Genomic DNA, 115,343 nt, shown 5'->3' with positions numbered 1-115,343 from the left:
TAAGCCATCTTCACCAAGCGGTAATTCCGTTAAGGTTTGTGGATCAACTATTTTAATGATTGTTCCTGGTAATGGCATTCCCACCGAACCGACTTTATTAAACACCATTTCTTTTAAACTATCTGGATCTAAAATATTTGGCATATTCACTGAGGCAACTGGGGCGGTTTCCGTTGTACCATAGCCCTCATAAACCTCAAGCCCAAATTTCAGTTTAAAGCCCTCTTTCACATCGGCTTTTAATTTTTCAGCTCCTGCGACAACCATACGTATGGATTGGAACATCAATGGGTGCAATTTACGATTGCGAATATAAAGGCGGAAAAAGGTTGAAGTGCCAAATAAAATGGTTGCACTATGACGTGCTGCCATTTTTCCAACGGCGACACTGTCTGTCGGATCAGGAACACTTACCATTTTTATGCCCATACACAAAGGCAATAAGGTGGTTACCGTTAAACCAAATGAATGGAATACAGGTAATGAATTTAAAATCACATCACTTTGTTTAAAGTTTAATAATTCACTGATTTGTTTAATATTGGTCAATAAATTTTTATGACTAAGTTCAATGCCTTTAGGTTCGCCCTCACTACCGCTGCTAAATAAAATTACGGCGGTATCTTGCAATGGTGTATGTGCAAAAGTCAGCTTTAACCAACTCGCTGGCAATAAAAGTGCGGTCAATAATGACAATATTTTCTGTGATTTTTTCACTTGTTTTGATAGATCTTCTACTAACAGGGCTTTATCTGCTAATAAGGCTTGGTAATCAAAACCTTTATTTTGTAATTTAGCTAAAAATTTTTCAGAGGTAATAACATAGCGAATATTGGCTTTTTTCAATGCCGCAGTCATACTTTGTTCACTCAAGGTATAATTGAGATTTACAGGTACTTTGCCACTAATAAATAACGCCATATTCACAATCGCCGCAATAGAGGAACTCGGCAACAACACCCCAATATGTTTATCATCTTGCTGAAGCTGTTGAGTTAATAATTTTTTAAACACCAATACCGCCGTAATAAACTTCAAATTGGTTAAGTTCATTCCCATACTATCAACGCTACAGGTTTTAAATAAGCGTTTTTTGGCACTATCAATCCACTCATACATAAAAGGTTGTTGACGATCGATAAAGTTTTCCCAGCAAGAGAAAGACAACTCCACCACTTTTTGTTTCATTGCAGCACGATCAATAAATTGGCGAATAGGTTTACCAAAAGCCACCAAAATATCACGTTTCCCCCTTACTTTAGAAATCGCACGATAATGTTGCTCCGCTCGTGAAAAACTTGAACCCCACAATCCTCGTAGATAAAAGGGGACAATGCACACGTCTTCAAGATCTTTAATGGCTAATTCATAACCACGCTGAAATTCATTAATCTGTCCGTTATAACTAATATGCCCTTCTGGGAATAATGCCACCACTTCACCATTGGCAAGTAATTGGCGAATTTTTGTAATGGATTCTTTGCTTGAACCTGCACCAATCGGAATGACTTTAAAAATCTTAAATAACCAAGTGAGATACCATTTATTATAAATGCCACGATACATCACAAATTTAATTGCTCGTGGGCTTGCTGCTTGCAAAACAAGCCAGTCAATCCAGCTAATATGGTTACCTAGCAATAATACGCCACCACTTTGCGGAAGATTATTCAATCCCTCTACATTAAAGCGATAACCTGTTTTTAACACAGGTAATAACAATAAACGGGTAAACAAATGTGGTAATTGCAATACGGCATAAAATGAGCCGACTAAACATACCGCAGAAGCAAATAACAACAATCCTCGTGTTGAAACATTGGCAGAAACAAAGGCTATGCTCAATAATAAAAAGGCAACCATCGCAATATTTTGCATAAAATTGTTACCCGCCATAATCTTACCGCTACTCTTTTCAGGGGCAAAAAATTGAATGGTCGCATTTAATGGCACAATAAATAGCCCGCCAAAGAAACCAAACAAAAACGAACATAACGTCATTACCGCCAGACTTGATGAAGAAGCAATAAAGAAAATGGCAAAGAAAATCCCCAATGCCCCCACAGGTACAATCCCATGCTCAATATGTTTTTTTGACATCGCCCCTGCAAAGGCTGAACCGGCAATCAGCCCCAAACCACTTACCGCTAAAATTGCTTGAATCACAATGGCATTATCATCAGCAAAAATCGCTTTATAATGGGCTGGAAATGCCGCCACAATCACTTGCGACACGCCCCAAAATACACTTAACCCAATGATACTTAACCAAATATTATGATTATGGCGAACAATTTGCATATTTTGCTTTAAATATGACAACGTGAAATAACGCTTAATATCAAATTTCTCACTCGGCTCATCACTATGTTGAACTGCAAAAAACGGAATTTTAAAGGCAAAAAAGGCTTCTAACGCACTTAACAATACCAAACAGAAGCCAATCACATACATACTCGCCAAAATGGCATCTGGACGATCACCAACCACATAAAACCGTTCAAATACAAAAGAAAAAGCAAACGAACTGAATAAAATGGCAACAATAGTCAATGCCTGAATAACCCCATTGGCTCGCCCAAGGTTCTCGGTGCCCACAATGGACTTAATAATGCTATATTTAGCTGGCGAATAAATAGCACTCTGCGTCGCCAACACAAGTGTCAGAATAAAAGCTAGCTCAAATGCCCCAGCAACATAACAAAGAAATAAAGCACCACTTATCACCACTGCCGCCACACTGGCAAGGCGAATAACTTTAGTGTGAGAATATTTATCATTGATAAAACCTGATGGCGAAAACAGTAGAATAAAGGGCAATAAAATCATCGCATTAATCAATGCTGTCAACACCACTAAGGTGGTGCCATCAAAACTTTTCAATAATACATTTTGAATAGTAATTTTATGGGCTAAATCCACACTCGCATTCAAAAACGCAATCGCAAGATAGGGTAAAAATCCCTTTGTTTTCAATAAACTCACACTTCACCTCAAATTGTTATTATGGTTAATTGAATAGATAGGATAAGTAAATTGGTTAAAAAAGCAATCAATTAATTTTTCTATATGGAAAAATTAAATTTAAAATACACTTTTAAGATAACCTTGAGATAGATCAATAGTTATAACGAATTACACCTAAAGAGGTAGATAACTCAAAGGTTTATCTGTGGCTATTATGCTAGAATGTCGGCTCATCACAAACCTGTTAAACTTGTTGATATTCAAAGGATATTCAAATTATGTGGAAATGGCTACATCCTTATGCCAAAGCAGAAACTCAATATCATTTATGTGGTAAATTTATCCCTTTATTTGCCTTATTAACCATGCTCTTACTTGGTATTGGTTTAATTTGGGGATTAGCCTTTGCACCTGCGGATTATCAGCAAGGCAATAGTTTCCGCATTATGTATGTCCATGTGCCTACCGCCATTTGGTCAATGGGGGTTTATGGTTCAATGGCGGTAGCTGCACTGATTGCGTTAGTTTGGCAAATTAAGCAAGCCCATATTGTGATGATTGCGATGGCACCTATCGGGGCGGTTTTTACTTTTTTAGCTTTGGTAACGGGAGCTATTTGGGGCAAGCCTATGTGGGGAACTTGGTGGGTATGGGACGCACGCTTAACCTCTGAATTAATTTTATTTTTTCTTTATTTAGGTGTATTGGCACTTTATTCTGCGTTTCAAGATCGCAATGTGGGGGCAAAAGCAGCGAGTGTGCTAGCTTTAGTGGGGGTAATTAACTTGCCTATTATTCATTTTTCAGTGGAATGGTGGAATACGTTACACCAAGGGGCAAGCATTACTAAATTTGAAAAACCCTCCATTGCAACCCCAATGTTAATTCCGCTTATTTTGGCAATATTTGGCTTTTTAACTTTATTTATTTGGCTTATGTTAATACGTTATCGCAACGCATTATTACAAGAAGATGCTAAACGTTCGTGGGTAAAAAATTTAGCACAACAAGCTAACATCTAAGGCTGATTAAGGAGAAAGTATGTTTTTTTCTAGTTGGAGTGATTTTCTTAATATGGGGGGCTATGGCTTTTATGTTTGGCTTTCCTATGGCATTTGTTTTGTTTCAATTTTAATCTTATTTATCCAAAGTCTGGCGGGAAAACGCAAAGTCTTTGCCGAAATTCAGCGTCAACAGCAACGTGAACAACGTTTACAACAAGCCCAAGCTAGGGAGAATCAGCTATGACTCCAAGACGCAAATCAAGACTGGCTATTGTGATCTTCGTATTAGTGGGCATTGCGATCACCTTAGGTTTAATGCTTTATGCTTTACGACAAAATATTGATTTATTTTATACCCCAACAGAAGTGGTTTACGGCAAAAATAATGATGCTAGCACCAAACCCCAAGTAGGACAACGAATCCGTATTGGTGGTATGGTGGTAACGGGTTCGGTGCAACGTGATCCTAATAGTTTAAAAGTGCAATTTGATCTAAATGATATTGGCCCAGCCGTTACCATACAATATGAAGGAATTTTGCCTGATTTATTTCGTGAAGGGCAAGGGATAGTTGCCCAAGGATTACTTATTGAGCCAACAACCTTACAAGCAACGGAAGTGCTTGCTAAACATGATGAAAATTATGTGCCGCCCGAATTAGAAGAACAAATGCAAAAAGTACATCAACCTATGGGTATTTCTGATCTTACCCAAGAATCAGAACGTGATCGTATGATAAAACAACAAGAGGCAATACAATGATTGCCGAATTAGGAAATTATACCCTTGCTTTAAGTTTAGCCATTGCCATGATGTTGGCAATTTTCCCATTATGGGGAGCAGAGAAACAACATTCACAACTGATGTCATTGGCTCGCCCAATGACTTTTGGGCTTTTTATTAGCTTAACAGTATCTTTCTTATGCTTGTTTTATCTGTTTACGGTAAATGATTTTACCGTACAATATGTGGTCAACAATTCAAACAGTAAATTACCCCTGTATTATCGCCTTTCCGCCACTTGGGGATCACATGAAGGCTCATTATTATTATGGATCTGGTTATTAACCCTCTGGGGAGCAGCGGTAGCGATTTTTAGCCGTAAATTACCCCAAGAAGCCATTGCTCGTGTACTGGGTGTTATGGGGATTATTAGTGTAGGCTTTTTAGTCTTTGTTCTTTTTACTTCCAATCCTTTTACTCGTACTTTCCCTGACTTCCCTGTTGACGGTCGAGAACTCAATCCACTATTACAAGATATTGGCTTGATCTTCCACCCCCCTTTGCTTTATATGGGCTATGTGGGCTTTTCAGTGGCTTTTGCTTTTTCCATTGCCTCACTAATGAGTGGCAAATTAGATACCGCTTGGGCGAGATGGTCTAGACCTTGGACGATGGCAGCTTGGCTGTTTCTTACACTGGGTATTGTACTGGGATCTTGGTGGGCTTATTATGAACTCGGCTGGGGCGGTTGGTGGTTCTGGGATCCTGTGGAAAACGCCTCATTAATGCCTTGGTTAGCAGGAACAGCATTAATTCACTCCCTCGCTGTTACCGAAAAACGCGGTAGCTTTAAGGCTTGGACAGTGCTATTAGCCATTCTTGCATTTTCCCTTTGTTTATTAGGCACATTTTTAGTCCGTTCGGGCATTTTAGTTTCAGTACATGCCTTTGCTTCCGATCCCACAAGAGGCTTATATATTCTTGCTTACTTAATTGTCGTCATTGGCGGATCATTAGCCTTATACGCCTATAAAGGTAGCCAAATTCGCTCTATGGATAATGCTGAGCCTTATTCAAGAGAAAAAATGTTACTACTCAATAATATTTTATTAATGACCGCACTTTGTGTTGTGTTACTCGGCACATTATTACCGTTAGTCCATAAACAAATAGGTCTAGGCACAATTTCTATCGGCGCACCTTTTTTCGATCAGATGTTCCTGATATTAATGATCCCATTTGCTTTTTTATTAGGCATTGGGCCTTTAGTGAAATGGCGACGTGATCAGGTTTCAGCCATTGTTAAACCTGTGATAATTAGCCTAGTGATAATGTTAATTGCAGGCTTTGTACTCCCTTATTGGCTACAAGATCAAGTTAAAACCAGTGCGGTACTTGGCGTTATGATGGCGGTTTTCATTGTATTACTAAGCCTGTATGAATTGCACCAACGTGCCAGACACCGCACCACTTTTTTTTACGGCTTAACCAAATTATCTCGTTCCCATTGGGGAATGATCATCGCCCATCTTGGCGTAGCCATGACCGTTTGGGGAATTGCTTTTAGCCAAAATTACAGTGTAGAACGTGATGTGCGTATGCGAATTGGCGATACCGCTAACATTGCCGATTACCAATTCCAATTTAAAGGCATTCACGAAGCCAATGGCCCAAACTATGAAGGCGGAAAAGCAGAAGTAGCGATTTCACGCCAAGGTAAATATATCACCACCCTTTATGCGGAAAAACGCTTTTATACCGTCAGTAAAATGACTATGACTGAAGCCGCCATTGACTGGGGATTACGCCGAGATTTATATGTGGCATTAGGCGAAAGCCTTGGCGATGGTTCTTGGGCATTACGTTTATATTATAAACCCTTTGTGCGTTGGATTTGGTTTGGTGGCGTGAGTATGGCATTAGGTGGACTACTTTGCCTCTTTGATCGCCGTTATCGCTTAACCGCCTCGTCCAATAAAAAATAATAAGTGAAGCCAATTATGCAGAAAAAACTTTATATTCCATTAATCCTCTTTCTGGCATTAGCCCTAACCTTCTTCGTCCAACTTCAACGCAATGCGGGCGGAGAAGATATAAAAGCCCTTGAATCCGCCTTAATTGGTAAACCTGTACCAACACGCCCCTTACAGGATCTCTTTGCCCAACAACAATATGATCAACAATTATTTGCACAAGGTAAGCCCATTTTGCTCAATGTTTGGGCCACTTGGTGCCCAACCTGTTACGCTGAACATCAATACCTCAACCAACTAGCCAATGAGGGGATAACCATTATCGGTCTCAACTATAAAGACAATCCTAAGAAAGCCATTGATTGGCTAAAACAACTCAAAAATCCTTACCAAGCGGTATTGGTTGATGAAACAGGCTCTTTTGGCTTAGATTTAGGCGTTTATGGCGCCCCCGAAACCTTTATTATTGATGGTCAAGGCATTATTCGTTATCGTCATACAGGTGACATTAATGCACAAGTATGGCAACAAAAGCTCCAACCCATTTACCAACAATATGTTAGGGAACAAAAATAATGAAAAAACTGACCGCACTTTTTTGCTTACTGTTTAGCCTCTCCCTTTGGGCAAGCATTGATGTGCTTGAGTTTGACTCCGCCCAACAGCAACAAGACTATCATAGCCTAACTCAACAACTACGTTGCCCACAGTGTCAAAATAATAATATTGCCGACTCCAATGCCACCATCGCCGTAGATATGCGACATAAGGTACTCGAATTACTTAAACAAGGACAATCCAAACAAGAGGTCGTTGATTATATGGTGCAACGTTATGGTAATTTTGTCAGTTATGATCCGCCCATAACCTTTTCAACCATTATCCTATGGATCGCTCCTATCTTGTTGATTGCATTAGGGATACTACTGGTATTCAAAAAATCTCGTCATACCGCCAATCCCTCCTCAACAACTGAGCTGAATTTAGAACAGCAACAACGTTTAGCCAATATCCTAAAAAATGAGGAAAAACAATGAGCTTTTGGATTATCGCCTTAGTATTTACCCTTATCATTGCTGTTATCTGCTTTTACCCATTATTAAAAAGCAACACAACAAAAGAAAAAACACAAAAAGCACATCAACGTGATGCTCTCAATAAAGCCTTTTACTTAGATCGACTACAAGAGTTAGAACGAGAAGAAGCATTAGGTCTACACAATAGCAGCCAACAACTCAAACTCGAATTACAACAAGCGTTACTTGATGATATTCCAGCACAAAACACCAATTCAACATCATCAAAACATACAAAAATCAACAAGATTTGGTTTAGCTCCGCCTTGTTAGTTATCACTATCATCGCAAGCCTTGCTTATTTTCATGTAGGAGCTTGGCAAACTCAAAACCATTTCGCCCAAACAGAGCAAAAGTTGCCTTATTTTTATCAGCGTTTAAGCGAAGAACAGACAAATCCAATGAGCGACAGCGAATTGCAAGAATTTGCCACCGCACTACGCTTATATTTACACAATCATCCGCAAGACAGCAGCAAATGGTGGTTACTTGGACAACTTGCCATGAACCTCAATCAAGGGCAACTCGCTCACGACAGCTACGCAAAAGCCTATCAGCTAGCTCCTGATAATGAAGAATACAAACTCAGCTACGCACGTATTCTAATGTTTTCCGAAGATCCTTCGGATAAATTTAAAGGGGAAGAATTATTAAAAGCCTTAGTACGCGCTAACCACACCAATGTACAAGCCCTAAGCCTACTGGCATTCCACTATTTTGAACAAGAAGACTATAAAATGGCGATCGTCTCTTGGGCAACCATGTTAAAACTGCTCCCCGAAAACGATCCTCGTATCCCTTTATTAGAAAAAAGCATCCGCTCAGCCCGCGATGCTTTGGAGGAACAGGAAAAATAATCCCTAAATAACCATAATGATGATTAAATCATCACTTAAAAACAAATCAAAAGAAAAATATTGACCATCTCCGTTAGAAAGATTATTATGCACTCTCATTTCAGCGAGATAGTCAATATTGACTATAACCTCTTTATGCGGAGTGGTAGTTCAGCTGGTTAGAATACCTGCCTGTCACGCAGGGGGTCGCGGGTTCGAGTCCCGTCCATTCCGCCAATTTCATTATTAATCCACAATAAATCATTAATTAATCTTTATAGAAATTCGCACAAAGCACTTTTGCTACCGTATCAAGTCGCGTATCGGGTTGAATTGTTATCGTTCTCGATAGTTGGCGATGTTGACTTAATGCAATACCTTTTCCCCAAAAATCAGAGTAAACAATTTCGCCAGCTCTTGAATAAGTATTGGTTTGACAATTGATTTTTTTGTGGCTACGCACGGACTTAGCTATTTCCGTAGGATAATGTTTAAAGCCTTGTTGTCCTTGGCTTAAATTGGTTACCATATCAAAATTAATTACCGCAGGGGATTTGCTATCAATCCAAATAGAGGCACTATCAATGTAGTAACCTGGCTGATTAAGTACCTGCACAAAACCTGTTTCTACTTGTTGAGGTCTCGCTAAATCAACATTTTCACTGTGGCTACAAGCAACTAAGCTCAACATCATGACTGTAACAACATATTTTCTCATTTGTTCCCCCCTTTCTTTTGATTAAGGCTTAAATATGCGGTGCAATTTTTCTCCTTGTTATAGCAAAATTTTCCTCAATTTCACCGCACTTTGCTTAGGCATCATTAGCGGCCAAACATACCACCAAAACCACCGCCCATCATACCTTTCATACTACGCATCATTTTCGCCATACCCCCTTTACGCATTTTTTTCATCATACGTTGCATTTCATCAAATTGTTTAAGCATACGATTTAAATCCTGTACTTGCGTGCCTGATCCCATAGCAATACGGCGTTTACGTGATCCCTTAATAATTTCTGGACGACGACGTTCTTTTGGGGTCATAGAATTAATCATTGCTTCCATACGATTAAACATTTTATCATCAACCTGCCCCTTAATATGATCTGGCAAATTTTTGGCGCCCGGTAATTTTTCCAACATAGACATCATACCGCCCATTTTTTTCATTTCGATCAACTGGTCACGAAAATCCTCAAGCGTAAACTCATCGCCTTTCTTGAATTTTTGTGCCATTTTTTCCGCTTTTTCTTTATCTACGGAACGTTCTAAATCTTCAATCAAGGATAAAACATCGCCCATTCCCAAAATTCTTGAAGCAATACGATCAGGGTGGAATGGCTCAAGGGCATCAGTTTTCTCCCCTACCCCCAAAAATTTGATAGGCTTCCCAGTAATTTGACGAATAGACAAGGCGGCACCACCGCGAGCATCACCATCAACTTTGGTTAAAATAACCCCCGTTAATGGCAAGGCTTCATTAAAGGCTTTCGCCGTATTTGCCGCATCTTGCCCTGTCATGGCATCTACAGTAAACAAGGTTTCAATAGGATTTAATACCTGATGAACCTGTTTAATTTCCTCCATCATTTCGCTATCAACGTGCAAACGCCCTGCGGTATCCACAATTAACACATCATAAAATTTTAGCTTCGCGTGCTGTAATGCCGACTGTACAATTTGCACAGGCTGTTGTTGCACATCAGAAGGGAAAAAGTCCACATTTACCCCTTGAGCAAGGGTTTCTAATTGTTTAATCGCCGCTGGACGATAAACGTCAGCAGAAACCACCAAGACCTTTTTCTTATGGCGTTCACGCAAAAATTTCGCCAATTTGCCTACCGAAGTGGTTTTCCCCGCCCCTTGCAAACCCGCCATTAAAATTACCGCAGGCGGCTGGGTGGCTAAATTCAAACTCTCATTAGCTTCCCCCATTGCAGATTCAAGCTCAGCACGCACAATTTTTAGAAACTCTTGCCCCGGTGTTAAACTTTTATTTACTTCCTCCCCAATGGCACGTTCTTTCACCCGATTAATAAACTCACGTACCACTGGCAAAGCAACATCCGCCTCAAGCAATGCCATACGCACTTCACGCAAGGTATCCTTAATATTGTCTTCGGTTAATCGTCCTTTACCTGTAATATTACGCAGAGTCTTAGTAAGACGATCCGATAAATTCTCAAACATAAATAATCCTTATAAAAACGTTACAAAAATTGACCGCACTTTTTATTATTGTTCACTTTGAAATAAGGCAAGACGAGATAACACAATATTATTACAAAGTAAAACAACGACAGTCTAATGATTAAACAAATTATACTTTAAATCCAAAGGTTTGTTAATTTTATCAATGCAATCCCTTGCTTAATTGAAAAAGGATTAGGCTATCATAAAATTTAATTAAACAGTCTTTATGCAACTACTACATAATACCCTATAGTATAAGTATTAACCTATTTTTCATTACACCTTTTTAAATTAAAGCGACCATAAACACTAAGGTTTTTCTTTGTTCTGTTGATAAAGCCCTAACTTCTCTAAATCAAGATCATTATGTAATACATCAAGATTTGGCATGGTTTTATTGGCTTTGGCGGAGAGGGCTTTAAAGCGTTCTACTTTGCCGATTAAGCCTTGTTGTCCGACTAATGCTGTTACCGTATTATTATAATGCCCGCTTACAGCAGATAAACTATTGCCTAATTTTAGTAAGCGTTCTGCGACTAAGCATATTTGATTATAAATTTCGCCTGCTTTCTCGCTGATTTCTTTAGCTTCATTATTGCCCCGTTCAATTCGCCATAAATTGGCAACGGTACGCAAAATCGGCATTAGGGTGGTATGGGATACAAGGATAACATTGCGTTCATAACCGTAGTTAAACAGGGTTTTATCCTGTTTCAAGGCTTCAATATAAGCAGGTTCAATGCCAATAAACATCAACACAAAATTTGGGCTGCTCATACCAATTAAATTGCTATAATCCTTGCGTGAGAGATCTTCAATATGCTGTTTAATGGCTTTAATATGTTCTTGTAAGCACGCCTCTCGTTCTCCTTCCAGCTCGGCACTTACCGCACGTTCATAGGCATTTAACGACATTTTGCTGTCAATAATTAAATGTTTATTATCAGGCAAGTTCAATACAAAATCAGGGTAATTATGTTTCCCTTGCGTGTCTTTGAAATGGGCTTGAGCAAGATAATGTTCGCCCTCAATTAAGCCCGCTTGTTGTAAGGCGGTGGCTAATTGTATTTCGCCCCAGTTGCCCAAGGTTTTTTTCTGCCCTTTTAATGCTAAGGTAAGATTATTTGCCTCTTGCGACATATTTAATCCGATTTGTAAGACTTTTTTAATTTCGGCTTCTAATCCAGCATTACCTTTTAAGGCTTCGGAATGAATTTCATTAACTCGCTTTTGAAACCCCTCAATTTGTTCACGAAACGGCTTTAATAAATTGTCCAATGCCGTTTGATTGGTTTGACTAAAACGCTGGCTTTTTTCTTCCAAAATACGATTAGCCAAATTTTGAAATTCTTGGCTTAATTGTTGTTTACTTTGTTCAAATTGCTGTTGTTGGCTGACAAAATGCTGTTCTTTTTGGGCTAATGTGGTTTTTAATTCAGTAAATTGTTGAGAAAGTGCGGTCAGTTTTTCATTTAATTTTGATAATTCTTGATCTTTGAGACTAACTTGGCTTTGACTATAATCCAGTTGTTGCTTGAGTTGTTGTAACTGAGCTGAAGCAATGCCCATATTTTCTTTTAAACTGGCTAATTGGGCATTAGCTTGTTGATGGCGTTGTTGCTCTTCATCAAGCTCTTGGGTAAGGTATCGCATTTTATCATCACGTTCTTGTAAACGTAATTGCAAATTTTCCCCATGGGTTTCTACTTTAACGAGGGCTTGATCCACTTGATGTTTTGCTTGGACCAATCCCTCGTATTTTTGCAATAGTTGATTAAATTCCGTAACCGTTTTGTTTAAATCCTGCGTCAACGCTTGGCTATTGGCTTTACGTTTTGCATTAACAAATAACAGAATAAGGCATAATAATAGCAAGCTCATTGTGCTAATAAGCCAAGGGTTAGCAAAAAATGAAAGCATAATATTCTCCTTATTCTTCTGTGTTATAGTGGCTCCACTTTAAAATAATACAGTGTTGGCATACCTCGCCGTACTATTTGTACTGTCTTCGGTATGCCACCTTGTCTTATTTTAAATTGAAGCGACTATAGTAAGTTCCAGATGAAAACTTAACAAGTCCCCCATAAATCATAATCATCAGCTTGCGTAATGGTAACTTGAATAATATCGCCGACCTTTATTGTTTGACCAGAAAGATTATCCACATACACCACGCCATCAATTTCAGGGGCGTCCGCCATTGAACGACCAATCATTCCCTCTTGGTCAATATCATCAATAATAACCGCCAGTTGTTTACCTACTTTTGCCTGTAAACGCTGTGCCGAAATGCGTTGTTGCACCTGCATAAAACGATGATAACGTTGCTCTTTGATCTCTTCTGGCACTTGATCAGGTAAATCTGTCGCGACCGCTCCCTCTACTGGGCTAAATTTAAAGCAACCGACGCGATCTAATTGTGCTTGCTCAAGAAAATCTAATAATAATTGAAAGTCCTCTTCCGTTTCGCCGGGGAAACCCACAATAAAGGTTGAACGCAAAGTGAGTTCTGGGCAAATTTCACGCCATTGCTTGATCCGTTCTAAAGTGCGGTCAATTTTTCCCGGTCTTTTCATGGCTTTTAAGATTTTAGGGCTAGCGTGCTGCAATGGAATATCTAAATAAGGCAAGATTTTTCCTTCAGCCATTAAAGGAATCAGATCATCAACGTGTGGATAAGGGTAAACATAGTGCAAACGAATCCAAATACCTAATGAACCTAACTGTTTACACAGCGTCATTAAATCATTTTTAATCGGCATACCATTCCAAAAGACGGTACGATTTTGTTGTTCTTTGCTTTGATCGAGAGAATAAGCTGAGGTATCTTGTGACACAATTAATAATTCTTTTACCCCCGAATCCACTAAACGTTTTGCCTCGTCAAGCACTTGTGTAATAGGACGGCTATCTAAATCCCCACGCATAGAAGGAATAATACAAAAGGTACAACGATGATCGCAGCCCTCTGAAATTTTTAAGTAGGCATAATGTTTTGGTGTGAGTTTTACCCCCTGTTTAGGCACTAAACTCACATAAGGGTTATGAGCAGGTTTAGGTACATATTTATGTACATGGGTCATTACCGCCTCATAACTATGAGGTCCTGTAATCTCTAAAACTTTGGGGTGAACTTCACGAATTTGATCTTCTTTAGCCCCTAAACAGCCCGTCACGATCACTTTGCCATTTTCTCGTAATGCCTCACCAATCGCCTCTAAAGATTCCTGTACCGCACTATCAATAAACCCACAGGTATTGACGATCACTAAATCCGCATCTTCATAACGAGGAATAATATTATAACCATCAGAACGCAACTCCGTTAAAATACGTTCTGAATCCACTAAATTTTTAGGGCAACCTAAACTAATAAAACCAATATTGGGTGTTGTTCTCATTGTTGTTTCTCAATAATCACTCTAATAAAAAATTGGGGCAAATTGTACAGAAAAGGAGAGGGAAAAGCGACAATAATTAAAGGGCTAATAAATTAGCCCAATAAATAATATTTAATAGTATCGGGTTTAGCATTATTTTACTTCATAAAAGGCTTCTTGTTTATTGTTAAAACGTGCTAATTCTGAAGGATCAACCTCACCTTTTTCAACTTTATCTTTAAGATTATCACAAGGCTCTTCGCAATCGCACATTTTCTCAATCCCCATAGCACTCATTCCGCCACAACTGCCTTTTAATTCTTTACGATTAAAAATATAACCTAATGCCATCGCTAAAATAATAAGTAAAAAAATCACTAATGTAATTAAAAATGTTTTCATATTTATTTCCTCTATTATTCATTTATTCCCGTTAAACGCTTAAATTCACTGGACATTTTACTTTCAAAATGATCTCCCTGTTTCATAATTAAATAAATCGCCAAGCCTTGTTGTTCAGCAATTTCTAGGGCTTTATCTGCCCCCAGAACAAACAACCCTGTGGATAAACCATCTGCAGTCATTGCTGATGGATTTAATACAGTAATTGACGCAAGATTATGTTGGATTGGATAACCCGTTGTCGGATCAATCTCATGGGAAAAACGCTGACCATTTTCTTCAAAATAAATACGATAATCTCCCGATGTTGCCATTGCCATATTTTCTAAACCAATCACTAATTGTGGCGATCTTTCTCCTATATTAGTTGGTTTTTCAATAGCAATTTGCCAAGATTTTTCCTCAATATTTTTTCCTTTAGCACGAATTTCCCCACCAATCTCAACCATATAATTTACAATCGCATTTTGTTCTAAGGTATCTGCCACCAAATCTACCCCATAGCCTTTCGCAATAGAAGATAAATCAATATAAAGTTGCGGTACTGTTTTGGTTAAATAAGCCTGCTCAGCTTGTTGAGTTAATTGTAATTTATCTAACCCAATCCAAGCACGCCGCTGTTCAATTTGCTCTGGTGTCGGCTGTTTATCAGGACGATGCTCTGGCCCAAATCCCCATAAATTGACAAGCGGCCCAACGGTAATATCTAGTCCCCCTTGCGTAAGCTGATTTAACTGGATCGCCTCGGCAACAACCGTGGCAAAAGCCGCAGAAATTGGCATAGGCTGATTCACATTTTGTGATTGATTAAATTGACTAATTTCAGAATCAGCTATATAAGTGGACATTTGTTGGTTCACTAAATGTAATTGTTGTTCCACTTGCGCCTGTAATTGTTCCGCAGATAATTTCACTTCGCCCCTATCAATATACTTTATATGATAAGTCGTCCCCATGGTTTTACCTGTTAAATTGATAATTTTAGGCTGTTTTTCACAAGCCACTAATACAAAAACAAAGGCTATCGCCGTCAAGCCACATACAAATTTCTTAAACACATTACACCTTAACAATAAAAAGAAAACATGGGGCTATTATATCGGGAAATCGAAGGGATTTATAGCCAAGCACAAAAAATCACCTAATTATCATCAAAAGAAAATTTGTTTAGCTTTTGTCGGTCTAAGTGGTTTTACAATATTAACTTTGCTATACTGAGCTTCCTTTAAAATCATCAATAAGCCCGAGCTTATTTGAATTCTCACGCAAATTTAACCGCTCTTTTAAGATTTAGAGCTTAGGAGGACTTGAAAATTGAAAGCATTACTCACCAGAATTGTTAAAACCTTATCTATTCTTATGTTAACATTATTGAGCTTTACTAGCTTTGCCAATCAAAAACTCTACGTCTATAACTGGACAGAATATATTCCCACCACTTTATTAAATCAATTTACCCGTGAAACAGGCATTGAAGTTATTTATTCCACCTTTGAAAGTAATGAAGAAATGTATTCAAAACTTAAACTTACAGGTGGAAGCTATGATCTTGTCTTTCCTTCAAGCTATTATGTCGGGAAAATGGCAAAAGAAGGTATGTTACAAAAAATAGATCACAATAAATTACATCATATCAAATACATTACCCCAAGTTTGCTCAACAAAGATTTTGATCCCAATAATCAGTATTCCTTGCCCTATATTTATGGTTTAACTGGATTAGGCGTAAACAGTGCTGTTGTCGATCCAACCCGTATTACCAGCTGGGCTGATTTATGGAAACCTGAATATAAAGGACGATTGTTATTAACTAACGATTCTCGCGAAGTTTTTCATTTCGCTTTATTACTCGAAGGCTATTCGCCAAATACCACCAATGAACAAGAAATAAAATCCGCTTATGAACGATTAAAAAACCTTATTCCTAATGTATTAGCCTTTAACTCAGATTCCCCAGAAGTACCTTATTTACAAGGCGAAGTCGATTTTGGTATGGTCTGGAATGGATCGGCATTTCGAGCCACAAAAGAAAACCCAAATTTCCAATTTATTTATCCTAAAGAGGGAGCGATTTTCTGGATGGATAATTATGCAATTCCAGCAAATGCCAAAAATGTTGAGCAAGCATATCAATTTATTGACTTTATGTTACGCCCAGAGAATGCCAAAGTTGTTATTGATACAATGGGATTTTCTATGCCAAATGAAGGCGTTAAAGCCCTGCTTAGTGAAGAAGATGCCAATAATCCTATTTTATTCCCACCAGAACAAGAAATAAAAAAAGGTATTTTACAGTCTGATGTGGGTGAAGCCATTGATATTTATGAAAAATATTGGAATAGGTTGAGAACGAAATAATATTTAAACTTATTAAGTGAGTTAATAAATGAGAGCTTTTACACTTTATAACAATTAGCTAAAAATATGTAATTTTATAGTTATTTCAATTTAAAGCTGGACGACAATATTAATTATTACGCCATAAAATAAGCATTACCTTATGGTAATGCTTATTTATCTTGCTTTAATCAACAATGGTTTAGCATAATGTTTTCGCCAGTTGTTGTGCTTGAGCAAATTGGTTATTTTGGCTTGCTTGCTCAATCTGGTCTAAAGATTTAATCACCCGACTTAAACGATATTGTTTATAAAACACATCATCTTCTAAACGGCGATTATCGCTACTATCGCCCATATCCACTAATAAATCGTTGCTGTACAATTTTGCTTGTTGCGCAAGATCACGACTTTGTTGTAATAACTGGTCAAATTGTGCTTTATCCGATGTTTGGGATAACTGATCTAATTTTTGATCAAGTAATTTTCTCACTGCGGTATAACGTTCAGTCGGTTGAGTCGCTGGGCTAGCAGGTAATTGACTAATTGCACGTTCAATTTCAATACTGGTTTTATCATCTGCCATAGCATTTAATGCGGAAAAACCTAAGGTTAATACTAACATTGTTTTGATTAAATTACGTTTCATTTTGCTTTCCTTTTTTCTAAATAAAAATTTAACATGACTAATAAATCTCAAAATAAAATACCTTTAAATGAGATTTTAATAATTCCCTTAACGGGTAACTGGTGCTTATGATAATGATTTTATCCTTATCAAAAAATAGTCCTTTTGATAAAACAGTTATAACTATAAGTTAATAATCTAAGGATAAAACTTTTGAAAAATACACCGCACTTTTATCCTCTAAGCAACACCTTCCCCTTCTTCCCTTGCGCTAAACTCGCTTGGCAGGCTTGTTTAATTTCGCTTAGGGGATAAATTCCCTCTACAGGCATTGGGATTTTGCCGCCGATGGCGTAGCCAATTAACTCTTGCATTAACTGTTTACGTTGCTCAGCAGGCATTTGTTGGCTCACTAAAGCGCCCCAAAAGCCTTTGACGTGAATTTGTTTGAAAATCAAATCGCCTGTTGGAATTTGCATTGGCTCGCCGCCCATGGTGCCAAAAGAAATCAAACTGCCGCCTTGCGCCAATAATTGACTTAATTCCAAGCTGGCTTTGCCGCCAATAGAATCCACCGCCGCCATAATGCCTTGTTCGCCCACTATCGCGCGCACTTGTTGCTGCCAATCGGCGCTATCTGTGCTCACCACATGGTCAATGCCTAAGGCATTCAGTTCTGCAATAGCGCTTTGACGGCGAACCAAATTAATGACGTTGATACCACGCGCTTTAGCTAACAAAGCGGTCATTTTGCCTACCGCACCGCTTGCCGCGTTTAAGGCAAGCCAATCGCCCGCTTTTGCACCAATAAATTCCAATAACGTCAAACAACTAAACGGCATAGCGATTAATTGCGCCGCCATTTCATCACTTAATTCATCAGGCACAGGCACCGCTTGATTGGCTGGTATGGTAAAATATTCCGCCCACGCCCCTTTGGCGCTGGCAACACTGATACGTTGCCCCACTTGCAAATGGCTTACCCCTTCGCCTAAGGCTTCAATCACGCCCACCGCCTCGCTGCCTGCCACGGCAGGAAGTTCAGGCTTATAGCCGTAAGTGCCACGAATGGTCCATAAATCGTGATTATGAATGGGCGACAACCGCATTTTAACCAACACCTCGCCCGCTTTTGCTTTGGGCATATCTTGCTGTTCACTAAATTGCATAACCTGTTCAGGTTCGCCAAATTGTTGAAAAATTGCTGCTTTCATTATTTTTTCCTTTTAAATGTTTAAACTGTCTAAAGCGAGTTTTCCCAAGCGTTGCTCAGCTTTAATAAAACTTGGGTGTTGATAAATCTGTTGAACATATCGTGCGATATTCGGATAAATCCTTGCCAATTCAGGACGACACATCGCCACTTGCAAAGGAAAACTCATCGCCATATCCGCCATAGAAAGCCGATCGTTGACCAACCATTGCCGTTGCTCAAGCGCCCGCTCCACATACCCCAAATGCAACGGCACCTGCGCATCCACATAAACCGCTTTAAGCGCCTGTTTACTGGCGCAATCTTCAATGCGATTGACCATTATAGACAACATTAACGCAGGCATTATTGACCCCTCCGCATAATGCAACCATTGCAAATACGCATAATAATCCGCACTTTGTGGTGAAGGTTGTAAACGCCCCTTACCATATTGTTCAACCAAATACTGTAAAATCGCGCCACTTTCCGCCAAAGTGAAATTGCCGTCCGTTAAAATCGGCGATTTCCCCAACGGATGCACCGTTTTCAGGCAGCTTGGCGCAAGATGGGTTACCGCATCACGTTCAAAAATTTCAATGTGATAATCCAATTGCAACTCTTCCAACGCCCAACCAATCCGTTGCGCGCGAGATTGCTTTAACAAATACAAAGTAATCATTTCCCTTTCCCTCGCAAAAATATCGTAAAAACAGACCGCACTTACGCCGCTATCGTAACCAATTCCACCTCAATATTGCCACGCACCGCATTAGAATACGGGCAAACTTGATGAGCTTTTTCCACCAAACTTTCCGCTTGCGCTTGGCTTAACCCTTGCGTTTTCACGCTGATTTTGGCGCTCAAACGATATGCTCCGCCTAACACTTGCCCAATCCCAATTTGTACAGAAGTATGACTTTCGCTTAACGGCAATTTCATCTGTTGCGCCACTAAATTTAACGCGCTATCAAAACAAGCGGCATACCCCATCGCAAATAACTGTTCAGGATTTGTGCCTTGTTGCTCGCCATTAGGCAACGCCAAATCAAAAGCCAAAGAACCATCGTCTAACGCCGTTTTACCTGTACGTCCACCCGTCGCAGTGGCTTGAGTTTGATAAAAAATTTTCATATTTTGCTCCTATTATTGAAAAATGTGATGGTCAATACCCTCACTTTACCCTATAATTAACTAAATCGCTAATGATTATATCGCATGCGATTTAAATTAATGCAAATTATAGATAAGGCTTATCGCCTTGTCAATCGGTTTTTCAAAAAAAAATCGCATACGATTTTTTATTTCAAACAAAGAGGACAAAAATGACAGAAAAACAACCACTTAACCAGCACACATCACTCCCCCCATTACAGAACTTTCTCTGTTTTGCCGTCTATACCGCCAACCTCGCCTTTGGCAAAGCCTATAAACCCTACCTCAATGAACTGGGATTAACCTATACCCAATGGATTGTGCTACTCGCCTTAAGCGAAAGCGAAAATCAAACCGTCAACCAATTAGGGCAAAAAGTCTTTCTTGCCTCCAACACATTAACCCCCCTGTTAAAAGGCTTGGAACAACAAGGCTTAATCCAGCGACAACGCGCCAAAACAGACGAACGCCAAGTGGTGCTAAATTTAACCGAGCAAGGGCAACAAAAATGCGAGCAAAGTTTGATTTGTATGAACATTATTCAAAAATTTGACCTAAGCCTTGAAGAAATCCGCGTACTGCAAAAAGCGATATGTAAATTGCGCGATAATTTATTGGCGTAAAAGGGCGGTGGGTTTTGGGAATATTTTTATAGGATATTGAGTAGCCTGTATTCCCAATCTGAAAAATATGATAATAATCATATAGTAACAGTTTTGTTAATATACGAAAAAGCAATAAGTAATAAGTAAAACAAAAAGGCAAGATATACTAAAAGCCTTATGTATATGGAAACAGGGGTTTCAGGCTTATTTTATCAATTTATTGCTATTTAAATTGAGGCCACTCTAATTAACAGTAAATAACATATTAATACAATATACATAAGAGTGTTGTTAACACTATATCATTGTTATTTTAATCAACTAGAGCTAAAATCTAATTTGTAAATAAATCTATGTTTACTATTTTATGTATTTGGAGTAAACCAATGACGGAAATTTCCACAATCAAATATTTAAACCCTGAAAAACGTAGTGGTTTTATTCATAAAATTCACGCAACTGATGAAAAGGATTTTTTGTTTGTTGAAAAAGAATTAATTAATCTGAAATTTGACGATTTGACTGAAGGAATGGAAGTGCAATTTGAGATACATGGTCATTTTGCCAATAAGGTAACATTACCTGAAGTTAATCAGACAAAAAAACTTGTTCAATCTCAAATTAAATATTTAAATCCAGAAAAGCGCAATGGTTTTATTTGTAAGCTTAGTGAAGCTGATGAAAAAGATTTATTCTTTGTTGAAAAAGAATTATGTAATATTCAATATGATGACTTAAAAATTGGTATGGTCGTTCAATTTGAACAACATGGTTCGTTTGCTAATAAAATTCAACTGATTGAATCAAATGAAGAAAAGAGTGTTTCTCAAACAAATGAAATGGCGGAAGATAACTTTTCCAGCATTATTTATTCTATTATTCAAGTGATGAAACATAATGCGCAAAACATTAATGATCCTTTTGTCTTTGAGGATTATGCACACACTGTTTTGAAAATGCTTGTTCCCGAGGTCTATACTAGCCCACGTGATAAGCAAGCAGGGTTGTTTGATGGCTTATTTAAGTATAAAAATTTAGAAGTGATTTACGATTGCACTTTATCTAAAAATTTTAAAGAATACAAAGAAAATCAAATTTCAAATTATATTAATCAAATACAGCAGCAATCTATTACCATTAACAAAGAAAGAATTGGTTTAAATAGTAATTCCAATAAACAAATTTGGGTCATTACCAAAGATAAAACAGAGTTATTTCAAACGCATCGAGGCATAACTGATATTCGTATTAAAGAAGTCAGTATTTTTAGTTTAATTGATTTATTGAATAAAAAATTAGCAAATATTGATTATGACCCATTAGATGCGATTGACGATTTAAAAGATATTAAATAACTTCAGTAATAGTATCCCAAAAAACCGATCTTAATTATCGTTGCAGAAACAATCACTATTGGGCTTTGCGTGAGAAAAGCTATAAAATTATTTTAGTCAATTCCACCCCTGCCACAATAATGCCCCCTGATATGCTGTTACCAACTTGGGGGCAGAATATAGTCATAAAATCAAACAAAGCGGCACACCAAGACAATATAAAAAGTAAGGTGTGCCGACACTTATTTAAAACAAGATTAATGGAGAGAATTTTTATTCAACACTCACCCCATAAAATGCGGTATAACCAAATGGGCTATGCTTATAATTGCGTACGCGTTGGCTCATTGGAATATAGGTTATCGAATGAGCAATGGTGACCCAAGGGGCTTGTTGTTTAATAATTTGTTGAGCTTGGCGATATAATTCTGCACGTTCATTTTGATCTGTTAAACGGATTGCTTGATTTAATAGTGCATCATAATCTTTATTACACCAACGTGCGTAATTGCTGTTGCCTACGTTGGAACAAGCTAATAATGGCGAGAGGAAATTATCAGGATCGCCGTTATCCCCTGACCAGCCATAAGTGCCTGCCTCAAGTTCTCCTGCTTTAGAGCGTTTAATATAATCGCCCCATTCATAGCTGACAAGTTTGGCTTTAACCCCAATTTTTTCCCAGTCTGCTTGTAACATTTCGCTCATTCGGCGTGGATTTGGGTTAGAGTTACGCACTACAGGTTGTACCCATAATTCCACTTCAAAGCCATCTGGATACCCTGCTTCGGCAAGAAGTTGTTTGGCTTTCGCAGGATCATAAGGGTAATCTTCGATCTGTTCATCATATCCCCAAATGGTTGGTGGTAATGGGGTTTTCGCTGCAATGCCTGCGCCTTGATAAACTGCGTCAATAATGGCTTTTTTATCGGTGGCATAATTTAACGCTTGGCGTACTTTTACCTCATTAAGCGGTTTTTTCTCGGTATTTAACGCAACATAGGCGACATTTAAGCCTTCTTGAGCTAATAGCTGAATTTTCGGATCTTGTTTCATTCTTGCAATATCAGAGGTATTTGGGAAATCCATCATATCGCAAGCCCCACTTTGCACTTTGGCATAACGAGCGGTGGCATCGGGAGTAATGCTAAAGATTAAGCGATCAATATCCGCTTTGCCTTTCCAATAATCTTTATTCGCCAAGAAACGAATGGCTTGATCCACTTGATAGCCCGCAAAAACAAAAGGGCCTGTTCCAATGGGTTGGGAGTCAATATTAGTTGGTGTGCCTGCTTTTAACATTTTATCGGCATATTCGGCGGAATAAATGGAAATAAAATCCATACCAAGGCTTGATAAGAATGTGGCATCAGGCGTGTTTAAGGTAATGCGTACCGTTTGATCATCAACTTTTTCTACCGATTTTAATAAGGTAGGAAATTTCATTGCGTTAAAATATGGGTAAGTCCCATTTGATACCTTGTGGTAAGGGTGATTTGGATCTAATTGACGCTGAAATGAAAAGATTACATCATCGGCATTAAAATCACGGCTTGGTTTAAAGACTTTATTACTGTGAAATTTTACCCCTTGACGTAAGTGAAAGGTATAAGTTAATCCGTCATCACTGACTTCCCAACTTTCTGCCAGCCCAGGTTCTATGGAAGTGGTGCCGGGTTTGAATTCAACGAGGCGGTTATAAACTTGTTGAGAACTGGCGTTATAAGAAATACCGTCCATCACTAATGCTGGGCTAAATCCTGTTGGTGAACGGCTTGTACAATTTACAAAGGTGGTTTCAGCCTGTGCCAAAGTGGTAACTGATAAAGCCAATGCGGTTAATGAAAACTTGGTAATTAATTTCATGGGTTTCTCCTATGCTGACGGATGAATTCAGAGTTAAAGATATCCTAAAATTGTGCGAGCTTGAAAGATTAAAATTATATGAATTATAACGATTTATTCTTTATCATCGTAAACCATTGCCAAATAAATTCGGTTATTAGCAAAATATTATTCAAATCTAACCGCACTTTTTCGCTTTTTACGGGGTAATCTGTGGCTAATGCAATAACATAAGGATCAAGGTCGGGTAAAGGCTTAGCCATATTGTGGCGATGCAATAGAATTTTGGCAATGGGTTCTTGCTTAAAACCTTCCACTAAAATTAAATCGGTTAAATGGGGATCAAATTGATGAGCAAGATAAGTTAAATCAAGGGATTGTTGCTTGGTTTCGGTCATTAATGCCCAACGTTGTTCGCAAGCCATAATCACTTGGCTTGCTCCCGCTTGTGTCATACGTCCGCTATCTTTACGTGGATTATCTAATTCAACATTGTGATGAGTATGCTTAATTACCGCAACCTTAATGCCTTTTGCTTGTAATTGAGGTAATAATTTTTCCAGTAATGTGGTTTTGCCGCTGCCACTATACCCTGTAATGCCAAGCATTGGGATTGTCATATTAGCTTCCTTATCATCAAAATAAATAAAAAGCTAAACAGGATTTCTCCTGTTTAGCTTGAGAGCCATTATTTACGATAAATATAGCTACCATCTGCTTGGCGAATAAAACGTGAGCCATCTTGTAAACGTAATTCGCCAACGCGTCCATTAGATTGCACAGAAACCTGAACTTTATCGCCGGGTTTAAAACTGCTTAACACATTGCCAGCTCCATTCGCTCGGGTCATAGCATTCACATCCGCAATATTCAAGTTATTATCACGAAATACCTGCATTAAGGAAACGCCTTTGCTAATGGTAAGGGTTTTATTTGTGCCTGTTGAGCGACTACTTGCTTTGGCTCGACTCGCTTCTACCACTGGCGCAGGTTTATTAGCACTTTGTTTGCTTTCCGCAGGACGATTTGTCGCTGGACGAGGTGTGCTTTTCGCTGTATTTTGTACCACTTTTGTGGCAGGTTTTTGTTCTTGACTTGGGGCAGTTTTCACGCTTTCAGTTTGACGGACTGGCGATGTCACCGTTTTGGCTTGTGGTGCCACTTCCTCCGCCACGACGTGATTCACTTCGGCTTTAGGTAACACAACCCCACTGGCAATATTGGCTGCGGTTGTCATTAATGAAGGGGCAGTAAATTGTACTTGCTCTGTTACCACCATCTCTATTTCTGGCTCATTTTCTTCCACGATTAAACTTTGATCCAAAGGTTGAAACTCAATCGGCAACTGATTTTGGCTTTGCTGATGAAATGAATCTACTGTGGTTGAACTTGGTTTTAACCATAAAAATAATAAAAGCAAAATAATCAAGGCAAATAATACCGCCACAATACGGCGATGTTTTTGCGGTAATTTTTGTAAAATTGCCCAATTTTCTGGGTGTTTCCAATCAAACCCTTTTGGCTTAGGTTCGGTCAATGGCGTATTTTCCTCTTGATGTTGCAAGGTTTCTGATGATTCATCAAGGGAAGTTTCATTCTCTACCAAGTCTGCTTGTCCCTCATTAGTAGCTTGGGTAAGAGTCGGCTCTTGGCGTGTTTTTTCTTGCTTCTTACGTCCTAAACCTGCCACAACGCCCTTTATTTTATCTAAAAAGGACGGCGTTGGTTCAACGACTTTTTTCGGCGTAATAGGCTCCATTTGATTAAATTCTAAATCTAATTGGTTTTGTTCTGGCTGTTGCTGTGCTTTGTTTTTGTCGGAATCCACAATGTACCTCAATAAAATAAATGCTGTATGACAAATGCAAACATTCTAACGGATTTTTATTGATTTTTCTAATCAGAATACAGGGTTTTATTTGGCTTATGGGCAATTTCTCTGGCTAATTTTGGCACCAAGTATCCCGAGCTAATACGTTGTAATTCTTGATAAATTTGTAATGCCTTATGATCCTCAAGGTAAAAATGGCTTGCGCCGGCTACCTTGTCCAATAAATGTAAATAATAGGGCAAAATGGTACAATCAAAGAGTTTTTCATTAAGCTGCTTTAAAATTTGAGCGTCATCATTTACCGCCCTTAATAATACCGATTGATTGAGCAAGGTTACCCCCGCTTGGCGGAGCTGTAACATCGCTTGTTTAAAGCGTTGATCAATTTCATTGGCGTGATTAATATGGGTAACCAGAACACAAGCAAAACGACTTTGTGCCAATAATTGACAAAATTCGTGAGTAATACGTTGTGGGATCATCACAGGTAAACGGGTATGAATACGCAAACGTTGTAAGTGCGGTATGTTTTCCAATTTTTTTATTAACCAAGCTAATTCGTGATCTTTCGCCATAAGAGGATCACCGCCTGAAAAAATAACCTCTTCGATTTCCTGATGTTGAGCAATATAATCTATTGCCTTTGTCCAATTTGCTTTATTTCCTTGATTTTCTGCATAGGGAAAATGGCGGCGAAAACAATAACGACAATTTACCGCACACCCCCCTTTGACCATTAATAACAAACGATTATGGTATTTATGCAAAATATTGGGGACTGGCGATTGCTGTTCTTCTAAGGGATCTTCACTAAATCCCTCAGCGGAAAGAAATTCTTGTGGTAATGTCATAACCTGCAAAAATAACGGATCTTGCGGATCAGCTTTTTTCATTTTTGCCACAAACGGCAAAGGCACACGCATAGGAAAAAGTTTACGTGCTTCAATCCCCGCTAAAAAAGGGGCTAAGGGTAATTGCAACGTATTTAATAATTGCTTAGGGTCGGAAATTGCACTAGCAAGATAATCTGTCCAATTTTGATCTTCTCTATTTAAGGGATTTTGAGTTAAAATACACACTTTTATATACAACTAAGTTAATCAATTTGAGGAAAATATGGCTACATATACTACCACTGATTTCAAACCAGGTCTAAAATTCATGCAAGACGGTGAGCCTTGCGTCATCATTGAAAACGAATTTGTCAAACCTGGTAAAGGACAAGCCTTTACACGCACCCGTATTCGTAAACTGATTTCTGGTAAAGTGTTAGATGTTAACTTTAAATCAGGCACATCAGTAGAAGCTGCTGATGTAATGGATTTAAACCTTATCTATTCATATAAAGACGATGCTTTCTGGTATTTTATGCACCCAGAAACCTTTGAACAATATTCAGCGGATGAAAAAGCGGTTGGCGATTCAGCGAAATGGTTATTAGACCAAGCAGAATGTATTATCACATTATGGAACGGTGCACCAATCAACGTTACACCACCAAATTTCGTTGAGTTAGAAGTAACAGATACCGATCCAGGCTTAAAAGGCGATACCGCTGGCACAGGGGGTAAACCAGCAACATTAAGCACAGGTGCAGTAGTAAGAGTGCCATTATTCGTACAAATTGGCGAAGTCATTCGAGTGGATACACGTTCAGGTGAATATGTTTCACGTGTGAAATAATTTTTTCTTATAAATGAAAAAGTGGCAATCAAGTTTGCATTGATTGCCACTTTTTATTTATTGCACCTTATTACAACCACCCTTTACGTTTAAAATACCAATAAGGCATAAAGGCAGCTAATCCCATTAAGCCTAATGCCATAGGGTAACCATAATGAAAGCCTAATTCTGGCATATCCGCAAAGTTCATTCCATAATTAGAGGCGACTAATGTTGGCGGTAGGAAAATCACAGAAACTACCGAGAAGATTTTGATAATACGGTTTTGCTCAATATTGATAAAACCCATTGCCGCTTGCATAAGGAAGTTTACTTTTTGGAAGATAGATTCATTATGGGGTTGTAATGATTCAATATCCCGTAAAACCTCTCGAGCTTGTTCTAACTGGCTTGCGGGTAAGCGTGTTTTGCGTACCAAAAAACTTAAAGCTCGTTGCGTATCCATTAAACAAAGTCTGACTTTTGAACTGGCATCTTCTTGTTCTGTTAAGGTGGCAAGGGCTTCATCAAAGGCTTCACCTTGTTTCCCTTCTAAAATCACACGACTTAATTTCTCTAAATCCGCGTAAATGGTTTCAATGACGTCCGCTAATTGCTCAATTTTGGTTTCAAATAAATCCAATAATAATTCATAAGCATTACATTCGATTAAACGCTGATTGCGAGAACGCATACGATATAAGCGGAATGCAGGTAACTCACGATCTCTTAGGGTAAATAAACGCCCATCTCGTAAGGTAAAAGCGACGGTGGCAATGTCGGCATAATCATCTTCGTCTTCACAATAAAAAAAGGAGTGTAAGTGTAAACCGTCATCATCTTCAAAGAAACGGGCAGATGCCTCAATATCTTCTAATTCAAGATAGGAAGCGAGATTTTGTCCCAATCCTTCTTGTATAAGGTCACGCTCTTCTGAGGTAGGCTCAAGCAAATCAATCCAAATGGCGGTATTAAGTTCATTACTATTTTCATCAATACGGCTAAGGCGCGCATCTTCTAGTGCGAATACATTTATCATTTTTCATCGTTCCCATAGTTTTGAACAACGCAATGAACAAAGAAACAAAATAACCAACAAGTGCGGTCTATTTTTGAATTATTTTTTAAATGTATAAACAGTTAGTAAAACTAGTTGTCGTAAAACATTTAAAAGAGATGCCGATAAGTGGCTAGATAATGAATTATCAGCGATAACTATCACCGATAATAGGAGAAATGAGGTAATAGTTAGGCAAAAAACTTAAATCGGTATCGACTGTGACTGTCCAAAGTGTATGTCCTCATATTGCTAAATCGTGGCGAATGTTACGCCTGAAAGTGCGATTAGTCAAGGGGATCGAGGAAATCTTGTTTATCATTTTTATTAAAATATACTATTGTAATAGTACAATAAATAGCGTAGTGTATATTCGCTATTTAGCATAACATAATAATAACATTACTAAGGAAAAACCATGAATCAACAAAAAGTGAAAAAATTTAATTTATCCGCCTTAGGTCCTGGAATACTAATGGCTTCTGCCGCAGTCGGCGGTTCTCATTTAATCTCCTCAACTCAAGCAGGGGCATTATATGGCTGGCAACTTGTGTTACTTGTCATTGTAGTCAACTTATTAAAATATCCCTTTATCCGCTTTGGAATGCACTACACCCTTGATAGCAATAAAACCCTATTGGAAGGCTATTTAGAAAAAGGGCGGTTCTATTTATGGGTATTTTTCATTTTAAACGTCTTTTCCACCGTAATTTGTGTCGCCGCAGTGGTGATTTTATCTGCCGCAATAGTTTCGTTTGTCCTCCCCATTCCTATGCCCATTTTAACTTGGAGCGTGCTATTGCTGAGTTTTGCGATTTTACTCTTAGGCAAATACCGTTTATTGGATTCATTATCCAAACTTATGATGATTACCATCAGTCTTACCACAATAGTGGCTGTCATCATTGCCTTATTTAAAGGCGCACCCACTACGGTAGATTATCATGCTCCAAGCCCTTGGCAATTATCTGAATTAGCTTTTTTAGTGGCTTTAATGGGCTGGATGCCTGCCCCTATTGAAATCTCAGCAATGAGCTCTATGTGGGTAATTGCCAAAAAACGTAATACTCCTGTCTCTTATCAAGATGGCATTTTTGATTTTAATGTTGGCTATATTAGCACAGCGGTTTTGGCGGTTATTTTTTTAGCCTTAGGGGTATTAGTCCAATATGGTCAAAATGTTCCTATTCAAATGGGAGGAGGACAGTACGTTTCCCAACTAATTAATATGTATGCTTCCACCATTGGTGAATGGTCAAAAGGATTAATTGCCGTCATTGCTTTTATGTGTATTTTTGGCACAACCCTTACCATTGCTGACGGTTACGCACGCACCAATATTGAAAGTTTACGTTTATTATTAAATAAACAACAACGCAAACCCATTTATATTAATTTAGCCTTACTATTATCATTTATTGGGGCAGGAATAATGATTTTTGTCCTTAATAATTCATTAGGCGCAATGCTAACCTTTGCAATGATTGGCTCATTTGTTTTAGCCCCATTTTTTGCATTACTTAATTTATTATTGGTACTCCAAGGCAAACACAAAGTACGAGGCTGGTTATTATGGCTTTCTATTATTGGTATGATTTATTTGGTGTTATTTAGTTTATTCTTTATTGTGTATCAGTTGGGATGGTTACAATAAAAAATACTCTCAAACCAAAGGATAGTCGTTCCAATTTAAAATAAGCTGGGGGCACGGCCCCAGTATTATTTTAAAGCTGGACGATGATATTTTAAATCTCTCCCCCACACACCACATTCCGCAATAAACTCGCTTGTTGGTTTTTCATCTTGCTCATTTGTTGATAACGATGAATAGTCTATAATAGCTAAGGAATACATCGTTAATTCTTTTCTATAAAGAACTCAAAAATTTGAGTTTTAATTATCTACATTTAATTAATATTTAATAAATCAGAATTATACCTTTATTTTTGAATAATATCTAATGATTTGTATAACATTAATAACCACAATCAGTCCATCTAATATTGCAACAGGCCAAGCTTCATTAACTACGGCATATATAGTAATAAGCATTGCTCCACAGATATTTAGTAATCTTAATAATATTATTGATTGACATAGGAAAGAAATAATCACTAATGTTGTCCCAATATAACCTAATATATCGATCATAGATCACTTCCTAATTTTTTAATAAAGTGAGCAATATTATCAAAATTAACATAGTAATTAGCGTTAAGGTAGTCTCTTTTATTACCAACAAATACAGATATTTCTGCATTATCTAACATTAAAAAGTCATTTTGATCATTACCAAAAGCTACATAGGGGGTATTATTGATCAATTTATTTATTGTATAAAACTTATTATTATTAATCGGTGTAATATCAAAAAAATTCTCAGACTTATGTTTATGTATACTTACGTTTTCACCAAACAACGTAGAAATTTCTTGCAAAATGCTATCATTTAGCACAAGTATTTTACTTACTCCTCCATTAATTAACTTTTCTTCATCTACTTTTTCACAACTTAAAGACTGTATATAATTATGAAAATCGTGAGGTTGTTTTGATAAAGAAAAACTCCAAGTTCCATCTAAAACATAAGGGATATTTCTCAACTTTAATAAAGAGATAATTTTCTCAACATATATATTGTTTAATAAATTGTGAAATAAGAAATTATTGTTCTGATAAGCCATACCACCATTACAACCAATAAATAGGCAATGATGACTTAAACTATCATTAATCATAGGTAACATATCTCTAATTGGTCTTGCTGAGGCAAAAATAATATTACTATTTTTCTCAATAAGAGTTTCTATTTCAGTTAAAATAGTCTTATCAACTCTTTTCCCTGACATTGAAATTGTTCCATCAATATCAAAAATAAATGTTTTTATTTTTTTAGGCATATTATTCTACTTTTATATATAATTTATTTATGGCTCTAAATCCAACATTATTGATCCAATTTTCATCAATTAATTTGATACCTAGTGTTTCCAATTCTTTCATAGATGAAATAAGCATAGTAACAACTTTTTGGGCTATATTAGCCCCCAAACACCTATGTTTACCTGCTCCAAAAGATATATGTTTATCTTTTTTCATTCTAATTTTTATTTGTTTATGATCCATAAAAACACTAGGGTCTCTATTAGCTGAAGATATAAACATTGTAACCCTTTCTCCTTTTTTAATCAAATAATTATTAATGTAAACATCTTGTTTTGCTACTCTTGCACAGTATTGGAAAGATGGTTCTAAACGGACTAACTCATCAAACAATCCAACATTACTAATATCTTTTGGTACATGAATTTTTTTAGCTAATATGTAAAAATAATAATTTATAACTGATATCAAAGGATCATAACCATCTATTAGTATATTAATTAATAGCGGACGAATTTTTTCAATAGAAATTTTATTATCTAACAAATATCCAATAAAACTGTTTTCTGATTTACATGATTTTATACAATCATCTAAAATATTCTGAGTAAGTTCTAACGAAGTTAATACTTTTTTTCTTTCATTTAAACTACCTATTTCACCGTTGGTTATAAATGATACGATAGGTTTAGATGACAGTATAATCTTATTATATATATCTCTATCGATACCGAATATGGTTGATAAAATATCGATTGTAAAAGGATGTAAAACATTAGACACAAATTCAATATTATTTTGTTTAGTTGTAATATAAGGACGGATATATTTATTGAAGCTATTAATAACTATATTGTCTAAATTTTTTGATGAAAAGGATAATGCTTTTACAGCTAATTGCCTATATTCTTTATGGATATCTCCGTCCATATACATTAACCAATTACTATAGAAATCTAATACTTTACTTGAATAAGGACAAGTGGATAAATTAGAAAATTGTTGTTTCTTTCTATTAGAAGACATCTCAGGCATCTTTAAGAATTCAACTGCTGTTTTGAAATTTAAGATAATGTGAGAGTTAAGATCGTTATCAAAAAATATTTCTTTAGAACGGTGTTTAGAAAAATACTGAAATCTATCTTTTAATAGTTCATATTGTGTAGTCATTTGGCATCCCTGTGAAACAAACTTTAATTCATTATACACAAAAATATATAACGATCAATACTAGTAACTTATTTCGTAGAAGTAACATTTTATCTACTGCTTATTTAATTAATAAAAAACACACCACATTCCGCAATAAACTCGCTTGTTGTTTAGCGTAGTTTAGGGCGGTTTGGTTGCCTTGTTGTTTTTCATCTTGCTCAATTTGTTGACGGAGATGAGGGTCATTAAGGTTAAATTCTGAGCGGTAGTTGAGCAGGGTTGGATCTTGCTTTTGGTTAAGCGTGGCACTGATTAAACTGGTTACAAATTGCTTTGAGGTGGCGTAGTAATTACTGCTTGCCTCAAGTCTTACCCCTTGTTTTTTCCGTTGAAAACTGTGGCAAATACCCTGTTCAGCGCTAAAGCGGCTATGGCTAATACGTCCTTGAGAAAATTGGTAAACCTCAAATTGCTTTGCCTTGCCTAGCTGGGCTAACGCGGTTTTATCATAAGGATTAATAGATTGTTGCCCCTGTTGTAGGATAATGCGTATATATTGGTTACTGCCCACTTCAAGCAGATAAATATCCCCTAAGCTCACATATTCAGTAGGATTGCCAAAAACCTTTTGTTGTAACGCTTCGCCCTGCGGTTGTTGTAAATCTGTCTTGGCCTGTTGGGTAAAAGTAAGGGCTTGGCGATTGCCGTTTATGTCTTTATAAGTTATCCATTTCAGCTCGGATTGGGTGGTTGTACAAGCCATTAAGCCCATAGCAAGACTAAGTGCGGTCAGTTTTTTCAACATTTTTTGCTCTTTTTGTGATGTTTTGCCATAGAAAAATCGCCATTGTATTGTTGTCCGATATTACTCTATGGCAAAAAGATTAAGACTGTGCAATCCGCAAAAACTCATCAAAGAAGGTTGGAAAGGTTTTTGCGGTGCATTTTGGATCTAAAATGGTCACTGGAGTATTTGATAAGGCAATCAAGGCAAAGCACATCGCCATACGGTGGTCATTGTAGGTTTCAATGTGTGCATGTTGAAAATCCGTTAATGGCAAAGGCTGAATACGAATAAAATCTTCGCCTTCTTCCACTGTTGCCCCCACTTTGCGTAACTCAGTCGCCATAGCACTCAAGCGATCCGTTTCTTTTACTCGCCAATTATAGATATTGCGAATAACGGTTTCACCTTGAGCAAATAAAGCAGTAGTCGCAATGGTCATAGCGGCATCAGGAATATGGTTCATATCCATATCCACGCCGATTAATTCCCCACGTTCCGCTTGGATAAAATCCTCGCCCCAAGTGATTTTTGCTCCCATCTTTGCCAATACATCAGCAAATAAACGGTCGCCTTGAATGGAATTTTTGCCAATACCTGTGACTTTTACCTTGCCTTTAATTGCTCCAGCGGCAAGAAAATAAGAGGCAGAAGAGGCATCGCCCTCAACCATATAATGCTGTGGTGATTGGTATTGTTGCTGACCTTTTACCTTAAAACGGCGATAGTCTTGATTGATAACCTCAACACCAAAAATTGCCATCATATTGAGGGTAATATCAATGTAAGGTTTTGATACCAAATCGCCAATAATTTCAATTTCCGTATCTTGCTCTGCCATCGGAGCTGCCATTAAAAGTGCGGTCAAAAATTGAGAAGAAATTGAGCCATCAATGCTGACCTTGCCCCCTTTCAATCCCACATTGCGAATGGCTAAGGGAGGGTAGCCCTCTTGTTCTAAATAATCAATTTCAGCCCCCGCTTGGCGTAATGCGTCCACCAAATGCTTAATTGGGCGTTCTTTCATACGAGGTTCGCCCGTTAAGATAATTTCATTCTGCTTACCGTAAGGATTGGCGAGGCATAATGCCGCCGTTAAGGGACGCATTGCCGTTCCAGCATTGCCTAAAAATAGGCTTAAGCCATCTTGCCAATCAAAGGCCTGCCCTAAGCCAGTGATTTCACATTCTGATTTATCGGCGGATAATTGATAGGTTACCCCTAATTGTGCCAACGCCGCTAACATATAACGTACATCATCACTATCCAATAAATTGGTTACTTTGGTAGTGCCTTTGGCTAAGGCGGCTAATAATAACGCACGATTAGACAGACTTTTTGAGCCAGGTAAATTAATCACGCCCTCCACCTTGGCAATGGGATTGAGGGTAATTGATTGAACATCTTGCATATTATAATCCTAGTACCTTGCTTAGCGCGGTTAAGAAACGTTGGTTTTCTTCAGGTAAGCCAATGCTTACACGCAAATGATGAGGCAAGCCATAACCCGCCACAGGGCGTACAATCACCCCTTGTTCCAATAAGGCTTGGTAAATCGGTAGGGCAGGTTGTCCTACATCAAGTAACACAAAATTGCCCTTTGACGGCACATAATTTAGCCCTTTCTCGGCAAAAAATTGCTGTAATAAGGCTAACCCTTGTTGATTATTTTCTGCCACTTGAGCAATAAATTGCTCATCATCTAATACTGCCATACCTGCGGCTAAAGCAAGGCTATTGCAATTAAACGGTTGACGCACACGATTAAATAAGCCTGCAATTTCAGGGCAAGACACCGCATAACCTAAGCGTAAACCTGCTAAGCCATAGGCTTTTGATAGGGTGCGGCACACCACTAAATTAGGATATTGTTGCAATAAGGCAAAGGCATTTACGCGTTCTTGTGGCTGAGTAAATTCCGTATAAGCCTCATCTAAGACCACCAAAATATGTTCAGGCACTTGTGCCAAGAAATCGGCGATCTGTTGGTGTGATAAAAATGTCCCTGTTGGGTTATTGGGATTGGCAATATAAATTAATTTGGTGGCAGGGCTAATCGCCGTTAAGAAACCGCTTAAATCGTGCCCATAATTAACCGCAGGCACTACCACCGCTTTGGCATTGCGTGCTTGCGTGGCTAAAGGAGCAACGATAAAGGTATATTGTGAGAAAATCACTTCATCTCGTTCGCTCACAAAGGTTTGGAAAATCAACTCTAATAAATCATTTGAGCCATTACCTAAAGTAATTTGTTCCGCCGATAAACCAAATTTATCCGCCACTTTTTGTTTAAAATAAAAACCATTGGAATCAGGATAACGTGTTAAATCCGCTAGCTGAGCTTGGATCGCTTGTTTCGCGGACTCAGGAAAACCAAAAGGGTTTTCATTTGAAGCAAGTTTAATAATATTAGCAATGCCTAACTCACGTTCTAATTCTTCAATGGGTTTCCCAGCTTGATAAGGCGATAAATGTTTTACCCCTTCGTTAGCAATATTAATAAATTTCATCTTGGATTAACCATTAACTATGTTGTTGTTCAAATTGTTGCATAAAGCGGATTAACGCCTCAACACCCTCTATTGGCATAGCGTTATAAATAGAAGCTCGCATTCCGCCTAGAACTTTATGCCCTTTTAAGGCGTGTAAACCTGCGGCGGTGGCTTCGGCAACAAATTGTGCGTCTAATTCTGGATTACCTGTAACAAAAGTCACATTCATGGTTGAACGGTTAGCCTTTGCTACCACATTGCGATATAACTTGCTGTTATCAATATAATCATAAAGGCGTTTGGCTTTTTCTGCATTACGTTGCTCATAAACGGACAAACCACCTTGTTGCAACATATATTTGAACACTAAAGAACAAAGATACCAAGCAAAGGTAGGCGGTGTATTAATCATTGAATCCGCATTCGCTTGAACCTCATAATTCCAAATAGTTGGTGTGGTTGCCGCGGCTTTGCCAATTAAATCTTCACGAATAATCACTAAGGTAATGCCTGCTGGACCAAGGTTTTTCTGTGCCCCTGCATAAATAATACCAAAACGGCTAATATCAATTTGACGAGAAAGAATATTAGAGGACATATCCGCCACTAATACCGCGTCCCCAACCTCAGGAATCGCAAAAATTTCCACGCCACTAATAGTTTCATTCGGGCAATAATGCACATAATCATATTGATCTGCCACTTGGCGAAAATCTAACTGAGTAATGGCTAATTGCTCGTCCACAATACTCACTTCGTCAATCTCAGCAAAAAGGCGAGCTTCTTTGGCGGCGGTAGCTGACCAATGCCCACTATTAAGGTAAAGGGCTTTATTTTTACCACGGCAACCGATTAAATTCATCGGAATGGCGGCAAATTGTCCTCTTGCACCACCTTGTAAAAACAAAATTTTATAATTATCAGGGATTTGATAGAGCTGGCGTAAATCTTGCTCTGATTGGCGAGCTAATGCCATAAAATATTGACCACGATGGCTTACTTCCATCACTGAGGTGCCTTGTCCCTGCCAATTTAACAATTCTTGTTGTGCTTGTTGTAATACAGCTTTGGGCATCATTGCTGGCCCAGCACTAAAATTAAAAACATCTGACATAATGACCACTTCCTATAATAAAAAAGATTTGTTAGTTTTATCATTACCCTTGCTTGCGTGCAATGGTTTTTCTATTTTTCTAGTCATCCCACTTTAAATTGGGGCAACTATATTTCATAAGGCAAAGGTAATCGGGTTAATGGGCTATGATCTTGCGGTAAACGAAAACCTGTTTCAAGTACTAATTGATTACTCAACACCGCTTGCAAATATAATTTTCCAGCAAAATTGACCGCACTTATCACAACCCCAGTGGCTCGCCAACTTTCCCCTAAATCCATTTCCAGTTCGGAACCAATAGCAGGACAAGCCTCAGTTTGAGCAGAAAAACTCAACATCGCCCGTTTATTCACGCCACGATATTTTGCTCTTGCCACCATTTCTTGCCCAATATAACACCCTTTTTGAAATGAAATGGCTTGCTCAATGGCTTGTAAATTTAAGGCTTGCGGTAAAAATTCCAGTTGCGTTTGTGCAGTTAAACTTGGCAACCCAGCTTGAATATCTGCCACTTGCCAATCAGCAAGTTGCCCATCAAAGGTAAGCCTTTGAGGCGATAAATTAATAGCGATTTGACGCTGATCAGCAAGGTTAATCACATAATCCGCTTGCAAAGTTTGCCCAATTACCCCAATAATTTGTGCCTCAAGCTGTTGGAAACTCACCTTAGAAAACACCGCATATTTTTTCAATGCCTCTAACGCACTCGGCAATAAACTGCGATCAATAATGGCATAAAAATGCTGTTCCTCAACGGCGACTAATCGAAACAAAGATTGTACTTTGCCCTTGGGATCACAATGGGCAGTCAGGGTAGAATGTCCTATCGCCAATTTTTCTATATCGCAAGTGAGCTGTCCTTGCAAATATTTGCGACTGTCCTCGCCTTGAATATCAATAATCACATAATGGCTTAACTCAATTAACATTTGCGTTTCCTTATTCTAAGTTTTGCACTTGCTCTCGCATTTGCTCAATCAATACCTTTAATTCCACTGCGGAATTGGTTACCTCCGCATTAATGGATTTAGACGCTAAAGTATTGGACTCACGATTAAGCTCTTGCATCATAAAATCCAATTTTCGTCCAACTGCCCCACCTTTGCGTAAAATATTCTGGGTTTCTTTTAAGTGCATTTGTAAACGATCTAATTCTTCTGCCACGTCAATACGTTGTGCCAACAACACTAATTCTTGTTCTAATCGGCTCGGATCTGCTTGTAATTGGGCATCAGCAAAGCGTTGTAATAAGCGTTCACGTTGCCATTGTAAAATTTCTGGCATTTTTGACCGCACTTTTGCCACTTCAACATCAATCAAATCTAAACGTTGTTGGATCACTTGAGCTAATTTTTCGCCCTCACGCCCTCGCATAGCAATAAACTCCTCTAACAGTTGATCAAATGCCATAAGCAAATCTTGGCTTATCTGATCTAAATCCTGCTCAGGGGTTGCCACCACGCCGGGATAACGTAATAATTCCGTAAGACTAATCTCGCCCTCGCCAGCTTGTTGTTTTAGCCATTGTAAGGATTTAATCACACTTTGCGCAAACTCAGTATTAAGTTGTAATTCCGTCTGCGTTTTTTGTTCCGCTTCAAAACGCAAACTACATTCCACTTTACCACGCGTTAATCGCTGACGTAATTTTTCACGCAAGGTATTTTCTAAACCACGAAATTGCTCAGGCAAGCGAAAAAAGGTTTCTAAATAACGTTGATTAACCGAACGAATTTCCCAAATCGCCGTTCCCCAATCCTGTTTTAACTCATAACGAGCGAAAGCGGTCATACTATAAATCATCTTGATATCCTTGCGTTGTTTAAGCCAATATTCTCTTTTATTGGCAAGGTATAGTCGTTTCAATTTAAAATGAGACAAGGCGGTACGCCGAAGACAGTACAAGTAGTACGGCGAGACGTGCCAACACTGCATCATTTTAAAGTGGGACGACTATAATGAAAAGTGAAATTGATTGTCCATTCTACCCATAAATTGCACCGCGTGCTAGAATATGGCAAATCTTTTTATGCACTAATCAGTATTGATTAAAGCAATAATATAACAAACAAGGAAATATTATGCGTCCACAAAATCGTTTAGCCCATCAATCTCGTCCGATTAAATTAACACGCCATTACACCAAACACGCCGAAGGCTCAGTGTTAGTGGAATTTGGCGAAACCAAAGTGTTATGTACCGCCTCCGTTGATGACACTGTACCTCGCTTTTTAAAAGGACAAGGGCAAGGTTGGGTTACCGCTGAATATGGTATGTTACCTCGCTCCACTCACAGCAGAATGCAACGTGAAGCCGCCAAAGGAAAACAAAGTGGGCGTACTATGGAAATTCAACGCTTGATCGCACGCTCATTACGAGCAATGGTGGATTTAAATGCTCTTGGCGAGCGTTCCATTACCTTAGATTGCGATGTGATCCAAGCAGACGGCGGTACACGCACCGCAGCCATTACAGGGGCTTGTGTTGCCTTAACCGATGCCATCAATAAACTCATCGCCGATGGCGTATTAACCACCAATCCTATCAAAGGTTTAGTGGCGGCTATTTCCGTAGGCATTGTCAATGGTGAGGAAGTCTGCGATTTAGAATATGTGGAAGATTCCGCTGCGGAAACTGATATGAATGTCGTAATGCTGGAAGACGGAAGAATGATTGAGGTACAAGGTACTGCCGAAGGCGAGCCTTTTAGCCACCAACAATTATTAACCCTATTAGATTTAGCCAAACAAGGTTGTGAAACCCTATTCCAAGCACAACGCCAAGCCCTCGCACAAAAGGAAGAAAAATAATGCAAGATTACAAACAACAATTTATTGAATTTGCCCTCTCTCGCCAAGTGTTACGCTTTGGCGAATTTACCCTAAAATCAGGGCGTAAAAGCCCCTATTTTTTTAATGCAGGTTTGTTTAACACCGGGGCAGATTTAGCCAAACTCGGCGAATTTTATGCCCAAGCTATTCAACAAAGTGCGGTGGATTTTGACATTATTTTTGGTCCAGCTTATAAAGGCATTCCCATTGCCACAACCGTCGCCATTGCCTTAGCCAAACAATATCAACTTGATATTCCAGTTTGCTTTAATCGTAAAGAAATCAAAGATCATGGCGAGGGCGGGCAATTAATTGGCAGCCCACTACAAGGCAAAGTGCTATTGGTTGATGATGTGATTACCGCAGGCACCGCAATTCGTGAAGTAATGACCTTAATCCAACAGCATCAAGCTCAATTATCCGCCGTCTTTATCGCCTTAAACCGCAAAGAAAAAGGGCAAGGGGAATTATCCGCCATTCAAGAAGTAGAACGAGATTATCAATGCCAAGTCTTTTCAATCATTGATGTGGACGACTTAATTGATTTTATCGCTAAACACCCCGCTTATCAGCAACACTTAACCGCAATGCAACAATACCGCCAGCAATATGGGGTAAATTAAGAGATTTGCTGTTTAACAAAGTGCGGTGAGTTTTAAAATTATTTTTCCAATGTTGGTAACAACGAAACCGCTTAGCTAAACCAAAAGAGTAAACCATAAAAAGCCTAAAAACAAACCGCCCTTTTGGGGCGGTTTATTAATATTCCCATTGGTCAGGATCAATCCCCATTTCACGCATAATTTGTTTTGCTGTTTCGGGGATTTCATCGTGCCGTTCTTTCAATAAATCTTCATCGGTAGGTAATGGTTGCCCTGTAAAAGCGTGCAAAAATGCCTCGCATAATAATTCACTATTGGTGGCGTGGCGAAGATTACGAATTTGACGGCGTGTGCGTTCATTGGTCAAAATTTCTAACACCTTAATAGGAATAGACACTGTAATTTTCTTTACTTGTTCACTTTTTTTGCCATGCTCTGCATAGGGGCTAATGTATTTTCCGTCCCAATCCGCCATATTATTCGATCCTGATCCTCTACATAATTTGTGGGTATTTTAAAGAAAAACCCGATAAATCACAATCTAGCCGTCTAGATTTCTTTTTCTTATTTTTTCATCATTGGGAAAATAAGTGGTACAATAAACCTCCATTTGGTGCATAGGTAAGGAGACAGGGATTGAACAAGCAGTTACATAAATTTGGTGGAAACGCATTAGCTGATGCCCATGGAATTAAGCAAGTAAGCCAATTAATTCAACAATATAGCCAACCTAATGATCTGATTGTCGTTTCTGCTATGGGAAAAACCACCAATCTCTTGATTGATTGGGTCACATTTTCACAAAAAAATCCTGTTGAAGCGAACCGCACTTTACAACTTATTCGCCACCATTATTTAACTCAGGCTAACCATTTATTAAAAAATCCTGAAAGCGTTACAGAGCCTTTTCTTGCAGAAATTTTGCATTTATCTCATCTTTTGGATCAAAATATTACAGAAGCAGTCTATGCTGAAATCGTGGGGCATGGGGAAATTTGGTCGGCTCGTTTATTAACGGCTTACTTAAATCAGCAAAATATTGAGGCTGAATTTATTGATGCCCGTACTTTTTTGGTGGCAGAACAACGCATTTTGCCCATCATTAATTCTTATCTTAGTAAACAAAATTTACAACCTATTTTACAAGCATATCCATCAAAACGCTTGGTTATTACTGGCTATATTTGTCGCAATCAACAAGGCGATAGTCTATTATTAGGACGCCATGGTTCGGATTATTCTGCCACTCAAATTGCGGCACTTGCCGATATTGAACAAGTAACCATTTGGGGAGAAATCGCGGGGATTTATAGTGCTGATCCAAATTTAGTAAAAAATGCCAATTTATTGCCTTTACTGCGTGTTGATGAGGCGAGTGAACTGGCTCGCCTTTCCGCCCCCATTTTGCATCCAAACAGCTTGCAACCTGTTAATGAACAGAAATTAAAGTTACGTTTGCGTAGCTATGCCCAAGCCGAACAGGGCTATACCCAAGTGGAACATATGTTAGCTTCTTCGGCACAAGGTAAAATTGTGACTCATCATAACCAAATTGGTCTTATTGAACTGACCATTGCCCCAAACCAGAATATCACGCAATGGCAACAACAGCTTGAAAAATGGTTACAACAACAGCAACTTATTCCTTTAGCTTTGTCAGTTAATGAATCGGAATATCGTATCAAGTTGGTTTATCCAAATGAGATTATTGATCCTATTTTTATCCAATTCAAAGCCTTACCTTTGCCCTTGGAATCCATATCAATACGCTATGATCTCAGTATGATTGGGATTATTGGAGCGAATATTTGCCAAAATTCCCTGCAAATGATGCGTTTCTTCCAACAAATTAAAAACCAGCCTATAGAATTAATTTGGCAATCTCCGCAAAATATCAGTGTCATTGCTATTTTACGCCAGCCGGTAAGCAGAGAATTATTAAATAAAGTGCATGATGATTTATTCCGAGCCCATAAAACTATTGGATTGGTGGTACTTGGTAAAGGCGAAATTGCAAAAACTTGGATTCAACTTTATCAACAAGAAAAAGAAAAAATGGCAGCACGAAGCCATTTTGACTTTGCTTTAATCGGTTTAGTCTCTAGCCAAAAGGCTTGGCTTGATTATCAAGGATTACCCTCATTAAGTTTTAATCAACTTGATGAACAATTTGCCCAACAGGCTAAAGAATTAGTTCCCGATCAACTGCTACAATGGCTTAGTTACCATCCTTTTGATGAATTAGTGATTTTAGATATTACCGCCAGTGATTTCGTTGCTCATCATTATATTGATTATGCCAAATATGGATTTCATGTTGTCAGTGCTAACAAACGGGCGGCCGGTTTTCCTTTAACTCAGTTCCAACACATTCAAGCCGCTTTTGTACAGTCAGGCAGTTATTGGCTCTATAATGCCACTGTAGGTGGTGGGCTACCCATTAATAATACCGTCCATGATCTGGTAGAAAGTGGCGATAAAATTATCAGCATTGAAGGAAATTTTTCCAATTCTCTCGCTTGGTTATTCTACCAATATGATGGTACAACGCCTTTCTCACAATTAGTGGAACAGGCTTGGTTACAAGGGCTTACTGAACGAGATCCAAGAGAAGATTTATTTGGTTATGATGCCCTACGCAAATTAGTCATTACCGCACGTTCTGCAGGCTATAATATTGATAATCATCAAGTAAAAGTGCAATCTCTGATCCCAGCACATTTAGCAGAATGTTCTCTCAATGATTTCTTTGAACAACTTAGCGTTATTGATCAACAAATTGAACAACAATATCAGAATGCTAAAGAAGATGGACAAATTTTACGCTATATCGCTCAATTTCACGCCCCTGATCAAGCTTATATCGGCTTAGCACAACTTGATCCTGAAGAACCCCTCGCCAAAACGCTTCCCGGAGAAAATATTTTTATGCTAAAAAGCCAATGGTATCGCGATAACCCTCTTATTATCCAAGGTCCAAGCTCAGGTAAAGCAATGAGTGCGGGGGCAATTCTTAATGATTTGAATCGTCTTACAAAATTACTTTAAAAATTACCCAACGAATAAGTTGGGTAATTTATCGTCAATACTATTAATCTAATAACTTAGTAGACAAAGATTTTAAATACTGTTTAAACTCACTACCTAATTTATCATGTTGTAAACTGTATTCAACAAAGGCTTGCATATAACCTAACTTATCACCGCAATCAAAGGTTTCACCTGTCATATGAAAGGCTTCAACAGGTTCTTTTTCAAGCAACATATCAATGGCATCGGTTAATTGAATTTCATCACCAACACCCACAGGTGTTTTCTCCAATAAATCCCAAATACTTGCTGAGAATACATAGCGTCCTACAACAGCAAGGTTTGAGGGAGCTTGTTCAATAGCGGGTTTTTCAACAATAGATTTAATTTTGACGCTTTCTCCCGCACTCAATGGCACATTATTACAATCTGCAATGCCATAACTACTGACTTCTTGCATTTCTACCGGTCTAACCATGATTTGGCTTGCTTGTGTTTGTTGAAAACGAGTAATCATTGCGCTGAGATTTTCTTTGCGTTGATCAGCACTAAAATCTGCCAACAATACATCAGGTAATACAACAGCAAAAGGTTCATTACCCACTAATGGGCGCCCACATAATACGGCATGTCCTAGTCCTTTAGCATTGCCTTGACGCACGTGCATAATGGTAACATCTTTAGGGCAAATAGACCGCACTTCATCAAGTAATTGACGCTTAACCCGTTTTTCTAGCATTGTTTCTAATTCAAAAGAAGTATCAAAATGATTTTCTATAGCATTTTTTGATGAATGGGTTACCAAGACAATTTCTTTAATACCTGCTGCAACACATTCATTCACAATATATTGAATAAGCGGTTTATCCGCAATGGTCAGCATTTCTTTAGGAATTGCCTTAGTCGCTGGCAACATTCTGGTTCCTAATCCTGCAACAGGAATAATTGCTTTCATTTTTTATCCTCAAATTTTATAAAGACATAATATTTTTATATTACTTAAATCGCCAAAATTCTAGCATGATTAGGAAAAATAAAATATAAAAGTAATTAAAAATATCATCATTTCATAGTTATCCCTCTTTAAAAATGATACAACGGAAACACTTTTGATATATTTATTTCAATTTAAAATAGAACAAAGCGATACAGCAAGACATAGCGACGCTATCTCATTTTAAAGTAGGACGATGATAAAAATAAAAGCGGGCAAACGCCCGCTTAATCTTCATTTATATGATTTATTGTTTAACAACCACATTACCTTGTTCATAATCTACCGTTACAGTTTTTGTTGGTAGAACCTGACCTGATAAAATTTGTTGTGCTAATGGATTTTCAACTTCTTGTTGGATTGCTCGTTTTAATGGTCTTGCCCCATAAACAGGATCGTAACCCACTTCGCTGATAAAATCTAATAATGCCTCACTAAACACAATATGGTAGCCATGGCTTTCCATTCGTTTACTTAACCGTTGTAATTGAATAGTTGCAATGGCTTTGATATTCTCTTTCGCTAATGGATGGAATACCACACATTCATCAATACGGTTAATAAACTCTGGACGGAAATGTTGTCCTACCACTGACATCACTAGCATTTTCATTTCATCATAGCTTTCCTGCTGATGATTTTGAATTAAGTCAGAGCCTAAGTTAGAAGTCATAATCACCACTGTATTACGGAAATCTACAGTACGCCCCTGCCCATCAGTTAAACGTCCATCATCTAACACTTGCAATAGGATATTAAACACATCAGCGTGAGCTTTTTCTACTTCATCAAGCAAGACAACAGAATAAGGGCGGCGGCGTACAGCCTCAGTTAAATATCCCCCTTCTTCATAGCCCACATATCCCGGTGGAGCACCCACAAGACGAGAAACGCTGTGTTTTTCCATAAATTCAGACATATCAATCCGCACCATTGCGTTTTCATCATCAAACAAGAAATTGGCTAAAGTTTTGCAAAGCTCTGTTTTACCTACCCCTGTTGGCCCGAGGAATAGGAAAGAACCAATAGGGCGATTTGGATCCGCTAAGCCTGCTCGGCTACGGCGAATTGCATTTGCAACCGCTTCAACCGCTTCATTTTGCCCAATAACGCGTTTATGTAATTCTTGCTCCATCCTCAATAATTTTTCTTTTTCGCCCTCCATCATTTTTGCCACTGGAATCCCTGTTGCTCTTGATAGCACTTCTGCGATTTCTTCATCAGTAACACGATAGCGGAGTAATTTCATCTCTTTGCCTTCACTTGATTCCGCTTGAGCAAGCTGTTTCTCTAAGGACGGTATCACGCCATATTGCAATTCTGACATTTTATTGAGATCACCCACGCGGCGAGCTTGCTCCATTTGAGTTTTCGCATTATCTAGTTCAGCTTTAATATGTTGTGTACCAGAAAGCGCGGCTTTTTCGCTTTTCCACACTTCTTCCAATTCCGCATACTCACGTTCTTTTTCTGCTAATTCTTGTTCTAGCATGGCTAAACGTTTACGGCTTGCCTCATCTTCCTCTTTTTTCAAGGCTTGTTGTTCCAATTTTAATTGGATTATACGGCGATCAAGGCGATCCAATGGCTGTGGTTTAGAATCAATTTCCATACGAATGGAACTCGCCGCCTCATCAATTAAATCAATGGCTTTATCAGGTAATTGACGATCGGTAATATAACGGTTAGACAAGGTTGCCGCCGCTACAATCGCTGGATCGGTAATTTGTACATGATGATGAATTTCATACCGCTCTTTTAAACCACGCAAAATCGCAATGGTATCCTCAACACTCGGTTCGCCTACAAATACTTTTTGGAAACGGCGTTCAAGTGCAGCGTCTTTTTCAATATATTGGCGGTATTCATCTAGTGTTGTAGCACCAACACAATGTAACTCCCCACGTGCTAAAGACGGTTTTAATAAATTACCTGCATCCATCGCACCATCAGATTTACCCGCACCCACCATCGTATGGATTTCATCAATAAATAAGATGATACGCCCTTCCTCTTTGGCTAACTCTTTTAATACCGCTTTTAAACGTTCTTCAAATTCGCCACGGAATTTTGCCCCTGCAATCAAGGCACCCATATCAAGGGATAACACGCGTTTGTTTTTTAATCCCTCTGGCACTTCACCATTAACGATACGTTGAGCTAAGCCTTCCACAATCGCCGTTTTCCCTACCCCAGGTTCACCAATTAATACAGGATTATTTTTGGTACGGCGTTGTAATACCTGAATGGTTCGGCGAATTTCTTCATCACGCCCAATCACAGGATCTAACTTACCCGCTTCTGCACGAGCGGTTAAATCAATAGTATATTTTTCTAAAGCCTGACGGTTTTCTTCCGCATTTTGATCATTCACGTTTTGTCCTCCCCGAATTTGTTCAATAGCTTGTTGTAAACGTGCTTTTTGCACGCCGACTCTGTGTAAAATTGAACTTAATTCTCCTTTTTCTTCTAAGGCTGCCAATAAGAATAGCTCAGAAGAAATAAATTTATCTTGTTGTTGCTGTGCGATTTTATCGCATAAGTTTAATAATCTAACTAAATTATTTGATACCTGAACATTACCCCCCGAACCCGATACCTGCGGCAATTTTGTTAATGCTTGTGTAAGCTCATTTCGCAACTTAGCAACATTTACCCCACTTGCAGTCAGAATCGGAGCAACTGAGCCGCCTTGTTGATCTAACAACGCCAGCATTAAATGTACAGGTTCAATAAATTGGTTATCTTTGCCTAATGCCAAAGATTGCGCCTCAGCCAAGGCTTGTTGAAATTTGGTGGTAAATTTTTCTATATTCATCTGTTTTTCCTCTCTGTCTTACTATTCCGTTAAATAATGATATTCATTAAATCAATCCTATCATTGACTTTGTTTATGTAAGTGGGTACTAATAAGCATAATTCAAGGGAAAAAGAAAAATTTTTTAAAAAATGACCGCTCTTTTGATCTTTATAACTGTTTCAATGTATCAATTTAAAAATAAGATAAAATGACTGAAAATTCTATGGCAAAGCGTGCTCACACCGTACTATACCCCCTCACTTTAAAATGATACAGCGTTGGTACGCCTCACTGTACTACCTGTACTATCTTCCAACATACCACCTTATCTCATTTTTAATTGAGAATACTATATTCTAAAATGGAGAGACTATAATGTGAATAAGGGACAGGTTTATAGTTATATGGTATTAATTAGAAAGAGCGTTGACTAATAAGAAATAGGATTTTTATTATTATATAATTGGAGAAATTGAATCTAAAAATTTAATGAAATTCTTTTTTTGTTCATTAGATAAATTTTCCCAATGTTGATGTAAACGTATTTTTAAATCATCATTGTTGAGACTGAGCTGGGGGTTAATAATATTATTATTTTCTATTTTACAATCCAGAAAAAACCAACTAATGGGAGTATCTAAGTAAACAGCAATATTAACTAAGTGAGCAACATTAATTTTATTGGCACCACGCTCATAACGTGATAATTGTTGTTGAGATATACCTATTAACTCAGAGAGTTTGTCAGCGGAGTAACCTAACTCTCTACGTCTTAATTGAATTCTTTTTCCTATTGCTTTATCAATATCCACTGCAACTAGTTTTGCCATCTGCCTTCATACCTTCCACTACGCTTTTTTAGATATGATCTTTTATTTTTACTCTTGTATGAATTGCAATTAATGTGTAGAATTTTTACAAATACTCTTTAATTAACTTTATCTAACCTTAACTTAAAGAATTATGTCTAGTAACACTACGATTGATTTTAACCTTCTTATTCCAAATTTTTCTGAATTATTTACTAATGGGTGGACAACCACTGATGGCTTTAGTGCATTGATTGTTGCTATCACTCTAGGCGTTATGCTTTTCTTTGGACTATGTGTGATACATAAAAGTTATAGCATTTTGGGAAAAATAAGATTTTATAAGAAAAGAATAGATGAAATCTCTCAAGTAAATATTAATGAGAAAGCGAATAAAGTGCGTGAAATCACCAGAGAGATAGAAAGTAATAAAAAGTGGCAAAAATATCTTTATCTTTGGCGTGAATACGATAATTCATTAATTAAAACTGAATCAGGTAATATTTACTCATCATTAGATGCAAGTCATTTCTTCAACAGTCATACCCTAGCTCAAGGATTAATTGAAAGTCGATTATTTGCTGCTGTGCCAGGAATGTTGACTGCAATAGGGGTATTGGGGACATTTAGTGGTTTACAAATAGGGCTTGCTGGGATCGAATTATCTGACGCGGATAAAATTCAACAAGGTATTGCAACGGTGATTAATGGCGCTACTGTGGCTTTTATGACCTCTGTTTGGGGCGTTGCTACTAGCTTTATATTTAATCTCTTTGAAAAAGTATGTGAGAAAGTCATTCGTAAAGAAATTACCAAATTACAGAATAAAGCTTCAGCATTATTTAGAAATAAAATGGCAGAAGAAAGCCTGCTCAATTTAGAACTAGAAACAAAAGCAAGCAAGGATATCTTAGCGGGGTTAAGTGAAAAAATTGGAAATGAAATGCAAAAAGTCATGGATACAGCTTCACAAACCATTAGTGAGAGTATCGTATCTAGTTTGCATACCACTTTAGATAAAATAGCCAATAATGCAAGTCAAGGTTCTCAAGAAGCATTAAGTACTTTAATTGAAAATTTCTTAGATAAATTTGGCTCTGCTGGAGAAACACAAAAAGAGGCGATTCATCAAGCAAGTTCCACATTAGCAAAAAGTTCAGAAATGATGATGGAACATTTAAGCAATTTTGCTCAAGACCTCAAAGGGCAATTTAGCGAAATAACCTCACAAAATAGCCATATGGTTGAACAAATGCAATTAAGTTTAAGTAAGCATATAGAACAGCAGTCACAAAGTAGTTCAACCAGCCTATCGGAAATAACTCAAACGATTGAGAAATTTACGACTAATTTGCAGATGATGTTAGATAATTTTAACCAACAAAATGCAAATATGACAGAGACGCTAAGTCAAAACTTACGAGAACAATTAACTCAACAACAATTAAGAGCGGCGAAGCATCAAGAACAGTTAACACAAACTAATCAAGCATTCTCTGATAAATTAGTGAATTTATTGGAGAACTTTAGTCAACAAAACGCAAGTATGACAGAAATGTTAAGCCAAAACCTACGAGAGCAACAGGAACAGCAACATTCAAGAGAAGCGAAGCATCAAGAACAATTAACGCAAGCCAATGAAGCGTTTTCTAATAATTTAATGAATTTACTGGATAATTTTAGTCAACAAAATGCAAGTATGACAGAAATGTTAAGCCAAAACCTACGAGAGCAACAGGAACAGCAACATTCAAGAGAAGCGAAGCATCAAGAGCAATTAACGCAAGCTAATGAAGCCTTTTCTAATAAATTAGTAAATTTATTGGAGAATTTAAATACTCAACAGGGAGAAATGTTGAAATCTGTTGAAACAGCATTAACTGCAAGCATTGAGTCTCAACAACATAAAAATGAACAACGTCAGCGCCAGTTGACAGAATTAGTATCTCAATCACAACAATCACAATCTAGCTTATTAAAAGATGTGAATGTTTTATTACAAATACAGGATCAACAAAATCAACAGTTATCAATGAGCCTTACTCAATTAACAGAAAGTTTTGCAGGCTTGGTTGAGAGCAATGGTAAAATGTTGGTAGAGTTTAAAACCCTATCCGAGAACATTCACTCATCTTCTGGTGAATTTTCTTCATTATCTCGCTATTTAACTTCAAGTATTCAACAATTTGGACAAGAACTTTCTCAAATATTCGCGATGGTTAGTCAAGTTACTCAGCAGAATCATCAAACTTCAACAACGTTTAATCAAGTGATAGATAAATTATCTATAACTAATACGGAAATGGAAAACTCCGTAGAAAAAATGAGACAAGCTGCTGAAAGCTCTAAAGAAGGTTTTAACTTAGTGAGCCAACATTTTAGTCGTTTACCGATAGAGTTAAAACAACATCTTGCGGAATTAAATGATCAAATAAGCGATTTATTAACAAAATATTCTCACCAAGTTGAAGCTCAAATTAATGATCGACTTAATCAATGGAATAGTCAAACCAATGAATATACTTCTACGATGACAACTGCTGTTCAGACTTTAAGTGCAGTTGTTGATGAAATTGACACTAAAAATAGAATGAAAAAATAATGGGGCTATATGGGATTGTTAAGAAGAAGTCAATCAGCAGTATCGGTTGATGAAGAGAATCCATATTGGATGTCTTTTTCGGATATTATGGCAAGTTTGTTAGTGATTTTTATCCTTGCTACTGCCACCTTAATTTTGCAATTAACACATTTACAGGAAGAATTAAAAAACAAAAGAGATGAAATTAGCCAAGATATTATTGATTTAACAAAGGCTGAAAGTATTCGCCAAGATCTCTTAAGAGAAATAGAACAAGAACTTATTCAAAACAATATTCCTGTAGAAATTGCAGATAATGATACGGTATTAAGAATTCCTGAACAAGCCTTAGCCTTTGCTTCAAGTAGCGCTGAGATTCCTGTTGAGGCAGAGCAAGTTGTGGAGCAAATAGGTACGGTTATTTATCAACATATTCAGAAACAACAACGTTGGCAATATTTAGACACAATTTTTATTGAAGGGCATACAGATAGTAATCCTTTCCGTTTTAATCCGAGAGGAAATTGGGATTTATCTACTTCAAGAGCAGTATCTGTTTGGTATTACTGGACAACAAAACTTGAGATGGGAGAACAATTAAAACAAATGAAAAATCATACTGGCCATAATTTATTCTCAGTCAGTGGTTATGCAGATACTAGATTAGCTAGAATGGATTGTGCCATCGATGACGAAGAATGCCATAAAAAAAATCGGCGTATTGATATCCGCATTACGGTGAAAAAGCCCTCTATTATTGATTTTCAAGCGATTCAAGAAAAATTTTAGCCTATGAAATTGCCTAAATTATCAATTAGTATTAGACCTTGGTCAGAAAATGATTTTACTCAAATTAAGCAATCAATCGTGAAATTAAAAGAACTTAATCAAAAAGTATTAAATTTTAATCATGATGAAATAGAATATAGCCAGAAAATAATTGAAAAATTAAATAGATATGAGGATATTACTCATATCTTACAAAACTCTGCTGATATTAGAGTTATTACAAAACTATTATGCTTAAATTTAAAATTTGTTCAGAGAATTCACATCAATCATATTTTATTAGAACATTTATTAACTATTAGTAATCCTATTAGCAAGTTATCACTAATTAACTTAATTAATTCATTTTTCAAATTTTATAATCATTATTACTTTAAAAATAAAGGTAATTTTAATTTAGTATGTGATTTTATTGTTAATCAACTTAACTTGCATATTGAATCATCTAAAAATAAATTGGTAACATTATCCTGTTATTATGATAATGCACATTTATTATTTTGTAGAGATGCCGATCTTAAATTAGTGAATTATGCTGAACAGCATAATATTGATTTTGAACAAATTATTCAAAAATTTGGGCTTGAAAATGTGAGAGATGGTGATTTTATTGAACGTTGTTACCATAAATATTATCTTGAGAAGTTAAAATCTATACCAATAGGAAAAAATCATTCAGTATTAGCAGAAATTGTGAAAGAGCAAGTCGTTATAGCAAAATACGATGAAAACTCTCTATTGGGGCATAAAATATTAGAGATATTAATAGATCGCTCTGCTTATGAAGATAAAGGTATAAGTGCATATTGGAAAAATATTGTACTTGAAATTGCTGGTGATCCGCGTATTCAGGGCGAAAAATATCGGCGTTGGTGGAGTTTTTTAGGCGAAAAACGTATCCAGCTTATGAAAAGTTGGTTAAGTGGCGATGATTTAAAAGTATTCCTCAGTATTTTAGAACAAAGTGCAAAAGATAAACATAATTCTGATATGGAAAGAATGTTTAAACCAAGAAAGTGTTTTATGGAAGGGCTGTTAAGGTCGGGAGTAATTTTAGAATCAAGATTATTTTTAACTCAAGATGCTTCTCATTATGTAAAGCAATACTATCCTCAGCAAGCACGTTTAATGTCTTTTGCCAATGTTAGTGGTCATGCATCAATTATTTATTTAAAATTAAAAACCTCAAGAGATAATCAATACTTCCATTTAATTGAAGGGACTCATAGCTTTAAATTAAAATTAATGTCTTATCTACCTTCCGAGATGAGAATTACAGATTACAGCAAAAAATATTATGACTTAAATAATTTTTATGGAATAGCTCCTATAGAACTGACACATGATATTCATCTAAATTGGCAGAAAAAAGCTATCGATGAGTTTAAAAATGTAGGCATAAAAATTGATCCTAGCGATGTTCTATCTGATGATGATTATTATATTTATAAACATAAGTTTGGAATACGGTATTAAATGAAAGTATTAGAGTGGATTAAAGAACTATTTGATAAACATAGTCATTTAAATAATATTAAATGGAAAATTGATAAGATTAATATTGCTGAGGGAATAAATTTTGTTTTACCACCTGAAGTCAATGATTCTCTAGAAAACTATATTCTTAATAATTCATTATTTGCAGCACAATATGCTTATTTAAAAGATCTCTATGATCGAGAACTTGCTACTAAAATACCTAATGGTTTTACAGTAAATTCTGAAACAATCGCATCATTAAGTGATGATTTTGCTCAGTTATTCGATTTCCCACCTCTATTTAAAGGGCAATATGAAGCAAATATTCACAATAAAATTTCACAGGCTTCCTTCAGAGTAAACTATATTTTGATTATGGAAGATGGACAAAAAATTTTTCAGTATGAATTAACAGGTCCTTTCTTAAAAATCAGTGACAATGAAATTTATCGCTTAAATTTGGCTGATTGGCAAGCACTATATGCTTTACATTGCCATCAAAATTTACCCTTATCTCAATATAATGAATATGAAAATGCTCAATTAGTGTATCAATTACAATTAGCAAGAAAGAACGGAATGCCGGTAGATCTTCGACATTTTGATAATAATGATATTGAAGTACTTAAACCCAATTCTATTGGTGTTGCGATGCAAACTTTACCTGATGGTAGTTTAGAATTAATTCCTAATATAAGAAATATTGATATTGAAGAAATAAGACAGCGTACAGGACAATTATCACAAAATAATACTTGCCTATTAAGGGTAAATAAAAAGATAGTCTTATTTGAACCAAAACAGTTAGAAGCAATGCAGGAGATTCTAAGTAAAAAGCAAATAACAAAAGAGCAAGTAACACATTTTATTGCTTCACCTTCTGCTTATTTAGATGCCTCCTTGATTGATTTAGATCTAGGTTTTTCTTTACGAGCCTATGGTGCTGAAAAGTTTTCTCATTTTTATGCTGGCGAAGTAGAGAAATCAAATATTGACTGGTTTTATCAACAAGGAAAAATAGAATCAGTCAAAGTATTAAATAATATTATCAAAGATATTGCACAATTAAATGACATTGAAAATGATATTACAAAAACCTATGAAGCAAATGCTCAGATTTTAAAGGTAGAAAATCGTGAGATTGATATATCAGATCGTGAAGAAGTAGAAGAAACACTTAATAAATTAAAAAATAAATTTTCATTTGATTCCCAATTAGATAATCAAGAGAACCAAGAAAACAACCACAAAAAAGAAACGATAGTTATAGATATAGAAAAGAATGATGATGAAATGGGATTTTCTGATTATGAACATAGGCATAACTTAGATATTCAACAACAACGTTTTGAGAGAGATAATTTAAAAAGAACACCTTATCTTCATCAAGAAGAAGGTATTCATTGGTTATTAGCACACATAACAAATACCAAAGGCGCATTATTGGCAGACGATATGGGGCTAGGAAAAACTTATATGACCTTAGTTGCCATACACGAACAATATTGCCGATGTGAAAAACAGGATAAAACTAAAAAGCCAATTCTTATTGTCGCCCCTTTAAGTTTATTAGAGAATTGGCGAGATGAAATTGATAAAACTTTTATTAAATCGCCTTTTAAAGATGTTATTATTTTACAAGCTGAAGCTGATTTAAAACGATTTAAAGTACATAATCAAAAAGAAACAAAGGCTATTTTAGAAGAAGATAATAATGTTGATTTAGAAAAATTAACTTATTCTTTAAAAATAGGTAATGGTTATTCTATCAATAGATTAGATATGCCATCTCGTTTAGTACTTACAACCTATCAAACTTTAAGAGATTATCAATTTTCCCTTGCATTGGTTGACTGGGGAATGGTGATCTTTGATGAAGCTCAAAATTTAAAAAATCCAAATACCTTGGCAACAAGAGCCGCAAAAGGGTTAAAAGCGGATTTTAAATTACTTGCCACAGGTACACCTGTTGAAAATAGCTTAAAAGATTTTTGGTGTTTAATGGATACGGCTACACCAGGGCTCTTAGGTGCCTGGCAAGATTTTAGAGAACAATATATTCAACCTATTATTTCCGCTAAAAATGAAGAAGTTTTTGCTAAGAAAATTGAAATAGGTAAGCGGCTTAGACATAAAGTTGGAAATTTTATGCTAAGACGAACAAAAGAGGAAAATCTTAAAGGCTTGCCAAATAAAATAATTTATACTGGTGATGAGCAAGATCAGGATAAACATTTTCTTCCAATTCTTGCTACAGAAATGAAAAGCCAACAACTTTATGCTTATAATGAAATCATTGAGAAAGTTAACCAATGTGATATTGAGGATAAAAGAAAGTTAATTTTATCAAGTTTAAGAGAGTTAAAAGTAACAAGTATTCATCATCACCTAAATATTAATGATAAAAATATTGTTAATAATGCATTCACTTCCGTAAAAATAAAAACTTTGTTATCAATTTTAGATTTAATAAGAGAGAAAAAAGAAAAAGCGATTATTTTTGTCGAAACTAAAATTATTCAGTCATATTTAACCGCACTTATTGCTCAAAAATATAAGATAATTGTTGATATAATTAATGGTGAAATTCAAGCAGTATCTAAAAAAGCAAATAAAAAAACAAGAAAATCTATTATTGATAACTTTCAAGCAAAAGAAGGGTTTAATATTTTAATTATATCTCCTATTGCTGCAGGTGTTGGTTTAACGGTTGTAGGAGCAAATAATGTTATTCACCTAGAAAGGCATTGGAATCCAGCGAAAGAGGCACAAGCCACCGATAGGGTTTATCGAATTGGTCAAACAAAAACGGTTAATGTTTATTTACCAATGGCATTACATCCTAATGCTATTTCCTTTGATTTACAGTTAAATCGCCTGCTTAATAAGAAAGTTGATTTAAGCAACGCAATAGTTGAAAACTCAAATGATACAAACCTATACGAAGAGTTTTCCTCTTTATTTGCTAAATAATAGGGGGTTTTATATTTTTCAAAAACTGACCGCACTTTTGTCTATAAAAAGTGCGGTCAGTTTTTCAATTATTTTCTTGCTCAAATAATGGCTTAATCAGGATTTTTGAACGCCGTTGGTGGTTGTAATGTTGGCGTTTTTGTTCCGGAAGATCGTTGAGGTTGGCGAGGCGGAAACCTCGTTCTTGGAACCAGTGGACGGTGCGAGTGGTGAGGACAAAGAGGTGTTCTATGCCCTGTTGTTTGGCCCGTTTTTGGATTGCTTCAAGGAGAATATCGCCACGAGCGGAATTGCGGTAATCGGGGTGGACGGCAACACAAGCCATTTCTGCCATTTTTTCTTGCGGATAAAGATTTAAGGCGGCACAGGCGATAATTGTGCCATCACGTTCAATAATGCTGTAATGGCCGATTTCCATTTCTAATTGCTCACGAGAACGTTTGACTAAGATACCTTGTTGTTCTAGTGGGTGGATCAGTTCAAGCATACCTGCAATATCTTGAGCGGTGGCAATGCGGACGGTTTCTGAGCTTTCCATAGAAAGCTGAGTCCCAATCCCATCTCGTGAAAATAGCTCTTGCAATAAGGAGCCGTCTTCGGCGTGGCTGAGTAAATGGCAACGTTTGACCCCTGCTCTACAAGCCTCAATGGCGGATTGAAGAAAACGTGCTTGTGAGCTGTGATATTGCCCTTGTTGAATAAGCTGTTGTAAGTGTAATTCCGCTTGTTGCGGTAAGAGATCGGCAATAACTTGTTGATTTTGATCCAAAATGCCTTGTTGTTCACAAAAACCAATCAATTTTTCGGCTTTGATTTTTATGGCGATTTGGGTGGCAATTTCTTCAAAGGGAAGATTAAAGGTTTCGCCTGTTACTGAGGGAGCGATTGGGCTAACCAACACAATGGCGTTTTGTGCCAGTTGCTGTTGGATACTTTCGCTGTTAATGCGGCGTAATTTGCCTGTGAGCATATAATCTACGCCGTCATCAACGCCAATAGGTTGAGCAAGGATAAAATTACTGCTTACCACATTGATGAGAGGAGCATTATGGGGGCGTAGGGATAAACGAGCGGTAATGTCGTATTGTAAACTGCCCACCACTTGTTTGACGAATGTGAGGGTTTGATGATCGGTAATGCGGATATTTTTATGATAAAGGCAATCTATTCCCTGTTGAGCTAATTGTTGGTTAATTTGATGTCTTGCCCCAAAGACAATCACCAATTTGATCCCTAAGCTATGCAATAAGCTAATATCATTGATGATATTAATAAAATTGGGGCTTGCAATGCTGTCGCCATCCAGCATAATCACAAAGGTTTTGCCACGATGAATATTGACATAAGGGGTGGATTGACGAAACCATTGTACTAATTCTGTACTACGCATAAGATCCTCTATCTTTATATTTATTCATTAAAATTGAATTTATATTCATTTTAATGGTTTTGCAAGCAGAATTTTATTCATTAAACAGCCGTTGCCAAAGTTGTTGGATAAAATCACGTTGCCAGACAAATTGTTCCGCACTCACCATAGAGGGTAAACCTAATAAATTCAAATGATGAATTTGGTTGCGTAAGCTGGTATAACATTCTTTCAATTTTTCCGCACAATCAAGGCTAATCACTTGGTATTGTGCCATAATGTCAAAAATACGCACATTATCCGACCATTGAGCTAAACTTGGGTTTTGTGGGCTATGGGCTAGCACTAAATATTGTGCGATAAATTCAATATCGGTTATCCCACCAGGATCTTTTTTCAGGTTAAACTGGCTTTGATCTTTGTTGGCTAAATGCTGATACATTTTTTCTCGCATTTCTCGTACATCTTGTTTGAGTTTGTTTTGATCTCTAGGCATCGCCAAGACGGCGGTACGAATTTGTTCAAAGCGTTGGCGTAATTCAGGCTCGCCATAAACGGCTCGGCTCCGCACAAGGGCTTGGCTTTCCCATGTCCAAGCCTCGTGGCGTTGATAATGTTCAAAGGCATTGAGGCTGCTAACTAATAATCCTGATTCGCCTGAGGGACGCAATCGCATATCTACATCGTAAAGCACACCAGCACTGGTGTTGATATTAAAAATACTGATGATTTTTTTAGCCAGTCTTAGATAAAATTGGGTGCTATCAATGGATTTTTTGCCGCCAATGGTTTGCCCGTCAGTAGGGGCATCATAGAGAAAGACTAAATCCAGATCGGATTTGTAGCCCAATTCAATCCCGCCCAATTTGCCATAGCCGATAACCAAAAATTGGCGTTGGTTATCCGTTAAATGATCAGGAACACCATAGCGTTGGCTCAGTTGTTGCCAAGCGAGATTGACTACCGCTTCAATAATGGCTTCCGCTAAGAAGGTGAGATGATCGCTCACTTTCATCACAGGCAAAATGGCAAGAATATCTGCACAAGCAACGTGAAATAATGCGGCATTTTTAAATTGACGTAGGGCATCAATAAATTGTTCTTCATCATCTTGCGGTAAGCGGAGTAAATATTGTTGTAACTCAGCAGGATATTGTTCAAATGCGGGCAAATTGAGTAAGGCTTTTTGATCCAATAATTCATCAAGCAAAATAGGGTGGCGTGCCACTTGTTCTGCAATCAGTTGGGATTTTGCACAAAGTTGTAATAAACGGTGAAGTGCGGCGGGATTTTCCAATAATAATTCTAAATAAGTGGTGCGAGTAAGGGTTTTCTCAATAATGTTGAGAATACGTGGCAATAAAGTGCGGTAGTTTTTATGGCTAAATATTTGTTGTAACAATTTAGGCATAAGCTGATTTAGCACTTCTCTACCTCGATTACCCATTGGGCGGCGTTCGCTTTCTTGTTTAAATTGATGAAGTCGGTTAAGTAATGGTTGAATATCCTCAAGGGACTGGCTTTCATCAGTGGGTAATAACTGGAGAAATTGTTGCGGATCAAGCTCTTCTTCAAACGCATCTTGCCAAGGGGCAAGGTTATCAGGCTCAGGTTTTTGCGGTTCGTTACCAATTAATTGATCAAAAACCGACCGCACTTTTTGTTGATGCTGTTGTAATACTTGGTAAAAACTCTGCCAATCCGAAATAGGATATTGTTGCTCAATAATGCCTTGTGATTCATTGCCCTGTTTGAATTTGGCACAGGCTCGCACTAAACGCTGTTGATCCTGTGGATTGCTTGGTAAGGTTTGAGTTTGTTGGTCATTAATGGCTTGTAGCACATTTTCCACGTGGCGTAAAAATAAATAGGCTTGTTGTAATTGTTGGCTTTCATCAGGGGTTAATAAACCGAGTTTACTCAGTTGCGGTAAAATTGCCAGAATACTTTGTTGTTGCAGGCTTACCTCTCGCCCACCACGAATTAATTGGAATACTTGAGCAATAAATTCAATTTCTCGGATACCGCCTGCCCCTAATTTGATATTGTCGGTTAAACCACGCCGTCTAATTTCTCGTTCAATTTTGCCTTTCATTTCTCGTAGCGATTGAATGGCACTAAAATCAATGTAACGGCGATAAATAAAAGGGCGTAATAATTGGCGTAGTTGCCCTTGATAAGGGCAATTTTTATCTGCTCCCAGTATTCTGGCTTTGATCATAGCATAGCGTTCCCAATCTCGCCCTTGTTCTTGGTAATAGGTTTCCATCGCATTAAAACTAAGCACCAAAGCACCGCTATCGCCGAAAGGGCGTAACCGCATATCTGTGCGGTAAACAAAACCATCGGGTGTACGTTGGTCAAGGGCGTTAATTAAGCGTTGCCCTAATTTGGTAAAAAATTTCTGATTATCTATACTCCGTCTTGCCCCTTGTGTTTCTCCTGTTTCTGGATAAGTAAAAATCAGGTCAATATCGGAGGAAAAATTTAGCTCTTTGCCACCCAGTTTTCCCATACCAAGAATAAGTAGCGGTTGAGCTATGCCTTGTGCATTAGTAGGTGTGCCAAATTGTTGGCAAAGTTGCTGATATAACCAATCACGACAAGCGATAATACAAGCTTCTGCCAATTCAGATAAGCGAATAAAAATTTGTTCAACGCTGGCAAGGTTAAGGCTTTGACAATAGCTGAGTTTTGCTAATTCTTGATAACGAAATTGGCGTAATAACCGAGCGAGTTGCTCTTCCTCTGTAAGCGGTTGTAGCTGTTTTTGCAAGCGTTCAAAATAATGTTGGCAATCTTCAAATTGAATGGGCTGTTGTAAAATTTGGCGGAAAAAATCCCCTTGTTTATGTAAACAATCAAACACAAAGTCGGATTGTTGTATGGCATAAATAAATGAAGTTTCTGCCTGCGGTGTGAGCAAGGCGAGGCAATCAGGTTCAATAAAATGATGTTGTAACAGTTGATGAAATTTTTGTTGTGCGATGTTGTTTAACATAATACTTCCTGTGAAAGCTAACGAACAGCTTGATGACATTTTTCATATAAGGGCAATAATTGGCGAATGGTCTGGCAAATAAATTGTTGGCTATCAATATGATCTAATTGGGCTTTTTCACAATTTTTGCCAATACAATAAAAATCTTGGGGTTGGGGCAGAATGAACTGTTCTGGCGAAAGGTTTTTTACCAGAGGAAAATCATTATATTCACTGTCATCGCCTCGCCAAATTTCAAAATCGCCATATTGTTGATAATCCAGTTGTTCAAGCCATTGATTATATTGCTCAAGGGTAAATTGTGAGCGGTTAGCTCGATAGCTATGCCAATCTAGGCAAACTTGCAAACGGCGACGATTCAGGATAACCGATAAAATGGCGGCAGAATGTTGATAATATTCATATTTAAAAAACGCAAAAAAATGCGACCGCACTTGCCAGCCATTTGTCCAGCTTTCAATATGTGGCTTAGTAAAAGGTGTGCCTAATTGTGCGGAAACTTGTTGAATAAGAGCTTTCCATTGTTGCCAAGCCTGTTGATACTCTTGCTTGAGGGATTGTAGCCGTTCGGGTTGGAATTTTTTGATTTGAGCAAATTGGAAGAAAGGTTGATTAAAGAGTTCACAAGATTGTGCGGATAACATCGCTTTCCTCCTTATTTAATTTAATGGCTATAATCTTTTAATGCAGGTTGCACAAAATATTGTTTATCTTCCCAGCGTAGCATCGTCATTTTATTATTCCAGACACAGCCTGTATCTAAGGCATAAATATGGCTAGGGGTTGCCACTTCCGCTAAACTTGCCCAATGCCCAAAAATAAGGTTGGTTTGTTGATATAAAGGATTGGCGAGCTTAAACCAAGGTTGCAAAGGCGCAGGGGCTTGTTGGGGCGGCAATTTGCAAGCAAAATCAAGGCGACCATCAGGATAACAAAAACGCATACGGGTAAAGGCATTAATAATATAACGTAAGCGTTCAATGCCCGTTAATTGTGGTGACCAATAATCAGGCTGATTATCGTACATTTGGGCAATAAGCTGTTGATAATCGCCTTGTTGTAGCACTTGCTCCACTTCCTTGGCACAGGCTTTGGCTGTGGCTAAATCCCATTGTGGACTAATACCAGCGTGGCTAAGCACAAAATCTTGTTGTGGACTATGGATTAACAGAGGTTGCTGACGTAACCAATCTATTAATTCCGCAAAATCAGGGGCAGCGAAAATCGCCTCAACCCGATCTTTGGCTTTGATGTTTTTAATACCTAATGCGGTGGCAATAAGATGTAAATCGTGATTGCCTAATACAGTTTGAGCCGATTTGCCAAGGGATTTTACTAGGCGTAAACATTGCAAGGATTTATCGCCTCGAGCCACCAAATCGCCCACTAAATAGAGTTTATCTTGGTTGGGATCAAACTTGACCTGCTCTAATAAGCATTGTAATTCATCATAACAACCTTGTAGATCGCCAACAAAATAAGTTGCCATTAGTCCTCCAAAGCCCCTTGAACTTGTTCAGTAGGGGGATTATCCGCCAACCAATTAGCTAATTTTGCATAATCCGCAATGCTTAAATTTTCCGCTCGTGCATTTAAATCAATACCAAGTGCGGTCAGATTTTCCGCAGAAAATAAATGGGATAAAGCATTGCGTAAGGTTTTACGCCGTTGATTAAAGGCTTGGCTACATACGCGGTTTAACCAAGCAATATCTTTTACAGGGTAAGGTAATTGTTGATGTGGTACCAAACGCACCACCGCAGAATCCACTTTCGGAGCAGGTTTAAAGGCAGAAGGTGGCACTTCCAAGACTGGCATTACTTGGCAATAATATTGTGCCATAATGGTTAAACGTCCGTATGCTTTGCTATTAGGACTTGCACATAAACGTTTTACTACCTCTTTTTGCAACATAAAATGCATATCTTGGATAAGATGATGATACTGAAAAAGATGAAACATTAAGGGCGTAGAAATGTTATAAGGCAAATTACCAAATACCCGAATTTTTTGTTGCTTACTGGCAAGTTGCTGTTGTTCAAACAGTTGGGCAAAATCAAATTGCATCGCATCAGCTTCAATAACCTGCAATTTTTGCTGTAAAAACGGATGATGACGTAAACGCTTGGCTAAATCTCGGTCTAATTCAATGACCGTAAGTTGATTCACCTGCTCTGCCACAGGTTCAGTTAATGCCCCTAAACCTGGGCCTATCTCAAGTAAAAACTGATCAGGTTGCGGATAAATCGCCGCCACAATACTTTGGATAATCTGTTGATCATGTAAAAAATTCTGCCCAAAACGTTTACGGGCGGTATGACCTAAATGGGTTTTTGTATTCATAATATGATAAGTTTTTCTTCATTGATTTGGGCTGAATTATAAAACAAAAGTCTGGCGGCTGACAAACGTTGGGGAGGGGAAATAGAGTCGTTTCAATTAAAAATGAGACAAGGCGGCACGCCGAAGACAGTACAAGTAGTATGGCGAAGCGTACCAACGCTGTATCATGTCAAAGTGGGGCGACTATAAAAATCCCAGCTAAGCTGGGATCTCTTGATTAATCATTGATATATTTTATATCCGCACCACGGCGTAAGCCTTTAACCCAATTTTGTGCTTCTTCTTGTAATTGGGCATTGACTAATTGTTCATAGGCTTTTTGGCGGTAGGCATTTTCGGTAACATCACTTTGACGTTTGCCAATAACCTCTAAAATATGCCAGCCAAATTCTGTTTTAAAGGGTTGGGAAATTGTACCTTGCTTGGTATTAAGAATAGCTTGTTGGAAAGCTGGGACATACATATCTGGCAACGCATAACCAAGGCTCCCGCCATTCGCTCCCGAAAGATAATCTTTAGAATAATCTTTAGCGGCTTGGGCAAAGGTTAATTTATTTGCCAAAATATCGGCACGAATTTGATTTAATTGTGCTTTCGCTTGATTATCATTAAGTAAAGGATTTAATTTTAATAAAATATGGCGTACTTCATATTCTGGTGCGGTAACTTCTTTAAGTTTGCCTTCCTGTTTGGCTTGACTTAGCATTTTATCCGCGAGGTTTTCTACTTGCTCTCTTGTGACATCAAGATTACGCCCAAAATTTTGTTGACGTACGGCGTCCATTAATAATTGATTGGCAATTTGGCGGCGATAACTATGAATATCAATACCTTGATATTCCACCGCATCAAGAAATTGACCATAGGTTAAGCCATTTTGAGCCGCAATATTTTCAATCACTGCGTCAATATGGGCATTGGTAATTTTTACCCCTGAATCTTGAATGGCTTTTTGTACTAAAATATCATCAATCACTGAATTTAATGCTACTTGACGGTTTGCCTCGGTATTGGCTTTTTTGCCTAAAGCACGTTTAACTTGGCTTTCTAACACAGGGATTCCATCAACTGTTGCCACCACACGCTCTTGAGCGTAGGTTGAGGTGGAAATCATTAATAAGCTGATTAAACTAAATAAAATAGAATTAAAAAAAGGCTTTTTCATTGTGTTATTCCATTCCTTTTATTATGAGAATTAGACGTTATTTAGAGCGTTGGTTTATTAAAAGGTTCCCTTATTTTGTGATTAAGGCAACTTCATTACAGCCATCGTATTTTGCTGTGCGTACCTGTACTTTCTCTGTTTTACTGGTAGGCACATTTTTACCCACATAATCTGCACGAATAGGTAATTCTCGATGACCGCGATCCACAAAAATCACTAATTCCACTTTCGCCGCACGCCCGAAATCAACGAGAGCATCTAATGCAGCACGAATAGTTCGTCCTGTAAATAAAACATCATCAACCAAGATCACAATTTTATTTTGAATATTAAGATATTCGGAAGCACCGTGATAAACGGGTGATTGACTTGCAGGCTCAGCATATTCAAGATCATCACGATAAAAGGTAATATCCAAATCCATGGAGGGAAGTTCTTGTTGGGTGAGATCAAAAATTTTGCGTTTAATAAATTGAGCAATTTCTGCCCCACGACGTTTGATCCCCACGATAATAATATTATCTAGGTTTTGATGTTTTTCAATAATCTCGTGAGAAATGCGTGAAATTGTGCGTTGAAACTGATTTTCATCAATGATGATTTTGTTCATAATTCATCTCAATAAGCCAAAATTCAGGTCAGAATAGCATAAATTGGGGTAAAACGATATAGTTCCCCTTGCTTTATCCTTACTCGGCAGCATAGCCTTGTTGAGGCAAGGGTTTTCCATCTAAATAGGCTTGGTTATCTTGCAATACTAAGCGACCTTTTACAAACCAATCGATCACTAAAGGATAAATGGCAAATTCTTGCTGTTTGACTCGTTGTTCCACATCTTGCACATTATCCTCGGCAAAAATTGGCACTTTCGCTTGTAACACGATAGCCCCACCATCAACCTCTTCATTGACAAAATGAACGGTGGTGCCATGTTCTTTTTCGCCAGCCTCAATGGCTCGTTGATAAGTATCCAATCCCGGATATTTCGGTAATAGCGAAGGATGAATATTTAAGATTTTACCGGCAAAGCGTTGGGTAAATTGTGGGGTAAGAATTTTCATATAACCCGCTAATACAATTAAATCCGCCTGTTGTTGCTCAATATAATCGGCAATCGCCATATCCATCGCGAGATTATCGCTAAAGTTTTTACGTAAAAAAACTTGGGTAGGAATATTGGCTTGGCTAGCACGCTGTAAGCCGAATGCCGTTGCTTTATTACTGATTACCGACACAATTTTGCCAGCAATTTTTTGTTCAGTACAAGCCTCAATAATGGCTTGTAAATTTGTGCCTTGTCCTGAAATTAATACAACAATTTTTTTCATAGTCATTTAAATATGATAGCCCGATAAGGTGGTATAAAGATCATGTGCGTAGCTGTCGGTCATACCTGAAATAAAATCGGTAACCATCAGTAAGCGAAGATATAATAAATAATGTGGATCATCTTGATGTTTCGTTGCAAAACGTTGATAAATTTGTTTATGACTTTCAGAAATTAATGCCACTAATTTTTTATCTAATTTATTATGAATATTATTTAAATCAGCATAAGGTAATACGGCTGCAACAAATTTATTTAGTAGAAAGGTGAGTACGCTATGCCCTGAAATTTCTAGTTTCAGAATATGTTTATTGGAAAAAATATGTTTTAAAGCGAATTGACGGAGGAATTTATGCAAGGTTTCCGCCCAACTACCTTTAAATAAATCCGCATTATAATTGCCCTGCATAATGGCGGAATAATGATGATTAAAGGAAAAAGAAGCGGCATAAATCAGTTTTTTCCGAATATCAAAGAAACATTGATTAATCAATTCTTCTTGGTTACCGTCTTCTTGATTTTTAGTTTGTTGCTTATGCACCTCATTTAAATATTTATTTTTATCATTGTCTTTTGGATCTTTTAAATTTTCCCATTGCTGATTAAATTCTGTTAATTTTTGTTTAAAAAAATCAAAGCTAAATAATTCTTTTTTAAGGGCATCTTCAATATCAGCTGTTAAATAAGCAATATCATCAGCCGCCTCTAAAATAAAGGTGAGAGGGTGTCTTGCTTTTTCTACCCCAGTAAGTGCGGTTACTTTTTCAAAAATTTTTTGTTCCGCTTGGAAATATCCCATTTTTTTCTCTACCAACTTGGCATTTTGTTTATCATAAGCCTCAGTAGAAGAACGGGTATATTTAATCATGGTATTAATGGTTGCCGCCGTTAAGTGCATACCGGGATCGCCAGAAAAATTATGCAATTTGGTAATAATACGCAATGCTTGGGCATTGCCATCAAACTCAATAAAGTCGGATAAATAATGGGCAAGAAAATACTCTATATTAATATTTTCTAGCATTTTTTGTTGCAACATTGGGGCTAAATGGCTAGCAAACCAGTGGCGAATAATATCCTCACCAAAATGCCCAAAAGGAGGATTGCCAATATCATGAAGCAAACTGGCACATTCTAAGATACGGCAGATGTCCTCTTTTCTTTCATTTAAAATAGGCGCGTCCTCGCCTTTGTAATATTGTATGATATTAGTGGCTAACTCTCGTGCCAACATAGCGACTTCAATAGAATGGGTAAGCCGAGTATGCACGAAATCGTGGCGTTCAAGGGGGAACACTTGGGTTTTATCTTGTAAACGGCGAAAGGCGGGACTAGTCACAATTCGCTTGTAATCACTGTCAAAGGCAAACTCCTTGCTACCACGATTTTCGCCGCCGATACGTTGTGAATGTAATAATTGTTGCCAATTAAACATTGTTTCCCCCTAGCTTGATAGGCTGTTAGTTAATGATGACCTGTGGTTCGCCAGCTTCCGCTTGTTCAATGTGGCCAATTAACCAAGCCTGTTCGCCTGCTTGTTGTAACAATGCAAGGGCATTTTCTACTTGCTCGCTTGGCAAAGCAATTACCATACCCACACCGCAGTTAAAGGTGCGATACATTTCGTGGCGAGAAATATTGCCTTGTTGTTGTAACCAAGTAAAAATCGCAGGCCATTGCCAGCTTTGTTCATTAATCACCGCTTTGGCATTGGCAGGTAAAACACGTGGAATATTTTCCCAGAAACCACCGCCTGTGAGATGGGCAATGGCATGAACCTCAGTCTGTTTAATCAAATTTAAAATGGATTTCACATAAATTTTGGTTGGCGCTAATAAATGATCGGCTAAGGATTTCCCTGCTAATTGTTCGTTTTGAGGATCAACACCAGCCACATCAAGCACTTTACGAATTAAGGAATAACCATTGGAATGTGGGCCACTTGAGCCTAAAGCAATAAGACTATCGCCAGCTTTTACTTTACTACCATCAATAATCTCCGCTTTTTCTACCACACCGACACAAAAGCCCGCCAGATCATAATCGCCCTGATGATACATACCCGGCATTTCCGCCGTTTCACCGCCCACTAAGGCACAACCAGCTTGCTCACAGCCATTGGCAATGCTTTTTACCACTTCTGCTGCCACATCAACCTCAAGTTTACTTGTGGCGTAATAATCGAGGAAAAACAGCGGTTCTGCCCCCTGTACCACCAAATCATTCACACACATTGCCACCAAATCAAGACCAATGCCTTGATGACGTTGTAAATCAATGGCTAAACGCAACTTTGTTCCCACGCCGTCAGTTCCAGACACCAAAATTGGCTCTTTATATTGACTTGGAATGGCACATAATGCCCCAAATCCACCTAATCCCCCCATCACTTCGGGACGAGTAGTACGTTTAACATCCGCTTTAATGCGTTCCACTAATTCATTACCAGCGTTAATATCCACACCAGCATCTTTGTAACTTAATGATTGTTTGCTCACAGAGGGTTTCCTTTACGATGAATAAAAAATAATTGCGGGAAATTATACCGATTTAAGCAATCGTTTGCGATAGGAATTTTCATTCAAATATGCTTTGTCAATATTTAGGGCAAAAGTGCGGTGAATTTTCACAGAAATTTCTTTTTTCACTGTTCATTATGCTTATTCTGATTTAAAATTCACTAATTTGTGTTGAATAAGACAAAAAGGAGCGGACAATGAAAATTGTGGAAGTGAAACATCCCTTGGTAAAGCATAAACTTGGTTTAATGCGTGCAGCAAATATTAATACGAAACATTTCCGAGAATTAGCCACTGAAGTGGGGAGTTTATTAACCTATGAAGCGACAGCGGATTTAGAAACGGAAAAAGTGATTATTGATGGTTGGTGTGGCCAAGTGGAAGTGGATCGCATTAAGGGCAAAAAAGTCACTGTTGTGCCTATTTTGCGTGCTGGCTTGGGTATGATGGATGGTGTGTTGGAACATATTCCAAGTGCGAGAATTAGTGTGGTGGGGATTTATCGTGATGAAGAAACCTTGCAACCTGTGCCTTATTTCCAAAAACTGGCAAGTGATTTGTCTGAGCGTTTAGCCATTGTGGTTGACCCTATGCTCGCCACAGGTGGTTCAATGATTGCGACCATTGATTTGTTAAAACAAAAGGGTTGTCATCAAATTAAGGTGTTAGTGCTGGTGGCTGCCCCTGAGGGAATTGAGGCATTACAGCAGGCTCATCCTGATATTGAGCTTTATACCGCTTCTATTGATCAATGTTTAAATGAGAAAGGTTATATTGTGCCGGGCTTGGGCGATGCGGGCGATAAAATCTTTGGGACAAAATAATTTGAAGTGCGGTCTATTTTACAAAAATTTTTGCTAAATTGACCGCACTTTTTCTATTAACAAAGTTAATTCAGTCAGAGAGTTGAAACTTTATGCAAAATGAACAAAATGTGGCGATACAAAGCCAGCCAAAACAAGCCTTCGTAGGCTTACAAATGTTATTCGTTGCCTTTGGGGCATTGGTGCTTGTTCCTTTAATTACGGGGCTTGATGCGAATACGGCATTATTAACCGCGGGCATTGGTACCTTATTATTCCAATTTTGTACGGGTCGCCAAGTGCCGATTTTCCTTGCCTCTTCTTTTGCCTTTATTGCTCCCATTCAATATGGTATCCAAACTTGGGGAATTTCGGTAACCATGGGCGGTTTGGTGTTTACGGGGTTGGTCTATTTTGCCTTGAGTGCTTTAGTGAAAGTGAAAGGGGCTGAGGCATTACAACGTATTTTTCCTCCTGTGGTAGTAGGGCCTGTGATTATTATTATCGGTATGGGCTTAGCCCCTGTAGCAGTGGATATGGCATTGGGCAAAAACAGTAGTTATGCTTATAATGATGCCATTTTGGTCTCAATGGTTACCCTGATTACCACCTTAGCCGTTGCAGTCTTTGCCAAGGGAATGATGAAATTAGTGCCGATTATGTTTGGCATTTTGGTGGGCTATATTCTTTGTTTATGTCTTGGTTTAATTGATTTTCAACCTGTCTTTGATGCTCCTTGGTTTAGCTTGCCACAGCTTACCACACCAGAATTTAAATTAGAGGCAATTCTCTATTTATTACCTATTGCTATCGCCCCTGCGGTGGAACATGTGGGCGGTATTATGGCGATTAGCTCGGTAACAGGTAAAGATTTCTTAAAAAAACCGGGGTTGCACCGTACATTGTTAGGTGATGGTATCGCCACTTCAGCCGCTTCGTTTCTTGGTGGACCACCAAATACCACTTATGCAGAGGTAACAGGCGCAGTGATGCTGACCCGTAATTTCAATCCGAATATTATGACTTGGGCGGCAGTATGGGCGATTGCTATTTCATTTTGTGGTAAAGTAGGGGCATTTCTTTCAACCATTCCAACCATTGTTATGGGCGGAATTATGATGCTAGTCTTCGGCTCTATTGCGGTTGTGGGAATGAGCACGCTGATTCGGGCAAAAGTTGATGTAACTGAGGCTCGTAATCTTTGTATTATTTCCGTGGTAATGACCTTTGGCATTGGTGGAATGTTTGTTAATGTGGGTGAAATTTCCTTAAAAGGCATTAGTTTATGTGCCGTAGTAGCCATTTTACTCAATTTAATTTTACCTAAAGCAAAAGATCAGGAAATAAACCAAGAAATAAAATAAAATGCTTGGGCTAGGCATAATAATATTTAAGGTGAGTTTTTGACCGAACAACTTCCGTTACCGATTCATCAAATTGATGATGATACTTTGGAAAATTTCTATAGTGGCAATAATTTATTGCTACTCAATTCTGTGCAAGCTAACTTTCATCAATTATGCCAGCCGTTCTTTTTTATTTGGGGCACAGCAAGCAGCGGCAAAACCCATTTTCTCAAAGCCATTTCTAATCATTTTCTCTTGGCTCAACGCCCTGCTATTTATGTACCACTCAAAGAATCTCGCTATTTTTCCCCCGCGGTACTTGATAATTTAGAACAACAGGCGGCAGTGTGTTTAGATGATATTCAGAGCGTACTTGGCGATCCGCAATGGGAAGAGGCGATTTTTGATTTAATCAATCGTATCAAAGAAAACGGCAAAACCCTATTATTGATTAGTGCAGATCACCCTGTGAAAGCACTTCCTATTCAATTAGCAGATTTAGCTTCAAGATTAACTTGGGGAGAAACCTATCAATTACAGCCTTTAAATGATGAGCAAAAAATTGAGGTATTACAACAACGAGCGCAACGCCGAGGTATTGAGTTACCCAATGATACCGCTAATTTTTTATTAAAACGGTTAGAACGTGATAATCACACCTTATTTAACGTCCTTGAACGTTTAGATAAGGCTTCATTACAAGCAAAACGTAAATTAACCATTCCCTTTGTGAAAGAGATTTTGGCGTTGTAAAAAGAAATATAATGGAAAAAATGGTAACTAATAATCGTTTTCTCAACGGACTTGAAACCACTTTCTAGTCACTCTTTTATCCATTTCCCCTATTTATTAACTAAATCAAGGTTTGGTAATATGATATTGGCGTAACTTATTGGCGACAGCAGTATGAGAAATCCCTAAACGATTTGCCAGTTTACGCGTACTTGGATATTTTTCATAAAACTTACGTAAGATTGCCGCTTCAAAATTGCCCATAATTTGCTCAAGGGTTTCTTCGCCAAATTGTTCAATATCCATAGATTGAATATCATTTTCCAATAAACTCAAGCCGGCGATGGAAAGTTGCTGATTCTCCGCTAAGGTGCAAGCACGATAAAGGGCATTATAGAGTTCTCTAACATTACCTGCCCAAGGATAATTAATCAGATATTGCAAAAAGGCTTGGTCATAACGAGGCGGCTCAATTTCTAATTGTTGACAAATTTGCTGAATAAATAAGTCCAGTAAGGCTGGCACATCTTCCTTACGCTCTCTCAGGGGCGGAATGGTTAAAGCTAAAACATTTAAACGGTGAAATAAATCACTCCGCATTTTTCCTTGTTCAACATAATATTGTAACGGAATTTGTGATGTACAAATCACTCTAACATCGGCGTGATGCTCTTGTTCCTCGCCCACTCGGCGAAAAGAACCGTCATTGAGAAAACGCAAAAGTTTAGCTTGTAACTCTAATGGCAATTCAGCCACATTATCCAATAACACCGTACCATTATGCGCGTATTCAAAAAAACCTGTGCTTTGCTTATCTGCAAGGGCTGAGCCAAACATTTCACTTTCGGCTTCTTTTTGAGGTAGGCCTGCACAATTTACTGCGATAAACTTTTGTGTAGCGCGAGGACTAATGTGATGACAAATTTTAGCTAATAATTCTTTTCCTGTCCCCGTTTCGCCTTGAATTAATAAGGGGGCATCTAACAAAGCAAATTTTTTTGCTTTATTAATTAATGCGATCATTTTAGGACTATTGGCAATGATCTCTGAAAAATTATGTTGGCGTTTATCTTGTTTCATTTCGTCCCCTATTATCTTTGTCATACTTTCTAGCATAATACGGCACGACTGTAAAATTGACAAATGATTTTTGGAAAGTTTTATTTACAAAGAGAGGTAAAAATATTGTAAAAATTCACCGCACTTTTCCCCAATCATAAAAAAGGCGACCTTAGGTCGCCAAAATGTAACATGAAGTTACTACGCATAATACATTTCAAATTCAACTGGGTGTGGTGTCATATTGAGACGTTCTACCTCTTTGCGTTTCATTTCAATATAGGTATCAATGAAATCTTTGCTGAATACGCCACCTTGGGTTAAAAACTCGTAATCTTGTTCTAAGGCACTCAATGCTTCGCCTAATGAGCTTGATACCGCAGGAATATCTTTTAATTCTTCTGGTGGTAAATCATAGAGGTTTTTATCCATTGCTTCACCTGGGTGAATTTTATTGATGATGCCATCTAACCCCGCCATTAATAAGGCTGAGAAAGCTAAATATGGGTTGGCAAGTGGATCTGGGAAGCGAGCCTCAACGCGTGTCGCTTTTGGCGATGTTACCGCTGGGATACGAATTGAAGCGGAACGGTTGCTGGCAGAATAAGCAAGCAATACAGGCGCTTCAAATCCTGGCACTAAGCGTTTATAAGAATTGGTTGACGGGTTAGTGAAAGCGTTAAGGGCTTTCGCATGCTTGATAATACCGCCGATGTAATAAAGGGCTGTTTCTGATAAGCCTGCATATTTATCTCCCATAAAGATGTTTTTACCCTCTTTACTTAGAGACATATTACAGTGCATACCTGAGCCATTGTCGCCAGCAAAAGGTTTTGGCATAAAACAGGCTGTTTTGCCGTGTTCTGCGGCCACATTTTGTACTACATATTTATAAATTTGGGTTTCATCGGCTTTTAAGGTTAATGTATTAAAGCGTGTTGCAATTTCATTTTGTCCTGCGGTTGCCACTTCGTGGTGATGTGCTTCGATAACTAAGCCCATTTCTGCTAATAATAAGCACATTTCAGAACGAATATCATGCCCTGTGTCATTTGGTGCCACAGCACAATAACCACCTTTCACTAAAGGACGATAAGCACTGTTGCCTTCATCGTAACTTGTGTTTGTATTCCAAGCCGCTTCTTGGTCATCAATATGATAACTTACGTTATTCATTTTTGTGCTAAAACGTACATCATCAAATAAGAAAAACTCTGGCTCTGGCCCAAAAGAGGCACTGTCTGCAATCCCTGTGCTTTTTAGGTAATTTTCTGCACGCATTGCAATAGAACGTGGGTCACGATCATAGCTTTGCATCGTATTTGGTTCATAGATACTACAACGAATAGATAAGGTTGGGATTTGAGCAAAAGGATCAACAACCGCTGTTTCTGCAATTGGCATTAGCAACATATCGGCTTTATTAATGGTTCTCCAACCTTCCACAGATGAACCATCAAACATTTTTCCTTCTTCAAATAAATCTTCGTCAACAAGATTAGCAGGAATAGAAACGGCGTGTTCTTTACCTTTAATATTGGTAAAACGCAATAGTACAAATTTAATATCATTTTCTTCAATCAGGCTAAAAACGCGATCAATAGCTGTGTTTGACATAAATACTTCCTCTTTTTGATTAAAATTTAACTTTTCTACTTTATGACTAATCTTATTAGTGATTTAATCAATGTGGTAAAAGATACACATATCATCTAATAAAATCAATATATTTTTGAAAATAATTTATGAATTTCATTAATGAATGATTTTTATTTAATTAATTTAATAAGTTTTTGAATGTTTTATTAGTAATCATCTCTTATCGTTACTTTTTATATTATTTGATAGCTCATACCTTGAAAAAGTTGTATAATCTGCAACCTTTTTAACAGGATTTCCTATTGATACAGAGTTAAGATAGATTCAATGAAAAATACTTTAGATATTAATAAATTGCGTAATATCGCAATTATTGCTCACGTTGACCATGGTAAAACAACCTTGGTTGATAAATTATTACAACAATCTGGTACATTAGAAGCCGCGCGTAATGGCGATCAAAATGAACGTGTGATGGATTCCAATGATTTGGAAAAAGAGCGCGGCATTACCATTTTAGCGAAAAATACCGCGATAAATTGGCAAGATTATCGTATTAATATCGTAGATACCCCGGGACACGCTGATTTTGGTGGCGAGGTAGAACGTGTACTCTCTATGGTGGATAGCGTTTTATTAATTGTTGATGCCTTTGATGGTCCAATGCCACAAACACGTTTCGTTACACAAAAAGCCTTTGCTCATGGATTAAAACCGATTGTGGTTATTAATAAAGTGGATCGCCCTGGTGCGCGTCCTGATTGGGTTGTAGATCAAGTGTTTGATTTATTTGTTAATCTTGGGGCAACAGATGAACAACTTGATTTCCCAATTATTTATGCTTCCGCTTTAAACGGCGTAGCTGGCTTAGATCACGAAGATTTGGCATCAGATATGACCCCATTATTTGAAGCCATTGTAAAATATGTGGAACCACCAAAAGTGGAACTTGACGCCCCATTCCAAATGCAAATTTCACAGCTTGATTATAATAGTTATGTTGGCGTGATTGGTATTGGGCGGATTAAACGTGGCTCAATTAAACCTAATCAACAGGTTACTATTATTGATAGCAAGGGTAAGACCCGTAACGGTAAAGTAGGGCAAGTATTAGGGCATTTAGGCTTAGATCGCTTTGAGGAAGATATTGCGAATGCTGGCGATATTATTGCCATTACTGGATTAGGCGAGCTGAATATTTCCGATACGATTTGTGATGTAAATCAGGTTGAAGCCTTACCAGCTTTAACCGTTGATGAACCTACGGTAACCATGTTTTTCTGCGTCAATACCTCGCCATTCTGCGGTAAAGAAGGCAAATATGTCACTTCACGTCAGATTTTAGAACGTCTGCAAAAAGAGTTAGTACATAATGTGGCATTACGGGTAGAAGAAACCGATAACCCTGATGAGTTTAAGGTTTCTGGACGTGGCGAATTACACCTTTCTGTCCTTATTGAAAATATGCGTCGTGAAGGTTATGAATTAGCCGTATCCCGTCCTAAAGTTATTTTTAAAGAAATCGATGGACGTAAACAAGAACCTTTTGAACAAGTAACCATTGATATTGAAGAACAACATCAAGGTGCAGTGATGGAAGCCTTAGGTATTCGCAAAGGCGAAGTGAAAGATATGGTACCCGATGGCAAAGGGCGTACACGTTTAGAGTATATTATCCCAAGCCGTGGTTTAATTGGTTTCCGTAACGAATTTATGACGATGACCTCAGGTACAGGGTTACTTTATTCCAGTTTTAGTCACTATGATGATGTTAAACCTGGTGAAATTGGGCAACGTAAAAATGGGGTATTAATTTCTAATGCCACAGGTAAAGCCCTTGCTTATGCCCTATTTGGTTTGCAGGAACGTGGTAAATTAATGATTGAACATGGTGTGGAAGTTTATGAAGGGCAAGTGATTGGTATTCATAGCCGTTCTAACGATCTTACGGTGAACTGCTTACAAGGGAAAAAACTCACCAATATGCGTGCTTCTGGTAAAGATGAAGCTGTCGTATTAGTGCCACCTGTACGTCATTCACTTGAGCAAGCCATTGAATTTATTGATGATGATGAATTAGTGGAAGTGACACCAACTTCTGTGCGTATTCGCAAGAAATTACTGACAGAAAATGAACGTAAACGTGCTAATAGAAACACTGGCAATGCTTAAATTGCTTAGGAAAAAATAAGTTAAAATTGAACCGCACTTATTAAAAAGTGCGGTTTATTTTTTGTCTATTTTTAATAACACCTACAAAAACTGCAATAACCCATCCACAATCGGTACCACAATAATAAATAATACCGTACTTGCGGTAACCACATTGGTGGCAAAAGGCACATCGCCTTTGGCTTCGTTAGCTAAAATAGGTAATACCGCTAACGCAGAAACAGCAGATTGAATGATTAAGGTTTGTTCTTCAAGATAATTTAATGGGAAATGATGTCTGCCTAATAAAATAACGGTAAGCATAATTAGGGGCGATAAGACGAATTTACCCAATAATGCCGCAACGGTATCTTTATCAAAGCGGATACTGGCTAGCCCTGCTCGATACAAGGTAAGACCGATGTATAGCAATGACAATGGCGTAACGGTTGCTCCTACATACTGTAACGAAGAAAAAATAAATTTTGGTACAGGTATGCTCGCAAAGAGGAAAACCAAAGCCACTAAAAACCCCATTAATGGTGCAGGCAATAATTTATGCCAATCAAATTGGTGTTTTTTATTTTGCTTTTCCATACTATCAATACTGATCAAATAGACCCCAAATGTCCAAGTAGAAATGGTATTTAGCACATAATACACCAGAAAATAAGGCATACTCACTTCGCCAAATAACGCAATATTTAGGGGTAAACCAATAAAGATCGTATTCGCATTCACAATGGTATTAATAAAAACACCACGTCGCCCCGCTCGTACCTTTAATACCTTTACCAGTAACCAAGCCAATACATAACCAAGAATAATGGCGATAGCACCATAAACTAAGCCTTCGGATAAGGCAAGGAGCTTATCTAGGCTGAGGTAATTAAGTACGGCGGTAAAAATTGAGGCTGGCAGGGCAATATTCATTATCCACTTGGAGATATTTTCAGCAAAATCAGCGGAAAAATATTGCTTATAACCAAGCAAAAAGCCCAAACTAATCAATAAAAGAATGGATAATACACTTTCTATGGCAGTTAAAAAAACCATTTGATACTCCTTAAAAAAAAACAGAGGAAGAAATTTTTGCTCTCCGTAGTGATCAACTAAATCTTCTGTCCTCTGTCTTCAGTTCTCTGTCTTCTGATCAATAAACAGGTTGCCACATTTGTTCGTGTACAGTTTGAATCCAATCATCGGATTGTTTTGTAGCCACGCCGTCCGCTACCGCTTGTTTGGCGACCGCCACTGCCACCGTTGCCGAAGAGGCTCTTAAATTTGCCACAGGCGGTAAAATGGCTGAACCTAAGGTTGAGGCATTAACTTGTGATGCCACAGCCTCTGCCGCCGCTTGTAACATATTGTCTGTTACCTGTTTTGCCCCTGAAACAATCACGCCTAACCCTAAACCTGGGTATAGCAAGGCATTATTCCCTTGTCCGATTTCATAACTCACACCATTATATTGCACAGGCTCCACAGGAATACCCGTCGCAATTAAGGCTTTTCCTTTTGTCCAAGGCACGAGATCCGCTGGCATTGCTTCAATTTTTTCTGTTGGGTTAGATAATGGCAGAATAATTGGGCGTTCACAGCCTTCGGCTAAAGCCTCAATAACTTGTTGGGTAAAGGCACCGTGATCAGTTGAAGTACCAATAAGAATGGTTGGTTTCACACGTTTTACTGTGTCTAATAGGCTATCGCCTGAATGTCCCTCAGCTTGAGGACGTGCATAGGCTTGTTGATAATCAGGCAAGTTCTGCATTTGTTCACTGACTAAACCATTCACATCAATTAACCAAATTTGTGATTTGGCTTGCTCAGAAGAGAGTCCTTCACGCACCATGGCGGCGTGGATCTGATCCGCCATACCTGTCCCAGCCGTCCCTGCACCATAGACTAAAAGACGTTGCTCAGCAAAACCTTGCCCTTTCGCTTTTAAACCTGCAATAACCGCCGACATCACAATCGCCCCCGTTCCCTGCATATCGTCATTGAATATACGATATTGATCACGATATTGCATTAAAATACGGCGTGCATTGCCTGCCCCAAAATCTTCAAAATGCAATAAGGCATTTGGGAACAATTCTGCGGCGGTTTTTAAATAAGCGGCAATAAAGTCATCATAACGTTGCCCACGTACACGAGAATGGCGATTACCAAGATAATCAGGATCATTTAATAATTGTTCATTGTTTGTCCCTACATCAAGGTTTACCGCAATCACACGCTCAGGGTGAATACCTGCGGCAGCCGTATAAACCGCCAATTTACCCACAGAAATATCGGTGCCATTGACACCCCAATCGCCAATGCCTAAAATCGCTTCAGCATCAGAACAAACAATCAGATCAACCTCATCTTTGCCTAATCCAAGGCTTTCAAAAGCGGTTTTAATGTCTTCTGGGTGATCAATGGAAAGATACACTGCTCGGCTACGGCGATAATCACGACTCCATTTTTTAATGGCTTCGCCAATGGTTGGATCGTAAACCACAGGTAACATTTCCGCTAAATGATCTACCAATAAACGGTAATAAAGCACTTCATTACGATTATGGAGTTGGTCAAGGAAAATGTATTTATCAAGGTTTTTAGAGTAGGAAGAAAATTGGCGGTAAGCACGTTGGGCTTGTTGGTCTAAGGTTTCTACGGCAGAAGGCAAACGCCCAATTAAACCGTATTTTTTACGCTCCTCATAACTAAAAGCGGTGCCTTTGTTAGTGAGCGGATTGGTCATGATTTCTGGTTTATGACTCATAATTTACCCCTTATTAAAATTGAGTTAAAAGATTAAGATAGAACGACTGTTTAAAATTCAAACTCCCGCGGGGGGGGTATTTTAATATAGAAAAATAAAAAATAGCAAGATGATTTACTTAACTTCAATCAAAACATGATTGTTGATATTGATTCTGTCCTCTGAACGGTGAAAAATAATTTAAAAAACCAACCGCACTTTAACAATCTCAGCGTACCACCTTGTAAATTGAAACGACCGATAATAAGACAAGGCAGGCGGGCTATAAGACGAAAAAAATCCCCTTAATTATAATAATTAAAGGGACAAAATTTTTATAAATCACACCGCACTTTGCGATTAACTCATATATAATCCGCCATTAACGTGCAATGTTGTACCTGTAATATAGCCTGCATCATCAGAAGCAAGAAATGCAACGGCTTTAGCAATATCCTGTGCTTCGCCTAAACGTCCTGCTGGGACATTCGCAAGAATACTGTCTTTTTGTTCGTCATTTAGAACTTCTGTCATATCCGTTGCAATAAATCCGGGTGCGACCACATTGACCGTAATCCCTCTTGAAGCGACTTCTTTCGCTAAGGCTTTACTAAAACCAATTAATCCTGCTTTAGCGGCACAATAATTGCTTTGTCCCGGATTGCCCATTGAGCCGACCACCGAGCCAATATTAATAATTCTGCCATAGCGTTTTTTCATCATACTACGCAACATAGCTTTAGATAAATGATAAACCGAGGTTAAATTGGTTTGCATAATATCAAACCATTCTTCATCTTTCATACGCATTAATAAATTATCACGCGTAATACCTGCATTATTCACTAAAATATCAATTTCGCCATATTGTTGTTTAATTTGTGCTAATAGCTGATTAATACTTTCAATGTCCGTTACATTAAGCACCATACCGCAACCTTGCTCGCCTAAATAGGCTGAAATGGTTTCCGCCCCTTGTGGCGAGGTAGCTGTGCCAATAACCGTTGCCCCTTTAGCCGCTAACTCTTGAGCAATGGCTTTACCAATGCCACGTGTTGCCCCTGTTACCAATGCTATTTTACCTTGCATTATGTTTCCTCTAATCCGATTAAGCTAATAATTGTTCAATGGCAGCAAATGATGCACTATCATTGACAGCCGTTGCCTGCAAATTATCACAAATTCTTTTGGTTAAGCCCATCAATACTTTACCCGGTCCGACCTCAACGAGGTATTCAATACCTTGTGCATTCATTTTTTCAACAGTTTCTGTCCAACGCACAGGGTTATATAATTGACGAACCAGTGCTTGACGAATAGACTCACTTTCACATTCTGCTTTAACATCCACATTATTTATCACAGGAATAGCTGGCGTTTTAAAAGCGACACTGTCTAAAGACACCGCTAGCTGATCTGCTGCTGGCTTCATTAAAGCACAATGGGAAGGCACACTAACCGCTAAAGGCAATGCACGCTTAGCCCCTGCTTCTTTACAAGCTGCCGCTGCACGTTCTACCGCCGCTTTATTCCCTGCGATGACCACTTGTCCCGGTGAGTTAAAATTCACTGCTGATACAACTTCACCTTCCGCACTTTGTTCACAAGCCTTAATAATACTGTCATTATCTAAACCAATAATGGCATACATCGCCCCTGTTCCTTCTGGCACAGCTTGTTGCATTAATTTTCCGCGTAATTCCACTAATTGAATGGCATCTTGGAAATTGAGTACCCCAGCACACACTAAAGCAGAATACTCCCCTAAACTATGCCCTGCCATTAACGCAGGTTTTAACTGTGGATATTGTTGTTGCCATACACGATAAATAGCCACTGAAGCCGCTAAAAGTGCGGGTTGAGTTCGCCAAGTTTTATTTAATTCTTCCGCAGGGCCTTGTTGGGTTAATTGCCATAAATCATAACCCAAAACCTCTGATGCCTCTTTAAAGGTTTGTTCTACCAAAGGAAATTGTTCTGCCAACTCCGCTAACATCGCCACCGATTGTGAACCTTGTCCCGGAAAAACCATTGCAAATTTTTTCATGTTATATCCTAATTTATGCTTAAATCATTAAAAACGCACTAAGGCTGATCCCCAAGTCCAGCCTCCACCAAAACCTTCTAATAATAATAATTGCCCACGCTGAATACGCCCATCACGCACTGCAATATCTAATGCGGTTGGGATACTCGCCGCACTCGTATTACCAAATTGATCTAAAGTTACCACTACTTGCGACATTGGCATATCCAGTTTTTTTGCCGTTGCGGTAATAATCCGTAAATTGGCTTGATGAGGAACTAGCCAATCAATGGCTTTTTTATCTAATTGGTTTTCCGTTAATGTTTCTTCCACCACATTAGATAGCTCTCGCACCGCTAATTTAAAGGTTTCATTGCCTTGCATAAGGATATACCCTGACCGATTATGCTCTGGTTCTGCTTGTGGTAACATTAACATTTCACTTTTTTCTGCAGAAGAATGTAAATGAGTAGAAATGATCCCTTGTTGCTCACTTGCCGTCAAAATCACCGCGCCAGCACCATCACCAAATAACACCAATGTACTACGATCCTGTGGATCTAAATGGCGAGAATTTAAGTCAGATCCTATCACTAAGGCATTACGTACTTTACCTGTACGAATAAATTGATCCGCCACACTTAAGGCATAAACAAAGCCTGTACAAGCCGCCGCCAAATCAAATGCAATAGCATCTTGAATATTTAATAAACCTTGAATCTGACAAGCGGCACTTGGGTAAGCATGAGAATTGGTTGTAGTTGCCACGACAATTAAATCAATGTCATTTGCCTGTAACTGTGCCATTGTAAGGCATTGTTTAGCCGCCTCCGCCCCCATTGTCGCCACAGTTTCCTGCTCAGCAGCGATACGGCGCTGTTTAATACCACTACGCTGAGTAATCCACTCATCAGAGGTATCAACCATTTTTTCCAAATCAGCATTTGTTCTGATTTGTGCTGGTAAATAACGACCAGTAGATAATATTTTGCTATACATAATCTCTACTTATTAGTTTCTTTCTAAACCCATCAATATTTTATTTGGGATAGCTTGGCGAGCTTGTAATGCCGCATCTTTAATCGCATAAGCAAAACTATTTACCGTAGATGAACCATGTGCCTTTACCACCACAGCATTTAAACCAACAAGCGATGCTCCGTTATATTGTTCTGGATTAAAATGTGCTAATTGTTGATAACTGCGATTAAAGAGACGTTTTGCTAACCAAGCAACCATTTTATTCAAAGGAGGATAACTCAATAAAGTCCGTTCTTTCAAGAGAGACATTAAGTTCATCATTGCCCCCTCTAAAGTTTTTAAGGCAATATTCCCATTAAAGCCATCAGACACAATGACATCCGCAACACCATTTAACAATAAATTCCCCTCAATAAAGCCAATATATTGTAGGTTTGCATTTTGTTCAATTAAATGTGTCGCTTCACGAATAGACTTATATCCCTTAATTTCTTCAATGCCTATATTTAATAAGGCAACGCGAGGATAAAGGATATTCAAAGTATTTTCTGCAAAAATTGATCCCATTAAGGCAAACTGGTAAAGATTTTCAGCACGACATTCAATATTCGCCCCTAAATCTAACATAACAGAACATCCCTTATTTACCGTTGGAATAAGCGATAATAAAGCAGGACGATCTATACCGGGTAAACAAGGTAATAAAACTTTTGCTAACCCCATTAAAGCCGCCGTATTGCCTGCACTCACACAAGCCTTAGCGTCCCCTTGCTGTACCGCTTCAATAGCCAATCGCATAGATGTACCTTTGCTATGCCGCAAAGCATAGGATAAACCTTGTTGATTATTAATTTCACGAGAACAATGGCAAATACGCAAGCGTTGTTGAATTGATGTTGGGATATTTTGCAATAATGGGGTAATTTGCTGGCTATCGCCGAATAATAAGAACTCTAACGTTGGATCTTGTTCCAACGCTAATATTGATGCAGGGATAGTAATACGGGGACCAAAGTCCCCGCCCATCACATCTAACGCAAGGGTTAGACGGCTCAAATGATCACCTATGAGGAAATCAACAATTATTTATTGATAACCTTACGACCACGATAGTAACCATCAGCGGTAACGTGGTGACGTAAATGGGTTTCACCACTTGCTTTATCTACAGATAATGCAGCAGTGGTTAAGGCATCGTGTGAACGACGCATATCACGACGTGAACGAGATTTTTTATTCTGTTGAACAGCCATTGGCTATACTCCTAAATTTACTTCTGCTTCAAACTAGCTAATACAGCGAACGGATTTGGTTTGTTTGCCAACTCCTCTGGCAACTGACCAAAAACCTGCTCCGCCACGGACACTTCACAGTGTTCAGGTTCATGCATTGGTACTAACGGCAACGTAAGAATTAACTCGTCTTCAATAGTACCAATTAAATCTATTTCGCCAAACTCATTAAACTCTATTGGCTCATAAATTTCAGGCAATACATCAATTTGATCCAAATTAGCAACGGGGCTATAACAAAACGCTGCGGTTAAAGTTTTAACCATAGGTTGTTGACAACGTTGACAAATTAATTCTACATCAACGTTCGCTTTTCCTTCCATTACCACCAATTTTTGTGGATCAATAAAAAATGATAAAGTCACCTGCACATTACTGAGCACTTGACTTACTGATTCAGTTAAACGTACGAGTTGATCCTGTGCGTAATAACCCACATAATCTAATCTTCGTTGAGCGTCTTTAACCGGATCAACGGTTAAGGGTAATTTTACCTTCTGCATAGGGCGAGAATATTACCCTTAGCGGACAAAATAGTCAAAGGAAATTATAAAAATTTCATGATTTTAATATGATATTCTATTCTAAATAAAATAAATCCGTAAAATCTTCCGTACAAATTGCCTTTACCGCAGGATGTTGAATAACTCGCTCAACAAAAATCGCATAATATGATTCGCTTATTTCTTTAGTCTGACCAACTTCAATTAAATGTTCACGCTCATTACTACAAATCGAAGGTAAAACTAAGATAGCATTTTGTGATAAAGCAAAGGCTTTCATTAAAGCTGCATCATCAAATTCCCCTAAGACCTGAATATGTAGCCCTTTTAGGTTTATCCAAGATTGTAACTTACGTCCTAATGCGGTTTTTGCACTCGGTAGTAACATAGGATTATCTTCTAAGCAATACGGAAAGGGTTTTGAGAGATCAGGCGATAATGCAAAGAAACTTAGAGGAGATTCACCTAATTTAATAGAATAAATTCCTTCTTGTTGTGCTGAATCTACTGGACAATCAGAAAGAAACATATCAATTTGATGATGAGCAAGCTGTTCTAATAATAATTCATGCGTAGATTCAAAGCACCTTAATTTTATTCGATTATTTTGTTGTTGTGTTTTTTGTAAAATTTGACTAACTAATGGCTTTGATAAAGCATCCGCAACACCGACATTAAAGGATAAATATTGTTCTTGATGAGAATCAATAATTTCAAGCATTTCTTGGCTTAGAGAAAACATTTTTTCACAATAACGAAAAACAATTTTGCCTAATTCCGTAGGTTCAATACCTCGCCCCTGTCGTTTAAATAATTTTCCATTAAAACGGTTTTCTAACGCTCTAATTTGGCTAGTAATTGCTTGAGAAGTTAAAGACAGACTTTGAGCGGCTTGGCTAACCGAGCCGCTTTTACAAACTACCCAAAAATAATAAAGCTGATTAAAATTGAGTAACATAAAATTATTTACTCACTTCATTTGTACTCATTCTCAACAAAACGTAACCTATCACAGCAGATAATGAAGAGCCTAACAAAATCCCTAAACGTGATAACGTATTAATCATATCACCTGCTTCTTCACCAAAAGCCAATCCCGCTAAAAACATTGACATCGTAAAACCAATACCGCAAAGCACAGCGACCGCAAAAATTTGAGTAAAGTTGACACCTTGAGGTAGTTTTGCAATCCCTAGTTTTACGGATAAAAAACTAAATCCAAATACCCCTAGAGGCTTACCTAATAACAACCCTAATGCAATCCCCAATGGCAGAGGTGAAGTAAGCATAGCTAAGTTAATATTCCCTAAATAAACCCCCGCATTTGCAAAAGCGAATAAAGGTAACACAAAAAATGAACACCAAGGTGCTAAAATATGTTCAAAATCATGTAATGGTTTTTCCCCATTTTTTCCTTTTAACGGAATACAAAAGCCTAAAATCACGCCTGCTAAGGTTGCATGCACGCCCGATTTTAACACTGCCGCCCAAAGTACTAACCCCACAACCATATAAGCACAGAGTGAAGATACTTTATAACGATTCATAATGACCAACACAGCAATAGCACAAGCAGCAATCACTAAAGATAATGTATCTAACCCAGAGGAAAAGAATAAAGCAATAATCACGATTGCACCTAAATCATCAATAATTGCTAAAGCTAATAAAAAGACTTTTAAGGCTAAGGGAACACGTTTACCCAATAACGCCACAATACCAACGGCAAAAGCAATATCTGTTGCCATAGGAATTGCCCATCCTCCTTGTAAACTTGGCTCAACACTGGTAATTGAATAATAAACAATTCCGGGTATTACCATTCCCCCAATTGCCGCAATGGCAGGAAAAATTGCTTGTTGATAGCTTGATAACGATCCTTTAAGCAGTTCTTTCTTCACTTCCATTCCAACTAAGAGAAAAAAGACCGCCATAAATCCATCATTGATCCAATGAATCAAGGTTTTATCAATAGAAAATGCACCAAATTGCACACTCACAGGAATATTAAGGAAAGCAAAATAAACAGAATTAAATCCTGTATTAGCAAAAATAATTGCTAATAATGCAAAGGCAAGTAGCAATATCCCACCTGCGGATTCTGATTGAAAAAATTTTTTCGTACTTTCTAACATATAAGTTCCTCTCAAATAAGAAAATTACTCCATATAAATTTAGATTTCATATAAGGCATCTATTAGAACAAGATTATATGAATGATTACCACAATTCAACAAATAAAATTTGTTTATCTTTGAACTAGATCACAAAATTGATATAAAAAAAGACCTAGCTAATGCTAGATCTTTTTAAATTGAAGTAAACAGATAACCTATTCTTCTGTTTCTTCCGCAGCCATATTTAACATTTCAGTCAAGTTATTTGCTGCAATTTCCGCGGCATTTTCATTTAAGAAGTCTTCTACTTCTTCATCAGAAATTGCGACTTTTGTATTACCAACCATACGATCTTTTGCTCGACCTTGGTGGTAAGCAAAGCCAGTACCTGCTGGAATTAAACGACCAACAATAACGTTTTCTTTCAAGCCACGTAATTCATCACGTTTGCCCGCCACTGCAGCTTCCGTTAACACACGCGTTGTTTCTTGGAAGGATGCCGCAGAAATGAAGGATTCTGTTGCAAGTGAGGCTTTGGTAATACCCAGTAATTCACGCTCAAATTCAACCAATGGCTTACCTTCTGCTGCACGTTTGCGATTCACAATCTTAACGCGAGCCACTTCAACTTGTTCTCCTTCTAAGAACTCACTGTCGTAGGCGTTAGTAATAATGGCTTTACGCAACATTTGGCGTACGATAACTTCAATATGTTTATCGTTAATTTTTACCCCTTGTAAGCGGTAAACTTCTTGGACTTCATTAACGATATATTCTGTTACCGCATGCACACCGCGTAAACGTAAAATATCATGTGGTGTTTCTGCACCATCAGAAATTAAATCACCACGTTGTACCATTTCACCTTCAAAGACGTTAAGTTGACGCCATTTTGGTATCATTTCTTCGTAAACATCACCTTCCGTTGGGGTGATCAATAAGCGACGTTTACCTTTAGTTTCCTTGCCGAAAGAAACAACCCCTGAAATTTCAGCCAAGATGGCCGCTTCTTTTGGTTTACGAGCTTCAAAGAGATCCGCAACGCGTGGAAGACCACCAGTAATATCTTTCGTACCAACTGATTCTTGTGGAATACGCGCTAAGGCATCACCGATTCTTACCTCTGCCCCATCTTCTAAAGTCACAATGGCTTTACCCGGTAAGAAATATTGCGCAGCAACATCGGTTCCCGGAATTAAAATATCGTTACCTTTGGCATCAACTAATTTTAAGGCTGGACGAAGATCTTTACCTGAACTTGCACGTTCCCCAACATCTTGTACCACAATAGAAGATAAGCCTGTCAGTTCATCAGTTTGACGTGTTACTGTTAAGCCATCAACAATGTCAACATATTTCACAAAACCAGTTGCTTCTGATACCACTGGCATAGTATGTGGATCCCAGTTAGCAACAGTTTCGCCAGCATTAACCTCTTGTCCATCGCCTTTGCTTAATACAGCACCATAAGGAACTTTATAATGTTCTTTGGTGCGTCCAAAGGCATCAACAATAGTAAGTTCTGTATTACGTGAAGTTAAGACCAATTTATCTTCTTTATTGGTAACAAATTTCACATTAGCTAATTTCAATGTACCTGTATTTTTAACCTGTACACTTGATTCTTTCGCTGCCGCAGATGCTGCACCACCGATATGGAAGGTACGCATGGTCAACTGAGTTCCTGGCTCACCGATAGATTGTGCGGCGATAACCCCAACGGCTTCACCTTGGTTAATGAGATGACCGCGAGCAAGATCACGTCCATAACATTTCGCACAAACCCCAAAGTCCGTATCACAGGTTACCACTGAACGTACTTTAATGCTATCTACCGAATTTGCGTCAATCAGATCACAAAGTTTTTCATCAAGCAGGGTATTACGTGGAATTAATACTTCCTCTGTACCCGGTTTTAAAATATCTTCCGCTGCAACACGACCCAATACACGATCACGCAAGGCTTCTTTAACATCGCCCCCTTCAATTAATGGGGTCATAGTAATGCCTTCGTGAGTACCACAATCCTCTTCAATAATAACGAGATCTTGTGCCACATCAACGAGACGACGAGTTAAGTAACCTGAGTTCGCTGTTTTTAATGCCGTATCTGCCAAACCTTTACGGGCACCATGAGTAGAAATAAAGTACTGTAATACGTTTAACCCTTCACGGAAGTTTGCCGTAATTGGCGTTTCAATAATTGAGCCATCTGGACGAGCCATCAAACCACGCATACCCGCTAACTGACGAATCTGAGCCGCTGAACCACGCGCCCCTGAATCCGCCATCATAAAGATACTATTAAATGAAGCTTGTTTTTCTGGTAAACCATCACGGTTAATCACTTCTTCCGTAGAAAGATTTTCCATCATCGCTTTAGCTACACGTTCATTAGCGGCAGCCCAAATATCGATCACCTTATTATAGCGTTCGCCTGCGGTAACCAAACCAGATTGGAATTGCTCTTGAATTTCAGCAACTTCTTCTTCAGCTGCGGAAATGATTTCATATTTTTTCTCTGGGATCACCATATCATCAATACCTACTGATGAACCAGAACGTGCAGCATAAGCAAAACCAGTGTACATAATTTGGTCTGCAAAAATAACACTTGGCTTCATACCCAAACGACGATAGCTTTCATTAATTAATTTTGAAATCGCTTTTTTACCTAAGGTTTGGTTAAATAAGCTAAATGGCATACCTTTAGGCGCAATCATCCATAAAATCGCACGTCCAATGGTGGTATCAACCAAATTGGTTTCACGAGTAAATTCGCCCGCCTCATTTTTATTGTATTCCGTAATACGTACTTTTACTCTAGCGTGCAATTCTGCTTGTCCCGTACGATAAGCCTTTTCAGCTTCGCGCGGATCTTGCAATAACATTCCTTCACCTTTGGCATTGACTTTTTCACGGGTCATATAATAAAGCCCTAAGACCACGTCTTGCGAAGGTACGATAATCGGCTCACCATTGGCTGGTGATAAAATGTTATTGGTTGACATCATCAACGCACGAGCTTCTAATTGAGCTTCTAAGGTTAATGGCACATGTACCGCCATTTGGTCACCATCGAAGTCCGCGTTAAATGCCGCACAAACTAATGGATGTAACTGAATCGCTTTACCTTCAATTAAGATTGGCTCAAATGCCTGAATACCTAAACGGTGCAAGGTTGGTGCACGGTTTAATAAAATTGGATGCTCACGGATAACTTCCGCTAAAATATCCCAAACCACCGCATCTTCACGCTCAACCATTTTCTTCGCCGCTTTAATGGTCGAAGCAAAGCCACGACTTTCTAATTTGGCATAAATAAATGGACGGAATAATTCCAATGCCATTTTTTTCGGTAAGCCACATTGGTGTAAATGCAAATATGGTCCAACGGTAATTACCGAACGTCCCGAATAGTCAACACGTTTACCCAAGAGATTTTGACGAAAACGACCTTGTTTACCCTTGATCATATCTGCCAAAGATTTTAATGGGCGTTTATTTGAGCCAGTAATCGCACGACCACGACGACCATTATCCAATAAGGCATCAACAGACTCTTGTAACATACGTTTTTCATTACGCACAATAATATCTGGCGCAATTAAATCCAATAAACGTTTTAAACGGTTGTTACGGTTAATCACACGGCGATAAAGATCATTTAAATCCGAAGTGGCAAAACGTCCACCGTCTAATGGCACTAACGGACGTAAATCTGGTGGTAATACAGGTAATACGGTTAATACCATCCATTCTGGTTTATTGCCTGATTGAATGAAAGCCTCTAATAATTTCAAGCGTTTAGTGATTTTCTTACGCTTGGTTTCAGAATTCGTTTCTTGTAATTCTTCACGCAAGGTTTCACATTCATGTTCAAGATCCATATTGCGTAATAAGGCTTGGATAGCTTCAGCACCCATTTTGGCATCAAATTCATCCGCCCAACGATCTTCCGCATCCATAAATTGCTCTTCGGTTAATAACTGACCTTTTTCTAAATCAGTCATACCCGGCTCAATCACAATATAGCTTTCAAAATAAAGTACTCGTTCAATATCGCGTAATGGCATATCCAATAATAAACCAATACGGGACGGTAAAGATTTTAAGAACCAAATATGAGCTACTGGGCAAGCAAGCTCAATATGTCCCATACGATCACGACGTACTTTGGCTTGTGTTACCTCAACACCGCATTTTTCACAAATCACACCACGGTGTTTTAAACGTTTATATTTACCACATAAACATTCATAATCTTTTACTGGCCCAAAAATACGAGCACAGAACAACCCATCACGTTCTGGTTTAAAGGTACGGTAATTAATAGTTTCAGGCTTTTTCACTTCACCAAATGACCACGAACGAATCGTATCTGGTGAGGCTAAACCGATTTTTATCGCATCAAAATCCTCTGTTGATTTTGCTTGCGCTTTTAAAAACTTCACTAAGTCTTTCACTGATTTGCTCCCGTCGGAGTTAAACTAATTCAAGTGCGGTCGAAATTTAAAAAATTTTTTAAAAACTCACCGCACTTGGGCGTATTCATTGGCTTAAAGCACCATTATTCTTCATCTAAATCGATGTTGATCCCTAATGAACGGATTTCTTTCAACAATACATTGAAAGATTCTGGCATACCCGGATCCATTTCGTGCGTGCCGCCCACAATGTTTTTATACATTTTGGTACGTCCATTCACGTCATCAGATTTTACTGTCAACATTTCTTGTAAGGTATAAGCCGCACCATAAGCCTCTAATGCCCATACCTCCATCTCACCGAAACGCTGACCACCGAATTGTGCTTTACCACCCAATGGTTGCTGAGTAACAAGACTATAAGACCCTGTTGAACGAGCGTGCATTTTGTCATCAACTAAGTGGTTTAACTTGAGCATATACATATAACCAACGGTTACTGGACGCTCAAATTTTTCCCCTGTACGACCATCATAAAGGGTAATTTGACCAGAAGTCGGTAAGCCACCTAATTCAAGTAACTCTTTGATCTCTTTTTCATGGGCACCATCAAATACAGGTGTCGCCAATGGCATACCTTTACGCAAGTTTTGGGCTAAACGCATCACTTCTTCATCACTAAAGGTACTAAGATCCACTTTTTGTGAGCCTTCCCCGAGATCATAAGCCTTCTGGATATAACCACGTAATTTCTCAACATCTTGTTTTTGTTTGATCATTTCATTGATCTTATCGCCAATCCCTTTCGCCGCTAAGCCAAGGTGGGTTTCCAAGATCTGACCGATGTTCATACGTGATGGTACACCAAGTGGGTTTAAGACAATATCAACAGGTTGACCATTTTCATCATAAGGCATATCTTCCACTGGGTTAATTTTTGAAATAACCCCTTTATTACCATGGCGACCTGCCATTTTATCCCCAGGTTGAATATGACGTTTCACCGCAAGATAAACTTTTACCACTTTTAACACGCCCGGTGCTAAATCATCGCCTTGAATAATTTTATTACGTTTGACTTCAAGTTTATGCTCGAAATCTTTACGTAATTCTTCATATTGTTCGGCTAATTGCTCTAACTGATTTTGTTTCTCTTCATCAGCTAAACTTTGCTCTAACCACTTCGTGCGTTCAAGTTTATCTAATTGCGCAGCATCAACACCGCTATTCACTAACAAGTTACGGACACGAGTAAATAAACCTGCTTCTAAAATTTCTAATTCAGCCACAAGATCTTTTTTCGCTTGTTTAAGCTGCATTTCTTCAATTTCTAATGCACGTTTATCTTTTTCCACGCCATCACGGGTAAACACTTGTACATCAATAACCGTACCTGATACGCTATTTGGTACACGCAATGATGAATCTTTCACATCAGAGGCTTTTTCACCAAAGATTGCACGCAATAATTTTTCCTCTGGGGTTAATTGGGTTTCCCCTTTTGGTGTAACTTTACCCACCAGAATATCGCCGCCTTTTACTTCAGCACCAATATAAACAATCCCTGATTCATCAAGTTTACTTAACGCAGCTTCCCCTACATTTGGAATATCGGCGGTAATTTCTTCTGCCCCTAATTTAGTATCACGAGCAATACAAGATAATTCCTGAATATGAATAGTGGTAAAACGATCTTCTTGCACAACGCGTTCAGACACTAACATTGAGTCTTCAAAGTTATAACCATTCCAAGGCATAAATGCCACACGCATATTTTGTCCAAGAGCTAGTTCACCTAAATCCGTAGATGGACCATCAGCCATAATCTCGCCACGCTCGATCGGCTCGCCTAAAGACACGCAAGGAATTTGGTTAATACAAGTATTTTGGTTAGAACGGGTGTATTTAATTAAATTATAAATATCAATGCCCGACTCGCCTGCAACGGTTTCATCTTCATTCACTTTGACGACAATACGTGAAGAATCCACATATTGAATAATACCGCCACGTTTCGCTACAACCGCAACCCCTGAATCCAATGCAACAGGTTTTTCCATACCTGTACCCACTAACGGCTTATCCGCGCGTAATGTTGGTACTGCTTGACGTTGCATGTTTGCTCCCATTAACGCACGGTTCGCATCATCGTGCTCTAAGAATGGGATTAATGCGGCCGCCACAGAAACCACTTGTTGGGTTGATACGTCCATATAATGGATTTCTTCTGGACGATATAAACCTGACTCACCATGCTCACCACGCGCGGTAACATAAGCATCTGTAAAGCGGAAATTCTCATCCAAATTGGCATTCGCCTGTGCAATAACATAATGCCCTTCTTCAATAGCAGATAAATATTCTATTTCTTCTGTTACCTGTCCATTGACAACCTTACGATATGGGGTTTCAAGGAAGCCATAATTATTGGTTCGAGCATAAACAGATAGCGAGTTAATCAAACCGATATTTGGTCCTTCTGGTGTTTCAATTGGACACACACGACCATAATGGGTAGCATGTACATCTCGCACCTCAAAGCCTGCACGTTCACGAGTTAAACCACCTGGACCTAAAGCAGAAATACGACGTTTGTGTGTAACCTCTGACAATGGGTTATTTTGATCCATAAATTGTGAAAGCTGTGATGAACCAAAAAATTCTTTTACTGCCGCTGAAATCGGTTTCGCATTAATTAAATCTTGTGGAGTTACCGAATCTAAATCGCCAAGAGATAAACGTTCTTTAACCGCGCGTTCAACACGCACTAAACCAATACGGAATTGGTTTTCTGCCATTTCTCCCACAGAACGAATACGACGGTTACCTAAATGGTCAATATCATCAACTTCGCCACGTCCATTACGAATATCAATGAGCTTTCTCATCACATTGATAATATCTTCATTGCTTAATACGCCACTGCCGGAGGCTTCTTCTAAGCCGATAGAACGATTAAACTTCATACGTCCTACCGCAGATAAATCATAACGATCTAACGAGAAGAATAAATTATCAAATAATGCCTCTGCGGCTTCTTTTGTTGGTGGCTCGCCCGGACGCATCATACGATAGATTTCAACTAAAGCACTTAGACGATCGTAAGAAGGATCGATGCGTAAAGTCTCAGAAATATATGGCCCATGATCTAAATCATTGGTAAATAAGGCTTCAATTGTGGTATAACCTGCTTGTGCTAACTTGGCCAAAATTTCTAAGGAAATTTCCATATTCGCCGCACAAATTACTTCGCCTGTTTCTAAATCCACATAATCTTTTGCCGCAACTTTACCAATAATATATTCGGTTGGTACTTCTACTTGGCTAATATTGTCTTTTTGTAAAGCACGAATATGGCGTGCAGTAATACGGCGACCACGCTCAACATAAACGGTGCCATTTGCCTCAATATCAAAAGTTGCTGTTTCGCCTCTTAATCTTTCAGGCACTAATGTCATCAATAACTTCTGATCTTTAATTTCAAAAACCACTTTATCAAAGAAAAGATCAAGAATTTCTTCAGTGGTATAGTTTAACGCTCGTAAAATAATGGTCGCAGGTAATTTACGGCGACGGTCAATACGTGCAAATAAATTATCTTTTGGATCAAACTCAAAATCCAACCAAGAGCCACGATAAGGGATAATTCTTGCGTTATATAATACTTTACCTGAAGAATGGGTTTTTCCCTTATCACTATCAAAAAATACGCCTGGGCTGCGGTGTAATTGTGAAACAATAACACGCTCTGTCCCATTAATGACAAAAGTACCGTTTTCAGTCATTAATGGAATTTCACCCATATAAACATCTTGTTCTTTAATATCTTTAATTGCCCCAGCACTAGATTCTTTATCATAACTCACTAGGCGTAGCTTAACACGTAATGGGGCGGCATAGGTTGTACCACGAATTTGACATTCACGCACATCAAATACTGGCTCACCTAATGTATAACTTACATATTGTAACTCCGTACTTCCATTATTGCTGACAATAGGAAATACAGAACGAAAAGCGGCTTCTAAGCCTTGTTGACCTTCGGGATCTCTTTGAATAAATTTATCAAAAGAGTCTAATTGAATTGTTAATAAATAAGGTACGTTTAAAACTTGCGGACGTTTGCCGAAGTCTTTACGAATTCGTTTTTTTTCGGTGTAGGAGTAAACCATAGGGTTCCTCTGCTTGCTGTTCAGTGACCCAACCGCAATAGCTAGAGATTTAACTATGACATCGCGGCAATGATTAACCGTTTAAAATGACCGCACTCTGAACCTTACTTCTGTAGTGGGGTGAAATTCAATCTTATTATAATCGCCCTTAAAATAATACCGCGTTCACGCCTTGCCTTATTTTAAATTGAAACGACTCAATATTAAGATTTGAATAAAACAAAAATAAATAACGGTTGATTTATTCTTGCCTAGGATAGTACAAAATGGCTGAAGGATAACCAACAGCCATTAAGCCTAAGAAACGTGGCTTGATCAGTAGATTATTTAATTTCTACTTGTGCACCAGCTTCTTCTAATTCTTTCTTAAGTGCTTCAGCTTCTGCTTTAGCGATACCTTCTTTTAAGGTTGCTGGTGCAGATTCAACTAAGTCTTTCGCTTCTTTTAAGCCTAAACCAGTTGCACCACGTACAGCTTTAATTACTGCAACTTTATTCGCACCTGCTGCTGCTAAGATAACATCAAATTCAGTTTTCTCTTCTGCAGCTGCTGCATCACCACCTGCTGCTACAGCTACTGCTGCTGCCGCTGCTGATACACCAAATTTTTCTTCCATCGCAGAAATTAATTCAACGATTTCAGTAACTGATTTAGAAGCAATCGCTTCAATAATTTGTTCGTTAGTTAATGACATAACAATTGTTTCCTAAAATAAAAATGATTGATAAAAACGTTGCTTAAAATTAAGCAGCCGCTTCCAATTTGTCGCGTAATGCCGCCAAAGTGCGAACAAGTTTCCCTGCTGCCGCTTCTTTCATTGTACCCATTAAACGTGCGATTGCTTCTTCGTATGTTGGTAAAGTTGCTAAGAATTCTACATCTTGAATTTTACCTTCAAAGGCTGCACCTTTAATTTCAAACTTATCATTTGTTTTTGCAAAGTCTTTGAACAAACGTGCTGCTGCACCTGGATGTTCATTTGAAAATGCGATAAGTGTTGGACCTACAAACGTATCTTTTAAGCACTCATAATCTGTGCCTTCTACCGCACGACGTAATAAAGTATTACGTACTACACGCATAGTTACACCAGCTTCACGAGCGGCTTTACGTAATTCAGTCATTTTATCTACTGTAACACCACGAGAGTCCGCAATTACAGCTGATAGGGCACCTTTGGCAGCTTCGTTTACTTCAGCAACAATCGTTTGTTTGTCTTGAAGATTTAATGCCATTGGTTTTAGCTCCTGAATACACTCCGATAACTCGGAATAAAACAACCTAACAAAAATATTGTTAGGACAAATTTGGTGTACAGAAGCAGAAAATTTCGTACTCTGTTCACCATCTACGCAAGATAATTAAGAATGATAAGGTTCATTCCCTTGCGGTCTTGGACGGGGCTTGAAGTAAAGGTCAAGCACCAACCAGTGGTTCATAAAATGAACCAAAATTAAGGGCATAAATTATACTTAGCTTTTATGCCCTTGTAAAGTCTATGGATTATAAACTTGTTTGATCTACGGCAACACCCGCGCCTTGGGTAGTAGAAATACTTACTTTCTTAATATAAACACCTTTTGCGGAAGCTGGTTTTGCTTTCACTAAAGCTGCTAATAAAGCCTGTAAGTTTTCTTTTAATTGATCTGCAGAGAAGTCAACTTTACCGATAGTAGTATGGATAATACCATTTTTATCGTTACGATAACGAACCTGACCAGATTTTGCATTTTTTACTGCTTCTGCTACGTTAGGGGTTACTGTACCGACTTTCGGGTTTGGCATTAAACCACGAGGACCTAAAATTTGACCTAACTGTCCTACCACACGCATTGCATCTGGAGAAGCGATAACAACGTCAAAATTCATTTCGCCTTTTTTCACTTGCTCAGCAAGATCTTCCATACCCACTAAATCAGCACCAGCTTCTTTTGCAGCTTCAACATTTGAAGTAAATACCGCAACACGCACTGAACGACCTGTACCATGTGGAAGAACTGTTGCACCACGCACATTTTGATCTGATTTACGTGCGTCAATACCTAAATTTACTGCAACATCAACACTTTCATTAAATTTTGCTGTAGCAAATTGTTTTAATACTGCGATTGCTTCATTGATTTCGTAGTTTTTGGTTGAATCAACGCCTGCTTTAATTGCTTTCATGCGTTTAGTTAGTTTAGCCATTGATTAGTCCTCCACCACTAAACCCATTGAACGTGCAGTACCTTCAATAGATTTCATTTTTGTTTCAATCGTTGCACCCGTCATATCCGCTGCTTTAGTTTCAGCAATTTCGCGAATTTGAGCTTGAGTAACTTTACCTACTTTATCTTTATTTGGTTTACCAGAACCTGATTTGATACCTGCCGCTTTTTTCAATAGTACTGCCGCTGGTGGAGTTTTGGTAATAAAGGTAAATGAACGATCTGCATATACAGTGATAACCACAGGAATTGGTAAGCCTTTTTCTAAGCTCTCTGTACGCGCATTAAACGCTTTACAGAATTCCATGATATTAACACCTTGTTGACCTAATGCAGGACCAACTGGTGGTGAAGGGTTTGCCATACCTGCTGCAACTTGCAACTTAATGTAGGCTTGTACTTTTTTTGCCATTTTAATTTCCTTTTGTTGGGTAATAACGCCTTTCGGCTCCCCATGTTAAGATAGATTAACTATCTGACTAGTATTAACAGTGAGAAAATCTCACTTATCTCAAGAAAAGAGGCGGTATTCTATCAAATACAGCCACAATAGCAAGCCCAATTCATCATATCGATTCACTGGGCTTAACAAATTCTGATAAAAGTGCGGTCTATTTTAAATAAGTTTTTCCACTTGAGAAAACTCTAATTCCACTGGCGTGGCTCGACCAAAAATAGAAACAGACACTTTCACGCGACCTTTTTCGTAATCCACTTCTTCCACGGTACCATTGAAATCCATAAATGGACCTTCTTTAACACGCACTTCTTCGCCCGGCTGAAATGTGGTTTTATGTCTAGGTTTATCGCCTTTTTGTTGTAAACTATTTAAAATATGCTCTGCTTCACGATTACTAATTGGGGCAGGTTTATCTGGTGTTCCACCAATAAAGCCCATAGTATTAGGCACACTGCGCACTAATTGCCAAGTATAATCATTCATTTCCATTTGCACTAATACATAACCCGGAAAGAATTTACGCTCACTTTTACGACGTTTTCCCGCAACATTCTCAACCACTTCTTCAACGGGTACTAATACTTCACCAAAGTATTCTTCCATCTGTTGCTGCTTAATATATTCGCGTAAAATTGTGGCTACTCGGTTTTCAAAACCAGAAAAAGCCTGCAACACATACCAGCGTTTTTTTGGTGCATTTTCTGTCATATTAGAACCTCAAATCAGTTAAAAAAGTAATGATAGACATAACAATGGAATCTAGCCCCCACAAGACCAAAGCAACCACCACTGTTACTGCCATAACGATTAACGTCGTTTGTGTTGCTTCTTGACGCGTAGGCCAAACAATTTTACGTAATTCTATTTTAGACTCTTTGAAAAAGCCCAAGGCTTTTCTTCCTTGATTAGTTACAGCAACCAGTCCTAATGCAATTACTAATAGAACAATAATTGCAACAACACGGATAGATGTAGAAATTTCATCTGTAAAATAGACATTACCTAAAGCCGCCACAGCAACGACCAAAGCAACAATAATCCATAAAAATGAATTTAAAGCACGGCTTTTTGTCTTATCATCTTCATGATGATTCTTCTTTTTATCGACAATATTTTGACTCATAATTAACCCATCAATGAAATAAAAAATAGGTATTCTCGCGAACGCAAGATTGTAGCATTTTATTTTAATATTGCATATTAAATTCTAAGGATCTTTATGGCTTTTTCCAGAATTTATCATCAATGATAAAAAAGGGTATCCTACGATACCCTTCTTACATTGCTTGTTACAATCAATTATTTGATAATTTTAGCAACAACACCCGCACCTACTGTACGACCACCTTCACGAATCGCAAAGCGTAAACCTTGGTCCATCGCGATTGGGTGAATTAGACTTACTGTCATTTTGATGTTATCGCCTGGCATTACCATTTCCACGCCTTCTGGTAACTCGATTGTACCTGTTACGTCAGTAGTACGGAAATAGAATTGTGGACGGTAACCTTTGAAGAATGGAGTATGACGACCGCCTTCTTCTTTTGATAATACGTAAACTTCTGATTCAAAGTCTGTGTGTGGTGTGATTGAACCTGGTTTCGCTAATACTTGACCACGTTCGATCTCTTCACGTTTAGTACCACGTAATAACGCACCAATGTTCTCACCCGCACGACCTTCGTCTAATAATTTACGGAACATTTCAACACCTGTTACGGTTGTTTTGGTGGTTGGTTTGATACCAACAATTTCCACTTCATCACCAGTGCGGATAATACCACGCTCTACACGACCTGTTACTACGGTACCACGACCTGAAATTGAGAACACGTCTTCAATTGGTAATAAGAATGGTTGATCGATTGCACGCTCTGGCTCTGGGATATAGCTGTCTAAGTGACCTGCTAATTCAAGAATTTTTTCTTCCCACGCTGCATCGCCTTCTAAGGCTTTTAATGCTGAACCGCGTACGATTGGGGTATCATCACCTGGGAAATCATATTGAGAAAGAAGCTCACGCACTTCCATTTCAACTAATTCTAATAACTCTTCATCATCAACCATATCACATTTGTTTAAGAATACGATGATGTATGGTACACCTACTTGGCGACCTAAAAGGATATGCTCACGAGTTTGTGGCATAGGACCGTCTGTTGCGGCTACCACTAAGATAGCGCCGTCCATTTGTGCCGCACCAGTGATCATGTTTTTAACATAGTCCGCGTGTCCTGGGCAGTCAACGTGTGCATAGTGACGAGTTGGAGTATCATATTCTACGTGTGAAGTATTGATAGTAATACCACGTGCTTTTTCTTCTGGTGCATTATCAATTTGATCGAATGCACGAGCAGCACCACCATAATGTTTCGCTAATACTGTGGTAATTGCTGCAGTTAAAGTTGTTTTACCATGGTCAACGTGGCCGATTGTACCCACATTAACGTGCGGTTTTGTACGTTCAAATTTTTCTTTAGACATTGAGAATTCCTCTAAACAAATATGGTTACAAACGTGGTTTATCCCACATTAACCCTAGTTAATAGAAACTGTTTATTTATTCTGAAGAGATTATGAAATGCTGAGGTGGTGCTGATAGGCAGAATCGAACTGCCGACCTCATCCTTACCAAGGATGCGCTCTACCGACTGAGCTATATCAGCGCTTTGGAGCGGGCAGCGGGAATCGAACCCGCATCTTTAGCTTGGAAGGCTAAGGTAATAGCCATTATACGATGCCCGCGTTCTCAATTCATCTGTCCCATCAGATATAAAATGGTGGAGGGAGAAGGATTCGAACCTTCGAAGGCTGAGCCGGCAGATTTACAGTCTGCTCCCTTTGGCCGCTCGGGAATCCCTCCACGTTAAAAACTTGGTTACGCTTAATGGTGCCGACTACCGGAATCGAACTGGTGACCTACTGATTACAAGTCAGTTGCTCTACCTACTGAGCTAAGTCGGCGTCGTAAGCAAGTGAGGCGTATTATAGGGAAATTTTTATGGCTGACAAGCCTTTTTTATAAAAAAAAGTGATTTTTTTATTATTCGCCTAATAATCATCCAAAAACTGCACATTTTTCCATAAAAAACCATTTTTTTGTCCTATCCACACAAAATATATTGTATATTTGACCGCACTTTCTGGTTAAAAATATAGTCGTTTCAATTTAAAATAAGGCGAGGCGTATCAACGCTGTATTATTTTAAAGTGGGACGACTATACTTGAATTAAGCGAAAATTATTGTGATAAACCCTAACTCTCTTCAGACTTGTTCACAAACAAGTCCATTTTTACAATTTAATCGTCAACAATGGGCAGAATTACGCAAATCTGTTCCTTTACAACTTACAGAACAGGACTTAAAACCTCTACTTGGCTTTAATGAAGAATTGGCACTTGATGAAGTCAGTACCATTTATTTACCTTTAGCACGCCTGATTAATTACTACATAGAAGAAAATATTCGCCGTCAAACGGTCTTAAACCGTTTTCTAGGCATAGAAAAAAATAAAGTCCCTTATGTGATTAGTATTACAGGCAGTGTGGCTGTGGGAAAAAGCACCTCTGCACGTATCTTACAATCCTTATTATCACAATGGCCGCGTTTAAGACAGGTAGAACTTATTACTACCGATGGCTTTTTACATCCCCTTAACACCTTAAAACAACGTAATATTTTAGATAAAAAAGGCTTTCCTGTTTCCTATGATACGCCTAAACTTATTCAGTTTATGGCAGATTTAAAATCGGGCAAACCCGCCTTGAAAGTGCCTATTTACTCTCATCTAACCTACGATATCATCCCTGATGAATACAATATCATTGATCAACCCGATATTCTGATTTTAGAGGGGCTAAATGTCTTGCAAGTAAGCCACGATAAATCCAATAAACCTTTTGTCTCGGATTTTGTGGATTTTTCTATTTATGTTGATGCCGATGAACAACTGCTAAAAAGCTGGTATATCCATCGCTTTTTGAAATTTCGCCAAAGTGCATTTGCTGATCCTAATTCTTATTTTAAGCATTATGCGTCTTTATCTGAATCAGAGGCAATTCATATTGCGGAACACATTTGGGAAACCATTAATGGTTTGAATTTACGAGAAAATATTTTACCTACCCGCGAACGGGCTAATTTAATTTTAACCAAAGGAAAAAATCATACGGTTGAACAGGTTAAGTTAAGAAAATAGCTTTTTTATTTTTCAATGAAGTGCGGTCAGTTTTAAAAAAATTTTTCAAAAACCCACCGCACTTAAAATTGAGAAATCATCAGAAACTAATGCAAATAAGCAATCACTTCAGAAAAAACATTCACAAAAATATTATTAATCAAATCAATAAAAAACGCACCAACCATTGGCACAATCAAAAATGCCTTATGTGAAGGGCCATAATGTGAGGTTACCGCTTGCATATTGGCAATGGCGGTAGGGGTTGCCCCTAAACCAAATCCACAATGTCCTGCACTCAATACCACCGCATCATAATCTTTGCCCATAACACGATAGGTAACAAAAATTGCAAACAATGCCATCACCGCCACTTGAATTAACAAAATCACCAATACAGGCAAGGCTAACCCTGCTAACTCCCAAAGTTTTAAGGACATTAATGCAATAGCAAGGAATAAAGACAATCCCACCGTTCCTAGTACATCAATGGCTTCATCAGCCACTTTAAACTTCGCAATATGCACAAGGCTATTACGGATAATGGTTCCCACTAATAAACACCAAACATAGGTAGGAAGTTGTACTATCGTTCCTGTGGTCCAAGCATCAATTTGTTGTCCAACCAATAAACACACTGACAACATAGCAATGGTTTCAATGACTGAACGTACATTCACTTTACGGCGATATTTTGGACGCTCAAAGGCTTCTTCCACATCATTGGTATCTTCATCAGGCTCTGGAATTTGTTCCTTGTGCATTCTTTTTAATAAGAAACTTGCCACTGGCCCACCAAGAATACCACCAAAGACCAAACCAAAGGTTGCACAAGCCATGGCTAATTCTAAAGCACTCGAAATTCCAAAACGGTTAGTCAAGGTTTCTGCCCAAGCCGCTCCCGTTCCATGTCCCCCCACTAAGGTAATAGAGCCTGCAATCAGCCCATAGGCGGGATCAATATCCAATGTCATTGCCGAGAAAATACCGATTGTATTTTGCACCACAATAAATAATGCACAAACAAAGAGGAAGATCACCAAAGGTTTTCCCCCTTTAATTAAACGGGCAAAATTCGCACTCAAACCAATGGAACTAAAGAAAACCAGCATCATACTACGCTGTAAATCTGTATCAAAATTAAAGCTAACTCCCCATATTTGGTAAGCAATAGTCAAGCACAATGCCACAATAAATCCCCCTACAACGGGTTCAGGAATATTGAACGCATCTAAAAAATGAATACGTTTAACCAAAAAATAACCAAGTAAGAGTACAAAACAAGCTAATGCTAAGGTTTCATATGTATTAAAAGTCATATTAATATCCTTCTTTTTATTATGCTTAGTGAAATTGAAATCCGACTATTTTTGATCTTGATTTCAATAACATCAGCAAACCAATAAACATTTATTTCACATATCTGCAAAGTGAATAAATGTTATTTTGTGAATATAAAAAAACAAAAACAACCAAACGGCTGGTTGTTTTAAAAAGAGATAAATCGCAAAACGATTAAAAATTATTTATATTTCATAGAGATAAATGTCATTTTTAAATATCAATAAAATCATCTCTATAAAGTTGGGTTTATTCTACCATAAAAATACGCGTTTTCGCCAAATAGGTTTACACCTGTAACCAAAACGTCACTGGCCCATCATTTTGCAAAGAGACTTGCATATCCGCCGCAAATTGCCCCGTTTGTGTGGTAATTTTTTGCTGAGCTTGTTGCACAAAATAATGATAAAGTTGCTCCGCCTCCTGCGGTGTTGCGCCTTTTGAGAAACTTGGGCGTAAACCTTTTTGTGTATCTGCCACCAAGGTAAATTGCGACACTACCAATAATTGCCCACCTACTTGTTGAACATTGAGATTCATTTTGCCTGCATCATCACTAAAAACACGATAATTTAATACTTTGTCTAATAAACGATTCGCCTTTGCTTGATCATCGCCTTGTTCAACGCCTAAAAGCACCAATAACCCCTGCTCAATTTGCCCTACAATCTGACCAGCGACTTCAACCTTAGCCTGACGAACACGTTGAATTAATCCAATCATAGCTCTTCCTTACGAGGGTTAATTTGTTCCAACAATTCATCACTATCACCAAGATGAATAGATTTTAAATCCTGTAATACGGCAGTAAGCTGTGCCCCAAGCAACACAAACGTCCAACTTAATTGAATCCATAACAACATAATCGGCAAGGTTGCCATGGCACCATAAATTAATTGATAAGAAGGAAAAGTCGCAATATACCAAGCAAACGCCGCTTTACCTAAGGTAAAGAAAATGGCTGCCACTAAGGCACCAATACTGGCGTGTTTAAAGCTGACTTTGGTATTTGGCACAATCATATAAATGACCGAAAAGGCTAGCCAAGTCAGTAAAAACGGTAAAAAACTCAGAATTTTCAAACCAAAAGGCAATTTAATCCCTTCCCCTAAATCGGCTAAATAAGCAGATAAATAAGAACTTACCCCGATACTCGCCCCCGCAAATAAAGGTCCAATAGTAAGAATCGTCCAATAAATCGCAAAGGAAAACACCACCGAGCGAGGTTTACTACTTTGCCAAATGCCATTTAAAGTCCCATCAATAGAACGCATTAACATTAATGCCACTACCACCAAACCAATAATCCCCACCGCACTCATTTGTTTAGAGTTTTGTACGAATTGATCCACATATTCGCCCACCACATCACCTGCAGAAGGGGCAAAATTAGTGTAAATAAATTGTTTTAATGCTTCAGTCACCTCTTGAAAAACGGGGAAAGCAGCAAAAATGGCAAAAACCACCATAATCAAAGGCACAATCGCTAAGGTTGTACTATAAGTTAAATAGCCCGCCGCTTGAGGTAAATTATTCTGATTAAAGCGATACCAAAACACTTTTAGAAATAAGATAAAACGTGAAAATGAGAATGTCATAATTAACCTTTAGCAAATAAATCAAAAAGATAGCTCGGTAAAATAGCATGTTTTAGCAGGTTTAACAAATTGAGCAGGAAAGCATATCGGCGTTTCAATTTAAAATGAGACAAGGTGGTACGGTGAGAGGCGTACCAACGCTGTATTATTTAAAGAAGAACGACTTATATTTATTCCCCTGGAAACAAAAACGGATTAATTGCATTGCGTAGAAAACCTTTTTGTTCCATTTCTGAATCTAGAAATAAACTGGCAAGATCGTCTGCGATTGCTTCTACATGAGGATCTTTTTCTTGGTAGAGAATTTTCATGTAACTATGGCAATGATCACAGCTTTCAGCCTTGACTGGTGCAAATTCATTATCAATGGACCAATAGCTGAGATCTTTCATATCACCACAATTTGTGCATTTTACTCTTACCATATTCCATTCGCTTTCGCATAATGCACAATGTAAGTAACGTAATCCTTGAGCTGAGCCAAAATGCACAACACTTGCCGTGGGGGAGGAGTGGCATACTGGGCAAAGATGTAGTCCGTCTGCATTTTCTGCTTTAGCTTGATGTGAGGAAAGGAATTGGGTTAATTGTAACCAATATAAAGATAGTGCTGCCCAAATAAAGACCGCTTTATCTGCTTCAACTTGAGCATAATTTGCCGCCAGCAAATGATCCGCCATCTGTTCTAGTTCAGTGTTTGAGGCTTTTTCTAACCATTCAATAGTGGATAAGATTTGTTGATTTTGGTGGCTTATTTTTAGTTCTGCTAAAATTGCCATTAATAACTCACGCCAGATAGGATCACGTTGCCATTTGTTTACATCAAGGGGATGTTCTGTGCTAAGTTGTTGAATATTAACACTTTCAGCATAAATTGGCTTTTGTTGTAAGACCTTTAGTTGAGCATCAACGAGAGTTGCGGCAAATAATAAATAATCCGCAAAAGGGCTGTCTATTGCTAATTTTCTTAGGCGTTCAGCTCGCCGTTGGTAAAGATTTTTGGGATTAGCAAAAAGTAATAGAGGGGCTTTAATTTGCCCCGTTTTTTTTACAATTTCACTTTCAGGTAAAATTTTTATACTCATAATGGACTCTTAATGATGAGTGTTTTCTTCATTCTGTTTTTTGGCTTGGTATTCGGCAATGACTTCTTTTTCCAATTTTGGTAATACTTCATTTCTAAACCAACGTGGGTGATGTTTTCTTGCCCAACGTACGGTTACCCAACCTTCTACCATACCGCGAATCGATCCTTTTACCCAAAATGCCATGTACATATGCACTAAAATGCCTGTAAAAAGCAAAAATGCACTAACCGAATGGAGTAAAATCGCAATACGAATAACGGGAATTGGAAAATTATGGGAGAAATATTGTCGCCACATAATAATACCTGTAACCAATAAGGTGGTCATAGCAAGGATAAGTGTCCAGAACAACATTTTTTGCCCTAGATTATATTTGCCATTATCCGATACAGCGTGTTCATTACCTTTTAATACTTCTTTAATATTTTTTAGCCATACCCAGTCATTTTTTTCAGGGATATTATGTCGCCAATAAATTAAACTGAGATTAATAAAGGCGATAAACATAATAATCCCTGTAAATGGGTGGATAAAACGCGCGACCTGTGGTGTACCAAGAATTTCCGTCAACCAAGAAAAATCAGGGAAAAAGAAAGCTAGACCCGATAATCCTGTGGTAAAGAAGCAGATAACCAGTAGCCAATGGCTAATTCTCGCAGGAAAACGATGACGAATGATTTTACGATCATTACTGATTTTAATTTTAGTCATGTTTACCTCCTGAGTTTTGCGCATTTTGATATTGTTGTTGATTGAGTTGGTTATCATCAACCTCAATTTCAATGTCTTCTGCCTCGTGCCCCTCTAATTCCTCATTATTTGGGCCGATCCCCACATAATGGGCAATTTCACTAAGAATAAGACCGCCCATTGCCACTGCCGCAACAGGTTTTAATACGTCTTTCCATAATGTAATGGTTGGATCAATTTTCGGATCTTTTGGTAAGCCAGAATAGAGTTCAGGCTTGTCTGCATGATGTAACACATAAATGACATGTGTACCACCAACACCTTCAGGATCATAAATCCCTGCATTTTGATAGCCACGAGATTTGAGTTCTTCCACACGTTGTTGTCCGTAATGTAACATTTCCTCTTTGCTACCAAAACGAATTGCCCCTGTCGGACAGGTTTTGACACAAGCAGGTTCTTGCCCAACCGTAACCCGATCCACACAAAGCGTACATTTGTAAACTCGGTTATCCTCTGGATTCATTCGAGGAATATTAAATGGACAACCTGCGATACAATAACCACAGCCAATACATTTATCCGATTGGAAATCCACAATACCATTGGCATATTGGATAATTGCTCCCGGTGAAGGGCAAGATTTTAAACAACCCGGTTCTGTACAGTGCATACAGCCATCTTTACGGATTAACCATTCTAAGCGTTCATTTTCTTCCACTTCGTTAAAACGCATAACGGTCCAAGCCTTGGCATCAAGATCCACTGGATTATCATACACGCCCACACAGGATTGTGGTTCTGTACGAATATCATTCCACTCGGAACAACCTACCTGACAGGCTTTACAGCCTATACAGGTAGTCACATCAATTAACTTGGTTACTTCAACTTGGAAATCACGGGCTCTTGGTGCTGGTGTAAGCCCCGATGTTGCCGATGATTTAATAATATTTTGCGATTGTACCGTTCCCATATTATGCCCCCACTTTCTCGATGTTGACTAACATACATTTTGACTCTGGTGTTTGTGTATTGGCATCGCCAGCACGCACAGTAAGATTATTGGCAAAAAAGCCTTTTTTACTAATACCAGAGAAACCCCAGTGAATAGGAATACCAATAGTGTGAATCGGTTTACCATCAGACATTAACGGACGAATACGTTTAGTTACCACCGCAACGGCTTTAATGTAGCCACGTTTAGAAGTAACTTTAACCATATCACCTTGTTTAATGCCTTTTTCTTCCGCTAATCGTTCACCAATTTCTACAAATTGCTCAGGTTGTGCAATCACATTAAGCAATACGTTTTTCGTCCAATAATGGAAATGTTCGGTTAAACGATATGTTGTACCAACATAAGGGAATTCTTCCGATGTGCCTAAATCCATTTTATCACTTGGTAACACACGAGCTACTGGGCTTGAAATGACCTGTGGATGTAATGGATTTGTGCCGATTGGTGTTTCCACTGGCTCATAATGCTCTGGGAATGGACCGTCCACCATACGTTCACGCACAAATAAACAGCCTGTACCCTCAGGTTGCATAATAAATGGCAAGGTTGGGCTATTTGGTGGTGCAGTACCATAATCTGCAACATCAATATAATTCCAGTTTTTGCCGTTCCATTTGATTAATTGGCGTTTTGGATTCCAAGGATTACCCGCTAAATCCGCCGAAGCTCGGTTATAGATAATACGGCGGTTCATTGGCCAAGCAAACGCCCAACCTAAGGTATTCCCTAAGTTTGATGGATCAGAATTATCACGGTTCGCCATTTGGTTGCCCTGTTCTGTCCATTGCCCTGCATAAATCCAACAAGCACCAGAAGTAGTACCGTCATCACGCATTTGAGCAAAACTCGACAGTAATTGACCCTTTTTCAGCAACAAATTACCGTTACTATCATACAAATCTGCTAAGGCATAACCATTATTTTCTTTTGCTACTTCTTCTGCTTTTGGCTCAAGCGGATTAGCATAATTCCAGCTCATAGCTTCTAGTTGCTCACGCAATATTGGGCGACCACCGTCATCTTGTTGATATAAATGCAACAATTCTTGCCGTAATTCCGATAAAATCTCGCCATCGGTTTTTGCTTCCGCTGGTGGTTCAGCGGCTTTCCAGTGCCATTGTAACCAACGCCCAGAGTTGGCAATAGAGCCATCTTCTTCCGCAAAACAAGTGGTTGGTAAACGGAACACTTCTGTTTGAATATCCTCTGTTTTGACATCATTAAATTCGCCATAGTTTTTCCAAAACTCTGAGGTATCCGTAATTAATGGATCACAAATCACCAAATATTTAAGATTACTTAAGGCTTTGATGATCTTAGCTGAGTTTGGATAAGAGGCAATAGGGTTCATACCCTGACAGAAGAAACCATTAACTTTGCCTTGGTACATTTCCTCAATATAACGGAATTGATCCATACCACCCGTTGGCAATTTTGGTAAATAATCATAACCAAAGCCATTCTCTGCGGTTGCTTTATCAGCAAAGAAAGATTTGAGCATACTTACCATAAATTTCGGTGTATTTTGCCAATAGTTAGTTTGATCTTTTAGCAAGGTTTTCGGCGTAATACGAGCTAAGAAACTGTCTAAACTCAGATCATTTTCCGTTGGTAATGGAATATAAGCTGGCAACATATGTGGGAATAATCCCAAGTCGGTAATTCCCTGAACATTAGAGTGACCACGCAACGCATTTACGCCACCACCAGAAACCCCAATATTACCCAATAATAATTGGATCATTGCCATAGTACGGATATTTTGTGAGCCAACAGTATGTTGTGTCCAACCTAATGCGTACAAGAAAGTCGCCGCTTTTTCTGGTGCAGCGGTTTTGGCAATTTCTTCACAGAATTTAAGATGTTCTTGCTGTGGTGTCCCAGTAATACGCTCCACCATCTCAGGGGTATAGCGTGCAACATGCTGTTTTAATAAATTAATCACACAACGAGGATCTTGCATGGTCATATCACGTTTTGCTTGACCATTTTCATCAAGCTGATAAGACCAAGTGCTACGATCATAACGGCGTGTTGCTTCATCATACCCCGTAAATAAGCCTTCATTAAAATCAAAGTCTTCGTTTACCAAGAATGTCGCATTGGTGTAATGTTTAACATATTCGTGATGAATATGATCATTTTCTAATAAATAACGAATTACCCCTGATAAAAAAGCAATATCCGTCCCTGGACGAATTGGCATATAAATATCCGCCACCGCCGCAGTTCGGTTAAAGCGTGGATCAACCACCATAATTTTGGCATTATTATGGGTTTTTGCTTCTACAGCCCAGCGGAAACCCACAGGGTGTGCTTCAGCAGCGTTACCGCCCATAACAATGACTAAATCAGAATTTCGAATATCAACCCAATGGTTGGTCATGGCACCGCGACCAAATGATGGAGCAAGACTTGCTACCGTTGGTCCGTGTCAAATACTCGCTTGGTTATCAGTAAAAATAATCCCCAAAGAGCGAACCCATTTTTGAGTTAAAATACCCGTTTCATTACTACAAGCCGAGCCAGCTAAAAAACCCGTTGTCATCCAACGGTTTATGGTCGTGCCTTGTTCATTTTTCTCAATAAAATTGGCATCACGATCGGCTTTCATATGCTTAGCAATACGCTGAATCGCCTCGTGCCAAGAAATGCGTTTCCATTCATTAGATCCCGCTTCACGCACTTCTGGGTATCTAACACGGCGAGGACTATTCACATAATCTAATGCCCCTGCCCCTTTTGGGCATAATGCCCCACGACTCACAGGATGATCAGGATCGCCCTCAATATGGATAAGTTTGCCTTTGGTATTTCTCGCATGATCGCCTAAGCTATACATCAGCATACCGCAACCAACGGCACAGTAAGTACAGGTATTACGAGTTTCAGTGGCTCGCAACAATTTATAGGAACGGGGAGCTGCTAAGGCTTCCGTAGGCGCTAATCCCAGCATTGCCGCTGAAGTTCCCGCCATTCCTCCTGCACAGATCTTAAAGAACTTTCTTCTTGTGACCTGCATAGAGACTCCTTTAACGTTGAGTAGAAAAAAGTGTATTAAATAAATTCGTAAATTAATATCGTTTCAATCATTAATAATTAAAACGAAATTCTGTTAGGTTGGCGTATTTTAACGCTAATCTTAACCACAATAAATAGAATGTGTTAAAATTGTGCAGTAGAATAACATTTATTCATTAATTGTCTATAACGAATACAGCTTAATTTTGAGGATAAATTTGACTTTGATCACAAATTTAAAGGTTAGTTTTTGCAAAAAAGTAACAAACATACCACAAAATGATAATGATTTCTTTTCATCAAATATTGATATTATTGAAGAAGAAAAAAAAGATACCCTTGCAAGAGAAGTGCCTGTTGCTCTTGTTTACAATGGCATTTCTCATACGGTAATGATGTGTACCCCCCATCAATTAAGCGATTTTGCCACAGGTTTTTCCTTAGCCGAAGGCATTATCCAACAGCCTTCAGAAATATATGGTTTAGATATACAAGAAAAAGAACAGGGAATTGAAGTTCACATTGAGCTTTCCTCTCGCCGTTTTATGCAATTAAAACAACATCGCCGTAGCTTAGCTGGACGCACAGGCTGTGGCATTTGTGGCACAGAACAACTTAAGCAAGTATATAAAAATTTGCCCAAATTAGACCACACTTTACAGGTAGAATTACAGCTTTTTGATGATTGTTTACAGCAATTAGAGCAAGCACAACAATTAGGACAACAAACAGGCGCAACTCACGCCTGTGGCTTTTTTGATCCGCAAGGCAAATTATTAGCGATCCGAGAGGATGTCGGACGCCATGTCGCATTGGATAAATTATTAGGCTGGCACGCCCAACATCAACAGCCAAAAGGCTTTATTCTTACCACAAGCCGAGCCAGTTATGAAATGGTACAAAAAACCGTTAGCTGTCATATTGAAATGTTAGTCGCCATTTCGGCGGTAACTGATCTGGCAGTACAAATGGCACAACAAAGCAACCTCACCCTTGTCGGCTTTACTCGCCCAAAACGCGCCACCATTTATTGTGGAAAAGAGCGGTTGGTTTTTTGATTATTTTTTAAAACCTTAATCATCAAACTGAACGCACTCTCCACATACAAACCAATGCAACCAGAATTAAGCCGATAGCAATATAAAATACTGTTTGATAATGCCAAAATTGTGTAATAATCCCAGCTAAAGGTCCACCTAAAATCCAGCTACTTTTGGCGGCATTAGTAAATAAAGTGGTTGCCGATCCCATTTGTTGTGGCATTAAATCTTGAAAATAAATCATACCAATACTGGCTAATACACCGATAAAAATACCATTAAAAAGTTGTAAACCGATTAGCCACCAAGGCTGTGTTCCCATTAATAAGCCCATATAAAAAATCAGCCCTGCAATAATGGCACAATAAATTAGGGTTTTCTTAGCTAGAAATTTGGTTAGATAGCCTGCCAATAACATAACAGGAATTTCTAATCCTGCGGCACTTGCCATTAATATTCCAGCTAAACTGTCAGGTAAGCCTAGTTGATGAATAACATATAATGGCATATTAATCAAATACATACTGTTGCAAGTCCAAGCTAAAAAGCAAACTAAAAATAAATAAAGAGTGCTTTTACGCACATTTTGTACGGAAAGATTTTGCGATGTTTGTATATTGACTTGTTGCCGAGAAACCTGAGGTAATATAGTTAAGGTTAAAATAGCACAAAGCATAAAAGCCAATGCGGCGGTTAAATAGAGAAAATCAAAGCCCCAATGTAATGCAATACTAAAAGACAATGGCGGTCCCACAATCCACGCCAAAGAAATTTGTGCTCGTAAAATGGTAGTAAACATCAAACTTTCTTTTTTATTGCTCTCGTTATATTCTCTAGCAAAGGCAAAGGTTTGTGGATTAACAGCGGCTCCTAAGCCCATTAATAATGTGCCTAAAAACAGTAAAACATAATAATTACGGGAATAAGCAAAAATCACACAACCGACAATGGAAACAAGACAACAAAACAACAGAATTTTCCGCCGATCCTGCTGTTTGTCGGAATATTTTGCCAAAAGTTGGCTCACTAAAATGCCCATTATGGCATTTACTGCATAAAATAACCCCACTAAAAAGGGGGTTACTTGAATTTGCTGAGATAAAAATAAACTCAACGTTGGTAGCTGAAAAGAGGAAGCAATCCCGGTTAAAAATGCCATAAATAATAAGGCAAAAATTACCATATTGCTGTTTTCAGGCTTTTGATTGGGGCTGAGCATATCTTATCCTAATAAATCATCAAAAGGTTATTTTAGGCAAATTTGTCAGCTAGCTCAAATCTAATTGTTTCACTTTAACATAATTTTGTGTTGATACGTCTTATTTTAACTTGAAACGACTAATCCATGAAAACCCACCACAATTACGCTATAATAAGCTCAAGTTTAGCTAATTTTATTGAGAATATTATGACCCAAATTGCAGACAACCCATTAGTATTAGTTGATGGTTCTTCGTATTTATATCGTGCGTTTCATGCTTTTCCACCACTCACAAATTCCCTAGGCGAACCGACGGGGGCGATGTATGGTGTACTAAATATGTTGAAAAGTTTAATTAGCCAAGTTGAGCCTAGCCATATTGCGGTGGTTTTTGATGCCAAAGGCAAAACCTTTCGTGATGAAATGTTTGAGCAATATAAATCTCATCGTCCACCAATGCCTGATGAATTACGTCAGCAAATTCAGCCGTTACACCAAATGATTAAAGCCTTAGGTATTCCCTTATTATCGGTGGAGGGGGTTGAAGCTGATGATGTGATTGGCACCTTAGCCTTACAAGCCGTAGCAGAGGGAAAAAATGTGCTTATTTCCACTGGCGATAAGGATATGGCACAGCTTGTTAGTCCGCAAATTATGTTAATTAACACCATGAATAACAGCTTACTCGATCCGCAAGGGGTCGTAGAGAAATATGGTATTCCGCCAGAATTAATCATTGATTATTTGGCATTAATGGGCGATAGTGCAGACAATATCCCTGGCGTGGCGGGGGTTGGCGAGAAAACTGCTCTCGCTTTGTTGCAAGGCATTGGTTCTATGGCAGAGATTTATGCTAATTTAGATAAAGTGGCAGATTTACCTATTCGTGGGGCAAAAAAATTAGGGGATAAATTATTGGCAGAAAAGCAAAATGCCGATCTTTCTTATGCCCTTGCCACGATTAAAACGGACGTGGCGCTAACCATTCGCCCAAATGAATTAGTCTTAGGCGAGCCAGATAATGATGAATTAGTGCGCTATTTTGGGCATTATGAATTTAAACGTTGGCTTAACGAGGTGCTAAGCGGTAAGCAAAGTGATAAACAAAATAACCTTTATCAAGAGGAACAAGTCGCACAAACCTCCTCAGCGAGCATAGCCAATATACAAATTGATCGTAGTGGCTATCAAACCATTTTGACACCAACGCAACTTGACGAATGGTTAAATAAATTAGCACAAGCAAGTCTTATTGCGGTAGACACTGAAACTGACAGTTTAGATTATATGTCCGCTAATTTAGTTGGGCTTTCCTTTGCCTTAGAAAATGGCGAGGCGGCTTATTTACCGCTTGCTCATAGCTATATTGGTGCGCCACAACAATTAGAACTTGAAGCAACGTTACAAGCCTTAACGCCTATTTTAACCAATCCTGATATCAAGAAAATCGGACAAAATTTCAAATATGATTTAAGCATTTTGGCACGCTATGGTATTCACGTGCAGGGTTTTGCCTTTGATACTATGATGGAGTCCTATGTATTAGATAGCACAGGGCGACATAATATGGACGAGCTGGCAAAACGCTATCTCGGACATCACACCATTCCGTTTGAAGCCATTGCTGGTAAAGGCAAAGCACAACTTACCTTTGACCAAATTCCCATTGAGCAAGCCAGCGAGTATGCCGCAGAAGATGCGGATATTACCATGAAATTGCACCAAACCCTTTGGCAAAAATTAGCGGATTATCCAAGTTTATTGGAACTCTATCAGCAAATTGAATTGCCTCTGATAAGGGTTCTCTCTCGTATGGAACAGCGTGGTGTATTAATTGATGGCAATACCTTGGCAAAACAATCGCAAGAAATTTCCCAAAAACTGACCGCACTTGAGCAACAAGCCTATGAACTCGCAGGGCAACCCTTTAACCTTGCCTCTACCAAGCAATTACAAGAAATTTTGTTTGAAAAATTAGGTTTACCAATATTAAAGAAAACACCAAAAGGTGCGCCTTCAACCAATGAAGAAGTGTTAGAAGAGTTAGCATTTGATCACGAATTACCCAAAATTTTGGTTGAACATCGAGGGCTAAGTAAACTCAAATCCACCTATACCGACAAGCTCCCCTTAATGATTAACGCTAATACAGGGCGAGTACATACCTCTTACCATCAAGCGGTTACCATTACAGGACGTTTATCTTCTTCCGATCCGAATTTACAAAATATCCCTATTCGTAACGAAGAGGGACGGCGTATCCGCAAGGCTTTTATTGCCAAACAAGGTTACAAAATTATCGCCGCAGATTACTCGCAAATTGAATTACGCATTATGGCACATTTATCTGGTGATGAGGGACTAACTTCCGCCTTTGCCGCGGGAAAAGATATTCACCGTTCTACCGCCGCTGAAATTTTTGATATTCCTCTTGAGCAAGTAAACAGTGAGCAACGCCGTAGTGCCAAAGCCATTAATTTTGGGTTAATTTATGGTATGAGTGCCTATGGACTTGCTCGCCAACTGGGTATCCCAAGAGGAAAAGCACAAGACTATATGGATCGCTATTTTCAACGTTATCCCAAAGTGCAACAGTTTATGCAGGATATTCAACAAAAAGCCAAACAACAAGGCTTTGTTGAAACCCTATTCGGTCGCCGTCTTTATTTACCTGATATTAACTCAAGTAATGGATTACGCCGCAAAGGGGCGGAACGTGTCGCTATCAATGCCCCAATGCAAGGGACAGCAGCGGATATTATTAAACGTGCAATGATCGCCATTGATCAAGCAACCCAAGACGATGACAATATCCAAATGATTATGCAAGTGCATGATGAACTTGTTTTTGAAGTAAAAGAAAATTTCGTGGAAAAATATACCGCACTTATTCAATCTTTAATGGAACAAGCCACCACACTCAGCGTTCCATTAATTGTTGATGTAGGCGTAGGCGATAATTGGGAAGAGGCTCATTAGTATCTATTAAAATAAATTAATAATAGGTGTAATGGACAAAATGGTTGCTAATAAGGTGTAATGGACAAAATAGTTGCTAATCTGCCCATTATGCTTTCAAGTGGACAAAATAGTTGCCAATAATAATTTTCTCAAGTTGTTAGCAACTCTTTTTATTTAAAAAATCCTTTATAAACATAATCTTACGCTTTTTACTTAACCCTTTATGTTTATAAGGAAAATAATCTTTTTCATTGCATTTCTCTGAGCGTTCATTCAAATAATCTTGATGTTTTAAATACCAATAATGCAAACGACGAAAGAAATCATGTTTTTGGCTTCCTTTTAAGGTTTTCACAATGATTTTTAATTCCTTTCCAGCCTGAGATTGATGTTTTTTCTTAATTTTCTCATCACCATTGCCACTAGATGAAAATGGCACAATTGAATAGGCGTATTAAATATCTTTTTTATAGTAAAACCCATTAAAAATCGCCAAGCAACCACATAAAATAAAAGAATAAACGGTCGATGCAATTTAACCGCCACGCTTTGTGTTTTTGTTTTATCCAAGTCCAAGTATATTCTATTGGATTAAGAGTCAGAGAATGGTGTGTCCTGCTGCTTCTATCAAGGCTTTTGTGTCTGAACCTTTATGAAAAGTGGCATTATCCATCACAATAACACTGTTATCAGAAAGCTGCGGAAGTAATAACTGTTTGACCCAGCTATGAAAAACATCGCTATTAATACTGCAATCATACAGCCCACCACAAAAAACCGTTGATTAAGCAGCGCGCCAACATTGCTCTGGTTTTTAAGTTGCCAGTTATACTGGCTAAGACAAGACTTACCTCTTTGAGCATACCCATAGGGTCTGTTGTCATGTATTTTAAAGCCGCTCTCATCTAAATAAATGATTTTCTCCCTGCTTTTTTAAATGCCTTTAGCCCATTAAGAAACGGCTTTCGTTTTTCAGTATCCGCTTAAGAATATACTAACGTCTTTACGTGTTATTCCTAGCCTTTTTAAAGCCGTACAAATGCCGTTTTAGCTACAACCCAAACGCTGTGTGCCATTGATAGTCGTCGGGATATGCTTCAACATCGGCTTTGAGGAGCCAATTATCAGTCTTATAAGGTTTAACAATACCTTTCTTTTGTTCAGGGTTTTCTATCTCTGGATAGTGTTAGTACTAAACTGAAACTCTTGTGCCAATTCTCAAAAGATTGCACCACCTTTGAAATAATAGAAATATTTATCAGAACATTCTTAAACAAAGTGCGGTAAGTTTTGAGGATTTTTATGAAAAAGTATAAATTAAATAACAAAAAACCCTTGTTG

96 protein-coding genes and 5 tRNA genes (1 of these 101 running past the window's edge) are annotated in these 115,343 nt (G+C 38.3%); 27 read left to right on the top strand and 74 right to left on the bottom strand.

Annotation, left to right across the window (positions count from 1 at the left end; genetic code table 11):
* Nucleotides 1–2,985 carry the 5' portion of an acyl-[ACP]--phospholipid O-acyltransferase gene (locus EV694_RS10200; RefSeq protein ID WP_132692169.1) on the bottom strand. It extends 471 nt beyond the left edge of the window, so only the first 2,985 of its 3,456 coding nucleotides appear in the window; the start codon lies at nucleotides 2,983–2,985; the stop codon falls past the left edge of the window.
* A gap of 260 nt (nucleotides 2,986–3,245) precedes the next feature.
* On the opposite strand from EV694_RS10200, the gene EV694_RS10195 reads away from it, so the two are divergent.
* The 8 genes from EV694_RS10195 to EV694_RS10160 all read left to right on the top strand — a co-directional run bounded on the left by EV694_RS10195 (nucleotide 3,246) and on the right by EV694_RS10160 (nucleotide 8,816).
* Nucleotides 3,246–3,989, top strand: coding sequence for a heme ABC transporter permease (locus tag EV694_RS10195; RefSeq protein ID WP_132692167.1), 744 nt, complete (start codon nucleotides 3,246–3,248; stop codon nucleotides 3,987–3,989).
* Nucleotides 3,990–4,008: 19 nt separating this feature from the next.
* Nucleotides 4,009–4,215, top strand: a complete 207-nt coding sequence (gene ccmD / locus EV694_RS10190) for a heme exporter protein CcmD (RefSeq protein ID WP_132692165.1) — start codon at nucleotides 4,009–4,011, stop codon at nucleotides 4,213–4,215.
* Nucleotides 4,212–4,733, top strand: coding sequence for a cytochrome c maturation protein CcmE (gene ccmE / locus EV694_RS10185; protein WP_132692163.1), 522 nt, complete (start codon nucleotides 4,212–4,214; stop codon nucleotides 4,731–4,733). The genes ccmD and ccmE overlap by 4 nt, the downstream gene beginning before the upstream one ends.
* A complete protein-coding gene (locus EV694_RS10180; RefSeq protein ID WP_132692161.1) occupies nucleotides 4,730–6,679 on the top strand; it encodes a heme lyase CcmF/NrfE family subunit in 1,950 nt (649 codons plus the stop codon). The genes ccmE and EV694_RS10180 overlap by 4 nt, the downstream gene beginning before the upstream one ends.
* 15 nt (nucleotides 6,680–6,694) lie before the next feature.
* On the top strand, nucleotides 6,695–7,243 hold the full coding sequence (locus EV694_RS10175; protein WP_132692159.1) for a DsbE family thiol:disulfide interchange protein: 549 nt from the start codon (nucleotides 6,695–6,697) through the stop codon (nucleotides 7,241–7,243).
* Nucleotides 7,243–7,704, top strand: a complete 462-nt coding sequence (locus tag EV694_RS10170) for a cytochrome c-type biogenesis protein (protein WP_132692157.1) — start codon at nucleotides 7,243–7,245, stop codon at nucleotides 7,702–7,704. Before EV694_RS10175 ends, EV694_RS10170 begins: the two co-directional genes overlap by 1 nt.
* Nucleotides 7,701–8,600, top strand: a complete 900-nt coding sequence (gene ccmI, locus EV694_RS10165; RefSeq protein ID WP_132692155.1) for a c-type cytochrome biogenesis protein CcmI — start codon at nucleotides 7,701–7,703, stop codon at nucleotides 8,598–8,600. Before EV694_RS10170 ends, ccmI begins: the two co-directional genes overlap by 4 nt.
* A 139-nt stretch (nucleotides 8,601–8,739) precedes the next feature.
* Nucleotides 8,740–8,816: transfer RNA gene (locus tag EV694_RS10160), tRNA-Asp, on the top strand.
* 31 nt (nucleotides 8,817–8,847) lie between these two features.
* Here EV694_RS10160 and EV694_RS10155 read toward each other — a convergent pair.
* From EV694_RS10155 to EV694_RS10130, 6 genes are all read right to left on the bottom strand, one after another.
* Nucleotides 8,848–9,297 (bottom strand): surface-adhesin E family protein, encoded by a 450-nt coding sequence (locus tag EV694_RS10155; protein ID WP_132692153.1) that lies wholly within the window; start codon nucleotides 9,295–9,297, stop codon nucleotides 8,848–8,850.
* 104 nt (nucleotides 9,298–9,401) lie between these two features.
* Nucleotides 9,402–10,772, bottom strand: coding sequence for a signal recognition particle protein (ffh, locus tag EV694_RS10150; RefSeq protein ID WP_132692151.1), 1,371 nt, complete (start codon nucleotides 10,770–10,772; stop codon nucleotides 9,402–9,404).
* Between the two features lie 312 nt (nucleotides 10,773–11,084).
* Nucleotides 11,085–12,695: a DNA recombination protein RmuC gene (locus EV694_RS10145; protein ID WP_132692149.1), complete on the bottom strand. Its 1,611-nt coding sequence runs from the start codon at nucleotides 12,693–12,695 to the stop codon at nucleotides 11,085–11,087.
* Between the two features lie 149 nt (nucleotides 12,696–12,844).
* A complete protein-coding gene (gene rimO / locus EV694_RS10140) occupies nucleotides 12,845–14,176 on the bottom strand; it encodes a 30S ribosomal protein S12 methylthiotransferase RimO (protein WP_132692147.1) in 1,332 nt (443 codons plus the stop codon).
* Between the two features lie 132 nt (nucleotides 14,177–14,308).
* Nucleotides 14,309–14,557, bottom strand: coding sequence for a (Na+)-NQR maturation NqrM (nqrM, locus tag EV694_RS10135; protein ID WP_132692145.1), 249 nt, complete (start codon nucleotides 14,555–14,557; stop codon nucleotides 14,309–14,311).
* A 14-nt stretch (nucleotides 14,558–14,571) separates the two neighbouring features.
* Entirely contained in the window at nucleotides 14,572–15,615 is a 1,044-nt protein-coding gene (locus EV694_RS10130) for an FAD:protein FMN transferase (protein ID WP_207859829.1), read from the bottom strand.
* Between the two features lie 301 nt (nucleotides 15,616–15,916).
* On the opposite strand from EV694_RS10130, the gene EV694_RS10125 reads away from it, so the two are divergent.
* On the top strand, nucleotides 15,917–16,915 hold the full coding sequence (locus EV694_RS10125) for an extracellular solute-binding protein (protein WP_132692175.1): 999 nt from the start codon (nucleotides 15,917–15,919) through the stop codon (nucleotides 16,913–16,915).
* 181 nt (nucleotides 16,916–17,096) lie between these two features.
* Here the strand turns inward: EV694_RS10125 and EV694_RS10120 are convergent, their stop codons facing one another.
* From EV694_RS10120 to EV694_RS10105, 4 genes are all read right to left on the bottom strand, one after another.
* Nucleotides 17,097–17,543 carry a hypothetical protein gene (locus tag EV694_RS10120; protein WP_132692143.1) on the bottom strand — a complete coding sequence of 149 codons (447 nt, stop codon included), beginning with the start codon at nucleotides 17,541–17,543 and terminating at the stop codon, nucleotides 17,097–17,099.
* Nucleotides 17,544–17,755: 212 nt separating this feature from the next.
* A complete protein-coding gene (locus EV694_RS10115; RefSeq protein WP_132692141.1) occupies nucleotides 17,756–18,736 on the bottom strand; it encodes a zinc-binding dehydrogenase in 981 nt (326 codons plus the stop codon).
* A 12-nt stretch (nucleotides 18,737–18,748) separates the two neighbouring features.
* Entirely contained in the window at nucleotides 18,749–19,396 is a 648-nt protein-coding gene (locus tag EV694_RS10110) for a glutathione S-transferase family protein (RefSeq protein WP_132692139.1), read from the bottom strand.
* Between the two features lie 41 nt (nucleotides 19,397–19,437).
* Nucleotides 19,438–19,848, bottom strand: a complete 411-nt coding sequence (locus EV694_RS10105) for an organic hydroperoxide resistance protein (protein ID WP_132692137.1) — start codon at nucleotides 19,846–19,848, stop codon at nucleotides 19,438–19,440.
* Between the two features lie 191 nt (nucleotides 19,849–20,039).
* Here EV694_RS10105 and EV694_RS10100 point away from each other — a divergent pair, with 191 nt between their 5' ends.
* Nucleotides 20,040–20,492, top strand: coding sequence for a MarR family winged helix-turn-helix transcriptional regulator (locus EV694_RS10100; protein WP_132692135.1), 453 nt, complete (start codon nucleotides 20,040–20,042; stop codon nucleotides 20,490–20,492).
* Nucleotides 20,493–20,860: 368 nt separating this feature from the next.
* Nucleotides 20,861–21,829, top strand: coding sequence for a cold-shock protein (locus EV694_RS10095; RefSeq protein ID WP_132692133.1), 969 nt, complete (start codon nucleotides 20,861–20,863; stop codon nucleotides 21,827–21,829).
* 252 nt (nucleotides 21,830–22,081) lie between these two features.
* Here EV694_RS10095 and EV694_RS10090 read toward each other — a convergent pair whose 3' ends face one another.
* From EV694_RS10090 to epmB, 4 genes are all read right to left on the bottom strand, one after another.
* Nucleotides 22,082–23,671, bottom strand: coding sequence for an ABC transporter substrate-binding protein (locus tag EV694_RS10090; protein WP_132692131.1), 1,590 nt, complete (start codon nucleotides 23,669–23,671; stop codon nucleotides 22,082–22,084).
* A gap of 83 nt (nucleotides 23,672–23,754) precedes the next feature.
* Complete coding sequence (gene mobB, locus EV694_RS10085) at nucleotides 23,755–24,270, bottom strand: molybdopterin-guanine dinucleotide biosynthesis protein B (protein WP_132692129.1); 516 nt, start codon at nucleotides 24,268–24,270, stop codon at nucleotides 23,755–23,757.
* 68 nt (nucleotides 24,271–24,338) lie between these two features.
* On the bottom strand, nucleotides 24,339–25,478 hold the full coding sequence (locus tag EV694_RS10080) for a LysM-like peptidoglycan-binding domain-containing protein (protein ID WP_132692127.1): 1,140 nt from the start codon (nucleotides 25,476–25,478) through the stop codon (nucleotides 24,339–24,341).
* Between the two features lie 68 nt (nucleotides 25,479–25,546).
* A complete protein-coding gene (epmB, locus tag EV694_RS10075; protein WP_424580064.1) occupies nucleotides 25,547–26,572 on the bottom strand; it encodes an EF-P beta-lysylation protein EpmB in 1,026 nt (341 codons plus the stop codon).
* 25 nt (nucleotides 26,573–26,597) lie between these two features.
* Here epmB and efp point away from each other — a divergent pair, with 25 nt between their 5' ends.
* Entirely contained in the window at nucleotides 26,598–27,164 is a 567-nt protein-coding gene (gene efp, locus EV694_RS10070) for an elongation factor P (RefSeq protein WP_132692123.1), read from the top strand.
* A 70-nt stretch (nucleotides 27,165–27,234) separates the two neighbouring features.
* Here efp and corA read toward each other — a convergent pair whose 3' ends face one another.
* On the bottom strand, nucleotides 27,235–28,182 hold the full coding sequence (corA, locus tag EV694_RS10065; protein ID WP_132692121.1) for a magnesium/cobalt transporter CorA: 948 nt from the start codon (nucleotides 28,180–28,182) through the stop codon (nucleotides 27,235–27,237).
* A gap of 436 nt (nucleotides 28,183–28,618) precedes the next feature.
* Between corA and EV694_RS10060 the strand changes: the two genes are divergently transcribed.
* Nucleotides 28,619–29,854, top strand: a complete 1,236-nt coding sequence (locus tag EV694_RS10060) for an NRAMP family divalent metal transporter (RefSeq protein WP_132692119.1) — start codon at nucleotides 28,619–28,621, stop codon at nucleotides 29,852–29,854.
* A 278-nt stretch (nucleotides 29,855–30,132) separates the two neighbouring features.
* Here the strand turns inward: EV694_RS10060 and EV694_RS10055 are convergent, their stop codons facing one another.
* From EV694_RS10055 to EV694_RS10015, 9 genes are all read right to left on the bottom strand, one after another.
* Entirely contained in the window at nucleotides 30,133–30,351 is a 219-nt protein-coding gene (locus EV694_RS10055; protein ID WP_132692117.1) for a CBU_0592 family membrane protein, read from the bottom strand.
* Complete coding sequence (locus EV694_RS10050; protein ID WP_132692115.1) at nucleotides 30,348–31,100, bottom strand: HAD-IIB family hydrolase; 753 nt, start codon at nucleotides 31,098–31,100, stop codon at nucleotides 30,348–30,350. The genes EV694_RS10055 and EV694_RS10050 overlap by 4 nt, the downstream gene beginning before the upstream one ends.
* Before the next feature lies 1 nt (nucleotide 31,101).
* Nucleotides 31,102–32,253: a cytochrome P450 gene (locus tag EV694_RS10045; protein ID WP_132692113.1), complete on the bottom strand. Its 1,152-nt coding sequence runs from the start codon at nucleotides 32,251–32,253 to the stop codon at nucleotides 31,102–31,104.
* Nucleotides 32,254–32,353: 100 nt separating this feature from the next.
* Nucleotides 32,354–33,040, bottom strand: a complete 687-nt coding sequence (locus EV694_RS10040) for a DUF8095 domain-containing protein (protein WP_132692111.1) — start codon at nucleotides 33,038–33,040, stop codon at nucleotides 32,354–32,356.
* 79 nt (nucleotides 33,041–33,119) lie between these two features.
* On the bottom strand, nucleotides 33,120–34,430 hold the full coding sequence (gene aroA, locus EV694_RS10035) for a 3-phosphoshikimate 1-carboxyvinyltransferase (RefSeq protein ID WP_132692109.1): 1,311 nt from the start codon (nucleotides 34,428–34,430) through the stop codon (nucleotides 33,120–33,122).
* Nucleotide 34,431: 1 nt separating this feature from the next.
* Nucleotides 34,432–35,529 (bottom strand): histidinol-phosphate transaminase, encoded by a 1,098-nt coding sequence (hisC, locus tag EV694_RS10030; RefSeq protein WP_132692107.1) that lies wholly within the window; start codon nucleotides 35,527–35,529, stop codon nucleotides 34,432–34,434.
* A 13-nt stretch (nucleotides 35,530–35,542) separates the two neighbouring features.
* The gene (gene serC / locus EV694_RS10025) at nucleotides 35,543–36,625 is read right to left on the bottom strand and encodes a 3-phosphoserine/phosphohydroxythreonine transaminase (protein WP_132692105.1); all 1,083 of its coding nucleotides are present in this window, start codon (nucleotides 36,623–36,625) and stop codon (nucleotides 35,543–35,545) included.
* A gap of 107 nt (nucleotides 36,626–36,732) precedes the next feature.
* Complete coding sequence (ygfZ, locus tag EV694_RS10020) at nucleotides 36,733–37,554, bottom strand: CAF17-like 4Fe-4S cluster assembly/insertion protein YgfZ (protein ID WP_132692103.1); 822 nt, start codon at nucleotides 37,552–37,554, stop codon at nucleotides 36,733–36,735.
* A gap of 10 nt (nucleotides 37,555–37,564) precedes the next feature.
* Complete coding sequence (locus EV694_RS10015; protein ID WP_132692101.1) at nucleotides 37,565–38,428, bottom strand: YicC/YloC family endoribonuclease; 864 nt, start codon at nucleotides 38,426–38,428, stop codon at nucleotides 37,565–37,567.
* Between the two features lie 278 nt (nucleotides 38,429–38,706).
* Between EV694_RS10015 and rph the strand changes: the two genes are divergently transcribed.
* Entirely contained in the window at nucleotides 38,707–39,435 is a 729-nt protein-coding gene (gene rph, locus EV694_RS10010) for a ribonuclease PH (RefSeq protein ID WP_132692099.1), read from the top strand.
* A complete protein-coding gene (pyrE, locus tag EV694_RS10005) occupies nucleotides 39,435–40,079 on the top strand; it encodes an orotate phosphoribosyltransferase (protein WP_132692097.1) in 645 nt (214 codons plus the stop codon). The genes rph and pyrE overlap by 1 nt, the downstream gene beginning before the upstream one ends.
* A gap of 136 nt (nucleotides 40,080–40,215) precedes the next feature.
* On the opposite strand, the gene metJ is transcribed toward pyrE, so the two are convergent.
* Nucleotides 40,216–40,533: a met regulon transcriptional regulator MetJ gene (gene metJ, locus EV694_RS10000; RefSeq protein ID WP_132692095.1), complete on the bottom strand. Its 318-nt coding sequence runs from the start codon at nucleotides 40,531–40,533 to the stop codon at nucleotides 40,216–40,218.
* Between the two features lie 161 nt (nucleotides 40,534–40,694).
* Here metJ and metL point away from each other — a divergent pair, with 161 nt between their 5' ends.
* Nucleotides 40,695–43,106: a bifunctional aspartate kinase/homoserine dehydrogenase II gene (gene metL, locus EV694_RS09995; protein WP_132692093.1), complete on the top strand. Its 2,412-nt coding sequence runs from the start codon at nucleotides 40,695–40,697 to the stop codon at nucleotides 43,104–43,106.
* Nucleotides 43,107–43,149: 43 nt separating this feature from the next.
* Here metL and galU read toward each other — a convergent pair whose 3' ends face one another.
* From galU to EV694_RS09980, 3 genes are all read right to left on the bottom strand, one after another.
* Nucleotides 43,150–44,043 (bottom strand): UTP--glucose-1-phosphate uridylyltransferase GalU, encoded by an 894-nt coding sequence (gene galU / locus EV694_RS09990; RefSeq protein WP_132692091.1) that lies wholly within the window; start codon nucleotides 44,041–44,043, stop codon nucleotides 43,150–43,152.
* A gap of 286 nt (nucleotides 44,044–44,329) precedes the next feature.
* Nucleotides 44,330–46,900 (bottom strand): ATP-dependent chaperone ClpB, encoded by a 2,571-nt coding sequence (clpB, locus tag EV694_RS09985; protein ID WP_132692089.1) that lies wholly within the window; start codon nucleotides 46,898–46,900, stop codon nucleotides 44,330–44,332.
* Between the two features lie 437 nt (nucleotides 46,901–47,337).
* Nucleotides 47,338–47,712 carry a helix-turn-helix domain-containing protein gene (locus EV694_RS09980; RefSeq protein WP_132692087.1) on the bottom strand — a complete coding sequence of 125 codons (375 nt, stop codon included), beginning with the start codon at nucleotides 47,710–47,712 and terminating at the stop codon, nucleotides 47,338–47,340.
* A 133-nt stretch (nucleotides 47,713–47,845) separates the two neighbouring features.
* Between EV694_RS09980 and zorA the strand changes: the two genes are divergently transcribed.
* Genes zorA through EV694_RS09960 form a run of 4 tightly spaced genes read left to right on the top strand, consistent with a single transcriptional unit; the run spans nucleotide 47,846 to nucleotide 55,513 of the window.
* Nucleotides 47,846–50,293, top strand: coding sequence for an anti-phage ZorAB system protein ZorA (gene zorA, locus EV694_RS09975; protein WP_132692085.1), 2,448 nt, complete (start codon nucleotides 47,846–47,848; stop codon nucleotides 50,291–50,293).
* A gap of 9 nt (nucleotides 50,294–50,302) precedes the next feature.
* On the top strand, nucleotides 50,303–51,061 hold the full coding sequence (locus EV694_RS09970; protein WP_132692083.1) for an OmpA/MotB family protein: 759 nt from the start codon (nucleotides 50,303–50,305) through the stop codon (nucleotides 51,059–51,061).
* A gap of 3 nt (nucleotides 51,062–51,064) precedes the next feature.
* Entirely contained in the window at nucleotides 51,065–52,537 is a 1,473-nt protein-coding gene (locus tag EV694_RS09965) for an EH signature domain-containing protein (RefSeq protein WP_132692081.1), read from the top strand.
* Nucleotides 52,538–55,513: a DEAD/DEAH box helicase gene (locus tag EV694_RS09960; protein ID WP_132692079.1), complete on the top strand. Its 2,976-nt coding sequence runs from the start codon at nucleotides 52,538–52,540 to the stop codon at nucleotides 55,511–55,513.
* 64 nt (nucleotides 55,514–55,577) lie between these two features.
* Here the strand turns inward: EV694_RS09960 and argA are convergent, their stop codons facing one another.
* From argA to purM, 10 genes are all read right to left on the bottom strand, one after another.
* The gene (argA, locus tag EV694_RS09955) at nucleotides 55,578–56,903 is read right to left on the bottom strand and encodes an amino-acid N-acetyltransferase (RefSeq protein ID WP_132692077.1); all 1,326 of its coding nucleotides are present in this window, start codon (nucleotides 56,901–56,903) and stop codon (nucleotides 55,578–55,580) included.
* Nucleotides 56,904–56,976: 73 nt separating this feature from the next.
* On the bottom strand, nucleotides 56,977–59,883 hold the full coding sequence (glnE, locus tag EV694_RS09950) for a bifunctional [glutamate--ammonia ligase]-adenylyl-L-tyrosine phosphorylase/[glutamate--ammonia-ligase] adenylyltransferase (protein WP_243646022.1): 2,907 nt from the start codon (nucleotides 59,881–59,883) through the stop codon (nucleotides 56,977–56,979).
* Between the two features lie 17 nt (nucleotides 59,884–59,900).
* The gene (locus EV694_RS09945; RefSeq protein ID WP_132692073.1) at nucleotides 59,901–60,527 is read right to left on the bottom strand and encodes an HI_0552 family protein; all 627 of its coding nucleotides are present in this window, start codon (nucleotides 60,525–60,527) and stop codon (nucleotides 59,901–59,903) included.
* 20 nt (nucleotides 60,528–60,547) lie between these two features.
* Nucleotides 60,548–61,372, bottom strand: a complete 825-nt coding sequence (gene apaH, locus EV694_RS09940) for a bis(5'-nucleosyl)-tetraphosphatase (symmetrical) ApaH (RefSeq protein WP_132692071.1) — start codon at nucleotides 61,370–61,372, stop codon at nucleotides 60,548–60,550.
* Nucleotides 61,372–62,226 (bottom strand): 16S rRNA (adenine(1518)-N(6)/adenine(1519)-N(6))-dimethyltransferase RsmA, encoded by an 855-nt coding sequence (gene rsmA, locus EV694_RS09935; RefSeq protein WP_132692069.1) that lies wholly within the window; start codon nucleotides 62,224–62,226, stop codon nucleotides 61,372–61,374. Before rsmA ends, apaH begins: the two co-directional genes overlap by 1 nt.
* Before the next feature lie 217 nt (nucleotides 62,227–62,443).
* Nucleotides 62,444–63,391, bottom strand: a complete 948-nt coding sequence (locus EV694_RS09930; protein ID WP_132692067.1) for a peptidylprolyl isomerase — start codon at nucleotides 63,389–63,391, stop codon at nucleotides 62,444–62,446.
* Between the two features lie 70 nt (nucleotides 63,392–63,461).
* Nucleotides 63,462–64,001 (bottom strand): bifunctional pyr operon transcriptional regulator/uracil phosphoribosyltransferase PyrR, encoded by a 540-nt coding sequence (gene pyrR / locus EV694_RS09925; RefSeq protein WP_132692065.1) that lies wholly within the window; start codon nucleotides 63,999–64,001, stop codon nucleotides 63,462–63,464.
* A gap of 79 nt (nucleotides 64,002–64,080) precedes the next feature.
* Nucleotides 64,081–64,719 carry a phosphoribosylglycinamide formyltransferase gene (purN, locus tag EV694_RS09920; protein WP_132692063.1) on the bottom strand — a complete coding sequence of 213 codons (639 nt, stop codon included), beginning with the start codon at nucleotides 64,717–64,719 and terminating at the stop codon, nucleotides 64,081–64,083.
* A 6-nt stretch (nucleotides 64,720–64,725) separates the two neighbouring features.
* Entirely contained in the window at nucleotides 64,726–66,153 is a 1,428-nt protein-coding gene (gene dgt, locus EV694_RS09915) for a dGTP triphosphohydrolase (protein WP_132692061.1), read from the bottom strand.
* A 25-nt stretch (nucleotides 66,154–66,178) separates the two neighbouring features.
* Nucleotides 66,179–67,216, bottom strand: coding sequence for a phosphoribosylformylglycinamidine cyclo-ligase (gene purM / locus EV694_RS09910; RefSeq protein ID WP_132692059.1), 1,038 nt, complete (start codon nucleotides 67,214–67,216; stop codon nucleotides 66,179–66,181).
* A 218-nt stretch (nucleotides 67,217–67,434) separates the two neighbouring features.
* Between purM and upp the strand changes: the two genes are divergently transcribed.
* From upp to hda, 3 genes are all read left to right on the top strand, one after another.
* Nucleotides 67,435–68,061, top strand: a complete 627-nt coding sequence (gene upp / locus EV694_RS09905; RefSeq protein ID WP_132692057.1) for a uracil phosphoribosyltransferase — start codon at nucleotides 67,435–67,437, stop codon at nucleotides 68,059–68,061.
* Nucleotides 68,062–68,153: 92 nt separating this feature from the next.
* Nucleotides 68,154–69,404, top strand: a complete 1,251-nt coding sequence (locus tag EV694_RS09900) for a nucleobase:cation symporter-2 family protein (protein ID WP_132692055.1) — start codon at nucleotides 68,154–68,156, stop codon at nucleotides 69,402–69,404.
* A gap of 39 nt (nucleotides 69,405–69,443) precedes the next feature.
* A complete protein-coding gene (gene hda, locus EV694_RS09895) occupies nucleotides 69,444–70,139 on the top strand; it encodes a DnaA inactivator Hda (RefSeq protein WP_132692053.1) in 696 nt (231 codons plus the stop codon).
* A 105-nt stretch (nucleotides 70,140–70,244) separates the two neighbouring features.
* Here the strand turns inward: hda and EV694_RS09890 are convergent, their stop codons facing one another.
* Nucleotides 70,245–71,198, bottom strand: coding sequence for a sigma 54-interacting transcriptional regulator (locus tag EV694_RS09890; RefSeq protein ID WP_132692051.1), 954 nt, complete (start codon nucleotides 71,196–71,198; stop codon nucleotides 70,245–70,247).
* Nucleotides 71,199–71,378: 180 nt separating this feature from the next.
* A complete protein-coding gene (glnA, locus tag EV694_RS09885; RefSeq protein ID WP_132692049.1) occupies nucleotides 71,379–72,794 on the bottom strand; it encodes a type I glutamate--ammonia ligase in 1,416 nt (471 codons plus the stop codon).
* Between the two features lie 309 nt (nucleotides 72,795–73,103).
* On the opposite strand from glnA, the gene typA reads away from it, so the two are divergent.
* Nucleotides 73,104–74,948, top strand: a complete 1,845-nt coding sequence (gene typA, locus EV694_RS09880) for a translational GTPase TypA (protein ID WP_132692047.1) — start codon at nucleotides 73,104–73,106, stop codon at nucleotides 74,946–74,948.
* 81 nt (nucleotides 74,949–75,029) lie between these two features.
* Here the strand turns inward: typA and EV694_RS09875 are convergent, their stop codons facing one another.
* The 23 genes from EV694_RS09875 to EV694_RS09765 all read right to left on the bottom strand — a co-directional run bounded on the left by EV694_RS09875 (nucleotide 75,030) and on the right by EV694_RS09765 (nucleotide 98,826).
* Nucleotides 75,030–75,983 (bottom strand): AEC family transporter, encoded by a 954-nt coding sequence (locus EV694_RS09875; protein ID WP_132692045.1) that lies wholly within the window; start codon nucleotides 75,981–75,983, stop codon nucleotides 75,030–75,032.
* 97 nt (nucleotides 75,984–76,080) lie between these two features.
* The gene (locus tag EV694_RS09870; RefSeq protein WP_132692043.1) at nucleotides 76,081–77,697 is read right to left on the bottom strand and encodes an NAD-dependent malic enzyme; all 1,617 of its coding nucleotides are present in this window, start codon (nucleotides 77,695–77,697) and stop codon (nucleotides 76,081–76,083) included.
* Nucleotides 77,698–78,036: 339 nt separating this feature from the next.
* Nucleotides 78,037–78,765: a 3-oxoacyl-ACP reductase FabG gene (fabG, locus tag EV694_RS09865; RefSeq protein ID WP_132692041.1), complete on the bottom strand. Its 729-nt coding sequence runs from the start codon at nucleotides 78,763–78,765 to the stop codon at nucleotides 78,037–78,039.
* 19 nt (nucleotides 78,766–78,784) lie between these two features.
* Complete coding sequence (gene fabD, locus EV694_RS09860; RefSeq protein ID WP_132692039.1) at nucleotides 78,785–79,723, bottom strand: ACP S-malonyltransferase; 939 nt, start codon at nucleotides 79,721–79,723, stop codon at nucleotides 78,785–78,787.
* Nucleotides 79,724–79,750: 27 nt separating this feature from the next.
* Complete coding sequence (locus EV694_RS09855; RefSeq protein ID WP_132692037.1) at nucleotides 79,751–80,701, bottom strand: beta-ketoacyl-ACP synthase III; 951 nt, start codon at nucleotides 80,699–80,701, stop codon at nucleotides 79,751–79,753.
* A 12-nt stretch (nucleotides 80,702–80,713) separates the two neighbouring features.
* On the bottom strand, nucleotides 80,714–81,739 hold the full coding sequence (gene plsX, locus EV694_RS09850) for a phosphate acyltransferase PlsX (RefSeq protein ID WP_132692035.1): 1,026 nt from the start codon (nucleotides 81,737–81,739) through the stop codon (nucleotides 80,714–80,716).
* A gap of 26 nt (nucleotides 81,740–81,765) precedes the next feature.
* Nucleotides 81,766–81,936 (bottom strand): 50S ribosomal protein L32, encoded by a 171-nt coding sequence (gene rpmF / locus EV694_RS09845; RefSeq protein WP_032108325.1) that lies wholly within the window; start codon nucleotides 81,934–81,936, stop codon nucleotides 81,766–81,768.
* Nucleotides 81,937–81,953: 17 nt separating this feature from the next.
* Complete coding sequence (yceD, locus tag EV694_RS09840; RefSeq protein ID WP_132692033.1) at nucleotides 81,954–82,478, bottom strand: 23S rRNA accumulation protein YceD; 525 nt, start codon at nucleotides 82,476–82,478, stop codon at nucleotides 81,954–81,956.
* Between the two features lie 76 nt (nucleotides 82,479–82,554).
* Nucleotides 82,555–83,436 carry a transcriptional activator NhaR gene (gene nhaR, locus EV694_RS09835; RefSeq protein ID WP_132692031.1) on the bottom strand — a complete coding sequence of 294 codons (882 nt, stop codon included), beginning with the start codon at nucleotides 83,434–83,436 and terminating at the stop codon, nucleotides 82,555–82,557.
* Nucleotides 83,437–83,440: 4 nt separating this feature from the next.
* Nucleotides 83,441–84,613, bottom strand: coding sequence for a Na+/H+ antiporter NhaA (gene nhaA / locus EV694_RS09830; protein WP_132692029.1), 1,173 nt, complete (start codon nucleotides 84,611–84,613; stop codon nucleotides 83,441–83,443).
* A gap of 197 nt (nucleotides 84,614–84,810) precedes the next feature.
* Nucleotides 84,811–89,061 carry a DNA-directed RNA polymerase subunit beta' gene (rpoC, locus tag EV694_RS09825; RefSeq protein WP_132692027.1) on the bottom strand — a complete coding sequence of 1,417 codons (4,251 nt, stop codon included), beginning with the start codon at nucleotides 89,059–89,061 and terminating at the stop codon, nucleotides 84,811–84,813.
* A 104-nt stretch (nucleotides 89,062–89,165) separates the two neighbouring features.
* The gene (rpoB, locus tag EV694_RS09820) at nucleotides 89,166–93,194 is read right to left on the bottom strand and encodes a DNA-directed RNA polymerase subunit beta (RefSeq protein WP_132692025.1); all 4,029 of its coding nucleotides are present in this window, start codon (nucleotides 93,192–93,194) and stop codon (nucleotides 89,166–89,168) included.
* A gap of 323 nt (nucleotides 93,195–93,517) precedes the next feature.
* Nucleotides 93,518–93,889, bottom strand: coding sequence for a 50S ribosomal protein L7/L12 (rplL, locus tag EV694_RS09815; protein ID WP_132692023.1), 372 nt, complete (start codon nucleotides 93,887–93,889; stop codon nucleotides 93,518–93,520).
* A 49-nt stretch (nucleotides 93,890–93,938) separates the two neighbouring features.
* Complete coding sequence (rplJ, locus tag EV694_RS09810) at nucleotides 93,939–94,430, bottom strand: 50S ribosomal protein L10 (RefSeq protein ID WP_132692021.1); 492 nt, start codon at nucleotides 94,428–94,430, stop codon at nucleotides 93,939–93,941.
* A gap of 268 nt (nucleotides 94,431–94,698) precedes the next feature.
* Nucleotides 94,699–95,382 carry a 50S ribosomal protein L1 gene (gene rplA, locus EV694_RS09805; protein WP_132692019.1) on the bottom strand — a complete coding sequence of 228 codons (684 nt, stop codon included), beginning with the start codon at nucleotides 95,380–95,382 and terminating at the stop codon, nucleotides 94,699–94,701.
* Between the two features lie 3 nt (nucleotides 95,383–95,385).
* Entirely contained in the window at nucleotides 95,386–95,814 is a 429-nt protein-coding gene (gene rplK, locus EV694_RS09800) for a 50S ribosomal protein L11 (protein ID WP_132692017.1), read from the bottom strand.
* 204 nt (nucleotides 95,815–96,018) lie between these two features.
* Nucleotides 96,019–96,570, bottom strand: a complete 552-nt coding sequence (gene nusG / locus EV694_RS09795; protein ID WP_132692015.1) for a transcription termination/antitermination protein NusG — start codon at nucleotides 96,568–96,570, stop codon at nucleotides 96,019–96,021.
* Between the two features lies 1 nt (nucleotide 96,571).
* Nucleotides 96,572–96,985 (bottom strand): preprotein translocase subunit SecE, encoded by a 414-nt coding sequence (secE, locus tag EV694_RS09790; RefSeq protein ID WP_132692013.1) that lies wholly within the window; start codon nucleotides 96,983–96,985, stop codon nucleotides 96,572–96,574.
* 176 nt (nucleotides 96,986–97,161) lie between these two features.
* Entirely contained in the window at nucleotides 97,162–98,346 is a 1,185-nt protein-coding gene (gene tuf / locus EV694_RS09785) for an elongation factor Tu (RefSeq protein ID WP_132691845.1), read from the bottom strand.
* A 106-nt stretch (nucleotides 98,347–98,452) separates the two neighbouring features.
* Nucleotides 98,453–98,528 (bottom strand) — tRNA-Thr (locus EV694_RS09780).
* A gap of 4 nt (nucleotides 98,529–98,532) precedes the next feature.
* Nucleotides 98,533–98,607, bottom strand: a tRNA-Gly gene (locus EV694_RS09775).
* A gap of 33 nt (nucleotides 98,608–98,640) precedes the next feature.
* Nucleotides 98,641–98,725, bottom strand: a tRNA-Tyr gene (locus EV694_RS09770).
* Nucleotides 98,726–98,750: 25 nt separating this feature from the next.
* Nucleotides 98,751–98,826 (bottom strand) — tRNA-Thr (locus tag EV694_RS09765).
* A gap of 285 nt (nucleotides 98,827–99,111) precedes the next feature.
* Here EV694_RS09765 and coaA point away from each other — a divergent pair.
* A complete protein-coding gene (coaA, locus tag EV694_RS09760; protein ID WP_132692173.1) occupies nucleotides 99,112–100,062 on the top strand; it encodes a type I pantothenate kinase in 951 nt (316 codons plus the stop codon).
* A gap of 86 nt (nucleotides 100,063–100,148) precedes the next feature.
* Here coaA and gltS read toward each other — a convergent pair whose 3' ends face one another.
* The 7 genes from gltS to fdnG all read right to left on the bottom strand — a co-directional run bounded on the left by gltS (nucleotide 100,149) and on the right by fdnG (nucleotide 108,801).
* A complete protein-coding gene (gltS, locus tag EV694_RS09755) occupies nucleotides 100,149–101,360 on the bottom strand; it encodes a sodium/glutamate symporter (protein WP_132692011.1) in 1,212 nt (403 codons plus the stop codon).
* A gap of 310 nt (nucleotides 101,361–101,670) precedes the next feature.
* Nucleotides 101,671–102,105, bottom strand: coding sequence for a D-aminoacyl-tRNA deacylase (gene dtd, locus EV694_RS09750; protein ID WP_132692009.1), 435 nt, complete (start codon nucleotides 102,103–102,105; stop codon nucleotides 101,671–101,673).
* A complete protein-coding gene (locus EV694_RS09745) occupies nucleotides 102,102–102,980 on the bottom strand; it encodes a virulence factor BrkB family protein (RefSeq protein ID WP_132692007.1) in 879 nt (292 codons plus the stop codon). The genes dtd and EV694_RS09745 overlap by 4 nt, the downstream gene beginning before the upstream one ends.
* Nucleotides 102,981–103,150: 170 nt before the next feature.
* The gene (gene fdhE, locus EV694_RS09740) at nucleotides 103,151–104,065 is read right to left on the bottom strand and encodes a formate dehydrogenase accessory protein FdhE (RefSeq protein ID WP_132692005.1); all 915 of its coding nucleotides are present in this window, start codon (nucleotides 104,063–104,065) and stop codon (nucleotides 103,151–103,153) included.
* A gap of 9 nt (nucleotides 104,066–104,074) precedes the next feature.
* Nucleotides 104,075–104,779, bottom strand: a complete 705-nt coding sequence (locus EV694_RS09735; RefSeq protein ID WP_132692003.1) for a formate dehydrogenase subunit gamma — start codon at nucleotides 104,777–104,779, stop codon at nucleotides 104,075–104,077.
* A complete protein-coding gene (fdxH, locus tag EV694_RS09730; RefSeq protein ID WP_132692001.1) occupies nucleotides 104,772–105,734 on the bottom strand; it encodes a formate dehydrogenase subunit beta in 963 nt (320 codons plus the stop codon). Before fdxH ends, EV694_RS09735 begins: the two co-directional genes overlap by 8 nt.
* A gap of 1 nt (nucleotide 105,735) precedes the next feature.
* A complete protein-coding gene (gene fdnG / locus EV694_RS09725; RefSeq protein ID WP_165865519.1) occupies nucleotides 105,736–108,801 on the bottom strand; it encodes a formate dehydrogenase-N subunit alpha in 3,066 nt (1,021 codons plus the stop codon).
* 217 nt (nucleotides 108,802–109,018) lie between these two features.
* Between fdnG and fdhD the strand changes: the two genes are divergently transcribed.
* Nucleotides 109,019–109,858, top strand: a complete 840-nt coding sequence (gene fdhD, locus EV694_RS09715) for a formate dehydrogenase accessory sulfurtransferase FdhD (protein WP_132691995.1) — start codon at nucleotides 109,019–109,021, stop codon at nucleotides 109,856–109,858.
* 22 nt (nucleotides 109,859–109,880) lie between these two features.
* Here the strand turns inward: fdhD and EV694_RS09710 are convergent, their stop codons facing one another.
* A complete protein-coding gene (locus tag EV694_RS09710) occupies nucleotides 109,881–111,059 on the bottom strand; it encodes an MFS transporter (RefSeq protein ID WP_132691993.1) in 1,179 nt (392 codons plus the stop codon).
* A 189-nt stretch (nucleotides 111,060–111,248) separates the two neighbouring features.
* On the opposite strand from EV694_RS09710, the gene polA reads away from it, so the two are divergent.
* Complete coding sequence (gene polA, locus EV694_RS09705) at nucleotides 111,249–114,020, top strand: DNA polymerase I (RefSeq protein ID WP_132691991.1); 2,772 nt, start codon at nucleotides 111,249–111,251, stop codon at nucleotides 114,018–114,020.
* A 139-nt stretch (nucleotides 114,021–114,159) separates the two neighbouring features.
* Here polA and EV694_RS09700 read toward each other — a convergent pair whose 3' ends face one another.
* Both EV694_RS09700 and EV694_RS11140 read right to left on the bottom strand, forming a co-directional pair.
* Nucleotides 114,160–114,441, bottom strand: a complete 282-nt coding sequence (locus tag EV694_RS09700; RefSeq protein WP_424580063.1) for a hypothetical protein — start codon at nucleotides 114,439–114,441, stop codon at nucleotides 114,160–114,162.
* Nucleotides 114,442–114,600: 159 nt separating this feature from the next.
* A complete protein-coding gene (locus tag EV694_RS11140; protein WP_424580065.1) occupies nucleotides 114,601–114,750 on the bottom strand; it encodes a transposase in 150 nt (49 codons plus the stop codon).
* Between the last annotated feature and the right edge of the window lie 593 nt (nucleotides 114,751–115,343).

The organism is Volucribacter psittacicida, from assembly GCF_004339025.1.
Taxonomy (GTDB): Bacteria; Pseudomonadota; Gammaproteobacteria; order Enterobacterales; family Pasteurellaceae; genus Volucribacter; species Volucribacter psittacicida.
This window is presented reverse-complemented; position numbering and strand designations above follow the sequence as displayed.

Excerpts from the sequence above, each read along its gene's own strand:
- EV694_RS10055 (WP_132692117.1), bottom strand. The coding sequence starts at position 30,351 with ATGATCGATATATTAGGTTATATTGGGACAACATTAGTGATTATTTCT.
- rsmA (WP_132692069.1), bottom strand. The coding sequence starts at position 62,226 with ATGAATACAAAAACCCATTTAGGTCATACCGCCCGTAAACGTTTTGGG.
- ygfZ (WP_132692103.1), bottom strand. The coding sequence starts at position 37,554 with ATGTTAATTGAGTTAAGCCATTATGTGATTATTGATATTCAAGGCGAG.
- upp (WP_132692057.1), top strand. The coding sequence starts at position 67,435 with ATGAAAATTGTGGAAGTGAAACATCCCTTGGTAAAGCATAAACTTGGT.
- EV694_RS09735 (WP_132692003.1), bottom strand. The coding sequence starts at position 104,779 with ATGACTAAAATTAAAATCAGTAATGATCGTAAAATCATTCGTCATCGT.
- EV694_RS10060 (WP_132692119.1), top strand. The coding sequence starts at position 28,619 with ATGAATCAACAAAAAGTGAAAAAATTTAATTTATCCGCCTTAGGTCCT.
- EV694_RS10145 (WP_132692149.1), bottom strand. The coding sequence starts at position 12,695 with ATGCTTTCATTTTTTGCTAACCCTTGGCTTATTAGCACAATGAGCTTG.
- EV694_RS09960 (WP_132692079.1), top strand. The coding sequence starts at position 52,538 with ATGAAAGTATTAGAGTGGATTAAAGAACTATTTGATAAACATAGTCAT.
- rplA (WP_132692019.1), bottom strand. The coding sequence starts at position 95,382 with ATGGCTAAACTAACTAAACGCATGAAAGCAATTAAAGCAGGCGTTGAT.
- dtd (WP_132692009.1), bottom strand. The coding sequence starts at position 102,105 with ATGATTGGATTAATTCAACGTGTTCGTCAGGCTAAGGTTGAAGTCGCT.
- secE (WP_132692013.1), bottom strand. The coding sequence starts at position 96,985 with ATGAGTCAAAATATTGTCGATAAAAAGAAGAATCATCATGAAGATGAT.
- EV694_RS09970 (WP_132692083.1), top strand. The coding sequence starts at position 50,303 with ATGGGATTGTTAAGAAGAAGTCAATCAGCAGTATCGGTTGATGAAGAG.
- hisC (WP_132692107.1), bottom strand. The coding sequence starts at position 35,529 with ATGAAATTTATTAATATTGCTAACGAAGGGGTAAAACATTTATCGCCT.
- EV694_RS10045 (WP_132692113.1), bottom strand. The coding sequence starts at position 32,253 with ATGACTACACAATATGAACTATTAAAAGATAGATTTCAGTATTTTTCT.
- ccmE (WP_132692163.1), top strand. The coding sequence starts at position 4,212 with ATGACTCCAAGACGCAAATCAAGACTGGCTATTGTGATCTTCGTATTA.
- argA (WP_132692077.1), bottom strand. The coding sequence starts at position 56,903 with ATGCGTAGTACAGAATTAGTACAATGGTTTCGTCAATCCACCCCTTAT.
- glnE (WP_243646022.1), bottom strand. The coding sequence starts at position 59,883 with ATGTTAAACAACATCGCACAACAAAAATTTCATCAACTGTTACAACAT.
- rimO (WP_132692147.1), bottom strand. The coding sequence starts at position 14,176 with ATGAGAACAACACCCAATATTGGTTTTATTAGTTTAGGTTGCCCTAAA.
- polA (WP_132691991.1), top strand. The coding sequence starts at position 111,249 with ATGACCCAAATTGCAGACAACCCATTAGTATTAGTTGATGGTTCTTCG.
- EV694_RS10155 (WP_132692153.1), bottom strand. The coding sequence starts at position 9,297 with ATGAGAAAATATGTTGTTACAGTCATGATGTTGAGCTTAGTTGCTTGT.
- ccmI (WP_132692155.1), top strand. The coding sequence starts at position 7,701 with ATGAGCTTTTGGATTATCGCCTTAGTATTTACCCTTATCATTGCTGTT.
- EV694_RS09945 (WP_132692073.1), bottom strand. The coding sequence starts at position 60,527 with ATGTTATCCGCACAATCTTGTGAACTCTTTAATCAACCTTTCTTCCAA.
- dgt (WP_132692061.1), bottom strand. The coding sequence starts at position 66,153 with ATGTTTAATTGGCAACAATTATTACATTCACAACGTATCGGCGGCGAA.
- mobB (WP_132692129.1), bottom strand. The coding sequence starts at position 24,270 with ATGACAATCCCAATGCTTGGCATTACAGGGTATAGTGGCAGCGGCAAA.
- EV694_RS10050 (WP_132692115.1), bottom strand. The coding sequence starts at position 31,100 with ATGCCTAAAAAAATAAAAACATTTATTTTTGATATTGATGGAACAATT.
- nhaR (WP_132692031.1), bottom strand. The coding sequence starts at position 83,436 with ATGTTACTCAATTTTAATCAGCTTTATTATTTTTGGGTAGTTTGTAAA.
- EV694_RS09875 (WP_132692045.1), bottom strand. The coding sequence starts at position 75,983 with ATGGTTTTTTTAACTGCCATAGAAAGTGTATTATCCATTCTTTTATTG.
- EV694_RS10195 (WP_132692167.1), top strand. The coding sequence starts at position 3,246 with ATGTGGAAATGGCTACATCCTTATGCCAAAGCAGAAACTCAATATCAT.
- EV694_RS09965 (WP_132692081.1), top strand. The coding sequence starts at position 51,065 with ATGAAATTGCCTAAATTATCAATTAGTATTAGACCTTGGTCAGAAAAT.
- yceD (WP_132692033.1), bottom strand. The coding sequence starts at position 82,478 with ATGCAGAAGGTAAAATTACCCTTAACCGTTGATCCGGTTAAAGACGCT.
- EV694_RS10175 (WP_132692159.1), top strand. The coding sequence starts at position 6,695 with ATGCAGAAAAAACTTTATATTCCATTAATCCTCTTTCTGGCATTAGCC.
- EV694_RS10125 (WP_132692175.1), top strand. The coding sequence starts at position 15,917 with ATGTTAACATTATTGAGCTTTACTAGCTTTGCCAATCAAAAACTCTAC.
- nhaA (WP_132692029.1), bottom strand. The coding sequence starts at position 84,613 with ATGTTAGAAAGTACGAAAAAATTTTTTCAATCAGAATCCGCAGGTGGG.
- fdhE (WP_132692005.1), bottom strand. The coding sequence starts at position 104,065 with ATGAGTATAAAAATTTTACCTGAAAGTGAAATTGTAAAAAAAACGGGG.
- pyrR (WP_132692065.1), bottom strand. The coding sequence starts at position 64,001 with ATGAACAAAATCATCATTGATGAAAATCAGTTTCAACGCACAATTTCA.
- serC (WP_132692105.1), bottom strand. The coding sequence starts at position 36,625 with ATGTCAGATGTTTTTAATTTTAGTGCTGGGCCAGCAATGATGCCCAAA.
- efp (WP_132692123.1), top strand. The coding sequence starts at position 26,598 with ATGGCTACATATACTACCACTGATTTCAAACCAGGTCTAAAATTCATG.
- EV694_RS09745 (WP_132692007.1), bottom strand. The coding sequence starts at position 102,980 with ATGACATTCTCATTTTCACGTTTTATCTTATTTCTAAAAGTGTTTTGG.
- EV694_RS09900 (WP_132692055.1), top strand. The coding sequence starts at position 68,154 with ATGCAAAATGAACAAAATGTGGCGATACAAAGCCAGCCAAAACAAGCC.
- rph (WP_132692099.1), top strand. The coding sequence starts at position 38,707 with ATGCGTCCACAAAATCGTTTAGCCCATCAATCTCGTCCGATTAAATTA.
- ffh (WP_132692151.1), bottom strand. The coding sequence starts at position 10,772 with ATGTTTGAGAATTTATCGGATCGTCTTACTAAGACTCTGCGTAATATT.
- ccmD (WP_132692165.1), top strand. The coding sequence starts at position 4,009 with ATGTTTTTTTCTAGTTGGAGTGATTTTCTTAATATGGGGGGCTATGGC.
- EV694_RS10100 (WP_132692135.1), top strand. The coding sequence starts at position 20,040 with ATGACAGAAAAACAACCACTTAACCAGCACACATCACTCCCCCCATTA.
- EV694_RS10120 (WP_132692143.1), bottom strand. The coding sequence starts at position 17,543 with ATGAAACGTAATTTAATCAAAACAATGTTAGTATTAACCTTAGGTTTT.
- purN (WP_132692063.1), bottom strand. The coding sequence starts at position 64,719 with ATGAAAAAAATTGTTGTATTAATTTCAGGACAAGGCACAAATTTACAA.
- EV694_RS10170 (WP_132692157.1), top strand. The coding sequence starts at position 7,243 with ATGAAAAAACTGACCGCACTTTTTTGCTTACTGTTTAGCCTCTCCCTT.
- EV694_RS09980 (WP_132692087.1), bottom strand. The coding sequence starts at position 47,712 with ATGGCAAAACTAGTTGCAGTGGATATTGATAAAGCAATAGGAAAAAGA.
- typA (WP_132692047.1), top strand. The coding sequence starts at position 73,104 with ATGAAAAATACTTTAGATATTAATAAATTGCGTAATATCGCAATTATT.
- rpmF (WP_032108325.1), bottom strand. The coding sequence starts at position 81,936 with ATGGCTGTTCAACAGAATAAAAAATCTCGTTCACGTCGTGATATGCGT.
- nqrM (WP_132692145.1), bottom strand. The coding sequence starts at position 14,557 with ATGAAAACATTTTTAATTACATTAGTGATTTTTTTACTTATTATTTTA.
- clpB (WP_132692089.1), bottom strand. The coding sequence starts at position 46,900 with ATGAATATAGAAAAATTTACCACCAAATTTCAACAAGCCTTGGCTGAG.
- galU (WP_132692091.1), bottom strand. The coding sequence starts at position 44,043 with ATGAAAGCAATTATTCCTGTTGCAGGATTAGGAACCAGAATGTTGCCA.
- fabG (WP_132692041.1), bottom strand. The coding sequence starts at position 78,765 with ATGCAAGGTAAAATAGCATTGGTAACAGGGGCAACACGTGGCATTGGT.
- EV694_RS10105 (WP_132692137.1), bottom strand. The coding sequence starts at position 19,848 with ATGAAAATTTTTTATCAAACTCAAGCCACTGCGACGGGTGGACGTACA.
- EV694_RS10090 (WP_132692131.1), bottom strand. The coding sequence starts at position 23,671 with ATGAAATTAATTACCAAGTTTTCATTAACCGCATTGGCTTTATCAGTT.
- EV694_RS10015 (WP_132692101.1), bottom strand. The coding sequence starts at position 38,428 with ATGATTTATAGTATGACCGCTTTCGCTCGTTATGAGTTAAAACAGGAT.
- EV694_RS10110 (WP_132692139.1), bottom strand. The coding sequence starts at position 19,396 with ATGATTACTTTGTATTTGTTAAAGCAATCTCGCGCGCAACGGATTGGT.
- EV694_RS09870 (WP_132692043.1), bottom strand. The coding sequence starts at position 77,697 with ATGAGTCATAAACCAGAAATCATGACCAATCCGCTCACTAACAAAGGC.
- nusG (WP_132692015.1), bottom strand. The coding sequence starts at position 96,570 with ATGACAGAAAATGCACCAAAAAAACGCTGGTATGTGTTGCAGGCTTTT.
- pyrE (WP_132692097.1), top strand. The coding sequence starts at position 39,435 with ATGCAAGATTACAAACAACAATTTATTGAATTTGCCCTCTCTCGCCAA.
- EV694_RS10095 (WP_132692133.1), top strand. The coding sequence starts at position 20,861 with ATGACGGAAATTTCCACAATCAAATATTTAAACCCTGAAAAACGTAGT.
- apaH (WP_132692071.1), bottom strand. The coding sequence starts at position 61,372 with ATGGCAACTTATTTTGTTGGCGATCTACAAGGTTGTTATGATGAATTA.
- corA (WP_132692121.1), bottom strand. The coding sequence starts at position 28,182 with ATGATAAATGTATTCGCACTAGAAGATGCGCGCCTTAGCCGTATTGAT.
- EV694_RS09930 (WP_132692067.1), bottom strand. The coding sequence starts at position 63,391 with ATGAAAAAGCCTTTTTTTAATTCTATTTTATTTAGTTTAATCAGCTTA.
- tuf (WP_132691845.1), bottom strand. The coding sequence starts at position 98,346 with ATGTCTAAAGAAAAATTTGAACGTACAAAACCGCACGTTAATGTGGGT.
- rplK (WP_132692017.1), bottom strand. The coding sequence starts at position 95,814 with ATGGCAAAAAAAGTACAAGCCTACATTAAGTTGCAAGTTGCAGCAGGT.
- fdxH (WP_132692001.1), bottom strand. The coding sequence starts at position 105,734 with ATGGGAACGGTACAATCGCAAAATATTATTAAATCATCGGCAACATCG.
- metJ (WP_132692095.1), bottom strand. The coding sequence starts at position 40,533 with ATGGCGGATTGGGACGGAAAATACATTAGCCCCTATGCAGAGCATGGC.
- rplJ (WP_132692021.1), bottom strand. The coding sequence starts at position 94,430 with ATGGCATTAAATCTTCAAGACAAACAAACGATTGTTGCTGAAGTAAAC.
- glnA (WP_132692049.1), bottom strand. The coding sequence starts at position 72,794 with ATGTCAAACACAGCTATTGATCGCGTTTTTAGCCTGATTGAAGAAAAT.
- EV694_RS10040 (WP_132692111.1), bottom strand. The coding sequence starts at position 33,040 with ATGTTGAAAAAACTGACCGCACTTAGTCTTGCTATGGGCTTAATGGCT.
- EV694_RS10115 (WP_132692141.1), bottom strand. The coding sequence starts at position 18,736 with ATGAAAGCAGCAATTTTTCAACAATTTGGCGAACCTGAACAGGTTATG.
- aroA (WP_132692109.1), bottom strand. The coding sequence starts at position 34,430 with ATGCAAGATGTTCAATCAATTACCCTCAATCCCATTGCCAAGGTGGAG.
- gltS (WP_132692011.1), bottom strand. The coding sequence starts at position 101,360 with ATGACTTTTAATACATATGAAACCTTAGCATTAGCTTGTTTTGTACTC.
- rpoB (WP_132692025.1), bottom strand. The coding sequence starts at position 93,194 with ATGGTTTACTCCTACACCGAAAAAAAACGAATTCGTAAAGACTTCGGC.
- EV694_RS09855 (WP_132692037.1), bottom strand. The coding sequence starts at position 80,701 with ATGTATAGCAAAATATTATCTACTGGTCGTTATTTACCAGCACAAATC.
- EV694_RS09710 (WP_132691993.1), bottom strand. The coding sequence starts at position 111,059 with ATGCTCAGCCCCAATCAAAAGCCTGAAAACAGCAATATGGTAATTTTT.
- zorA (WP_132692085.1), top strand. The coding sequence starts at position 47,846 with ATGTCTAGTAACACTACGATTGATTTTAACCTTCTTATTCCAAATTTT.
- fabD (WP_132692039.1), bottom strand. The coding sequence starts at position 79,723 with ATGAAAAAATTTGCAATGGTTTTTCCGGGACAAGGTTCACAATCGGTG.
- EV694_RS10180 (WP_132692161.1), top strand. The coding sequence starts at position 4,730 with ATGATTGCCGAATTAGGAAATTATACCCTTGCTTTAAGTTTAGCCATT.
- rplL (WP_132692023.1), bottom strand. The coding sequence starts at position 93,889 with ATGTCATTAACTAACGAACAAATTATTGAAGCGATTGCTTCTAAATCA.
- EV694_RS09890 (WP_132692051.1), bottom strand. The coding sequence starts at position 71,198 with ATGAAACAAGATAAACGCCAACATAATTTTTCAGAGATCATTGCCAAT.